This window comes from Actinomycetospora aeridis (assembly GCF_037400275.1).
GTDB classification, from domain to species: Bacteria; Actinomycetota; Actinomycetes; order Mycobacteriales; family Pseudonocardiaceae; genus Actinomycetospora; species Actinomycetospora aeridis.
This window is the reverse complement of the sequence record NZ_JBBEGL010000014.1, coordinates 1-98,349: the sequence shown is the minus strand read 5'-3', so window position 1 is coordinate 98,349 and position 98,349 is coordinate 1. Positions and strand designations below refer to the sequence as shown.

Sequence of the window (98,349 nt, the reverse complement as noted above, 5' to 3'; positions counted from 1 at the left end):
CGCGCTGCGCCGGGGAGAGTCACGACGGCCGCGTGAAGGGAGTGTAGATCGCGCCCAACCGGTCGTGCACGTCAGGACGTGCGGCGCTCGGTGGAAGGCGCCCGCCCAGGGGGCGGGCCGAGGTCGACTCTCAGGAGGCGCCGCTCTTCTTCTCGTGCTCGCCGGTGAGCCACTCGGCGACCTTGACCAGCTTCATGTTGGTGTGCTGGGAGGACTCGACGAGCATCGAGAACGCTTGTTGCTGGCCGATACCGAAGCGTTCCATGAGGATCCCCTTGGCTTGCCCGATGACGTCGCGGTTGTCCAGCGCGAGGTGCAGGCCCTGGATGTGCTGGGCGCCGTGCAGCACGAGCGCGGCCTGGGCGGCGAAGAGCCGCCCGGCGTCAGCGGTGCTCTCGTCGAACACGTGCGGCCGGGCGGCGTAGAGGTTGAGGGCACCGGCGCTGCCGCGCTCGGTGAAGAGCTGGAACGACATCAACGACCCGACATCGCGCTCGAGGGCCGCCGGGGCGTACCGGGGCCAGCGATCGTGGGCCTGGTCCATGTCGTCGACGAGCGTGCGCTGCTCGTACCAGATGGAGTCCAGGCAGGGGCCTTCGCCGAGTTCGTTCTGCAGCTCGTCGAGCTCGCGGACGACCTGGCTGCTGGGGACGTAGGACTGCACCCGGCCGCCGCGTTCGACCAGCGAGATGCCGGCCTGTTCGACGTGCGGGACTGTCTGGACCGCACCGCGCACCACCAGCCCGAGGGTGTGCTCGACGCCCTCCTCCTCGCCGCGTTCGAGCAGCGCGCGGGCGGCCTCCTCGAGGGTGCGCGCCAGATCGGCGCCGACGCGCTCGTCGCTCTCCTGGCTGACGTGTTCGCGCTCGTCGCGCTCCTGTGTGGACGACATACGAAGGCGTTACCCGCTCAGCGGATAGCCCGACACCGTGCCCATCCTCAGGGACGTTGCCACGGGACGCGGGGCAGCGGCCGACCGGCGGTCCCAGAACCTGGGCTACGCCGCCTGGTCGAACGTCGTCCTGAGGATCCCAGGCGTCAACCGCCACCGCGCCACCTCGCCGGCGCCAAAGTGGAGGAAAGGAGAGCGTGCGCGCCGACGTCGTGGGTAACACCCTGCAATCGGGTTGACGCCCCAGCCTCGCCCTCGGTCCCTTCCTCACTCTTCCGGCTGGAGTCGATCATCACCACCCCGCCGCTCGACAGGGCAGGCCCCCGCGCCGGGCTCCGTCACGATCATGCGACGGGCGAGAGCAATGACCGACGGGGCCGGGCGGCGGGACACGCCGACCGATCTGACGAGCATGCGCGACGCCGTGGCGCTCGCCCTCCGCGGACCCGATCCCACCGAGGCGCTGCGCATCGTGTGCCGGTCGACCGCGGATGCGCTGCTCGTCGACGGCACCGCGATCTCGGCCATCAGCGGCACACGTCACCGCGAGACGCTCTGTGCCAGCGACGACACGGCCGCCGAGCTCGAGGAGCTGCAGTACAGCCTGGGGGAGGGACCCTGCTTCGAGGCGTTCGACCTCGGCGTGCCCGTCCTGCTGCCCGACCTGGACGCCGGGGCCGCCGCGCAATGGCCGGTCTACGCCTCCCGAGTCGTCGAACGTTCCCCCGCGCGAGCGGTGTTCGTGTTCCCGCTGAGCTTCGGGTCACTGCCCATCGGCTCGCTGAGCACCTATCGGCTCACACCGACCCCGCTCGACGCCGAGGCCCTCGCCGCCGGGAGCGAGCTGGCCCAGACCGCGGCGTTGGTGCTGCTGGGTCTGCAGGATCCGGCCGGCACCGCGGCCCGTGTCCAGCGTGAGGCTGCGGCGGGGCGACTCGGGGTGCGGGTGATGAGGCACGAAGAGGTCCACATGGCCGCCGGCATGGTCGCCGAGCAGCTCCACGTGTCGACGGAGGCCGCGTTCGACCGCCTGCGCGGGTACGCGTTCGTCGAGACCCGGTTGCTCGTCGACGTGGCCTCGGACGTGCTGGCGCACCGGTTGCGTCTCGACCAGGTGGGCTGAACCGGACACCCGCCGGAACGGGACGCGCCGGTCAGCGGGATCAGGACCGGGCCTGCGGGTGGGGCCGCCACACGGCGCGGTAGTCGTCGGCGAACGTGGCGATGTCGGCCCCGCTTCGGCCGAGGACGGTGGCGACGTCCGTCGTGGTCCGGCTCCCGACGCCCACCCGCGCGAGGGTGTAGAGCACCGAGGTCGCGGCGACGAGCCCGGCCGGCATGCCCGACCGGAGGGCGTGCGCCCAGTACCGGGGCAGGCCGGGCCGGGTGTAGCGGATGGGCCGGCCGAGAGCGCGGGTCAGCGCCTCGGCGACGTCGTCGTGGGTGATCGCCGCCGGTCCGGTGACGTCCCACGCCCCGCGCCGGGGCGCCTGCTCCACCAGGCAGCGGGCGGCAACTGCGGCCACGTCCCGGGCGTCGACGTAGGACATCGCGGCGTCCCCGGCGGGCACGACGATGCGGTCGTGGTCGCGGATGTCGGCGGCGTGCACGCCGGCGAGGTTCTGCATGAAGTTGCTCGCGCGCAGCGTCGTCGCGGCCATGCCCGACGTCTCGAGCCAGCGTTCGATGCGGCGGTGGGGGAGCAGGGGGTTGCGCTCGGCGCCGAGCACGGAGAGCAGGACGGCCCGGCGGACCCCGAGGTCGCGCGCGGCGATCAGGGCCGGCAGCAGGTCCCGGGTGACGTCCACGAGCTCGGGGGGCCGGACCACGAAGACGGCGTCCACCCCGGAGAAGGCGGCGGTCCACGTCGTCGGGTCGGTGAACGAGAAGCGCGTCCACGCCGCGTCGCCGGGGAGGCGCCATCCCGGATCGGCGCGCCCGAGGCCGCGCACCTCGAGGTCGGGACCGGCGTGGACCAGCTCGCGCAGGACGTGCCGGCCGACCGTGCCGGTGGCGCCGGTCACGGCCACCGTCGGTGCCGGCATCGTCAGACGCCGATCGTCGTGCGCACGGTCATCCCTGCCGTCCCTCCCGGTGCTGGTCGCCCGTCCGGTGCACCGGGCATCCCGGATCGACGAGAGCGGCCTGCGCAGGATCGACGCGGTGTCCGGCGTTGGCGAGGACCGAGCACGAGCAGCCGTGCCGGCGGGCCTCCGGTCCGCCCGGAGGAAGACGGCGGACCGGCGACTCGTTGCCGTCGTCCATGCCGCGTCAGGGGGTTGCGCCGGAACGCTCTGCCGGCGGCATGGCGGGTGGCATCGAGGAGACCTCTCTGGTCGGCGGGAGGTCGCACCGCATTCCCTATGTGTACGGTACACAAACCTCACGACCTCTCCGCCGCGCGGCGAAGGGGCCCGACCGGTCGCTCGGGGGGAGTGGCGACCGGCCGGGCCGGACGGGTCGTGCCGTTCGAGAGGGGGTGGCTTCGAACGGCGCCGACCCGGTCTGTGGTGTCGCCGCCGACTCGCCGGCGGCGACCAGGGTCAGAGCCCTCGGCGTCGGCCCGGGACCTCGGAGCCGGCTGACGGACCCCGGAGCACCAGTCGAGGTGCCGTGCCCTGTCGTGGTCGGTGCAGGTCCAGGGTCGACTCGGCGTGCTGGTCGAACAGCGCGGAGGGCACGTAGACGGTGGCAGCCCCCCGGCTCACGGCGAACTCGCCGGGTCTCGGCCCCTGGGCGAGTTCCGTCTCGACGATCACGGGAGAGGGCGCCCCGCCTCCGCTCGGCTCCGCGATCCGCACGCGGAGAGCCGGGACGTCCTCGCGGCGGGTCGCGGCGCTGACCGCGAGCTCCGCGGCACGGGTGAGCACCATGATCTCGTCGTCCTCGGCGTCGACAGGGGGTCCGAGGTGGCGGAGCGGCCTCCTCGGCGTCGAAGCACGTGGGTTGTGCACGACCCGTGCACTGTACACCGAACGGAGCGGCCGACGTCGTCCCCGGAGGTCCTGGAGGAGCGCTGCTCAGTCCTCGTCGTCACCCTCGAAGGCGGGGTCGAGCGGGGCGCCGCGGTCCGGGTCCGTCGCCGCCGCGGCGAAGCGGCCGAGCAGGTCGACGAACACGAGGACCTCCGTGTCGGACCAGCCCTCGAGGGTGAACTGCAGGCGCTGGAGGCGGAACGCCCGGGCCCGCTCGTGGAGCGCGCGGCCGGCGTCGGTCAGCTCGACCGCGGCGCGACGTCCGTCACCGTCGTGCACGTCGCGGACCACCATCCCGGCCTCGGCGGCACGCCGCACGAATCGGCTCGCGGTGCTCGGCGCCACGCCGGCGAACGCGGCCACGTCCGCCACCGTCGTCGGGTGCTGCGCATCCCCGCGCACGCACGCCTCCACGACCAGGACCGTCGAGAGCTCCACGCGACCCAAGCCATCGGGGACCCGCGGGGCGCGCGACGGCGTCGGGGCCCAGACGCGGCGCAGTCGCATCATGGCCGCGTCGAGGGCCTGGAGCTCCCGAGAGGTCACTCCGTGACCTTAGAGGTCCCCGGTGCCACCGCGATGCAGTCCGTCATCAGGCATATGTACTGTACACATGGAGTCTTCGTCGGTCCGCGGTGGAGGTCCTGTGGCGCCTCGATCGTTCATCGACGACGCCCGTCGGTGGTCGGGGTGGCGACGGGCTGCCGCGCACGCCGCGGCAGGTGGACGCGAGCGCGCCGGAACCGAACACCTGCTGCTGTCGCTGGTCGAGGGCCCGCCGGGGCCCGCTCAACGGCTCCTGGCCGAGACGGGCGTGGTGATCGGCACGGTGCGCCGGGCCCTCGAGGCGATCATGGGACCGGACTCGGCTCCGCTCGAGCCCGTCGACCCGGCGCTCATCTGCCCCGGCACGCGAGCGCACGCCGTGCTGCTCCGGGCGTCGAACCTGGCCGGCCGCAGCGGCTCGCCAGCGACGGAGCGCCCGCTGGAGGACGTCCACCTCCTGGCGGCGCTCATCAGCGACGACGACCCGAGTCTCGCGCTGCTCATCCTCGAGCAGCTCGGCGCCCTGCGCCGTCTCCGTCGCCTCGTCCTCGAGTACGACGGCGCGCTGAGATGGCCGGCTGAGTAGGGGGCCCGGGCACCCGCCCCCGCGGAGCAAGGCGGGAACGGGTGCCCGGGTACTCGGAGCGCGGGGTACCAGGCGTGCACCTGGGGCCGTGGTCGCGGTCTCGGCGTCGGTCGCCGCGGATCAGCGGCCGACGCAGACCCCCGGCTGCCTCCGCATCGAGCGGCGGTGTCGCGTGGGTTCCTGTGGTCCGAGCACAGAGCCATGCCGGGGGACGTGACCTTCTCTGCCGGTCCCGCCGTGGCCGACCGTGGCCCTGATGCGTCTGTTGTACGCCGCGTGCGCTTGGTGAACAACAGCCGTCCGGTCACGAACAGGTCGGACGGGCGCTGGTCCAGCTGCCTCGCCCGTGTTGCGTCCGCACGGGCCGCCGACGCACCTGTCGCTGCGGGTCCCTGAGTCCCCGATGCCGGTGAGGTCAGACCGTTCGGATGCGCGCGAGGGAGTCGCCGTCCTTGTCGGTGAACCACAGCCAGCCGTCGGCCGGGTCGGGGCTCTTGATGTCGAACGGGCTCTGGACCTGGGGTGGGCGCCGAAGAAGGACCAGCGCTGCTGCTCGGCGGCCTGCGGGTCGTAGCGCGCGATCGCGTTGCTGGCGGTGTCGACGGCCCACACCTTCCCGTCGCTGTCGAACCACACGCCGTCCGGGGTGCCGAGGCGGTCGTCGGTCCACCACGAGAACGCGTTGGGCCGGTCGAGCCGGCGGGGGTCGAACGCGAGGAGCCCCGGGCGGCGCTGGGTGGTGACCCACAGCCGTCCCGCGGCGTCCATCGCCCACGCCCGGGGCGTTCCCCCGTCGGGTCAGCTCATGTCGGGCGCCCGGACGCGGTCGGGGGCGAACACGCGGCGGAGCATGGGCTCGAAGAACGCGAGGGGCTCCGAGGGGTAGTCGGGGTCGAAGGAGTTCTGGTCGTAGTCCGCGCAGAAGTCGACGCAGGCCTGGTACCAGGGCTGGTCGGCGTAGCGGTCGCGGGCGTGCGGATCGGCGCCGACGTGGTCGAACCAGTAGACGCCCTGGAACACCCCGTGGTGCTGGAGGATCCAGTGGTTGCGCTCCGAGACGTAGGGGCGCACGACGGCGGCGGCGACCTCGGAGTGGTTCGCCGGGGCGATCATGTCGCCGACGTCGTGCACCAGGGCGCAGACGACGGTCTCCTCGTCCTCACCCGCGCGGTGGGCGCGAGTGGCGGCCTGGAGGCTGTGTTCGAGGCGCGTGACCTGGTAGCCGGTGTGTTCGTCCATGGCCCGCAGCCACCCGAGCACGCGGTCGGGGAAGCGGGCGAGCTCGGCTTGCTCGTAGGTCTCGAGCAGCGCGTAGTCGGCGGCGGTGCCGTCGGCCATGGCGGTGAAGCCGACGGTCGGTCGGGACGTGGTCACGCGTCCTCCTGAGCCTGGGCGGCCAGCGGCTGGTGCTCGCCGCGCAGGACGCGGCGCCGCGCCATGAGGTCGTCGAACTCCATGTAGACGTCCTGGAGGTGGCGGCTGCCGCTGGTGGGGTCGTAGGTGAGCCGGCCGTGCAGCACGCGGTGGGAGTGCACGGTGAGCAGGTCGCCGTCGCGGGACGTGAAGGTGGCCCGGTAGCGGCCGGAGTCGATGATCTGCCCGAGGTGGCGGTAGGCGTCGTAGAACGCCTCGACCTGCTCGAAGGGCGCGGCGAGCGGTTGGGCGAGCTGGTTGGAGAACCGGAACAGCCGGACCTCGCCGTCGGTGTCGAGCGCGACCATGGGGTTCTCGGCCCAGGTGTCCTCGTCGTCGCTGAACAGCTGGTAGGGCACGGGGACCCGGGTGAGCGTGTCGAAGTGCTGCGGGGCGTCGCGGCGCAGCTCGGCGAGGGCGGCCCAGCCGTCGACCAGCGTGGACTCGCCGCCGGTGGCCCGGTTGGTGAGGAAGTGCAGCAGCTGGACCGACGGCGGCCAGTTGTAGCTGGGCATGTCGGTGTGGGGCTTGAGCTCGCCCGGGGTGTGGGCGACGTTGTATCCGGCCGGGTCGTGGCGCACGTTGTGGACGCGCTCGAAGGCGACCTCGCGGACGTGACCGATCGTCTGCGCGAAGCGCTCGACCTCGTGGTGCTCGGCGGGGACGTCGGTGACGATCGCGGCGCCGTGCTCGCGGACGGCGTCGAGGTAGGCCAGCTGGCCCTCCGTGCTGCCCACGACCTCGGCGTGCGTGAACCGCGGGGGCTCGCCGGCCTCGGCGGGCCACAGGGCCACCGGCGAGCGTCGGCGGTCGGGGGCGTCGAGCGAGTAGTCGTAGCGGCGCAGCCAGGCGGGGGAGTAGGTGGCGGCCTGGCCGTCGTTCCACAGCACCTCGAGGCCGCGGTCGGGGTCCCAGGAGGCGGCGGTGGGCGCGATGGTCGGCGGGATCGACGCGGTGACCCGGACGACCGTCACGGTGGACACGACCGTGGCCGCGCTGGAGCTCGTCGTCGCCGGGGAGGCCACGGCGGCGATCCCGGAACGGTTCGCGCGCGCCCCCGTCCGGACCGGGCGCATCAGCCTCGCGCTACCCCGGTCGTTCCCGATGCGTCAGGCGCACTACCTGCTGCGCCCGCACGATGATCCGTTCCCGTCGCCCCGGGCGCGGGCGTTCCTCGCCTGGCTCGCCGATCTCGACCAGCACCAGCCCCCGCTGCCGCCCGACGACGGAGGTGATCAGACGGCCACGGGTGCCGGCATCGGGTAGCGGGGGAGCTCGACGGTGTCGACGGGGAGGGAGGGGTCGAAGACGCCGATCCGGGCGAGGGCGCCGCCGATCGGGCCGGCGGCGACGCGGAGTCCGGCGCGCAGGAGCCGACGGTGCCACTCGACGCGGGGGTGCCCGTTGCGGGGGACGAAGTCCAGCGCGCGGTCGGTCTGCGGGCGCAAAATGCTTTCGTAGCGGGCGAAGGCCGCCGGGACGTCGTCGGGCGTCGCGCCGAGCTCGCCGGCCAGCACGTAGGCCCCGGCGAGGGCGCTGGTCGTCCCGGTGCCGAAGGGGCCGGCACACCACGCGGCGTCGCCGAGGACCGCGACCCGTCCCCGGTGCCAGGTGGGGAGGCGGACCTGGGCGATCTGGTCGACGTAGAGCGGCGCGTCGTCGAGCGCGGCGAGGATGCGCGGGGTCTCCCACCCGAGGTCACCGTAGGTGGCCCGCAGGACGGTGACGATGCCGTCGCGGTCGAGCCGGTCGAGTCCGCGGGCGTCGGTGTACATGCTGAGCATGGCGCGGGTGGTGCCGACGTTGTCGGGGCGGAGGTGGACCAGGCGCCCACGACCGCCGAAGAAGATGCGCCACTGCCGGTCGTCGGCGGCGGTGCGCGGGATCGTGAAGTAGGCCGCGAGGAGCCCCAGCTCGTCGACGCGCGCGTCGGGGAACACGAGGTCACGGGTGCGCGAGCGCGTCCCCTCGGCGATGACGACGGCGTCGAACCGGCGGCCCGGACCGTGGGCGAACCGCACGTCGACGCCCTGTCCGTCGTCGTGCAGGTCGACGATCTGATCACCGAAGAGGTACTCGGCGCTGTTCGCGGAGTGGTCGTACAGGAGGCGGGCGAGCTGCCCGCGCAGGATCTCCAGCTCGGCGGTGGGGCTGCTGTCGGTGTCGTCGGTGCCCGCGGGGAAGGAGGCGTACGCGCGGCCGTCCTCGTCGACGAAGGCCTGGCCGGTCTCGCGGGTGTGGTGGGCCCGGACCGCGTCCTCGAGGCCCATCCGGCGGATCACCTCGCGCCCGATCCCGCGGATGTCGACGTTCTGGCCCTCGTCGCGCAGGTGGTCGAAGCGCTCGACGACCGTGACGTCCCACCCGGCGGCGGCCAGCCAGGACGCGGCGGCGGGCCCGGCGATGCTCGCGCCGGAGATCAGGATGCTCGGGGTGCTCATTGACGGGTCCTCCCGCGATGGTGTCGGTCCGCGTGGCTACCCCGGTCGGTAAACAAGTTAACGACTCGACCATGATGAGATGGTCGCCATGACCGACGAGGCGATCCGCCGGGAGCCCGCGCTCGCGGAGCTGGACGACACGACCCTGGCGGTGCGCCGTCTGATCAGCGCCGCGCAGGACCTCACCGTCCGGACGGCCCGTCGCATGGGGACGAACCTCAACGACATGACCGCGGTCATGACGCTCTCCGAGCACGGGCCGATGGGGGTCGCCGAGCTCGCGCGGCGCCTGGGGGTGTCCTCGCCGGCCACCACCGTCCTGGTCGATCGTCTCGAGCGGGCTGGGCTGGTCGAACGGGTCCGCGACGCCGACGACCGCCGGCGGGTCACGGTCACCGACACCCCCGCCGGGCGCGCGGCGACCCTCGAGGCCTGGCTGCCCTCGATCAGGCGGATCGACGACGTCTGCCGATCGCTGTCGGGACCGGAGCAGGCCGTCGCGCGCGATCTGCTGGCGCGGCTCGAGGCCGCGATGGCCTCCGCGGACACCCGGCACGCTTCCCGGGGGCGCTGAGCTCGAGACCTGGCGCCCGCGAGCAGGTCCGGTGGGCTCGACCGCGGACGGTGACGGTCAGCGGACGAGCAGCGCGGCCTGCTCGAGGTCGAGCTCGCGTTGGATGCGGACGAAGGCGGTCCGACCGAAGGGCACCTTGGTTCGGGTAGATCGGCGAGGGGCGCCCTTCGCCGGAATCCGGTCGGCGGGGCGGGACCGCCGGTCGCGCGCCGGGGCGCTGCCGCGGTACGAGGTCAGGCGCCGGGCACCGAGCCGGGCAGGTCGAGGGTCTCGAAGGCGAAGCTGGACTCGCTGACGGCCCGCGCCCCGTCGGTGTGGCCCGCGATGCCCTTGGGCAGGGGGCCCAGCACGATCTCGTCACCCTCGACCATGGCCGGACCGCAGGGCTCGGACCGCCCCGGTCACCAGGTGCTCGTCGCGGGCCCGTCTCCCCATCACGCCTGAACGCGGAACAGCAGCTCGGAGCGTCCGACGCGGATGGTGTCCCCGTCGGCGAGTTGCTCGGTCTGCACGGGGATGCCGTTGACGAACGTGCCGCTGGTCGACCACCGGTCGGACAGCGTGGCGTGCCGACCGTCCCACTCGATCACGAAATGACGTCGGGACACGGAGACGTCGGTGAGCACGACGTGGGCGTCCTTGCCGCGGCCGATGACGTTCGAGCCCTCGACCACTCGGTACGAGCGGCTGGTGCCGTCGTCCAGTGTCAGCAACGCGACGAACTCGTCAGAGCGCACGTCCTTGCCTCCGGGAGGAGCTTCCGTTCCGTCGCCGGACCGTCGATCTCCTGGAGACAACCACCGCACGCCCGACCTTGCAATGATCGGGTGCGCCGTCAGGGATTCGAACCGGGACCCACCGGCCGGTCGATGCCGATCGCCGGCCTGCCGAGAGCCGGCACCACGTCGTCAGGGTTCCCCTCGGTGTCGAGTCGAGGCGTTACCGTGGCGCGGTGAGTGCTTCTGCTTCGAGCGAGGTGCCCGCGGCCGGGTCGCTGGCGCAGGGGGCGTCGCCGGCGACCATCCGGGGAGCGTTGCTGCCTGAGGATCGCGAGCGGTTCGACCAGGCCTGCGGGCTCGCGCTCGACGACGCTCGGCGGGACGACGACATCACTGGGTTGCAGGCGGTGTTGGAGACGTGGCGGCGGCAGGCGATCGCGCAGTCCGATCCGCAGGGGTTCGGACGATGGTGCGGCGCGCAGCGGCGTTCTTCAGCGGCGAGCCGGTCCCGGCCGGCGAGCTGTTCGAGGTGACCCGGGCCAAGGCGGGGATGTAGGCCGGTGTTCCCGGGTCGAGCCGGTCGGCGAGGGCATCGCCGCGGCGCTGCCGGGCGAGTTCCTCGCGGGGTTCGCCGAGCTCCGGACACCTGCTTCGGAGGAGCCTCAGCGCGAGGCCACTGAGGTCGTCCCCCACGGTGTCACCCGCCGACCCGCTCCTGAGCGGATGCTTCAGACTGGCGTGATCGTTCGCCCAGGCAGCCCACGCGGGGACTCGCGCCGCTCCTGCACGATCTGCGGCCGAGCGAAGGAGCAGGAGGTCTGTTGAGCACTCTCGGGAGTTTCATCTGGTCGATCGCCGACCAGCTCCGCGGCCCGTACCGGCCCAACCAGTACGGCAACGTGATCCTGCCGCTCACGATCCTGCGCCGCCTGGACTGCATCCTCGAGCCCGATCGCGACACGGTGCGCGCGCTGGCGGCGGAGTACGAGAACCCGATGCGGCTCCGCGTCGAGGTCAAGAAGGCGACCGGACGGCCGTTCTACAACACCTCGAACTACTCGTTCGCCAACGTGCTGCTCGAGGCGGACGACCTGGCGGACAACCTTGCCGATTACGTCGACCGGTTCTCCGCCGACGTCGACGTGTTCGAGTACTTCGACTTCAAGAATGAGATTCTCGCCCTGGAGAAGGCCGGGCTCCTGCGCGCGGTGGTGACGTCCTTCAAGGGCGTCGACCTTCACCCGCGCACGGTCTCCAACGCCGACATGGGTGATGCGTTCGAGTACATCATCCGCAAGTTCAACGAGGCCGCGAACGAGACCTCGGGCGATCACTACACCCCGCGTGACGCCATCCGGCTGCTGGTCGACCTGCTCTTCGCGGAGAAGGACGTCGACCTGACCGAGGCGGGCATCGTCCGCAGCCTCTACGACCCCACCGCGGGCACCGGCGGGATGCTGGCCCTGGCCGAAGAGCACCTGCTCGAGCAGAACCCCGACGCGCGGCTGACGTTGTTCGGGCAGGAGTACAACCCGCAGTCGTACGCGATCTGCAAGTCGGACCTGCTGGCCCGGGGACACGACGCGACCAACATCGTCTTCGGTAACACCCTCACCGACCCCGCATTCGTCGGGCGCACGTTCGACTTCTGCATGTCCAACCCGCCCTACGGTGTGGATTGGAAGCAGTACGCCAAAGCGGTGACGACGGAGCGCGCGGCGGCCGGCAAGTACGGCCGCTTCGCCCCGGGCCTGCCGGCGACCTCAGATGGCCAGATGCTCTTCCTGCTCCACCTCGCCCACAAGATGAGGCCACCATCCGAGGGCGGTGGCAGGGCCGGGATCGTGATGAACGGGTCGCCCTTGTTCAATGGCGCCGCCGAGTCCGGCCCTTCGGAAATCCGCCGGTGGCTGCTGGAGAACGACCTCGTCGACGCCATCGTGGCGCTGCCGACGAACATGTTCTTCAACACCGGCATCGCTACCTACATCTGGGTCCTCGACAACACTAAGCACCCTGACCGGACGGGACGAGTCCAACTCATCGACGGCTCCGCGTTCTGGACCAAGATGCGGAAGAACCTGGGCGACAAGGGCCGCGAGATCAGCAACAGCGATCGCGCAAAGGTAGTCAAGCTGTACACCGACTTCGTCGACGGCGACCCGGACCGCTCTAAGGTGCTACGTAACGACGAGTTCGGCTACTGGACAATCACTGTCGAGCGTCCGCTACTAGACGAGAGAGGGAACGTGATCACGGATCGGAAGGGCAAGGTCAAGTCGGACTCGAAGAAGCGCGACACCGAGACTGTCCCTTTCACCTATGGCGGCTCGACCGAAGGCGCGGTAGGCATGCGCGAGGTCGTCGAGGCATATTTCGCTGCCGAGGTGAAGCCGTACGTCCCCGATGCTTGGATCGACTGGACCAAGGTCAAGGTCGGTTATGAGATTCCCTTTGCCCGCAAATTCTACAAGTACGTACCCCCACGTCCGCTTGTGGAGATTGACACCGACCTCGAGAAGCAGGTTCTCAAGATTCAAGAGCTGCTCCGCGGTGTCGAGGGATGAGGCGAGAGGTGCGGGGCTACGACACCGCGTGGTTCCACGTTGCTCCGGCCAGCTGGGAAGCGGTGGCGCTTGGACGCCTAGCGAAACCCGTGAAGCGAACGAACGTTCCAGACGCCCGCCTCCTATCGCTATATCTCGGCGAAGGAATCGTCCCCTACAAGACGGACAAGGTTGTTCACGCAACGAGCGAGGACACCTCGGCGTACCAACTAGTTCTTCCCGGCGATCTTGTCCTGAATAATCAACAGGCGTGGCGAGGTTCGGTTGCAGTTTCTCGTTTGCGCGGAATCGTCAGCCCTGCCTACGTTGTATGTCAGCTGTCCGAGAGTCTCGATCGGCGGTTTGCTGAATATCTGTTCTCCTGCTCGGCCGCACGTTTCCCGTATGTCAACTCTTCTCGAGGCGTAGGCGATATCCAACGCGGTCTGGCGTGGCCACTGCTGAAGGCACAAAAGTTCCCAGTGCCACCTTCGGAGACTCAGGCTGGGATAGCGGATTACTTAGACCGCGAGACTGCACGCATCGATGAACTGGTCGCCGAGCAGGAGCGCCTGATCGAATTGCTTCGCGAACGGCTTGATGCAGAAGCGGATGCGCTATTCCAATCCTCGAAGAAGGCTCGTCATACAGTTGTCAAACGAGTGTTACGTCCACTCTCTCGGCCCGCGGTTCCTGGCCTCGGTGTCGTGACGGCGTTCAGAGACGGAATCGTAACCCTCCGAAGTAATCGAAGAGAAGAGGGCTACACATTCTCTAGCGCCGAAAGTGGATACCAGGAGATCCGTCCGGGTGATTTCGTGTTCCACGCACTCGACGGTTTCGCTGGTGCGGTTGGGGTGTCCGACAGCCACGGAAATGCGACGCCGGTGTACCACGTGTGTGAGGCAGTAGCTCTCAGCGACGATTTGACCTACATCGCTCGATTGCTACGACATTTGGGTCGCAGTGGCTTTCTTGCCACGCAAGCTCCGAATGTTCGTGAACGCGCTGTCGACTTTCGGAACTGGTCGACGTTCGGACGATTGCCCATTGTGCTGCCTCCGGCTGAGGAGCAGCGTCGTGTTGCGGCGCACTTTGACGACCAGGTCGCAAAGATCAACAGCTTAATTGACGCAACAGAGCAATTCGTCGAGCTCGCCCGCGAGCGACGGGAAGCATTGATCACGGCGGCCGTGACGGGGCAGATTGACGTTCGGGAGATGGCGTGATGGCGGACCACAACGAGGTGGTCTTCGAGTCCGAGATCTGCGCGTACCTCCACGCCCACGGCTGGCTCTACTCGGCGAACGACACCGGGTACGACCGCGAGCGCGCGCTCCTCCCCGAGGACCTGTTCGCGTGGCTCGCCGAGACCCAGCAGGCGCCGTACGAGAAGGCGCTCAAGGCGGCCGGATCGACCGCCAAGTTCCTCGACGTGCTGACCACGATGCTCGACAAGCCCCTCGAGCACGGGGGCGGGACGCTGAACGTCCTGCGTGAGGGCGTGCAGTACATCGGCGGCGGCCGGTTGAAGATGGCGCAGTTCCGACCCGAGACCACCCTCAACGCCACCACGAACGAGCAGTACGCAGCGATGCGGGTGCGGGTCATGCGCCAGGTCCGCTTCTCCACCGCCGACCAACGCAGCATCGATCTGGTCTTCCTCGTCAACGGCATCCCTGTGGCCACCGTCGAGCTGAAGACCGACTTCACCCAGTCGGTCGACCAGGCGGTCAACCAGTACCGCAAGGACCGGAACCCGATGACCAACGGGCGCCCGGAGCCGTTGCTGTCGTTCGGTCGGCGGGCGCTGGTGCACTTCGCGGTCTCCAACGACCTCGCGGCGATGACCACCCGGCTCGAGGGCGAGAAGACGCACTTCCTGCCGTTCAACGTCGGCCACGACGCCGGCGCCGGGAACCCGCCGGCGCAGGGCGGGACGTCGGCGACGGCGTACCTGTGGGAGCGCGTTTGGCAGAAGGATGCCTGGCTGGAGATCCTCGGGCGCCTGATGATCGTGGAGAGCGCGCAGGAGTGGGACGTCGCCACCGGCACGTCGGTGCGGCGCACAAGCATGCTCTTCCCGCGGTTCCACCAGTGGGAGGCCGTGACCGAGATCGTGGCTGCGGTGCGCGAGGAGGGCGTGGGGCAGCGCTACCTGATCGAGCACTCGGCGGGGTCGGGGAAGACGAACACCATCGCCTGGACCGCCCACCGCCTGGCCCGGCTCCACGTCGACGACACGAAGGTCTTCGACTCGGTGATCGTGGTCGTGGACCGCACCGTGCTCGACGGGCAGCTCCAGGACGCGATCCGCCAGATCGACGGTTCGGGCAAGATCGTCGCCACGATCAGCCCCGAGGACGTCCGTAAGGCCGGCGCGAAGTCGAAGTCAGGTCTGCTGGCGGCCGTGTTGAAGGACGGTGCGCTGATCATCGCGGTGACCGTGCAGACGTTCCCGCACGCCCTCGACGAGATCCGGGCCGACTCGTCGTTGAAGGGGCGGCGCTTCGCGGTGATCGCCGACGAGGCGCACTCGTCTCAGTCCGGCCAGATCTCCTCGAAGCTCAAGGCGGTGCTGACCGCCGAGGAAGTAAAGGAGGTCGAGGAGGGCGGCTCGGTCGACGTCGAGACGATCCTGGCCGCAGAGATGACCGAGCGGGCCGAGTCGCCCAACATCTCCTACCTCGCGTTCACCGCGACCCCGAAGAACAAGACACTGGAGCTCTTCGGCCGCAAGGGTCCCGACGGGAAGCCGGTCGAGTTCCATCTCTACTCGATGCGCCAGGCGATCGAGGAGGGCTACATCCTCGACGTCCTGCGGGGCTACCAGTCCTACGACACCGCCCTGAAGATCGCCGGGCAGGCCGAGAGCGGCGAGGGCGAGGAGGTGGTGGACGAGGCCGCCGCCCGCAAGGGACTGATGCGGTGGGTGAAGCTGCATCCGACCAACATCGGCCAGAAGGTGCAGATCATCGTCGAGCACTTCCACACCAATGTCGCCGAGCTGCTGGAGGGCAGGGCGAAGGCGATGGTGGTGACCGACTCGCGCAAGGCCGCGGTGAAGTACAAGAAGGCGATCGACACCTACATCGCGAAGCGCGCCGGCGAGGACCCGTCCTACACCTACCGGACGCTGGTCGCCTTCTCCGGCACGGTGACGATGGCCGAGGACGAGACGTGGGACACTGACTGGGGCCCGCAGCCGGACAAGGACGACGAGTTCACCGAGGCCACGCTCAACCCCGGCGTGGGCTCGGACCTGGCCGCCGCGTTCAAGGGCACGACGTACCGGATCATGCTGGTGGCCAACAAGTTCCAGACCGGGTTCGATCAGCCGCTGCTCTCGGCGATGTACGTCGACAAGAAGCTCTCCGGCGTCACCGCCGTGCAGACGCTCTCGCGCCTCAACCGCACCCACCGGACCGCGAGCGGCGAGCAGAAGCGCATGACGTTCGTCCTCGACTTCGTCAACGAGCCCGAGGACATCCGGACGTCGTTCGAGCCGTACTTCAGGAACGCCGCCCTGGAGACCGAGACCGACCCGTACGTCGTCGTCCACCTCACCTCCAAGCTCGCCCATTCCGGCATCTATACCCAGGAACAGGTCCATGAGGTCGCCGAGGCCTGGGTGACACGCAAGGGCAACAACGCGCTCTCCTCGGCGATCAGCCCGGCGAAGAACGAGTTCGCCAAGCGGTACGCGGCGGCGATCGAGGCCGACGACACGCTCGCCCGCAGTGAGCTCGACCTGTTCCGCAAGGACGTCTCCACCTACGTCCGGCTCTACGACTTCATGAGCCAGATCGTCGACTACGGCGACCCGTACATGGAGATGCTGTCGATCTTCCTGCGGCTCCTGGAGAAGGTGATCGCCGACGAGTCCTGGGCCGCCGAGGTCGACCTGTCCGACGTGGCCCTGGTCGGGGTCAAGCACAGCAAGGCGACGCCCGTCGACATCGCGCTGACCGGCGACGGACAGCTGAAGGGGATCAGCGGCGCCGGGACCGGGACGCAGAAGGAACCGAAGTACGTCGCCCTGCAGGTCGTCATCGACAGGATGAACGACCTCTTCGGTGCCGATGCCTTCGCCGAGTCCCAGATCCGTGAGTTCGTGCACGGGCTCGTGCAGCGGCTGCTCGACCAGCGCCCCGACCTGATCACCCAGACCAGGGTGAACTCACGCAAGCAGTTCATGGAGTCGCAGGACTTCCAGGCCGCCGTCACCGACGCCGTCGTCGACAACCAGCAGGCCCACAACACCATGGCCGATTACTTCTTCAGTGACGGACCCGGGGTCAGCGCGGTCATGGTGGCCCTCGCCGATGCCTTCTACGAGGCCGCGGTCGACTCTCCGGACACGCCGGGGCGGTTCACCCGCTACTGACCGGCCCTGACGGTGGTGACGTCGAGAGGCTCGTCGTCGGGGGAGGGCTCGCCGGAGGCGAGTCCGGCGGCGTAGCGGACGGTACGTCGGTAAGCCGCGGGGTCGGACTGCAGGATCGCGATGCTGCGCCAGCGCTCGACGACCTCGAGTACGCCACTGAGCTCGAGCGACGTGCGGGCGTCGTCGAGCGCCGCCTGGTACTCGCCGACGAACCTGTCGGCATCGTGGGGGAGCAGCCACTGCTTCACCACCGCCGGAGACGCCCCGGCGAACAGAGGGTGTGGTGCCGGCTCGGGCTGGGCTGCAGCGGTCACGGACCGACGGTAGCGCCGGACTCTGACATCGAGGAGCGGCCGTCCTCGTCTCGTCGCTCCTTCCGGCGTGTGTCCCCCTACGTGCACTGGGTCACATGCGGCGCCGCTCCTAGCGTCCTCCGACGAGTGAGGTGGCTCACGGAAGGAGCGCGCACATGGGTACGACCGCCACTGAGGTCGGTGTGGGGACCAATCTCTTCGTCGCCGGCGAGGTCACCGGGACCGCACGCTGGTTCCTGGACACGGCCGACGTCCTCGCCATCGACGACGACGACCTCGAGGACACCATCGCCTTCGTCCACAAGGGCGGGATGACGTTCCTGTCGCCGATCCTGCCGGACCTGCGCGGGATCGTGTGCACCGCCGGCAGTCGCGAATCGCACCTGGCGATCCTCTGCCGTGAGTCCGACGTCCCGTGCGTCCTCGCCGTCGATCTGTCGGGCGAGGTGACGGACGGGGACCAGGTCCTGCTCGACCTGGGCGACGCCGAGACCGGCCGGGTGGCCGTGACCGGGACGGAGGAGGCGTGACCGCCCAGATCCAGGCCCCCGCGAACGTCGAGGCCATCAACCGCGACCCGTCCTACGAGCCGACGCTCGACGAGTGGAACTGGATCGTCCAGGAGGCCGGGGCCGCGTACAAGCGCGAACTCTCCGCCCGCACGGTGTTCGAGTCGGAACTGTTCGGCATGAACACCTACATCCTCATGTCGATGATGGAGGACTACCTCCGCGTCCCCGAGCGCATCCGCGAGATCCGCAAGCACGGCTCGCCGGCGGAACTGGTCGCCCGCGATCTCCCGGTCGGGAACAAGCGGAGCTTCATCAATCTCGCGGCCATGCCCCTGCACTACCTCACGGGCCGAGAGCTCTTCGTCGACCTCGGCGAGCAGGACCTCTCGCACGGTCTCGAGGACCAGCTCGAGGTCATGCGGTTCTGGCGTCAGGCCACCATCGCGATGCGCACCGACGGCGTGCTGTTCAACATGCACGCCGACCCGCCCAACAGCTCCCACGTCGTGGACGACACCCGCCTCGCCGAGATCCGGTCGCACCTCCAGCCCGCGAGCGGGGCCTCGACGGCCACCATGCGCAAGTTCGTCGCACGCCTGACCTCGTACGCGTTCCTGGAGAACTGCGACGCCCGGACCGCGGTGTGCGACACCGGCCCCTACGTCCTCGAGGACGGCACGATCCTCGCCCTGCGAGAGACCTGCGCCGACGGCGACGGCGACTTCCCGTGGGTCGACGGCATCCGCGAGCTCCTGCCCCACCACCACTTCGTGATCGCGCAGCAGCTGCCCGGCTCCGTGACGATGGACAACAACGTGTGGGGCACCGCCTGGTTCACCCCGTCCGACTACCAGAACCAGCTGCTGGCCTCCCGGGTGTTCGTCAACGACGGCGGCTCGTTGCGTCCCCTCGACGACGCGGACCTCGTGGAGCTGACCAAGGCCATCCGGACCGCACACCGCACGCTCTACGAGCGCCTCGCGAACACCGACCCCGAGGTCAGGAACCTGTACGCGACGTCGATGTACGCGTGGAAGCTCAAGCCCTGGGCGCGGTTGGCCGGGTGCTACGACGCGATCGACTGGTCGGTGACCCCGCGCATCGCCGACTCCTACCAGCGCTTCAGCGACCCGGACCTGGCCCTCTCCCTGATCGGGGGCGTGTTCGTCCCCCAGGACCGCGACAGCTGCTTCCGTCCCCTGGGCGTCAGTGAGGTCAACGAGGGAGACGTGCGATGACACCGACCGGGACCGGGACCCCCTCGTTCGACTTCGGTCGGACCACCGGGGTCGTCCGTCGCTTCGACTCGCCCGAGGACGTCATCTCCTCGATCGACGACGATCTCGAGTCGACGGTGGCGGTGGTGCGCTCGGGCGGGACGACGTTCCTCTCGCCGATCCTGGGCCGGCTCGGCGGCGTCGTCGCCCTCGACGGCACCCTGCGCTCCCACCTGGCCATCGTGTCCCGGGAGTTCGAGCTGCCGTGTCTCGTCGGCGCGGAGCTCCACGACGAGCTCCCGAACGGGACGACGATCACGCTCGACGTGGCCGAGCCGGGAGTCGGGGTGATCACCACCGGTGCCCCCGAGCGGGACGAGGTGCGCGACGACCGTGACGTGAGCAGCGCCTGGTGGGACTACGTCCGGCGCGTCGGCGACGAGATCGCGGTCAAGGACTTCGACCTGAGCGTCACCCGGGCCGACCTCGATGCCCTCATCGCGGAGAAGCTCGACGACGCCCACCTCGACGACCTCGTCGGGCACATGGGTCGCACGCTCAAGCCCGAGCTCACCCGCCGCTCCGGCTTCACCTCCGAGCTGTTCCCGATGCTGCCGTACATGTCGCTGTCGGTGATCGAGGACGTGTCGCGCCTGCCGGCGCGGCTGCGCGAGATCGACGCCGCGATGCCGGCCGAAGAGATCGGACGACGCCTGCGCGAGGCGCCGAACCAGGTCAGCCCACTGTGGATCTGGATGATCGCCTACCACTACCTCTGCGGACGTGAGTGCCTGATCCAGATGGGACGCCTGCGTCCCGACGAGAACATCGAGGACGTGCGCACCGTCGTCGACTTCTGGCGCCGGCTGAGCCTCGCGCACCGCGGGGACGGCACCCTGGACTACAAGGACGCCGGGTTCTCCAACCGCTACCTGCCCGAGCCGGTGGTCGGCGATCTCGTCGGTCGGACCCGGCCGGTGGACGCCGACGCCGCGAAGGCGCTCAAGCGCCTCAACGCGACGATCTCGGGCTACTCCTTCCTCTACTTCTGCGACTCCCGGGTCGGCATCTGCGACTCGGGTCCCTACCCGCACGCGGAGGGTCGTCGCGTGATCGTGCGGGACTACCTCTCGCTCGGCCGCAGCGCCTGGAACTACCCGTGGGCCGAGTCGGTGGACCCGCCGTACGCGGGGGTCACGATGGTGCTGGTCTACGACCCCTCGGTGTTCACCGAGTTCGAGATCAACGACTGGGGCACGACGTTCACCGGGCCGGGCCAGCTCCTGTCCGCGGTGAGCGCCGCCGCCGTCATCGGGGTGCGCGCCGACGGGAGCCGGGAGGTGCTCGCCCCCGAGGACTGGCCGACGCTGACGGCCGACCTGAGCCGCGAGCACATGACGCTCTACCAGCAGTTCGCGGCGATGGACCGTCCGGAGCGGGTCCTCGCCGCGACGCGCATGTACTCGAGCGTCCTGCGGCCCTTCGCCGCGGTGGCGGGGCTGGAGGACGAGCCGGGGTGGTCGCTCTCACCCGCCACCGCCGAGCTCTACCCCGACCCCCTGGACGACGACGACCGGGCGGCGGCGGTCTTCGGGGGCGCGCTGCTCGCCCACGACCGCCCGAGCGCCTTCTCCCCGATCCGCTGACCACGACCGAGGAGCCCTAACCCATGCGTCAGTCGATGCAGATCATCACGCCCTACGACGAACTGCTCTGCCACCAGACGCCCGAGACCTTCGCGACGATCGCCCACGCCGACATCTCCTGGACCGAGAAGATCTGGGGAACGATGTGGCTGGCGGACGGCTCGATCCAGGTCAACTGCGGGCTGGGCAAGTACCACAACCGCAACGTCCTCGACATGTTCGCCGGCATCTCGCGCGGCACCGAGCAGATGACGGTGCGGGCGAGCCGGCGCCTGGACGCCGACCCGCAACGAGCCGGGGCCGGACCGTTCGACTACGAGGTGCTCGAACCGCTCAACGCCGTCCGGTTCACCCTGCGGGAGAACGACGTCATCCCGGTGACGTTCGACCTCGTGGCCACCGGGCTCATGCCGTGCTTCCTCGAGGCCAAGGACGCGCAGCGCGAGCCCCACGGGTTCCGGGTGCAGTCCGACCTCCTGCGCTACCACCAGCCGGTGTCCATCCGTGGCCACGTCGTGGTGGACGGGGAGCGGATCGAGTACACCGACGACAACAGCGAAGGGTTCCGCGACCACTCGTGGGGCGTGCGCATGGACGTCGGGGACCCGGCGCCCGACGTGTACAAGCCCAACCGGCTCGACCAGGACTTCCTGCTGCTCTGGACGCCGATGTTCCTGCGCCGGCCGGACGGCAGCTGCTACGAGATCCAGCACTACCGGCAGATGGTCGACGGGGAGACGACCTACTTCTCGGGGAACATCAACCACCCCGACGGCACGCAGACACCGCTGCACGGTGTCCGTGACGACCTGAAGTTCGACCCGGAGAACCGGCGCCTGCTCGGCGGGAGCGTCACCTTCGACGCCGGGTGGGGGGAGACCCGGACCGTCGAGGTGGAGCCGAAGTCGGACACCGGCTTCCACCTGGGCGGAGCGCTCTACTTCGGGCTCAAGGGCCATCGGCACGGCCAGTGGCACGGCGAGGACCACCTCGACGGCGAGCGGTACGCCGACACCTCGCGGCGGGAGACCGTCGAGGAGCTCCACCAGCTCCGTGACTGCGTGACCCGCGTGCGCGAGGGCGACGCCGTCGGCTTCGCCACCGTCGAGTCCATGGTCATCGGGGCGCACCCGCGCTACGGGCTGACGAAGGAGTCGTCGCTGCTCTAAGGCACGAACGATGAGGAGGGCCCGGGCCGCGCGCCCGCGGCCCTCCTTCTCGTGCCGGTGCTCAGCGCGCCCGCACCAGCAGCGCCAGCTCCATCCGTGACTGGCAGCCCGTCGCCGACAGGACCCGGCTGACGTACTTCTTCACGCTGTCCTCGGCGAGCGAGAGCGTGTCCGCGATCTCCGCGTTGGACATCCCGTCGGCGATGAGCAGCGCGACCTCACGCTGGCGCTCGGAGAGCCGTGCGATCCGGGAGCTCGCCGTCCGCGTCAGCGGGAGGTTGCGCGAGACCGCGGAGAGCTGCGAGCTGAGCAGCCGCAGCGTGGCGAGCTCGCGGGGGCCCACCTTGCCCTCGTCGGGGTCGAAGATGCCGACCAGCGCGCTGTGGTGGCCGGGCAGCTCCACCTTCATCGCGGTGGCCGACGACATGCCCCACGACCCGACGAGGAAGTGGCGCACGTAGGACGTCGCCGACATCGGCAGGCTGCCCGAGGCCCCGAGCTCCAGCAGGGAGGCGACCCCGCTGGAGACCAGCTGACGGGTCGCGGCCGGCGTCCCGAAGATGTCGTGGCGCGCCCAGCGCTCCTGGTACTCCGGCAGCATCTTCGAGGTGTGGCCCTCGGTGAGGGGCTGCGGGTCGGTGAAGACCGTGTGGTGCGTCGCGCCGGCGAAGAACGAGACGTGGCGGACGCCGAGCGAGGCGGTCAGCCCCTCGACCAGGTCCTCCTTGAGGTCCGGGAGCGAGCGCGCGCCGGCGCACGCCTCGAGCACGTCGAAGGCGCACGCGTAGTCGGCCTGCGGCAGTCGGGGGCGCTTCCGGCGCTGCCGGGATGCGGGAGACGGGACCGACCCCCGACTGTCCACCAACGTGGACTGGGTCACACGAACGACGCTACCTAGTTTTCCTCCACGTGAACAGCGGCCGCTTCTCGCGTCGCTGACCTGCCGGAACGCACGGGAGACCCGCCATGGCCAATGCCGCCCAGACCCCACCGAAGTGGGGATCGATCGAGATGCTCCCCCTCCCGGCGCGCTTCAACGCGGCCGTGCGCGACCTCGTCGCGCAGCGGGTCGAGGCCGCCGGACGCCCGTGGAAGGACCTGGTCTTCGACGCGAGCGTCGAGCTCTTCTCGCACGAGGACGCGGTCGCGATCGAGGAGGCCGCCCTCGCCGAGGGTGTGCGGTTCGACTTCTCGGCGACCGTCTCGCTGGAGTCGGAGCCGGAGAAGTACAAGCGCCCCGAGCGGGCCGGCTCGGCGTACTCCGACGGCCCGGTGGTCGACGGCCGGCGCCAGGTCGGCGCCGGCGACAACGTCATCCAGCGTCCGGCGAACGTCCGCGGGACCGTCGCGCTGATCTCCACCACCGAGCAGGTCATGACGTTCCTGGCCGACGGCATGCCGCCCGGGACGATCGCGGTGATCGACGACTCCGGCGGCACGCTGACCGCTCCGATCATGGAGGACTTCACCGGCGTCATCTGCCTCGGCGGCTCCGTGCGATCCCACCTCGGAATCCTCGCCCGCGAGTACGGCGTCCCCACGCTGATGAACGTCGCGATCGACACGCTCGTCGACGGCGACGAGGTCGAGATCGAGGTGACGGCCGACCCGCCGGCCTCGGACGCCTACGAGACCGGCGACACCGGTCACGCCCGCATCTGGAAGATCGAGGAGCGCTGACATGACGACCCGGGCCACCTACGGCGAGCTCCTGACCGCCAACAACTACCTGCGCCAGCTCAGCGACACGACCTACTGGCTGTGCATCACGCGCACGGTCCAGCAGTCGAAGCTCTTCCCGATGAACCCGTACATGCTGCTGAGCTACCTCAACACCTTCTACCGGCTCCCCACGCAGCTGCGGGCGATCGAGGCCGTGACCTCGGCGGAGGAGCTCGGCGACCGGGCGCGCGAGGTCAGCCTCAAGGTCGACACGGTGAACGCCGCGTGGGGGATGCCCGCCTTCTACATGATCGGCCGCGAGATGCTCATGAACTGGGGGCTGCTCTCGCCGTCCGACGCCGTCGACGACGTGCTCGACGTCCTCGACTTCTCGCGCCGGTTCAACCTCGCCTACCACCGCAACGACGGGCACGCGACGAACAAGGAGTTCGGCGACCGCAGCCAGTTCCTGCCCGAGCGCACGCTGCAGGTCTTCGAGTCGGACCTGCACGGGGTCTCGGCGGGCGACCGGCTGCACACCGCGGCGACCAAGCTCGTCGCGCAGCTCTCGCAGTACGCGTTCCTCGCGCACTGCGAGTGCCGGATCGGGCTGCACAACAGCGGTCCCTACGCCATGGGCGAGAACCGCCAGATGATCGTGCGGGACTTCTTCGAGCTGACCGAGGGCGACTACCCCTGGCTCGACGGCATCGCCACGGCCCTCCCGTTCACCAACCTCACGATCCCCATCGTCTTCGCCGACACCGACTTCCACCTCATGGACGACTGGGCGTCGTTCGAGGCCGGCCCCGCCTACGACGCGAACAACATCGTCGCCGTGGGCATGTACACCTCGGACGCCCTGTCCGACGGCTACGTCCCCGTCGGGATGGAGAACGCCGAGACCCTCGCGGAGGCCATGGAGCACTACCGCGAGGTCCTCAACCAGGCGACCGCGGACCTGTGGAAGCGCATCGCCTCGTGGTCGCGCGAGCAGATGATCGACGCCGGCGCGATCGTCTACTCCTCGGTGGCCAAGGACTTCGCCCACCTGGCCGGGGTCTACCGCCAGGAGGACTGGATCGCGCTCGACGACCGGGTCCAGCGCTTCAAGCCGCTGATGAACGACGAGTACGGCCGCGACGACCTCGCCGAGATGGTCGGCCTCCTGGGCTTCCCGCACCAGAAGACCAGCGAGTACACGATGGCGCGCTACTCCAAGCTCAACCAGAACATGCTCACCGGTGTGCCGTACTCGGTGCTGGTCGAGGACGACTACGCCCCGACCGCCGGCGCGGAGCTCTCGGGCTCGAGCACGCTCGACGCCAAGACCGGGCTCTGGACGACGAGCGCCGGGCGCCTCGACCTCGAGGAGTACAACCGCCGGGCCGCGGGCTTCACCCCGGCCGTGCTCTCCGGCGAGAACCGCTACCTCGACGAGGAGTGGGTCAAGCGCCACTACGCCGACGAGCGCGCCCACGAGCTCTACAGGCTCAGCCAGCGCGGCTCGCGGCGCCTCGAGGGACGGGGCGCCGGTCTGCGGCGCGCCGACCTGCCCGAGCTGGGGACCTGACGTGCAGATCGGGGACCTGATCCGCCGCGCCGCGCGGTGGTACGGCGAGCGGCCCTGCCTGGTCGCCGAGGACCGGACGGTGAGCTTCGACGAGTTCGACACCCTCACCGACCGGCTCGGTCATGCGCTGCTGGCCCGCGGGCTCGCACCCGGCGACCGGGTGGCGGTCCTGGTGCCCAACGGCATCGACGGCGTCGTCGTCTACTACGCGCTGGCCAAGGCCGGCCTCGTCCGCGTCCCCCTCAACGCGCGGGAGACCGCCCACGAGCTCGCCTTCAAGATCGAGGACTCGCAGGCCCGGGCCCTGGTGGTGGCCGGCGAGCCGCCGGCACCCGTCGAGATCACCATCGACGCCGCCGAGCTGCCCGGGATGATCGCCGGGGCGCCCGACGGGCCGTGCGACGTCCGCCGCGACCCGGGCGCGCCGCTGCGGCTGGCCTACACCGGCGGCACCACGGGCAAGCCCAAGGCGGTCGTGCTGACCACCCGCAGCGAGCTGGCCGAGGTCGACAACTTCCTCGTCGACCTGCTGCCGAACCTGCGCCCGGACTCGGTGATGCTGCACGCGGCGCCGATCACCCACGGCAGCGGCGCCTTCTTCCTGCCGCACCTGATCAAGGGCGCCGCGAACGTCGTCCTGCCCAGGTTCACCGCGGCGGCCTTCGTCGACGCGGCGGCACGGCACCGCGCCACCACGACGTTCATGGTCCCGACCATGATCGCGATGCTGCTGGAGGACCCGCGGCTGGCCGACGCGGACCTCGCGCTCGAGCGCCTCTGCTACGGCGGCGCCCCGATCGCCACGACCGTGCTGCAGCGGGGGATCGACGTGCTCGGACCGGTGTTCGCCCAGCTCTACGGGCAGGCCGAGGCGCCGCTGGCGATCACCTGCCTGCAGCCCTGGGAGCACACCCCCGAGCGCCTCACCGCCGCCGGCAAGCCGTACACCTTCGTCGAGGTCGACATCCGCGACACGGCGGGGCGCTCGCTGGGGGTCGACGAGGTCGGCGAGGTCCTGACCCGCGGTCCGCACACCATGGACCACTACTGGCGCCGGCCCGAGGCCACCGCCGAGACCATCGAGCCCGACGGCTGGCTGCACACCGGCGACATCGGCCGATGGGACGCCGACGGCTACCTGCACCTGCTCGACCGCCGCCACGACGTGATCATCTCGGGCGGTTTCAACGTCTACCCCCGCGAGGTCGAGGACGCGCTGCTCGCGCACCCGGCCGTGAGCGCGGCGGCCGTGGTCGGCCTGCCCGACGAGACGTGGGGGGAGCGAGTGGCCGCGGCCGTCGTCACCCGGACGCCCGTCGATGCGTCCGAGCTCGTCGAGTACTGCGCCGGTCGCCTGGCCGGCTTCAAACGACCCCGCGCGGTGGAGATCTGGGCGGACCTGCCCACGAGCGCCGTCGGCAAGTCACTGCGTCGCGAGGTCCGCGACCGCATGACCGCCGCCGCCCCCGCCTGAGCGCGGCGACACAAACCCCAGGAGGACCCGAGATGCTCGACCCCGACCAGCTCACCCTGCACACCCTGACGCTGCGGCAGCTCGCCACCGCCGCCCAGATCAGCGAGATCAACGGCCAGGCCGAGGACGCCGTCGCGCCCGCGCTGGACCAGGCGGTCACCGACGGGCTCGTGCTGAGCGCGCGGGGGGCGTACATGATCACGCCCGCGGGACGCGCCCGCCTCGACGAGGTGTACCCGGCCGCGTTCGCCGAGATCCGCGCGTCCTCCGACGTCGCCGCCGCCATGGACTCCTTCGAGTCGGGCGTCAACCGGCAGGTCCTCGAGCTCACCACCGAGTGGCAGACCGTGCAGGTGGACGGCACGCCGACCCCGAACGACCACGGCGACCCCGAGTACGACGCGCGCGTCCTCGACCGCCTCGGGCGGGTGCTCGAGAAGACCCGCAAGGTCCTGGGCCCGCTCGCGGCGGCGGACCCGCTCGTCGAGCGCTTCACCGACCGCCTCGACGCGGCGCTGACCCGCGCCGAGGGCGGCGAGACCGACTACGTCAGCGGGGTGCGCGTCGACTCGGTGCACACCGTCTGGTTCCAGATGCACGAGCACGTCCTGCGCCTGACCGGCCGGGAGCGTCCGGAGTGACGGCCGTGAGAGCGCGGTGGACGCTCACCCTCGACGAGCCCGTCGTCGAGCCGAGCAAGGACCTCGTCGGCGGCAAGGCGTGGAGCCTGTGGCGCATGCGCTCGCTCGGCCTGCGGGTCCCCCCGGCGTTCGTCGTGACGACCGAGGCGTGCGCGGCCTACTACGCGCACGGGCAGACGCTGCCGGACGGGCTCGCCGACGAGCTCGTGGCGGGCGTCCGCCTGCTGGAGCAGGAGCTGGGCCGGACCTTCGGCGGCACGGAGCGCCCGCTGCTGGTCTCCGTGCGCTCGGGGGCGGCGGTGAGCATGCCCGGGATGATGGACACGATCCTCGACCTGGGCATGAACGACGAGGTCGAGGCCGCGCTCGCCGCGGAGGCCGGCGACCCGGCCTTCGCCGCCGAGGTCCACCGCCGCTTCTGCGGCTTCTACGGCCGCCTGGTCCTCGGGTGCACCGAGGAGCTCGACGACCTCCCCGACGTCGCCACGGTGCGCCGGACCGTCGCCGACGACGTCGCCGAGCCGATCCCGGCCGACCCGTGGGCGCAGCTGCACGCCGCGGTCGCCGCCGTGTTCGCCTCGAGCCGGTCGCGGCGGGCGATGGCCTACCGCCGGCGCTGGGGCATCCCCGACGACCTCGGTACCGCGGTCACCGTGCAGGCGATGGTGTTCGGGAACCTCGACCAGCAGTCCGGGACCGGGGTGCTGTTCACGCGCAACCCCGTCGACGGCGCCCGCGAGCCCTACGGCGAGTACCTCCCGTGCGGGCAGGGCGAGGACGTGGTGTCGGGGCGCGTGACGCCGCAGCCGCTGACCCACCTCGCCGAGCGCCAGCCCGCGGTGCACGCCGAGCTGCTCACAGCCGCCGAGCGCCTCGACGCCGAGGGCCGCGACGCCCAGGACATCGAGTTCACCGTCCAGCACGGCGAGCTGTTCCTGCTGCAGTCCCGGCCGGCCAAGCGCACCGCGCGCGCCGCGGTGGGCATCGCCCGCGCCCTGGTGCGCGAGGGGGTCCTGACTCCGGCCGAGGCGGTCCGCCGCGTGACGGCCGAGCAGGTGATCAACCTGCTGCGCCCGGTGATCGACGGCGACGCGGCGAGCCGGGCGGCCGTGCTCGCCACCGGCGCCGCGGCGAGCCCGGGCGTCGCGACCGGCGTCGTCGTCGCCACCGCCGACGAGGCGGCGGCCACTCCGGGCTCGGTCCTCGCCCGGCACACGACCAGCCCCGAGGACGTCCACGGCATGATCGCCGCCGCCGCGGTGATCACCGAGGTCGGCGGCACGACCTCGCACGCCGCGGTCGTCGGGCGCGCCCTCGACGTCCCGTGCGTCGTCGGCTGCGGCGAGGGCGTCGTGGCGTCGCTGGTCGGCCGGACGGTCACCGTCGACGCGACCACCGGCCGCGTCCACGACGGCGAGGTGCCGACCCACGCCGTCGACGAGCGCCACGACGCGGACCTCGCCGAGCTCACGACCTGGGCCGAGGACGTCGCGACGGTGCGCGTCCTGCCCGACGACGCCGACGCCGGCCCGGAGCTCGACGGTCCCGTGGTCGACGGCGACGCCGTCGCCCCGGAGGAGCTGGAGGACGGCGTCCCGGCCGTCCCGCCCGGCACCCGCGCGGTCCGCGGCGCCGTGTTCAGCACGCCGGCCGGGACGCGCGCCGCCCTCGACGCCGGGGTCGACACGATCCTCGCCGCCCGTCGGCTCCCCGTGCTGCTCACCGCGATCGCCCACCAGGACACTGCCGGGAGCACCCCGTGACGACACCCGACACCGGTCCCGACGCCGTGCCCGCGTCGGTCACCCACCGCGAGATCCAGGAGATCCTCGCGACCTTCGCCCGCTCCGGGTGGTCGGCGATGGAGCTCGACGTCCGCGGCATCCGCGTCTCGGTGGGAAAGCACGGTCCGCCGGCGGCCGCGACGGTGACGGCCGCCGCGCCACCCGCGCCCGCCCCCACCGCCGCGGCGCCGGCCCCTGCTCCGGCTCCGGCTCCGACCCCGCCCCCGGCTCCGACACCGGCCGCTGCGGAGCCGGTGACACCCACCGACCGGACGGGTCTGGTAGCGGTGCGCTCGCCCGCGGTCGGGGCCTTCTGGGTCGCCCCGTCGCCCGGGCAACCGCCGTTCGTCGCCGTCGGCGACCACGTCGCCGCGGACGCGCAGCTGGCGATCGTCGAGGTCATGAAGCTGATGAACCCCGTGGTCACGCCGGCGGCGGGCGAGGTCGTCGAGGTGTGTGCCGGCAACGCCGACCTGGTCGAGTACGACCAGGTCCTCTTCTGGCTGCGACCCGATGGGTAGTCCCGCGGCGGAGGCGCCTCCGGGCACCGACGTCGTCCGGCGGCCCCTCCGGCGGGTCTTCGTCGCCAACCGCGGCGAGATCGCGGTCCGGATCGTGCGGACGTGCCGCGCCCTCGGGATCGAGACCGTGGTGGCGACCTCGACGGCCGACCGGGACGGGATGGCGGCCCGCCTCGCCGATCGCGCCGTCTGCGTCGGTCCGGCCGCGGCGGGGGCGAGCTACCTGCACACCCCGTCCCTGCTCTCCGCCGCGCTCGGCACGGGCTGCGACGCGGTGCACCCGGGCTACGGCTTCCTCTCCGAGAACCCCGAGTTCGCCGCGGCCGTGGTCGCGGAGGGACTCGTGTTCGTGGGCCCGCGCCCGGAGGCGGTGGCCGGCGCGGGCGACAAGGCCGAGGCGCGGGAGCTCGCGCGGTCCGCGGGGATCCCGGTGCTGGAGGGCTCGCCGATCGTCGACGGGCCCGACGCCGCGGCCGCGGCGGCCGCCGGCCTGGGCTACCCGGTCCTGCTCAAGGCGTCGGCCGGTGGCGGCGGGCGGGGGATGTCGGTCGTCGAGGACGAGGCCGGCCTGCGCGCCCGCTTCCCCGCCGCGACCGAGGAGGCCCGCGCGGCCTTTGGCGACGGGCGCCTGTTCGTCGAGCGCTTCATCCGCCGGGCCCGCCACATCGAGGTCCAGGTGCTGGGGGACCGGCACGGCACGGTGATCCACCTCGGCGAGCGGGACTGCACCCTGCAGCGCCGCCACCAGAAGGTCGTCGAGGAGTCACCGGCCGCCGGGCTGCCCGACGAGGTCCGCGCGCAGCTGCACCGCGACGGCGTGGCGTTCGCCCGGGCCCTCGGGCTCGACAGCGCCGGGACCGTCGAGTTCATCTACGACGTCGAGCGCGGCGACCACGCGTTCCTCGAGTTCAACGCCCGCATCCAGGTCGAGCACCCGGTGACCGAGATGGTCACCGGGGTGGACCTGGTCGCCGAGCAGCTGCGCTCCGCCGCGGGCGAGCCGATGACCCTGCGCCAGGAGGACATGGCGCCGCGCGGGCACGCGATCGAGGTCCGCATCACCACCGAGGACCCGTCCCGCGACTTCGCGCCCCACCCCGGCACCGTGCGGGTGTGGGAGCCGCCGGGCGGCGAGGGCATCCGCGTCGACTCCCACTGCGAGCCCGGCTACGTCGTCACCCCGTACTACGACTCGCTGCTCGCCAAGGTCGTCGCGCACGGGCCCGATCGCGACACCGCCGCCGACCGCCTCGTCGGGGCCCTCGGGGCGCTGCGGGTGGAGGGCGTGCCCACCACCGCCGACTTCGCGCGCACGACCCTCGACCACCCGGACTTCCGCGCCGCCGCCGTCACCACCGACTGGATCGCGCGCCGCGGCCTCGCCGACCACCTCTCCCGGATGCAGGAGACGACGTGACCTACCTGGACAGCGCGTCCACCGCCGTCGGCGGTCCGCGGCGCATCGAGATCATCGACCAGACCCTGCGCGACGGCCCCCAGAGCTGGTGGGGCATGAAGCTCCGCCGCGACATGGGCCTGCCCATGGCCGAGGAGCTCGACCGCACCGGCTTCCACACCATCGACCTCGTCGGCAGCTCGATCTTCGAGGTCCTCGCCCGGCACTGCCGCGAGGACCCGTGGGAGCAGCTGATCTCGCTGTCGCGGGCCATGCCGCGCACCACGGTGCGCGCGGGGACCCGCAGCAACGGCATCGTCACCTTCGGCCTCACCGCCGACAGCGTCATGGACCTGTGGGTCCAGCGGCTGTGCGCCCACGGCATCGGCAGCTTCTGGATCTACGACGGCCTGTTCAACACCGACAAGATCGGGCGGCTCGTCAAGACCGCGCAGGCCGAGGGCGCCGCCGCCGTGCCCTGCATCCTCTACGCCGACAGCCCGTTCCACACCGACGAGTACTACGCCGCGCGCACCCGCGAGCTCGTCGCCCTCGGCGCCGACGGCATCGAGCTCGAGGACGCCGCCGGCCTGCTCACCCCCGAGCGCACCCGCTCCCTGGTGACCGCGATCGTGCAGGCCGCGGGCGGGGTCCCCGTCGAGATCCACTTCCACAGCAACAACGCGCTCGCGCCCCTGAACTACCTCGAGGGCGTGCTCGCCGGGGCGACGCGGGTGCACACCGCGAGCCGGCCGCTCGCCGCCGGGGTGTCCCTGCCGTCGACCGAGAACACCGTCGCGAACCTGCGCTACGCGGGATTCGACGTCGACCTCGACGAGTCGCACTTCGCCCCCGTCGAGCAGCACCTGCTGCGCGTCGCCGAGTACGAGGACCTCCCCGTCGGGCAGCCCGCCGAGTACTCGCTGTTCCTCTACCGCCACCAGCTGCCCGGCGGCATGAGCGGCACCTTCAAGGACCAGCTGCGGGCGCGCGGCATGGAGGACCGCTTCGAGGAGGTCCTCGACGAGATGTCCCGCGTCCGCGAGGAGCTCGGCTACCCGGTGATGGCGACGCCGTTCTCCCAGCTCGTGGGCACGCAGGCCGTGCTCAACGTCGTCACCGGCAAGCGCTACTCGGTGGTGCCGGACGAGGTGATGATCTACGCGCACGGCTTCTACGGGACACCGGTCGCGCCGCTGGACCAGGAGGTCCTCGACACGATCATGTCGTCGCCGAAGGCGAAGAGCTACACCGACTGGGAGCCGCCGCAGCCGTCGCTGGACGAACTCCGCGAGCGCTTCGGCGGGGGCATCTCCGACGACGAGCTGATCCTGCGGCTGCTGGTCCCCGAGAGCGACGTCGAGGCGATGCGCGCGACGCCGGCGCGGAACCGGGACTTCGCGCCGACGACGAAGGAGATGCGCTTCGTGCGCCAGCTGGTCGAGACGTCCGTGGGGGCCTACCTGCACATCGAGTCCGGAGAGTTCTCGCTGACCCTGCACGGGGACCACTGATGGGCTCGGAACTGGGCGTGGGGCGCCCCACCAAGCGGCGTCCGGGCCCGGTCGGGGGCGGGTTGCCCGTGGCGGACTCCCGGCCGGTGCTCGCCGACGGCGCGGTCCTCGGCGTGCGGTGCACGGTCTGCCGCTATCCCGCCGCGCAGTCCGGCATCCCGTGGTGCCCGTCGTGCTACGGCGCGGTCGAGCCGGCGCGGTTCGCGACGACCGGCGCGGTCTGGTCGTCGACCGTGGTCGCGATCCCGGTGGGGCACCGGCGTCCGCCGTTCGGGCTGGCGTACGTCGACGTCGACGACGGGCCCCGGCTGCTCACCCACCTCGCGGAGGCGCGGGTGCTGCCGATCGGGACCCGCGTCCGCGTGACCGGCACCGACGAGGGCGACCTGGTCGTGGAGGAGGAGTCGTGACCGTGCAGCCCATGGTGTGGGGGGTCGGGACCTCGGCGTACGGGAGCTTCCCGGAGCGCCGCGTCGAGTCGCTGGCGTGGGACGCGGTCGCGGAGGCCGTGCGCGACGCCGGCATCTCCCCGGGCGAGATCGACGCGATCGTCGTCGGGTCGGTGTTCGGGCCGCCCGGTGTCGCGACCCGCGTCCAGCGGGGCCTCGGCCTGCCCGGCGTCCCGATGTGGACGGTCGAGAACGCCTGCGCGAGCGGCACGAGCGCGTACCACGAGGCGGTCGAGGCGGTCCGCCACGGCCGGTTCGGCTGCGTGCTCGTCCTGGGCGTCGACCAGATGTCGACGCTGTTCTCCGGGGCGATCATCCCGGAGGCGACCGACCCCGAGGGCGCCGCGTCCCTGCCCCTGCCGGGGCTCTACGCCCTGCAGGCGCAGCGCTACGTCGGCGAGTTCGGCGTCGCGCCCGAGCAGCTCGCGGCCGTCGCGGTGAAGAACAAGCGCAACGGCCTCGACAACCCCCGCGCCCAGCTGCGGGCCGTGGCGCCGACCGTGGAGGAGGTCCTCGCCTCGCGCATGATCGCCGAGCCGCTGACCTTCCTGCAGTGCTGCCCGACGAGCGACGGCGCGGGCGCCGCGATCGTCGGCGGCGACCGCGGCCGGGCCGGGGACGTGCTGGTCGAGGCGTCGGCGATGGTCTCCGGCGCGCTCTGGGACCACCGCAGCAGCGACGTGTGGGGGTTCGCGAGCGTGTCGCGGGCCGCGGAGAAGGCGTTCGCCCAGGCCGGGCGGCGACCCGAGGACGTCGACCTGCTCGAGGTCCACGACGCCTTCACCATCGGCGAGATCCTCACCCTGGAGGCGCTCGGGGTGGCGCCACGCGGCAAGGGCGCCGAGCTTGCGCCGTCCGGGCACTCCGCGCGGGACGGGGCGCAGCCGGTGAACCCCAGCGGCGGGCTGCTCTCGCGCGGGCACCCGCTGGGCGCCACCGGCACGGCGCAGCTCGCGGAGGTCGTCTGGCAGCTGCGGGGGCTCGCCGAGGCGCGTCAGGTCGCGCGTCACGACGTCGGACTCGTCGAGACGATGGGCGGGGGAGCGGCCGGCATGGACGGCAACGCCTGCGTCGTCACCATCCTCTCGGTCCCGTCGTGACGGGAGTCGCGCCGCGGTACGAAGGATTGCTCGGGTTCCGCGAGGTCGCCGGCCTCCCGACCGTCGAAGGCGGTGTCGTGCGCCCCGGGGTGCTGTACCGCAGCGGCACGCCCCAGTTCCTCACCGGGTCGGCGGCCCGGGCGCTGGTTGCCGATACCGCCCCTGCGCGCGACGGTCGACCTGCGCCTCGTCGACGAGGCGCAGCGCGAGGGCCGTGGGCCCCTCGACGCCGAGGAGGCCGACGCGCTGTTCGCTACGCTCGGCCCCGCCGGAAGGGGTACTGATGGTCGACCGCGAGGGGCCGCGCCGGATCGACGACGTCGATCGGCAGTTGCTCGGGCTCCTGAGCGCGGACCCGCGCGCCTCGGCGCGCAAGCTCTCCCGTGCCATCGGCATGTCGCCGGGCGCGGTCGGCGAGCGTCTCGAGAGGATGCAGGAGCGCGGGGTCATCCGGGGGTTCAGCCTCGACGTCGACCCGTCCGCGCTCGGGTTCGGCCTCGAGGTCCTCGTCGCGATCGAGCTGCGACAGGGCAGCCCGGTGGAGAACACGATCGATCTCCTCTGGGGCATCGAGGAGGTCCAGGCGATCCAGCTCGTCACCGGGCGATGGGACCTCGTCCTGTCGTTGCTGGTGCGCGACCAGCACCACCTGCGTGAGGTGCTGCTCGGCGCCGTGTGGTCGGTCGCAGACTTCCAGCACAGCGAAACCATGATCATTCTTGATCGACGCCAACGGAGTGCGATGGACCCGTCGGCGGGCGAGGCGGAGGGCCCGGCGGGTCTGGTGGGCGGCTTGCCATCGGCGAGCAACGGATCAGTCCAGGAGTAGCTCGCCGGCCGGATCGGCCAGGACGGCGGCCACGCGGGCGAGCACCCGCGAGCCCAGCTCCCCGTCGACCAGCCGGTGATCGAAGGACAACGAGAGCTGCGTGATCTGCCGCAGCGCGATCTCGCCCTGGTACTCCCAGGGTTGGCGGCGGACCGCGCCGAAGCACAGGATCGCGGCCTCGCCGGGGTTGAGGATCGGGGTGGCCGCATCGACCCCGAACACCCCGATGTTGGTGATGGTGATGGTGCCGCCGGACATCTGCTCGGGCGTGGTCTTCCCGTCGCGTGCGGTCGTGGTGAGCTCGGACAGCGATCGTGCGAGGTCGACGAGTGTCAGCGCACCCGCGTCCTTGATGTTGGGCACGATGAGTCCGCGCGGGGTGGCCGCTGCGATCCCGAGATTGACGGCCCTCGTGTAGACGATCTCCTGGTTGTCCTCGTCCCAGTGCGCGTTGATGTCGGGGAAGTGACGCAGCGCCGAGAGCAGCGCCCGAGCCACCAGGAGCAGGGGAGTGACCCGCACGCCGGAGAACGCCCGATGGGCCTTGAGCTTCTCGACGGTCTCCATCATCGGGGTCACGTCCACCGCGACGAACTCGGTGACGTGCGGTGCGGCGAACGCGCTCGCGCTCACCGCGGCTGCTGTCGCCTTGCGCACGCCCTTGATGGGCACCCGCCGTTCATCGCTGGATGTCGAGGGAGGGGCGGCGCCGGCCTCCGCCGAGCCGTTGGAGCCCGAGCTGGAGCCCGAGCTGGAGCCGGACGTCTCGACGTGCCGCCGGATGTCCTCCCGGCGGATGCGATCACCGTCGAAGGAGACCTCGGCGAGGTCGACCCCGAGCTCCTTGGCCAGCATGCGGACGGGTGGTGTCGCCGGCGGCCTGGCTCGACCGGCGGAGCCACCGGCGCTCGTCGGCACGGTCGACGGTTCGGGCTCCGGGCTGGTGGGGCGACGCCGTCGACGGTGGGTGCGCGCGGCACTGGTGCCGTAGCCGACCAGGACGCTGCCGCTGCCTTCGGTCGCCGGCGCCGTCGGCTCCGCGGCGACGTCGGTCTCCTCGCCGCCGGCACCGCCCACGGCCACCGCGATGATGGGGGACCCGACCTGGACCGTCTCGCCCTCGGCCACCAGCAGCTCGGCGACCGTGCCGTCGAAGGGGCAGGGCAGCTCGACGGCGGCCTTCGCGGTCTCGACCTCGACGACCACCTGGTTCACCGTGACCTCGTCGCCGACGGCGACGTGCCAGGCGAGGATGTCGGCTTCGGTCAGGCCTTCCCCGACGTCGGGGAGCGTGAAGGTCTCGGTGCTCACGATGTCTCCGGGAAGCGTGACGTCAGTAGGTGAGGACGCGGTCGACGGTGTCGAGGACGCGGTCCAGGTCGGGGCGGTAGTGCTCCTCGAGGCGAGCAGCGGGGTAGGGGACGTTGAACCCGCCGACCCGCATCACCGGGGCCTCCAGGCTGGTGAAGCAGCGCTCGCCGAGCATGGCGGCGACCTCGCCCCCGAGGCCGCCGAAGGTCGGGGCCTCGTGGACCACGACCGCGCGCCCGGTGCGCCGCACCGAGGCGACGAGGGTGTCGGTGTCGATCGGGGAGAGCGAGCGCAGGTCGATGACCTCGAGCGAGCGGCCCTCCTCGGCCGCGGCGGACGAGGCCGACAGGCACGTCTCGACCATCGACCCCCAGGTCAGCAGGGTCGCGTCGGTGCCCTCGACGACGGTGCGGGCCGCGTCGGGTGGGAGCACCAACGGATCGTCGGCGTCCTCGGCGACCTCACCCTTCGACCAGTACCGGCACTTGGGCTCGAAGAAGATCACCGGGTCGTCGCACGCGATGGCCTGGCGCAGCAGCCAGTGCGCGTCCTGCGGGGTGGCCGCGGCCATGACCCGCAGGCCGGCGGTGTGGGCGAAGTACGCCTCGTTGGACTCCGAGTGGTGCTCGACCGCGCCGATGCCCCCCGAGGCGGGGACCCGGATCACCACCGGGACGGTGACCCGTCCGCCGGAGCGGGCGTGCAGCTTGGCCAGCTGCGAGGTGATCTGGTTGAACGCCGGGTAGATGAACCCGTCGAACTGGATCTCGCAGACGGGTCGGTAGCCGCGCATGGCCAGCCCGATCGCGGTGCCCACGATGCCGGCCTCGGCCAGCGGGGTGTCGATGACCCGGTCGGCGCCGAAGTCCTTCTGCAGCCCGTCGGTCACGCGGAAGACGCCGCCGGACAGGCCGACGTCCTGACCCATCACCATGACCTCCGGGTCGGACTCGAGGGCATGGCGAAGTGCACGGTTGATCGACTGAGACAGGGTGAGCATGACGTCCCTCCAGCCCCGATGGGTGATGTGGAGCTCGGGCTCGGCCCGGTGGGTGGCAGCGGTCGGGAGCGGATCGGCGGTCAGTCGACGAAGGAGGCCGCGTAGGCGGCGTAGCTCGCCCGTTCCTCGGCCAGGGCGGGCGTCTCGAGAGCCAGGGTGTGCTCGAACATCGCGTCGGCTTCGGGGTCGGGCATGGCGCGACAGACCCTGCGGACCTCGGCGGCCAGGTCGGCGGCCTCCGACTCGAGCTCGGTGAAGAACCCGTCCGGTGCCCAGTCGCGGGCCTCGATCAGCCGTTGCAGCCGGTCGAGGGGATCGAGGGTGCGCCAGTGGTCGAGCTCGGCGTCGCTGCGGTAGCGCTTGGGGTCGTCGGAGGTGGAGTGGCCGGCCATGCGGTAGGTGACCGCCTCGATCAGCGCCGGCCCTTCCCCGGATCGCACGCCGTCGGCGGCGCGGGCGGTGGCGGTGTGGACGGCGAGGACGTCGTTGCCGTCGACGAGCTGGGTGGCCAGCCCGAAGCCGGCCGCGCGCTGGTGCAGCGGCGCGCCGAACTGGGCGGTGGTGGGCGTGGAGATGGCCCACTGGTTGTTCTGGCAGAAGAACAGCACCGGAGCTGAACGGGTCACCGCCCAGTTGAACGCCTCGTTGGCCTCGCCCTCGCTGCTCGACCCGTCACCGAAGTAGGTCATGACGACCTCGTCGGCGCCCTCGAGCTGCGCGCCCATCGCGTAGCCGACCGCGTGCGGGAGCTGCGCGGCGAGAACCAGGGTGTAGATGTGGAAGCGGTACCGCGCCGGATCCCACCCGCCCTGGCGGACGCCGCGCCATTGCGCCAGCAGCTCTTCGGGGCCGATCCCCCGGCACATCGCGGCCGCGTGGTCGCGGTAGGACGGGAACACCCAGTCGCTGTCGCGCAGCGCCCGGATCGAGCCGACCTGCGAGGCTTCCTGGCCCCAGGACTGCAGCCAGAGCCCGAGCTCGCCCTGCCGCTGGAGGCTGTAGGCCTCGGCGTCGAGGCGACGTGCCAGGACCATGTCGCGGTACAGCCCGCGACACAGGTCGGCGTCGACGGTGGCGGCGGCCGGGTCGTCGGCCAGCTCGCCGTCGGGGGTGAGCAGCTGGAAGGGCGTCACCGTGACTCCTCTACCGGGGGTGGTGGTGAGGGGCGGCCGGGTCGGTCGCGGGGTCGCCGCGGGCTCGAGACCGCCGTTGTGTCGTGCGGGTGCTCTCATCATTGAGCATCGGGTGCCCGAGTGTCCAGAGAGTCAGCTTGCTAATGATCGATCGTGCGGTGTCGGACGCTTCTGCTGATCGATCGTGCGCACGGCGCCCATCGCCGTCATCAGGGAGACGGTGGGATCCCCGATGGCCGCCGGGTCCGCCCCACCGACGCGCTCGGCGATGCGGGTGCCGATGCCGGTCGTCGAGTCGCCTGCGTTCCCGAGCTCCGCGAGTACCGACGCGGTGGCCGCCTCGAGGACGAGGGCGGCGTCGTGCTCGCCGAGGTGGGCCAGGCACAGCGCGGCGGAGAGCACCGCCGCCGCCGGGTTGGCGCGTCCGGTGCCCGCGATGTCGGGCGCGGACCCGTGGACGGGCTCGAACATGCCCGGGTTCTCCCCGGTCGGGTCGATGTTCCCGCTGGCGGCCAGCCCCAGCCCGCCCTGGAGGGTCGCCCCCAGGTCGCTGATGATGTCGCCGAAGAGGTTGTCGGTGACGACGACGTCGAAGCGCTCCGGGGTCAGCGGGAGGTGCTGGCACATGGCGTCGGCGTGGACGTAGTCCTGCTCGACGTCGGGGAACGAGGTACCGACCTCGTCGACGACGGTGGTCCACAGCTTCCCCGCCTCGACCAGGATGTTGGTCTTGTGGCACAGCGTCACCCGCCGCCGTCGTGCCTGCGCGAGCCGGAACGCGTAGTCGACGCACGCCCGGGTCGCGGGCGTGGTGGTGATCGAGTTCTGGATCGCGGTGGCGTGGTCGGTGCCCTGGTGGACCGTCGACCCGCCGCCGGCGTAGAGCCCTTCGGTGTTCTCCCGGATGATCACGAGGTCGCACCGCTCCGGCGTGAGGTCGCGGATCGGGCTCGTGACCCCGGGGTAGAGCCGCACCGGGCGGACGTTGACGGCGTGGCGCAGGGCCACGCGCAGCGCGACGACGAGGCCGCGCTCGAGGACGCCGGGCGGCACCCGGGGGTCCCCGACGGCGCCCAGCAGGATCGCGTCGTGGCCGCGCAGCTCCTCGGTGCTCGCCTCGTCGAGGGCGACCCCGTCGCGCAGCCAGCGTTCCGCGCCGAGGTCGTGGTCGGTGGTCGTGACGCGGAAGCCGAACCGGTCCGCCGCCGCGTGGACGCAGCGCAGCGCCTCCACGGTGACGTCGGGCCCGATGCCGTCGCCGCCGACGACCGCGAGATCGTGGGTCCGCATCACGTCAGGGCGAAGTCGCGCCAGGCCTTGCCCGACGCCGGCTCGGTGTCCACCCACAGGGCCGTCACGCAGTGCGGGCACACGTACGCGATGGCCTCGAGGGCCTCGTGGACGTCGACGCCGCCACCGAGATCGTCGGGCCCGAGGGTGAGCGTCGCGGCGAGGGACTCCCACCCGCCGTCGAGCGCACCGAGCGGGGTCCGGCAGTGGGCGCACCCCGCGACGGAGCGCCCGCCCTCGCCCCAGATCAGCAGCGCGGTGCCCCACCGGCCGACGGGGTCCCCGTCGACGTCGGGCATCGCGCCGCCGGCCGGCGCCGTCATCCGGGCGCGGCGGTCGGCGCGGATCTCCTCGCGGCGGGACCCGGTCGCGGCGGCGTCCACACCACCGTCCGCGGTGACGACGACGCCGTAGAGCCGGCGCGCGGCGTCGGGGCTCACCGCCCCGGCCGCGACGTCCGCGGCGACCTTCTCAGGATCGCGCAGGAGCGGGTCGCCGTAGCCGCCGCCGTTCTGCACGGTGCACTCGAAGACGTCGCCGTGCGCGATCCGGGCGGCCGGGGAGACGCCGGGCAGGACGCCGTGGTCGCCGTCGAGCTCGGTGAGGTCGCCGACGGGCCGGCCGGCGCCGAGGCGGTCGAGGACCCCGGAGCCGATGACGCGCTCGAAGCGGGCGCACGAGCCGGGCAGCCCGCCGAAGAGCCCGGTGCGGTTGGGCAGGGCGACGCCGTGGGTGCCCAGGACGCCGGTGACCTCCTCGGTGTCGATCGGGGTCAGCGCGAACTGGACCCCGTTGCCGCCGCGGTGGGTACCGGCCCCGCCGGAGTCGGGGACCTGCCGGCGCCACAGGTAGAGCAGCGGGTGGCGCATCTCCTGCTGTTCGACGTCGGTGGCGCCGCCGCCGAGGATGACCATGGCGCCGCCGGAGTCCACGCCGTCCCGGAACGAGAACGCGGGCCCGCCCCAGAGCAGCGAGTCCATGTACATGGAGGCGAACGGCTCGCCGTGCTGGTCGATGCCGCCGAACTGGGAGAGCTGCCAGGACCCGTCGCTGGGGCCGAAGGCGAACCCCTCGTAGCGCTCGGAGAAGCTCAGCATCTTGGCGATGGCCCCGCCCGCGGAGCAGGTGGCGGTCCAGTTCGCGCCGGCCGCCCCGCCGGAGACGGGCATCGGCTCGACCGCGGTGACGCACAGCCCGTCGGGGGCGACGACCTCGACCGGGCGCATGATCCCGTGGTTCCAGGGGATCTCGCCGCCGAACGTGCAGAGCATCAACGTGGCCACGGCGCCGAGCAGGCCGCCGCGGGTGGTCATGCCGTACGCGGGGCTCTGCGGGCTGGCCCCGGAGAAGTCGAAGGTCAGCCGGTCGCCGTCCTTGCGCATGACGCACGGGACCTCGAGCAGCTCGATGCCCGCGTGCCCCCCGCGGCCGGAGCCGTCGGGCCGGTCGAGGTAGGAGGTGTGCTCGAACGTGCCGTCGGGCAGCTCGCGCAGCATGGCGCGCAGGTCGGCCTCGGAGTTGTCGAGCGTCTTCTCCATGGTCGCGCGCACGGCGTCGGTGCCGTAGCGGTCGCAGAGCTCGTCGAAGCGCTGCGCGGCGACGCGCAGCCCGGCCAGGAAGGCGCGGAAGTCGTTGGCGACGGTGTCGTGCATGCGGGAGTTGAGGACGATCGTGTCCCACAGCTCCTGGTTGACCACGCCCTTCCGCACGATGCGACCCGGCGGGATGCGGATGCCCTCCTGGAACACGTCGGTCGCGGTGGTGCACCAGCTGCCGGGGTCCATCCCGCCGAGGTCGACCTGGTGGGCCATGCACCCGAGCCACGCCACGATCTCGCCGTCGCGGAACACGGGGCTGCAGAACTGCACGTCGTTCTGGTGCATGGCCGCGAGGTAGGGGTCGTTGATGATGAAGACGTCGCCGGGCTCGATGTCGTCGTAGCGGGCGAGGAACTCCTGGACGGCCATCGCGCCGGTGTAGAGCGGGGTCAGCAGGTACACGCCGATGATCGCCATCTCGCCGGCGGCGGTGTAGATGCCGAAGTTGTAGTCGGTGGCGTGCACGACCGGCGAGCCCGAGACGTGCTCGACGGTCGTCGCGCCCTCGGAGTTGATCGACCAGAGCTTGTGGCGGATGACCTCGTAGGTGACGGGATCGACGGCGGCGATGGCAGTGCTCATCTCGTGTCCTCCGGGATGCTCAGGCGCGGGTCTGGATGACGAGGTCGCCGGCGCCGTCGACGACGGCGTCCTGGTCCGGACCGATGACGACGGTCGTGTCGGCGAGCTCGACGATCGCCAGGCCGTCGATGGTCATGCCGTCGTGGAGCTGGTCGCCGCGCAGGACGGTGGCATCGCGCCAGGCCCCGCCGGAGAAGACCGGGCGGGTGCCGGCGGTGGCGCCGGCGACCGCGGTGTGGTCGGCGACGGTGCGGAACTCCGCGCGCGGCACGGGGCTGGTGGCGACGACGCGGAAGGTCGTGATCTCCACCCCGCCCTCGAGGAACGCCGCGCCCTTGCCGAAGCGACCCTCGTACTGCTCGACGAACCGCTCGACCATCCCGTTGACGTCGGCCGCGGTGAGCGCGTCCGAGCCGGCGTCGAGGGTGACGGTCAGGACGTGGATCTGGGCCCGGAACCGGATCTCGACGGACCGGACGAGGGAGATCGAGTCCTTGTCCGCCCCGGCGGCGACGAGGTCCCGGGTGGCGCGCCCGGCGAGCTCGTCGAAGGTGGCGGTGAGCGCCTCGGGCGGCAGGGCCTGCGCGTGGTCGGTGGTGCCGGGCGGGGTCTGCATCGGCTGGGAGATCTCTTCGACCATCGTCAGGTCCGAGCAGCCGATGCCGAACGCGGAGTGCACCGAGGCGGTGATCGGCACGATGATCCGCGGGCAGCCCAGCTCCGCGCCGTAGGAGAACGCGTGCAGCGGGCCGGCCCCGCCGTAGGCGAAGACGGCGAAGTCGGTGGGGTCGTAACCCTGCTCGACGGTCACCTGGCGGACGAGGTCGGCCATGCGCGCGTCGACGATCGTCTTGATGCCCTCGGCGGCGGCCTCGACCGACAGGCCGGCGGGCTCGGCGACGTGGGTCTCGATGGCCGTGCGGGCCTTCCCCACGTCGAGCGTCAGCCGACCGCCGAGGAAGTTCTCGGGGTTGAGGTAGCCCAGGACGAGGTCGGCGTCGGCGACGGTGGGCAGCTCCCCGCCGCGGCCGTAGCAGGCCGGGCCCGGGCGGGCACCGGCGCTCTCGGGGCCGACCTGCAGCACGCCGTTGCGCACCGAGGCGATCGACCCGGCACCGGCACCGATGGCCCGCACCGCGACCGAGGGGAGGGCCAGCTCGTCGCGGCCGATGAGGGTCGTGTTCGCCATCACCGGAAGGCCGTCGAGGACCAGACCGACGTCGAAGCTGGTGCCGCCCATGTCGGTGGTGACGACGTTGCGGTGCCCCGAGCGGATGCCCAGGAACTGGGAGGCGATGACCCCGCCGACCGGCCCCGACATCACCGTGGCCGCGGCGCGCTTCTCGACCTCGGGGAACGTCGCGAGCCCGCCGTTGGACTGCATCAGCAGCGGCCCGCTGCGCAGCCCGGCCTTCGTGAGGGTGTCCTCGAAGCTGTCGAGCGAGGTCTTGAGCACCGGGCGCAGGCTCGCGTTGACCGCCGTCGTCAGCGTGCGCTCGTACTCGCCGATGCGCGGGAGGAATTCGCTGGACAGCGTCACCCCGAGCTCGGGTGCCTCCTCCGCGACGATCTCGGCGACCCGATGCTCGTGGGCGTCGTTCGCGAACGACCAGAGCAGGGCGACGGCGATCACCTCGGCGCCGCGGTCGCGCAGGGCCCGCACGGCCCGCCGGACGTCGTCCTCGTCGAGGGGGCAGACGACGCGCCCGGCGTAGTCGACGCGCTCGGTGATCTCCTCGGTCATCGCGCGCGGCACGGCCGTCGGCTGCTTGACCAGGGTCCGGAACCGCTTGATGTCCTCCTCGTCGAGCCCGATCGACTTGAAGCCGCGCATGATCGTGAGGGTGTCGCCGAAGCCGCGGGTCTGGAGCAGCCCGACGCGGCGGGCCCGGCCCTCGAGCATCGCGTTGGTGGCGATCGTGGTGCCGTGGGCGAACACCTCGACCTGCCCGAGCAGCTCCTCGAGCGTGACGCCCCGCTCCTCGGCGGCGTCGACCAGGGTGTTCAGGACGCCCTCGGCGGGGTTGTCGGGCACGGTCGAGGACTTGTACCGCCCGACGTCGCCGTCCTGGTCGATCACGACCGTGTCGGTGAACGTCCCTCCGATGTCCGAGGCGACGTAGTAGGTGGGCATGGCGGGTCACTCCTTCGTGGACCGGGAGCCGGGGGGATCAGGACGCGGGGCCGGACGCCGTGCTGTCGCGCGGGGTGGGGGCCGCGTCGTCGTGCTCGGCGCGGAGCTCGTCGATCGTGGCCTGGATGTGGGCGCGGGCCAGGCGCTCGGCGTCGTCCTCGTGGCCGGCCTCGATCGCCGTCGCGATGGCCTCGTGCTCGGCGATCGCCCGCTGCGCCCGGGCGGGGTCGACGAGCGCCACCGGGGCGAAGACCTGCGCGGTCATGCGCAGCACCGGGGCCTCGGCGACCAGGAACTCGTTGCCGGAGAGATGGAGGATCTGCTCGTGGAAGTCGACGTTGGCGCCCGTGTAGGCGCGCGGTGACCACGGGTCGAGCGCCGCGCGCTGGCTGGCGAGGATCCGGCGCAGGTCCCGGCACCGTGCCAGGGCGGGGCGGGCCCGCGCGGCGAGCCGCGCGGCGAGGCCGTCGACCACCGCGCGCAGCTCGTAGGCCGCCAGCAGCGTCGCGACGTCCCCGCTGACGACGCGGGCGCCCTGCCCGGGGGTGACCCGGACGAGCCCCTCCTGCTCGAGGACCCGGAGGGCCTCGCGCAGCGGGGTGCGGCTGACCCCCAGCTCCGCGGCGAGATTCTCCTGCGGCAGCCGCGCCCCGGAGGGGTAGCGACCGCTGTAGATGCGCTCGCGCAGCACCGCCGCGAGCTCGTCCACCAGCCCGGTGCCTGGCCCACCGGTGACGCCGCGCCTCGCCATCCGGCTTCCCTCCCACCGTCGCGTCGAATACTGGATACAGCGTTGGGAGAGTGGACTGTGATGCGGGCGATAGTCAAGCGCTCGCCGTGTCGCGCCTGCTCAGAGGCCTATTCTGCGCCCGATGAGCGGTTGGTGGGCCGTCGAGGCCGCCCTTGACGCGCGGCGAGTGCGCCCTGCACCCTGCGATCAGGCGCTACTGGTCTGACCAGTCGGCGCGACGACACCGTTGTCTGGAGGATCCGTCCATGACCTCGAGCCCCGGCTTCGTGCTGCCCGATCTGCCCGCCGGCCTGCCCGTCGGCGACGGGTGGCGCGAGGACGTGACGACCGCCCCGGTCGTGTTCCCGTTCGACGGCTCCACGGTCGCGCACGCCCCGCTGGGCACCGTCGAGCTGGCCCGCGAGGCCGTCGCGGCGGGCGCCGCGGTGCGTCGCGAGGTCGGCGCCCTGAGCTCCGCCACGCGCCGGGCGATCCTGCTCGACGTCGAGCGCGAGCTCGCCGCGCACACCGACGCCTTCGTCGAGCTGCTCGTCGCCGAGACCGGCAAGACCCGCGCCGACTGCGCGGTGGAGTTCTCCCGCACCCTGTTCACCTGGACCGCGGCGGCCGAGGAGATCGCGCACCTGCACGGCGAGACGGTGCCGCTGGACCTGCAGGCGTCCGGCGAGGGGATGGTCGGCTTCTGGACCCGCCGGCCGATCGGTCTCGTGGTCGGCATCGCGGGCTTCAACGGGCCGGTGCTGCTCGCCTCGCACAAGATCGCGCCGTCGATCGCCGCGGGTTGCCCGGTGATCTGCAAGCCGGCGCCCGCCACCCCGCTGGCCACGCTCTGGCTCGCCGACATCGTGCGCCGGGTCGCCGTGACCCACGGCGCGCCGCCGGCGATGGTGCAGGTGGTCACCGGCGACGCCGAGGTGGGGAAGGTGCTGGTCACGGCGCCGGAGGTGGCGGCGGTGTCGTTCACCGGGTCGGCCGCGGTCGGCCACCAGATCGCCCGGGACGCCGCGCCCCGCAAGACGCTGCTCGAGCTCGGGTCGAACGCGGCGCTGATCGTCGACACCGACGCCGACCTCGACCGTGCCGTCGACGCGGTGCTGCGCGGCGGCTTCTACTTCAACGGGCAGGCGTGCATCGCCGTCCAGCGCGTCGTCGTGTGCGAGCCGGTCCGCGAGGAGTTCCTCGGCACGCTCACCGCCCGGATCGGTGAGCTGACCACCGGCGACCCGCGCGACCCCGCGACGCGCATCGCCCCGCTGATCAACGAGGCGTCCACCCGCCGCGTCCTCGCGTGGATCGAGCAGGCCGAGGGCGCCGGCGCGAAGGTCGTGCGCGGCGGCCGGGCCGCCGCCGACCGGTCCATCGAGCCGACGATCCTGCTCGACGTCCCCGAGGACCAGCAGGCCTGGTGCGAGGAGATCTTCGCCCCGGTGGTGGCCGTGAATTCGGTGCCCGACCTGGAGACGGCGCTGGAGACCGCCAACCGCTCGCGGTACGGGCTGCACGCCAGCGTCTTCACCCGCTCGCTGGCCACGGCGTTCCGCGCGATCGACGAGCTCGAGGTCGGCGGCGTGATCGTCAACGAGGTCCCCGGCTTCCGGTCGGACATCATGCCCTACGGCGGGGTCAAGGACTCCGGGATCGGGCGCGAGGGACCGCGGTTCGCCATCGAGGAGCTGACCGTGACGCGGATGGCCGTCATCCGACCCGCGTGACCGCCGGATCGACACCGCACCGACCTGGGAGCACCGCCGTGACCGACTACCGCACGCTGTTCGACCTGCAGGGACGCCGTGCCCTGCTCCTCGGGGCCGGGGGCATCGGCCGCGAGGCGGGGCTGGCCCTGGCCGCCCACGGGGCCGAGGTCGTCTGCGCCGACCGCGATCCCGAGACCGCGAAGGCCACCGCCGAGGCGATCACCGCCGACGGCGGCCTCGCCGGCGCGCTCGCGCTCGACGTCACCGAGGCCGACGCCCTCGCCCGACACCTCGACGAGGTGGGGGACGTCGACGTCGCCGTCCTCACCGCCGCGATGAACGTGCGCAAGCGGCTGCTCGACTACACCGACGACGAGTTCGACCGGGTCGTCGGGCTGAACCTGTGCGGGACGTTCAACGTCCTGCGGGGCGTCGGAGCCCGCATGGTCGCCCGCGGTACGGGCAGCATCATCGCCTTCTCGTCGATCCGCGCCCGCACCGTCGAGCCGGGACAGAGCGTCTACGCCGCGACGAAGGCTGCGCTGGAGTCCCTCGTGCGCGCCGCGGCCGTCGAGTTCGGCGAGGCGGGGGTCCGGGTCAACGCGATCGCCCCCGGCGTCGTGGAGACCCCGCTGACCGCCCAGATCAAGGCGGACGAGGACTGGTACCGGGCCTACGCGACCAAGGGGGCTCTCGGCCGGTGGTCGGTGCCGTCCGAGCTGGCCGGGGCCGTCGTCTACCTCGCGTCCGACGCCTCGAGCTTCGTCACCGGCTCCACCCTCAGCGTGGACGGCGGGTGGACCGCCGTCGACGGCCGCTTCACGCCGCCGACCTGAGGCCGACCCGACCTCCCCGGCGGCGCCGGTCGCTACCGTGGACGATCGTGACGGGGCGATGACGGGCACGAGCCGGGCCGCGGAGGCCGAGCACCGCGCCTACCGACGGATCGTCGACGACGTCGAGGCGCGCATCGCGTCCGGTGAGCTTCGCCCGGGCGACCGGCTGCCCAGCGAGCGCGAGCTCGTCGACCGCTACGGCATCGCCCGGTCCTCGGTGCGCGAGGCCCTGCGCGTGCTCGAGAGCCTCGAGCTCGTGCGATCGGCGCCCCGGGACCCGCGCGGGCCCCTCGTCCTGCCGGTCTCCGCGGCCCCGATCCGGCGGTCGCTGGGGCTGCTGACCTCGAGCGGGACCATCTCGCTCCCCCAGCTCGTGCAGCTGCGGATGGTGATCGACGCGTCGACCAACCTCATGGCCGCGCTCCGCCGGACCCCGCAGCACCTCGTCGCGCTCGAACGCAACATGGCCCGCATGCGTGGCCTGCTGCACCACTCGTACGCCGAGTTCGGCCGCGCCGACCTCGAGTTCCACGAGATCCTCGCCGACGCTGCGGGCCACGAGCTCGTGCGCCTCTACGGGGAGGCCGTCCGGGAGGCGGTCCTGGAGCTGATCCAGCGGACGATCCTCGACGCCGACGACCAGGAGGCGCACAAGCTGCGCTCCATCCGCCACCACACAGCGGTGTTCGACGCAATCCGACTGGCCGACGGTCCGGCCGCGTCGCGACTGGCCCGCGAGAGCCTCTACCAGTACTACGCCGACCACGTCGGCGACGAGGACCGCGAGATCATGGCGGCCCTCGTGCGCGAGTGCGGGGGCCGCATCCACCCCTGACCGCGAAGTGGTCGAGTGGCGTGATCTTGACGGCTGTTGTCGGTCCAGCCACTAGAGTTCGCGGAAGGTGATCGTCGATGGTGGGTCGCTCGGCGCGCGAGAGCGTGCGTCGGCTCGCGGCTCGGGCCGCGGGCAAGCGTTGCCGGAAGGAGCGTGTTCTCGATGCCGACGGGAGCCCCGGTCGATGGGTTCACCCTGAGCTTCGACCGACTGGGATCGGTTGGTCGGCCGCCGGTGGTCCTGCTCCACGGTTGGCCCGGGGACCGGACGGACATGGCATCCGTCGCCGAGAGGCTCGGGGACGAGTTCGACCTCGTCGTGCCGGACCTGCGCGGTTTCGGCGCCTCGGACAAGCACCTCCGCGACCCCGGCGACTACTACAGCCTGGTGGCCCAGGCCCGCAGTGTCGCGGGACTGATCGACGAGCTGGGGCTCTCCCCCGTCGTGCTGGGCGGTTACGACATCGGCAGCAGGGTCGGTCAGCAGCTCGCCAAGGACAGGCCCGACCTGCTCAGCGCCATGGTCATCACGCCACCAGCTCCAGGCGTCGGGTCACGGATCCTCAGCGAAGCTCCGTTCCGCGAGTTCTGGTACCAGTCCTTCCATCATCTCGACCTGGCCGAGAAGCTCCTCGACGGGAAACCGGACGCTGTCCGGGACTATCTGGAGTACTTCTGGACGCACTGGTCCGGCCCTGACTTCATCGTGGACGCCGCCCGCCTCGAGCACCTGACGTCGGCGTACGGCCCCGCCGGCGCGTTCGTTGCTTCGATCGGGTACTACCGAGCGGCCGGAAGCGTCGTGGCGCGCTACCTGGGCGAGACGGTCCCCGACGAGAAGATCATGGTCCCCACGACGTTCCTGTGGGCCGAGCACGACCCCCTGTTCCTGCGCGCCTGGTCCGACCGCCTCGGAGAGTTCTTCGCGCAGGTCACCGTGCAGCCCGTGGACGGAGTCGGTCACTTCGTCCCGGTCGAGGCGCCCGACATCTTCGCCGGCGCCATCGTGCAAGCGAGCAAGTAGGCCCCTGGTGGGCCGGTAGCCGGAGCCGTCCGAGACCGCCAAACACGGCAGGGTCCGAAAGATCAGGAGTCCGCTCCTCGTCGGGCGCGGGCGTGGGCGAGTCGGTAGGACTGGGTGCCGGTTTCGATGATCAGGCCGGCGACGGTGAGCCGTCAGCTGCGCAGCGTGCTGCTCGGAGGCTCCCCGAAGGTCCGGCGGTAGGCGGTGGCGAAGCGGCCCGGGTGGGCGAAGCCCCACCGGGCGGCGACGGTCGTCACCGTGGTTCCGCTGGAGGGGTCGGCGTCGAGGAGATCCTGATGAGCGCGGAAGAGCCGGACGCGACGCAGGTACTGCATCGGTGACATGTCGTGATGGCGCGCGAAGGCGTACTGCAGGGCGCGGGGCGTGACGTGGGACGTGGCGGCGAGATCGGTCAGGTCGATGTCGGTGTGCGCATGGGCGTGGATGAACTCCTCGGCGAGGCGCACCGTGTCCGGGGTGGCTCCGTGGTCGCCCGTGACACCGTGCTCGGGCAGCAGGTTGTTGGGGAACACCGCCAGCGCGGTCGCGGCCAGCAGCCGGGCGGTGCTGCCGAGCACGAGCGGGCTGGCGGCGGTCTGGTCGTCGTCGAGGACCTGGCGCGCGAAGGCGGCGGCACGTTTCCACTGCGCGGCGGCCCGTGGGGAGCTCGGGGCCAGCGAGTCGAAGCGCAGTGGTGCGGGTTCGCGGTCGGGCAGGGCCGCGACCGATCGGGCCAACGCGGCGGCCGGCACGGTCAGGATCCCCGCTCGGAAGTCGAGGCATCGGACCGTGTAGTCCCCGCGGGGGAAGCTGCCCAGGAACGCGTCGCCGGGGGTGTAGCGCTCGGTGTCCTTGCCGAGCTCGGCGTGGGTGCCCCCGCTGAGGAGCGTGGTGACCGACAGATCGTCGGTCCCGTCGAGGTGCAGGGTGAGGTCCGGGGGCATGGTGAAGTCCACGTAGCTGAGCCCGCCCGCGCTGACCTGAGAGATCGATACCGGTGCGGACAGCGCCAGGTTCCCGACCTTGGGTGGCCGGGCGCTGTACATCTGGTCGATGAACTCCTGGGCCTCGTCCGGGTCGGTCGTGGCGAACTGTGACCGTTGCGGCGCGACACCATCGGCCGGGGCGGACGCATGATCGGGCATCGCGCCCTCCTCTCGACGTCGGCGTGTGCCGCGAGACCGTGACGGGCCAGGCAGTTCGTGCAGTGTCCGTCGATCGGGGTGGTCGGCGCCAGGGGGCTGACCGTGGGGACGCCGCAGCGATGGACGACAGCGATGGACGACAGCGATGCGTCGAGCTCGCGCGAGAAGCGCCGAGGGAGTGGCGGACGGGCCGTCGAGGCTCCCCGAGACGAGGCTCGAAGGAGTCAACGCCGGGTCGATCTCCGGGAGACGAACGTCGCCCGACCTGGCGTCGCCGCGGTCACCGCGTCGCCCCGGCGAGGGGCGCTGCGGGAGGGTTCGCGAGCTCTCCTGCCCGCCGGCGGACGCGCGCGAAGCGGGCGCGGGCATCGTCCTTGAGTCCCCGGGCGAGGACCGCCGCGTCGTGCGCGGCGGCCGCGCAGCGGCGCACCGTGTCCAGGGTGGCCTGACGTTGCGCGGGTGAGCGAACCGCTGCGGCGCGACGCTCGCCGAGTTCATCGTGCCAGGCGCTCAGCTCCTGGGCTCGCCCGCCGAGCGTTGGGGAGTGGATCTGCTGGTCCGAACGGGATGGGCTCTCCTCGCGGCGCCGCTGGACCAGGGCGCCGCCGGGTGGCACGGTCACGTCTTCAGCCGATGACCGATCCTCTGAGTGAGCAGGTGGGCCTGCGGCACTCATGGAGCGACCTGAAGCGCGGATCGGGTGAGCGGGGCGCGGCCGCGACGAGCGGGGGCGGACGTCCGTGGCGTCGACCAGCATCTGGTGGAAGGCCTGCCGTGGAGCACCATCGCGGCCCGCACCCGGCCGTCGGCGCGAGGGACGGTCGCGACCACCGCCGCCGCCTCTGCCAGCTCCCCGCAGCGCCGACACCGGCACGTCCTCGCCGGAGCTCGTCCCGGTCATCGCCGTCCTCGCGGTCAGCTCCACCGAGGAATCAGGAGCTTCGTTCCCGGGCGGGTCGCGGTGGAGGACTCCACGAGTACGCGTCCGGACCCGTTCCGGCAGCACTCTCGACGAAGCTTCTTCCGCCTCAGGGTCGAAAAGCGAAACAGCCCGGCAGCTGCCCCGCCTCAGCGCGCACCGAGGAACTCCTTCGGTCGGGCACAGGGGGCGAGGTCGGATCACGAGAAACGATCACGTCAGGGTGGCCGGAGTCGCGGTCCTCGGTGGTCACTACACGGCCGGGAGCCACGGCCATGACGTTCGTCGGGCCCGTCGTCACGACCCCGGGAGCTGCTGGCGAGGGACGTCGGTCAGAGGGTGACGTGGTCGGTGCGGTAGACGTCGGCGGCTCGGGGGGCGTGGGTGACGCCGAGCTCGTGGGCGACGGCGGCGAGGCTCTCGTCGGCGGCGGCGAGGTCGACCTGGCCGTCGGTGGTGAACCAGGGCGCGATGAAGCGGGCGTGGTAGCGCTTCACCTCGTCGGGGGTGTCGCGGCCCAGGAACCGCTGGAGGTAGGTGACGGCGGTGTCCGGGTCGGCGGCGAGAAGGGCCAGGGCACGGCGTTGCGCGCGGACCGCGGCGGTGATCGCGGGGTCGTCGAGTGGGATGACGGCGGGGTCGACGGCGAGTCCGACGGTGGGGATGGCGAGGTGGTCGCCGACCCAGCCGAGTTCGTGGAACCCTTCCTCGGCGGTGATCTGTGCGGGGTCGAGGGTGCTACCGATGTAGGCGGCGTCGACCTCGCCCGCGCGCAGCCGTCGCAGGTCCATCGAGTAGTCCCCGGGTGGGCGGATCACGCATTCAAGGTCGCGGTCGGGATCGAGGCCGTGCCGGCGCAGGACGATGCGCGCGAAGCATCCCGGCGCGGTGTGGGGGGCGTGGACCAGCAGCCGACGTCCCCGCAGATCTTCCATCGTGCTCACGTGCTGGCCGCCGACGAACCAGAACAGCGGGCGATGGGTGCTGACCGACAGCGCGGTCCACTCGACGCCGTCGGTGAGCCGGGTGAGCACCGAGCGCCCCAGCCCGATGGTGGCGCCGCGGCGCAGGCGCTGGTCGTCCCAGTTCACCCCGTCGCGCAGCGCGAGGTGCACGCCCTCCTGCTCGGGGAAGCCTTCCTGGTCGGCGACGTAGGCGACGAGCTCTTCGTGCAGGCCGTGACCGACGTAGGTGAGGTCGAGGGTGTGCAACGCTGCTCCTGGTGCGGGTCGAGGTGTCGGGGTGCTCGCGGCCCGGGGTCAGGGCATGATCAGGCCGCCGTTGACCGGGGCCCAGCTGCCGGTGGTGAAGGCGGCGTCGTCGCCGGCGAAGTGGGCGACGGTGCGCGCGACGTCCTCGGGTCGGGCGAGCCGACGCATCGGGGTGGTGGCGGCGAGGTCCGCTCTGAGCTCGTCGGAGAGCCGTCCGCTCACGGCGGTGTCGTCGACGGTGGACGGGGCGACGACGTTGGCCGTGATGCCGTGTGGTGCCACCTCGTCGGCGACGTAGCGCACGAAGGAGTCCAGGGCGGCCTTGGCGACACCGAGGGCGATCATTCCACTCCGGGGGCGTCGTGACAGGCCGGTGGACAGGTAGACCAACCGGCCGTCGTGGCGGTCGATCATCCCTGGCAGCACGGCGTGGGTCAGTAGGTATGCGGCGTGCATCTCCTGGTCGAGCTTCGCGGAGAGCTGCTCCCAGCTCAGGTCGGCGAACGAGGTGACCGGGAACGGGGTCATGGCGTTGTGCACCAGGACGTCGAGGTGTCCCCAGTGTTCGACGACCGTGTCGATCACGCGCGTGACGTCGTCCGGGTCGGTCACGTCGCCCTGCACGACCTGCGCAGCCCCGCCGGCCGCGCGGACGTCGTGCGCGACGGCCTCGGCATCGGTCGCACTGTCGCGATGGTTGATCACCACACCGTGACCGCGCGCCGCGAGTTCGCGCGCGCTCGCGGCTCCGATACCCCGGCTGGCTCCGGTGATCAGGCACACCCGCTCGCTCACCTGGGTTCTCCTCGTCATCGATCTGTGTCACCCGTGAGGGGCAGCCTCCTGGGCTGATGTGGGCCACTGCTGGTCGTCGCGCGCCGTGGGCAGCCAGATCTCCCAGGCGATGCCGTCGGGGTCGCAGAACGACACGAACTGCGCGTAGCCCACGTCGCGGGTCGGGGAGTGCTCGACGTCGTGCTCGGACAGCCGCGTCGACCACGCGTCGAGCGTGGCCCGGTCCGGCACGGTGACCGCGACGTGGTCGAGCCCGGTGCGTTGCGGGTCGAACCTGTCGGCACTGCGCCGGTGGGGCTCGTGGATGCCCAGCGTCATCCCGCTGCCGGGATGGCGCATCAGTCGCCGGGGGTGGCCCTCGGACGGCGGCCCTTCGGTGACCTCGCCGATCCGCTCGAAGCCGAGGACGTCCTCGTAGAAGTGCACGCTGGTCGTCATGTCCCGTACGACCAGCGCGATGTGGGCCACGCCGGAGAAGGTCGCGGTGCTCACTGGAACCAGATCGTCTTGGCGACCTCGTTGGCGGAGCGCAGCTTCTCGTCCGCGTCCTGGGGCGACGCGCTGCCACCGCCGAACGGCGACTCGGGCAGGGCGTCGAACTCACGGACCGTCTCACCCGTCGCGGGGTTCGTCGTTGCGATGGCCATCGGGGCGGCTACCCGGACCCCGATGCGTGACACATGGGGGACGACGGGCTGCACCTCCGGACGTTTGACGTCGCCCGACGATCGGCCACCCCCGGCCCGGAGCACGACGCTCCATCGACCGGCGCATCCGCGATGTTCACCCCTCAGCACTCGCGACGTGCAGGCCGCGGCGGTCACCTGCGCGATCGAGTCGAATCCGCGACGCCGACGATTCCGCCGCCGACGAGCCGCGCGGAGCCATCGCCCCGTGATTGAGCCACGCCAGCGCTCGTGCGCGCCGTACTTGTGTTTCCCGCTCGTTGGAGAGGATCGATCCTGCATGAAGGCACTGGTCTACGAGGGCCCGAAGTCGGTGTCGGTGAAGGACGTACCGGACGCCACGGTCGAGAAGCCGACCGACGTCCTGGTGCGCATCACGACCACGAACATCTGCGGGTCGGACCTGCACATGTACGAGGGACGGACCGGGCTCGAGTCCGGCAAGATCCTGGGTCACGAGAACATGGGCGAGGTCGTCGAGGTCGGCTCCGGGGTCGACCGTGTGAAGGTCGGTGATCAGGTCTCGCTGCCGTTCAACATCGGCTGTGGGTTCTGTGAGAACTGCGAGCGCGGCAACACCGGGTTCTGTCTCACGGTCAATCCCGGCACAGCCGGCGGCGCCTACGGCTTCTACGGCATGGGCCCGTACGCGGGTGGCCAGGCCGAGCTGTTGCGCGTGCCCTACGGCGACTTCAACTGCCTGGTCCTGCCCGAGGACGCGCAGGACAGGCAGAACGACTACACGATGCTCTCGGACATCTTCCCCACCGGCTGGCACGCCACCGAGCTCGCCGGGATGCGACCGGGCGAGTCGGTCGTGGTCTTCGGCGGCGGACCGGTCGGCATCATGGCGGCCTACTCCGCGGTGATCCGCGGCGCGAGCCAGGTGTTCGTCGTCGACCGCCACCCCGACCGCCTCGAGCTCGCCGAGCGCGCCGGCGCGGTTCCGATCGACGACTCGGCCGGCGACCCGGCTCAGCAGGTCCTCGACCTCACCGACGGGCACGGCGCCGACCGCGGCTGCGAGTGCGTGGGCTACCAGGCCCACGACACGCAGGGCAACGAGGACCCGTCGATGACGCTGAACTCGCTGTTCCAGGCGGTGCGGCCTACCGGGAAGATCGGCGTGGTCGGGCTGTTCCTGCCCGGTGACCCGGGCGCGAAGGACGAGGACGCGAAGATCGGGCGTTACCCGCTCGACTACGGCACCACGTGGTTCAAGGGCCAGGGCATCGGCAACGGGCAGGCGAACGTCAAGAACTACAACCGCCAGCTCGCCCAGCTGATCCACCAGGGCAAGGCCGCGCCCTCGTTCATCGTCAGCCACGAGCTCTCCCTCGACCAGGCCCCCGAGGCCTACGAGAGCTTCGATGAGCGCCTCCGGGGCTGGACCAAGGTCCTGCTCAAGCCCGCCGCCTGACCCCGGCGGCGCGGACACGAAAGGATTCCTCATGGCGGACACGAAGAACGGACCGCAGCTCCACCCGGTCACCGAAGAGCTCGCGAACGGCAAGAACTTCGCAGCGGTCACGACGGTGCTGCCCAGCGGCCGGCTGCAGACCCAGGTGCTGTGGGTCGCGATCAAGGACGGTTCGCTGGTCCTCAACACCGAGACCCACCGCAAGCGGTACCAGAATCTCCAGAACGATCCCCGGATCACGGTGCTGATCCGTGACGAGGCCGACCCCTACCGCTACGCCGAGATCCGCGGGCGCGTCGACCGCACCACCACCGGGAGCGAGGCTCGCGAGCACATCGACGAGGTCGCGCACCAATACCTCGGGACCGACTACCCGCCCGAGGGCATCAAGTCCGAACGCGTGATCCTCTGGGTCACCCCCGAGCGCCAGACGATCATCGACCAGAACAAGGACACCAGCGACTGACCATGTACGCCACGCGGGAGACGTCCCCGTTGGAGTGGGCGACCTCGTGCCCGCCGCCGGGCAGACCGGCAGGGGAACCTCCCCACGGCACTTTCGCCCGGTGTGGGACGAGCGGCGGCGAAGACGTCGACGTGGCCGGCTGAGCGACGCCCTGAGGGGCCAGGAGGCAGGGTGTGGGGCAAACGGGACGACATGGTCGTCCACCAGGTCGATCCCTATAACGCGGAGCCGCCCCGGCGAGCGCTGGCCGGCGAGGACACCACCCCCGTCGACACCTTCTACAGTCGCAACCACGGCTCCGTGCCGGAGATCGATCCCGACGGTTGGACACTGCGGGTCGACGGCCTGGTCGACCGCCCGGCGACCTTCGGGTTGGACGACCTGCGGCGCCTGTTCACCGAGCACACCGAGACGGCCACGCTGCAGTGCGCCGGCAACCGGAGGGCGGGCCTGATCGAGGTCCGTGACATTCCCGGTGAGGCGCCGTGGGGCCCCGCCGCCACCGCGACCGCCCGCTGGGCCGGGGTCCGGGTCGCTGATCTCCTGCGCCATGTGGGCGTCCACCACGAGGCGACCGACGTCGCGTTCACCGGTGCGGACACCGCCACCAGCCCCGCCACCGGCGCGCCGTACGGCGGGTCGATCCCGGCGCGCAAGGCTCTGATGCCCGAGGTCCTGCTGGCCTGGTCGATGAACGGCGAACCGCTGCCCGCGATCCACGGCGCCCCGGTCCGCGTTGTCGCCCCGGGCTACATCGGCGCCCGCAGCGTGAAGTGGATCGAGCGGATCACCGTGCAGGACGGGCCCTCGGACAACTTCTTCCAGGCCAGCACGTACCGACTGCTGCCGCCCGAGGTCGACCCGTCGAGCGCCGGGCCGGGAGACGGTGTGGCCCTGGGCCTGGTCGCGGTGAACTCCGACGTGCTCTCGCCCGACGACGGCGCACAGGTGCCCGCCGGACCGACCACGGTCACCGGGTACGCGTTCGCCGGAGGAGACCGCACTGTCGTGCGCGTCGACGTCTCCACCGACGGCGGCGAGACGTGGACTCGAGCCGGGCTCGCCGACCAGCTCAGCCCCTGGGCGTGGCGCCACTGGTCAGCCACGGTCGAGGTCCCGCGCGGCGAGGTCACGGTGCTGGCCCGGGCCTGGGATTCCTCGGCGGCGCTGCAGCCCGAGCGCCCCGAGCACGTCTGGAACCCGAAGGGCTACGTCAACAACAGCTGGGCGCGCCTACACCTGCACGGCGTCTGACACGGCCCATCTCGAGTCGTCGGCCCTTCGGGTTCCCCGAGGGCCTGGGAATGGCGGACGAGCCCCGAGCCGTCCGAGGAGCGCTGAGTGGTTCCGCGTGGCGCCACCCGAGGTCGCCGTCCCAACGGTGCGAGCGGTTCGTCGCCGTCGCACAGCGCCCCCGCGGACTGGTCCTCCTGTCCACTCGCGTGTCCCTCGTCGAGACCCGTTGACGCACCGGGCCCCGCACGTCAGGCCGATCGGCGTCCCTCGACCTCGACCTCACGTGACCGCGACGAGCGACCAGGAGGCGGCGCATCGTGAGTGCCCGCGGGACAACTCCGCGGGGCCTGCCCCCCGGCCGTCCGCGTGCGCGTCGGCGGGACAGATCGAGGTGCCGGCGACGGGAGCAGACCATGGGCATTCTCGGGTGGATCGTGCTGGGGCTGGTGGTGGGTGCGCTGGCCAAGTTGGTCATGCCCGGCGACGACCCCGGGGGTGTCATCGTGACTGGTCTCCTGGGGATCCTCGGCGCCCTCCTCGGCGGGTTCATCGGCCGTGCGCTGTTCGGGACGGGTCTCGGCGCTTTCTTCGACCTCCGGACGTGGGTGCTCGCCCTCGTCGGCTCGTTGATCCTGCTCGGCATCTACCGCGTTGTTGCGCGACGGCGCGCCCGAACGTGACGGGGGCCGGTCTCGGCCTCCTGGCGCTGCACACTGGGCCCTGTCGAGCTCGGTGTCCTCCGGGCGGGCGGGTCCGTGCCTCGTTCGTCCTGCTTCGGGACGTGGGCCTTCCCGCGAGGTGCCGCCCGACGTGACCGCTGTGGCGCGAGCACGAAGGTCACCGCGTGCCGTCGTCCCGAGCGCGATCCGCAGCCCGGCGGCGGCGCTCCCGGCGCGGGACGGGTCTTCGACCTGCCGGGTCGGAATCGCCGCGACGGCGTGCCCCCGGGCGTACGGGATCACGAGCCCGCCCTCTGCGCCGGCGTCCGCGCGGTCATCCCTCGGTCTCGAACGATCCCTGCGTCACTTCTCAGGAGGCGATCTCCATGGCAGACGAGCTACGCGGCCGCACCGTCGCGATCCTCGCCACCGACGGCGTCGAGCGGGTGGAGCTCGAAGCACCCCGCGGCGCCCTCTACGGAGCGGGCGCCCGCACCGAACTGTTGTCCATCCACGACGGAGAGATCGCCGCCCGGCAGATGGACCTCGACCCGGCCGGCACGTTCTCCGTCGACCGCCAGGTGGGCGAGGCCTCGGTGGACGACTACGACGCCCTGCTGCTGCCCGGGGGCACCATGAACCCCGACCAGCTGCGCACCGACCGCGACGCGGTCGACTTCGTGCGCTCCTTCGTCGAGTCCGGGAAACCCGTCGCGTCGATCTGTCACGGCCCCTGGACGCTCGCGGAGGCCGACTGCGTGCGCGGGAGGCGGCTGACGTCGTGGCCGAGCATCCGCACCGACCTGCGCAACGCCGGTGCCGAGGTCGTCGACGAGGAGGTCTGCGTCGACGGTCAGTTCACGACGAGCCGGGGCCCCCAGGACATGGCCGCCTTCTGCGGCGCGGTCGTCGAGCAGTTCGCCAGGACCCCCGCCGCCAGCGCCTGACCCGTCCCGTCCGACCGAGAGGAAATACCATGAAGGCTGTCGTCTACCGCGGTCCGCACCAGGTCAACGTCGAGGACGTCCCCGACGCGCGGATCGAGAAGCCCACCGACGTCCTGGTCCGCATCACCTCGACCAACATCTGCGGGTCGGACCTGCACATGTACGAGGGACGCACCGACTTCGAGCAGGGCCGCATCTTCGGTCACGAGAACCTCGGCGAGGTCGTGGAGGTCGGCGAGGGCGTCGACAAGGTCCAGGTGGGGGACATGGTCTCCGCGCCGTTCAACGTCAGCTGTGGGCACTGCGAGAACTGCGAGCACACCCTGACCAACTACTGCCTCACCGCCAACGAGCCGGGGATGGCCGGCGCGGCCTACGGGTTCGCCGACATGGGCCCCTGGCCCGGCGGGCAGGCCGAGTACCTGCGTGTCCCGTGGGGCGATTTCCAGTGCCTGCGCCTGCCCGAGGACGCGACCGAGAAGCAGGACGACTACGTCATGCTCTCCGACATCTTCCCCACCGGCTGGCACGCGACGGAGATGTCCGGACTGAAGCCCGGCGAGTCCATCGTCATCTACGGCGGCGGCCCGGTCGGGCAGATGGCCGCCCTCTCGGCCATCACCAAGGGCGCCGCCCAGGTCATGGTCGTCGACCGCCACCCCGACCGGCTGAAGTTGGTCGAGCAGATCGGCGCGATCCCGATCGACGACTCGAAGGCCTCGCCGGTCGACCAGGTCATGGAGCTGACCAACGGCCGGGGCGCGGACCGCGGCTGTGAGTGCGTGGGCTACCAGGCGCACGACCCCCAGGGCAACGAGGACAACGCCGACACCTTGAACAAGCTGGTCGGGTCGGTGCGGTTCACCGGCGGCATCGGCACCGTGGGCGTCTTCGTCCCGCAGGACCCCGGCGCCCCCGACGAGCTGGCCCAGCAGGGCAAGGCCCGCTTCGACTTCGGCAACTTCTGGTTCAAGGGCCAGCAGATGGGCACCGGGCAGGCCCCGATCAAGCGCTACAACCGCCACCTGCGCAACCTCATCCACGCCGACAAGGTCAAGCCCTCCTGGATCGTCTCCCACGACCTGCCCCTCGAGCAGGCGCCGGACGCCTACAAGCACTTCGACGCCCGCGAGGACGGCTGGACCAAGGTCGTGCTCCACCCCGGCCAGAGCGCCTGAGCGGGGCGCGGGAGGTATGCAGATGAGCAGAGCGGTGATCGACCCGACGGCCCTGGCCGGCCGGGCGATCGACACGCTCCGCGGCCTGGTCGGGCGCAACGACCGACCCGCGGGCGAGGACGTCGCCCGCGCGGGTCGCTGGCTGGTGGTCACGGTCTACCGGCAGCCCGACGACGTCCGGACCCAGGTGGACGGCTCCGGCCCGCTGAGCGGGATGCGCAACGAGATCGAGCTGACCATCCGCCCGGCGCCGGGGGACAAGGGCACCGAGCTGGCCGCCCGCCCGACGGCTCCCGACGAGGGGTCGGTCGACGCGCGCCGTCGGCTGCGCGCGGCGTTGCGGGAGACCAAGTCGATCCTCGAGTGCGGCGAGGTCGTCGAACCGTCCCGCCCGGGGTCGAGTCATCCCGGCCCGGCCGGACAGGTACTGCGCGTGGCCACCCGCCGCGCCTGGGGAGAGGGGCGACTGTGAAGGCCTTGTGCTGGGAGGGCGTCAACAAGCTCGCGATCGAGCAGGTGCCCGACCCACGGATCCAGAACGCCCACGACGTGATCGTCAAGGTCCGCTACACCGTGACCTGCGGCTCGGACCTGCACCTGCTCGGCGGCTACATCCCGGCCATGGAGGCCGGCGACGTGATCGGCCACGAGTTCATGGGCGAGATCGTCGAGGTCGGACCCGAGGTGACCAAGCACCAGGTCGGTGACCGGGTGGTGGTCGTGTCGTTCATCGGCTGCGGGAGCTGCTGGTACTGCGACAACGACCTGTGGTCGCTGTGCGACAACACCAACACCAACCCCGGCATCACCCAGGCCCTGTGGGGCTCCGATCCCGGCGGCATCTTCGGCTACTCCCACGCCATGGGTGGGTTCATGGGCAGCCACGCCGAGTACGTCCGGGTCCCGTTCGCCGACAACGGAGCCTTCACCGTGCCCGATGCGGTCGACGACCTGTCGGCCCTGTTCGCCTCCGACGGCGTCCCCACCGGCTGGATGGGTGCGGACCTCGGCGGGGTCGGACCGGGCGACACGGTCGCCGTGTGGGGGGCGGGCGGGGTCGGGCAGATGGCCGCGCGCGCGGCGATGCTGCTCGGTGCCGAGCAGGTGATCGTCATCGATCGGCTGCCCGAGCGCCTGGCCATGACCGCGTCGCACATCGGCGCGGAGACCCTCGACTACAGCAGCACCGACGTCGGCGCGGAGCTGCGCGAGCGCACGGGGGGCCGCGGGCCCGACGTGTGCATCGAGGCCGTCGGCCAGGAGGCGCACACCTACGGCCCGGAGTACCTCTACGACAAGGTCAAGCAGCAGCTGCGTCTGGAGAACGACCGGCCCCCCGCGATCCGCGAGGCGATCATGGCCTGCCGCAAGGGCGGGTCGGTGTTCTCCCTCGGGGTGTTCGCCGGGCTGGCCGACAAGTTCCCGCTCGGGGCGCTGATGAACAAGGGGCTGACCCTGCGCGGCGCCCAGCAGCACGGCCAGCGGTACCTGCCCATGCTGCTCGACCGCATGTCCCGGGGGGAGATCAGCACCAGCCACCTCGCGACCCACGTGATGTCGCTGGACGAGGGACCGCACGGCTACGACATGTTCAAGAACAAGGAGGACGGCTGCGTCCGCGCGGTCTTCCGACCCTGACCCGGCACCCTGCCCGCGTCCTCACCCCGACGCGGGCAGGACCGCCGGGTCGGCGACGACGGCGGCGCGCACGGCGACGTGCAGGTTGAGCCGCGTGTCGGTGTGGGCCAGGTCGTGCCCCGACAGCTCCCGGACGCGCTGGAGTCGGTAGCGCAGCGTCGAGCGATGGATGTGCAGCGCCGCGGCGGTGGCGTCGTAGTTGCCGCCCTGGTCGAGGTAGACCCCGAGGGTGTGCACCAGGTCGGCCTGCCGCTCGCTGTCGTAGGCAAGCAGGCTGCCGATCCAGTCCTCGACGAAGGCGCCGGCCTCGCGACGACCCTCGGGCGTGGCGAGGAGCCGGTAGAGACCGAGGTCCTCGAATGTGATCAGACCCCGAGGGTCGGCCTGGCGCGTGCGGACCGTGAGGGCCTGCATCGCCTCGCGGTACGACCGGGGGAGGTGCTCGGGCCGGTCGACGAAGCTGCCCACGCCGACGGCAGGGACGTCCTGCAGGACGTGGGTGAAGGCGTCGTGCACGGCCTGCCAGGCCGACCCGGAGCACGGCTCGGACGTTCTGGTCGCACCCGCGCCGGGCCCCATCGTCGGGCGTCCCGACCATGGGGCGGTCGCCGACCCGCTCTCGGTCTGCCACGCGCGGGGGGTACCGCACACCAGGATCGCAGTCTGTCCGCGAAGGGTGCCCAGGTAGGGCATGTCGAGGCTGCGGGCGGCCTGCTCCACCAGATCGCCGACGGCCTCGCCGTCGGGCCAGTGCCCGTGACGGGGGCGCACGGCCAGCACGCGGTGTGGGCCGGTGAGGTCATGACTCAGGGCCGACGCTCGTCCGACCCTCCGGTCGACCTCGGCCTCGAGGCCGTCCTGGTCGCACTCGAGCAGCACCGTCTCCACGAGATCGTGGCGCAGCCGCAGCTCGGTCCTCGCGAGGTGGCGGCGGTGCAGCAGGTGCAGGGTGAGGGCGCCGGTCGCGAGACCGATCGCGTGCAGGGCTCCCGCGATCGGGCCGCCGGGGCGGGCGTCGAGCTCCGGTGTCTTGCCGTCGGGCTCGAGGGTGCCCTGCGGATCGAGGACGACGATCAGGCCGAGGAGCGTGCCGCGGGAGGCGGCCACGCTCGCCAGCTGGTCCCGCACCCGCACCGGTCCCGACATCCGCCGCGCCGCGTCGACCAGGCGGTCCCGTTGTGCGCGGGTCAGCCGCGGGTAGGTCGCCTCGGCGCCCGCCCCACCGCGAGCGAGAACGTGTCCGAACGGGTCCTCCACGGCGACGTCCAGGCCGAGGTGCTCCTGCAGCACCTCGGCGATCCCCTGCTCCGGGACGTCGGCGGTCAGGGCCTGGCTGAGCTTCTGCTGGAAGCGGTACTCACGGGTCAGGGCGGCCTCGACCGCGATCCGGGCCTGCCTGTCGCTCAGGTCGGGACCACCGTCGGACGAGGCGCCGTCACCGTTCGGTTGACTGTCCCCGAAACGACCTCTGGAAGCCATGCCGTCCGGGCTACCCCTACATCGCTGCTGTTCAATCCCTGTCGGTCACTGGCGACGGTTCGCCCCGTGGACAGTGGCCGATGCCCGGGCGTTGTCGGACGATCGATCAGGGCTCGCGGCAGGTGACCAACCAGGTCGCGACCTCGTAGAGCTTGATGTTCGTGGTCTGGGAGGCGCGCCGCAAGCGGTCGAAGGCCTCGTCGGCGTCCACGTCGTAGCGGTTCATGAGGATGCCCTTGGCCTGTCCGATGACGTCACGCCGGACGAGCGCCCCCTTCAGCTCGTCCAGCCGGTCGGCGGCGCCGAGGGCGAGCGAGGCGAACGCGACGAACATCTGGGCCGAGCGCTGGATCCGGACCCGCGCCGACGGGTCGTCGAGGGCGTGTCGCGTGAGATGGAGGTTGACCGCTCCCACGAGCGAGGTGCTGCTGAGCGGGACCGACAGGCTGGCCCGCACGCCGTGCCGGGTCGCCTCCGGCACGAACTGGGGCCACCGCGTCTCGGTGGCCGCGTCGGTGAGCGTCACGGTGTCGGCGCCGGCGATCGCGTCGATGCACGGGCCCTCGGCCATCCGGATCTGGGTCCGGTCGACGGCCTCCGCCGTCTCGGTGGTGTGCGCCGCGCACGACAACTCGTCACGGAGCCGCACCGCGACACCGGCGTCACGGACACCCGGCACCATGGCGGCAGCGCCCTCCGCGACCCGGGGCAGCGCGTCGGTGAGCCGCTCGCTGCCGCCGATCCGGCGTGCCGACGCCAGCAGTGCCGCCGAGAACCAGTCCGTCTCGTCCTCGGCATCGGACGGGGAGGATGCGACGGCCCCGTCCTCCACGTGTCTCGTCACTGCGCCCCCTGTCGTCGTGCGACCGCCGGCCTGAACCGTGCCCGTCGAACGCCCGGTCGGGCATCGGCCCGGACGGTCAGGAGCGCCGCGAGGCGATGCGCCTGCGGGGACGAGCAGGTGCTCGTCGCGCGCACGGACCGGTGTCCGGCTCGTCGACGGCGGCGACCCCGCCGCCGGCGACCTCGACCCGCCAGACCGGATTCGCCGGCACCCCGTCGACCCCGACGGACGAGATCCGCGCTCGGCGCACGCGCCGGCCCGGTCGCGCGGGTTACCACCTCTCTGACACACGCGGGAGGAGGACGTGCCATGAGGGCAGAGCTGTCGGGCGGGAGGACCGCCGGGCGGGACACCGCGGACGACCTGGCGCGGGGGCTGGGGGTGCTCAGCCTGGCGCTCGGGTCGGCGGAGCTCGCCGCTCCGAGCGCGGTCGCACGCCTGGCGGGAGTCCGGACGGGCGGGCCGACCGTACAGGCCGTCACCTCGCTGTACGGGGCCCGCGAGCTGGTGCAGGGCGCGGGCATCCTCAGCGGCCGCGGGACGGCGCGCTGGGTGTGGAGCCGGGTCGTGGGCGACGTGCTCGACGTCGGCACCCTCGCCGTCGGTGCCGCTCGACGGGGGGCGGCACCGGCGCGGCTGGGATGGAGCCTCGCGGCACTCGCCGGCGTGACCGCCGCGGACGTCATGACAGCCCGAGGGCTGTCCCGGCGCAGCGGTGCCGCCGCAAGCGGCGTCCGGGCCGTCGCCGCCATCACCGTCAACCGTCCCCGGGCGGAGGTGTACCGCCACTGGCGCGACCTCGAGCACCTCCCGGAGTTCATGGCGCACCTGCGCCCGGTGAGCACCGACGGCTCGGGAAGCTCGCACCGGGAGGCCGCCGGGCCGGCGGGATCGACGATCCGCGGGGACGCCGAGATCGTGGAGGACCGTGAGAACGAGATCATCTCCTGGCGGTCCGTCAAGGACGCCGACGTGCAGAACACGGGCTCGGTGCGGTTCCTCCAGGCCGCGGGCGGGCGCGGCACGGAGGTCGTGGTCGAGCTGCGGTACCGCCCGCCCGGCGGCCGCGTGGGTGCGGTGGTGGCGAAACTCCTGGGGGAGGAGCCGAACCAGCAGCTGCGCGACGACCTGCGGCACTCCAAGCAGGTCCTGGAGATCGGAGAGGTCGTCCGCTCCGAGGGCAGCCCGGCCGGCCAGTCCACCCGCCGGCAGCTCGCCCAGCGGCCGGCCCAGCCGGTCGCCTGAGGCGGGCGCGGAAGGAGACGGTCATGCGAGCCACCTGTTGGACCGGCAAACGGTCGGTGGAGGTCCGGGACGTTCCCGACCCGACGATCCTCAACCGGCGCGACGCCATCGTGAAGATCACCTCGACCGCCATCTGCGGCTCCGACCTCCACCTCTACAACGGCCTGATCCCGACGATGCGTGAGGGCGACGTGCTCGGCCACGAGTTCATGGGTGAGGTCGTGGAGGTCGGTCCCGGCATCGAGGAGCTGTCGGTCGGCGACCGCGTCGTGGTCCCGTTCCCCATCGCCTGCGGCATGTGCGGAGCCTGCGAGCGCGGGATGACCGCGTTGTGCGAGAACTCCAACCCCAACGCCGGCCTCGCCGAGAAGCTCCTGGGCCACTCGCCGGCCGCGCTGTTCGGCTACTCCCACATGCTCGGCGGCTACCCCGGCGGCCAGGCCGAGTACGCCCGTGTGCCGTTCGCCGACTTCGGGGCGCTCAAGGTGGAGTCCGACCTCCCCGACGAGAAGGTCCTGTTCCTCTCCGACATCTTCCCCACCGGGTACATGGGCGCCGACATGGCCGAGGTCGGCCCTGGCGACGTCGTCGCGGTCTGGGGCGCCGGTCCCGTGGGCCAGTTCGCCATCGCGAGCTGCTTCCTGCGCGGCGCGGAACGGGTGATCGCCATCGACCGCATCGACCACCGGTTGCGGCTGGCGCAGGAGACCGGCGCCGAGACACTGGACTACGAGCACGTGTCGGTCCCGGAGGCGCTCGCGGAGATGACCGGGGGGCGCGGCCCGGACAAGTGCATCGACGCGGTGGGGATGGAGGCCCACCACGCCGCGGGGGCGCTGCACGCCTACGACCGCACCAAGCAGGCCCTGGGCCTGGAGACCGAACGACCGCACGTGCTGCGGGAGGCCGTCGTGAGCTGCGCCAACGGCGGCATCGTGTCGGTGATCGGGGTCTACGCCGGGTTCACCGACAAGTTCCCGATGGGGTCGTTCATGAACCGCTACCTCACGATGCGCGCCGGGCAGTGCCACGTCCACCGCTACATGCCGCAGCTCCTCCAGCACATCCGCAACGGCGACATCGACCCGTCCTTCGTCATCACCCACCGGCTGCCGCTCGACGATGCGCCGACGGCGTACCGCACCTTCCTCGAGAAGGCCGACGACTGCGAGAAGGTCGTCCTCACGCCGTAGCGGGATGGACGACGGGGGAGGCCCTCGAGGGCGTCGCACCTAGCTCGACGACCCCGAAGACGCCTCAGTGCCCTCGTCCTCGTCGTCCTGGCCGATCTCGTCGCGGCGCTGGCGTTCGCGGTAGCCGTAGGCCGCGCGGCGCACGGCGTCCTCGCTGTCGAGCCCGGAGCCCAGCGCGCCGGCGATGGTGGCCAGCCCGGTGGCGAGCCAGGCGAGCGCAAGGTGGTCACCGAGGGTCGGTGGGCGGCCCAGGCTCGAGCCGAGTACCGACGGCTCGAGGAAGAACAGCGACCCGAGCAGGGTGAGCACGTACACCGCGACGTCCATCACCAGCACGCCGATGCTCAGGGTCAGCACGGTGGAGGCGTTGAAGAGGATGGTCTCCTCACGCTCGCCCGGGTCCCGGGCGCGTTCCCACAGGTGGTGGGCGCCGATGATCCAGGCGACCATCAGCGCGATGGCCGCCAGCAGGGTCAAGGTGAGCTTGCCGGTGCCGAGGCGGGTGGACAGCAGCCAGATCGTGGTGGAGGTGAGGGTCAGGTAGGCACTGGTGCCCAGGACGGCGGCCAGCGCGCTGCGCATGCCGACCACGAGGCGCCAGGGCTGGTTGGTGCGCACCATGCCGGCGAGCAGGCGGGCCCGCCCGCGCCACGAGCTCGTCACGTAGCGCCGCGTCTGCTGGCCCTCGCCGGCGTGGATGACGTGGACCGGCTGCAGGTGTTTCGCGGCGGCGCGCCCCAGGCGGCTGGGGTTGTGCTGCCCGTGCTCGAGGCCGGCGTCGGCGGTGCCGGTGAGATCGGCGACCAGGCGGACGATCGCGTGGCGCACCTTGTGGTGCTGGAGGAACGGCCCGAAGCCGGGCAGGGAGAGCCCGGCGACGTGGCGGTGGTGATCGACGTCGACCAGGATCGGCCGCTCGCCGTGCTGCATCGGGAGGTCGGTGATGTAGATCCCGATGTCCCAGTCGGTGTGGCTGGTCTTGTCGGCGACGGCGCCGAGGACCTCCTCGGGGTCCTGCACCGAGGCGGTGACCGGGTGGGTCATCGTGCGGACGTCCCAGGTGATCTCCCGGTCGACCTGGGCGGCGAGCTCGTCGGGCAGGTCGTCCACCAGCTTCTCCGCGACCTCCGCGGGCGTGTCGGGGTCGGCGAGGAGGCCCACGACGAGGGTGCGGCGACCGTCGGCCGCCGCTTTCGGGTCCTGCTGCTGTTCGAGGTCGGTCATCGGTCCTCCTCGGCACGCTCACCGGGGGGTGCTCCCGGCGAAGGGGAGAGGATGAACGGCGCAGCCCGGACGGCAAACCCCGCCGGTCGACGATCTGGCCTCACCACTCCGCCACCGCAGCAGGCCGGGCTTCTCCGGGCGGGTGCGTCACCTCGGGTCACCTCGCGACGATCGGGTCCGTGGACGCGTCGGACCCTCGCACCCCGGTCCGGTACCGCGAACCGGCCTCGGAAGCGGAACATCGGTCGGACGTCCTGCGCCACCAGGACCAAGCCGGTGGTGCCGGGCGTCGTACTGCCACGCGGGGCGTGGCTCGTGAGGGTGTCCGGCGCCGGACCGGTGTTGGACCCGACGAGGCGAGCCGGGGCGCACGTCTTGCGGCTCGGATGTCGATGCGCTGCCCGCCGTGCGGATGTGACGGTCGGACGCCTCTTCGACGCCGTCCACCGGCCGCCCTCGTGGGCCGCCTACCTCTCGCCCGGAGCGGCAGGACGGCCGGCGCCGTCATCCGGCGCCGATGCGCCGGTGGCGCCGTCCAGCGCCGCGTCGAGATCGGGGTAGACCTCGAACAGCCTCTCGTCGCCGAGCAGGGCCCGATTCACCTCGCGGGCTGCGGGATCGCGGGCCACGCGGAGATCCACGTCTGCCTCGCCGGCCTCGGAGGCGAGGTCGCGGAGCGCCTCCGAGGCGGCGGTGCGATCGGTGGCGCGGACGGCCGTGAGGTCGACCACGATCGGGTCGGCGGAGCGTGCGAGCAGGGCTCTCATCTCGCGTCGCAGCGCGGCCGCGACCGCGGCGTCGAGGGTGGCGCCGACGCTGAGGAGGCGCGCGCCCGTCGGTGGGGTCGTGGTGGACGACCGTGGTCGGTCGTCATCGGTCGTCATCGGCTCCCCGGGCGCATCGGGACGTCAGGTGTCCTCCGGGCGACGCGCGTGGGGCACCTGGAGGGGGGCGGGACGGGTCCGGGCCGGATCACCGGGGGGAGGGGGTACCGGCCCGGACCCGTCCCGCCGTGACCGCCGGTCGCCGGGGGGCGACGACCGCACGGTCCGGTCGGAGGGTCCGTCGAGACGCGGGTCCGAGGGGGACGGTGGCATGCCGAGGGCCTCGGCGAGCGAGGCGTAGACGGGGGCGCCCGCGGACGCGACGAGTGCCTCCGGCGTGCGCGGGGACCGCACGACCCGCAGCACCACCCCCCGCGCCTGCAGGCCGGCCGCGAGGTCCGCGACCGCGCCCACGACGGTCGATTCCGCGAACGAGGTGGCCCACAGGTCGAGGACCACCAGGTCGACACGGCGCAGGACGATGCGACGCAGCCGCAGGGCGGTGGCGAGGCCCGCCACGCTCCGGGTGCGCACGACCGTGCCCCAGAGGGTGTCGATGATCGACAACGAGGGCTCCGGATCGGTGGTCATGGCTCGCTCTCACGCCGTCGAGGCCCGGGGGCTCCGGCCCTGGATGGTCGGTGACGCGACGAGGTTCATCGACGGGCGGGCCGTGGTCCATCCGCTGACGGCAACGCGCGACCGTTCGGCGACCGACGGGCCGGCTCAGTGGCGGCTCAGTGGCGGCTCAGTGGCGGCGCAGCGTGCTGGCCGGTGGGCGGCCGTAGACCCGGCGGTAGGCCTCGGAGAACCTGCTGACGTGGGTGAAGCCCCAGCGGTGCGCGACGGCGGCCACGGTCGTGTCGTGGGGTGCGGCCGCGCGGAGGTCGGCGTGGGCGCGCTCGAGCCGGACGAGCCGGAGGTACGCCATCGGGGTGGTGTCGAGATGGCGGCGGAAGCCGTCGTGCAGGGTGCGGGTGGACGCGCCGGCGAGGCGGGCGAGGCCGGCGGGGGTGAACGGCTGCGCGGGGTCGCTGCGGATCGCCTCGACGGCCCGACGCACCGGGGTCTGGCTCCAGCAGCGGGGCGAGCGTTCCAGCGCGTCCCGCCACCGGTGCTCGGTGGCGTGGACGAAGCCGGTGACCACGGCGTCGTGCAGGGGCGCGGCGATCATCGGGTGCGACAGCAGGCTCGGTGTCGTGCGGGCCTCGTCGCACAGGAGCCGGACGAGCCGGTCCCAGCGTCCGCCCGGCGAGGTGCGCAGGTCGAGATGGGGTGCCAGCACCGGGTCCGGCGGCACCGGGTGACCGACCTGCTCCTCGAGTGCCTCGTTGACGGCCCGCCGGTCGATGCGCACGGCGTACGAGCCGTAGCCGTCGCTGGTCGTCATGGCCACCGGGCCGACGGGGTGGTACACCGCCCCGCGCCCCGGGGTGACGTCCACCGCGTGCCGGCGGTGGCGGGCGTGCATCGAGCCCGAGGCGGAGTAGTTGACGTAGTAGCAGTCCTCCAGGTCGGCCATGCCGATCTCCAGCCCGGAGCTGACGTGCGCCACCCCGACAGCCAGGGCACCGAGGACGACCCCGTCGAAGCGGAAGTCGTAGCTCGCCGTGCGATCCACGAGGTCCATCGACGTCGTGAAGAAGTCCTGCCCGACCGCCGCCTTCGCGCCGTCGAGGTCGTGTTCACGGAACGAGAAGAACTCTGCCGGCCCCACCACCGGAACACCTTACGAACGCGGGGTGTGGCGTCGTCGATCGCCACCCAGGTGGCCCCGCTCAGGGGCGGCTGGATCGCCCACTCGCCACTGGTGCAACCACGGTTGCTGTGCAACGGTGGTTGCATGCGCGTGAGCCGACGGCGATCGCCGCCGCCCGACCATGATGGGGACCTCCGAGGCCGACTCGCGCTCGGACTCGTGGTCGCTGGGCTGGTGCTGCTCACGACGCCTCCAGCGTTCCAGGCCCTCGCCGTCGTGACGCTCGGGGCGGCGCTGGCCGCATGGACGCTCAGCGACCGGCTGGCGCGAAGGCTCCGTGAGGAGGCTGACCGTGGCCGGCGCGAACGGTGAGGAGGTGGGGATGTGGGTGCTGCTGACCTACCGCATGCCCCGCGAGCCCTCGACCGCCCGGGTTGCGGTGTGGCGCAAGCTCAAGCGCCTCGGGGTCGCCCAGCTCGCCGACGGTGTGGTCGCCCTGCCCGCGGACGCCCGCACCCGCGAGCACTTGGAGTGGCTCGCCGAGGAGATCCTCGAGAATGCCGGAACCGCCACCCTCTGGGACGCCACGCCGGGCAGCCGTGACGCCGAGCGCGAGCTGGCGCAGGGCATGAGCGAAGCGCGGGCCGTCGAGTACCGCACGGTCGCGGAGCAGGCACGAGCCGCGCGGACAGACGATGGCGCTCGGCGCAGCACGGTGCGCCGGCTCCGCGGGGAGCTGCGCACGATCGCTCGTCGCGACTACTTCCCGCCGCCCGAGCGCACCGAAGCCCGCCGCGCGGTCGACGAGCTCGCGGCATCCCTCCCCGAGGAGGCGTCCCGATGAGGTGGGCGACCCGCGCACACATGCACATCGACCGGGTGGCCTGCGCCTGGCTGATCCGCCGCACCGTCGACCCCGAGGCCGAGTTCGTGTTCGTCACCGACCCCGCCGACGTGCCCCCCGACGCCACCGCCTTCGACATGCGCGGGGTCGAGCTGTCCCACCACGACGGCGACTGCAGCTTCGAGACCATCCTGCGCCGCTACGAGATCACCGACCCCGTCCTCTGGCGCATCGCCGAGATCGTCCACGAGGCCGACCTCGACGACGAACGCTTCGACTCCCCCGAGGCACCCGGCGTCGACGTCGTCGTCCGCGCCCTGGGCATGGTCTGCGACGACCCGACCCTGCTGCAGCACACCGGTCCGCTGTTCGACGGGCTCTACGAGTTCTACCGCCGCGCCACGCTGCTCGGCCGCGAACCCGCCTGAACTCCCCTCAGCCCAGCCGACCTGGGTCGCCGCCCCCGAGGAGTCGCCTGTGCCGTCCGACCCGCCCCCGTCCGCCGACGGCACCGCCGACCCCTCGCGAACGACGTCTCGAGCGGACGAGCAGGACCTCGTGCCCTTCGCCACCGCACTGCGGGCGTGGTTCGCGATCTCGTGGCAGACCTTCGGTGGCCCCGCCGGGCAGATCGCGGTCATGCAGCGCGAGCTGGTCGACCGGCGCCGCTGGATCGGGCAGCGCCGGTTCCTGCACGCCCTGAACTACTGCATGCTGCTGCCCGGTCCCGAGGCCCAGCAGCTCGCCATCTACATCGGCTGGCTGCTCAACGGGGTCCGCGGCGGGCTGGCCGCCGGCATCCTGTTCGTCCTGCCCGGCGTGCTCACCCTGCTCGCCCTCTCCGGCATCTACGTCGCCGCCGGGGACACCACCATCGTGACCGCCGTGTTCGCCGGCCTCGCCCCCGCCGTGGTCGCGGTGGTCGTCCAGGCTGTCTGGCGCCTCGGCCGTCGCGCCCTCACCCGCCCCGCCCTCGTCGGACTCGCTGTGGCCGCGTTCCTCGCGCTCACCGTGTTCGGCGTGCCCTTCCCCGCAGTGATCGCCGTCGCCGCCGTCGCCGGCTGGACGCTGCACCGCCTCCGACCCCAGGCCGACACCAGCCCCGATCGCGAGTCCGACGACGAGCCGGCACCGGTGGTCGCCGACGACGCCCTCCACGCGAGCCGACCGTCCCTGCGCCGCGCGGCGCTGATCCTCGGCATCGGCGTCTCGCTGTGGGCGGTGCCGATGCTCGCCGTGGTCGCCCTGACCGGTGCGGGAAGCGTGCTGACCACTCAAGGGTTGTTCTTCTCCGGCACCGCCCTGATCACCTTCGGCGGCGCCTACGCCGTGCTCGCCTTCGTCGCCCAGCAAGCCGTCCAGGCCTACGGCTGGCTCACCGCAGGCGACATGGTCCGTGGCCTCGCCCTCGCCGAGTCGACCCCCGGGCCGCTGATCATGGTCGTGCAGTTCGTGGCGTTCCTCGGCGCGTTCCACCAGCCGGGCACTCTCGACCCCTGGGTCGCCGGCGTGCTCGGCGCGCTCCTGACGACCTGGGTGACCTTCGTGCCCTGCTTTCTGTTCATCTTCCTCGGCGCCCCGCACATCGAGCAGCTCCGCCACAACCGCGCGCTCTCCGCGGCACTGACCGGCATCACCGCCGCCGTCGTCGGCGTCATCGCCAACCTGGCCCTCTACTTCGCCGGGCACACCTTCTTCGACCAGTACAGGCCGGTGCACCTCGGGCCGCTGACCATGGAGGTTCCGCAGCTCGCCAGCGTGCAGCCCCTCGCGGTGGCCATCGCGGTCGTCGCCGCCGGGCTCATCTTCTGGCGCGGCTGGCCGGTCCTCCGCACCCTCGGCGTCTGCGCCGCCCTCGGCCTCTTCACGACGCTGGTCGCGGTCACATGAGGGCGGTCCCGGTCGGAGCACGAGTGCTCAACGGCCTGGGTGGCGGGTTGGACGAGGAGCCGGGCGTCGGTCGTGCACATCGCTGACGATGCCACCGGGGCCGGGCGTGCAGCTGATGCCAGAGCTGTGTGCCCGTGGTCGCGAAGGAGCGATGACGTCCGCACGTCGAGCACACGCGAGGGGCACTCCCCGTGCGCTGGTCCCTGTTCCCGCAATGATCATCCGAAGATCTGCAGCCGCTGGTCCGGACGATCTTCAGCCGCCCGGATTTCGAGATCAAGCGTGCCGGGCGGTCGAGAGAGTCACCGTCGCGGCGGGGCGGCGAGCGCCTCCTCGACGAGCGCGGTGGTGGAGGGGACGCAGCATGCCGAGGCGGTCGGCGCCATCGTGGGTGGTGCGCACCCGGCGGCGGGCCGTGTCGCGCTCTCCGCGGGCAGGCGATCTCAGCGTCGAGCAGAGGAGCCTCGACCGCGACGGGCAGGACGGCCGGCGGGCAGCAGGCTCAGCGGTCGAGTCGGCCGGAGGTCAGGTCGAGCGCGGCGGCGCGCAGCGTGCCGCGGAGCCACGTGTTCATCGGGTCGGCGTCGAGCCGGGGATGCCAGACCATGCCGTACGGGATCGCGTCGAACCGTTCCGGGGCCTCGAGGAGCCGGAGGCGCGGGTCGTTCGTCGCCTGTCTCTCGGCCATCCTGCGCGGAATGGTCGCGACGAGCGGGGTGCCCGGCAGAGCCGTGAGGGCGGACGTGAAGTGCGCGACCCGCAGCGCCACCGTTCTCGGGTGCCCCACGCCCTCCAGCCAGCGATCGATCATCGGCTGGTCGTCGTCCACGAGGGTCACCGCCACGTGACGTGCCCCGAGGTAGTCGTCGAGGGAGAAACGCTCGCCGTCCACCGGGTGGTCGGCAGCGACGACGCACACGACGTCGTCGGTGAACACCTGTTCCCACTGCAACGGCGCCGACGGTCGCATCACCGAGAGGGCGATGTCCGCTCGTCCGCGTTCGAGGTCGGCGTAACTGTCGTGATCGCGCTGCTCGATGCGGATTTCCAGGAGGGGTGCCGACTCGAGGAGACGGGGCAGGACGTGAGGTCCGAGTGTGGCGATGGTGTAGTCGGTGCCGATGATGCGCACGATTCCCGTCGCGGTGGAGGGGTCGAACGTGCTGCCCGCGATGAGGTTCTCGAGCCGCGGGAGGAGCACGGCCAGCTCGCGCTGCACGTGCCGTGCCCGCGGCGTCAGCTCGTAGTCGCTCCCCGCCCTGACCAGCAGTTCGTCGCCCAGGAGCGAGCGGAGCCGCTGCAGCGTCCGGCTCATCGATGACTGGCTGAGGTGGAACCGCACTGCGGCCCGCGTGACGTTGCGCTCCTCCAGGAGCAGGGCGAGGGCGCGCAGTTCGTGCACGAGACCGAGATCGGCATGCGTCACGTGCATAGCCTACATCCGCAGTTCGCGTTGGCGCCGTATGTCCGGATCGGCAGAATCGTCCCCGTCGAGATTCACGAATGCGGGAAAGGGGCCGATCTCATGACCGGTGCAACGGGAACGGAAACCGTGCGAGCAGCGGGGGAGAAGGTGGTGGAGGGTGGCGGCCGCGTTTCGCGTGTGCCGACGCAGAATGCCCGCGCGGCGGCGATGCTCGCTTTTCGGTGTGCGGTCTGCCTCCTGTTCGTGCTGCACCCGATCAGCGCGCTGGGGCTGGTCGACGGCTCGGTGGCCCCCGTCCCGGTCGCCATCGCCTCGGGGGTCGAGATCCTCGGTGCGCTCCTCGTCGCGGTCGGGTTGTTCACGCGGCCCGCGGCGTTCCTGCTCTCGGGGATGATGGCGTTCGCCTTCTTCGTCGTGCACCTGCCCGGCGGATGGAACTGGCTCGAGAACGGCGGCGAGCCGGCCGCGCTCTACAGCTGGGTGTTCCTGCTGCTGTTCGTCCTCGGGCCCGGTCCGCTCAGCCTGGACCGGCGTCGGGGTCGCGCCACGGCCGCCGTCTGAGTCCGTGATCCCCGAGCGGACCCGCGCGGTCCGGCCCTTCGTCGCGGTGGCGATGTTCCTCGCCGCGCTGGTCCTCGTGGTCGTCGTGCTCGTCCCGCGGATCGCCGGCGCGGACCTGCGCCCGTCCCCGTCCCCGTCCCCGTCCCCGTCGCCCTCGCCGTCCGCGGAGGCCTGCGAGGCGGACGAGCTGTCCGCGCAGCGCATGGTCGATGCCGCGCAGCGGGTCGCGACCGGGCGGATCGACGCCGTGACCGGGATCGCCGTGCTCGACCGCTGCCGCGGCGAGATCAGCCTCGGCGACCGGGGCGCCGCCGCGATGCGGTCGGCGTCGCTGGCGAAGCTGGTGACGGCGGTCGACGTCCTGACGCGCCGGGCCCACGGCGACATCGCGCTGACCCCCGCCGACCTGGACCTCCTCCGGCGCGCGCTGGGGCCGAGCGACGACGACGCCATGAACGCGCTGTGGTCGCGCTTCGACGGACCGGACGGGGTCGAGCGGGTCGCGCGCCTCGCGGGGCTCCGCGAGACCGTGCCGCCCCCGGATCGCTCACGCTGGGGCGACACCCGGACCTCGGCCCGCGACGTCGCCGCTCTCTACGGTCACATCGTCGACCAGCTCGAGCCGGCCGACCGGGACCTGGTGCTCGGCGACCTCGCGGCGGCACCCCGCATCGCGGCCGACGGCTTCGACCAGGGGTTCGGGCTCCTCGAGCCCGGTCGCCGCGGCAGCGCACGGGCCAAGCAGGGATGGGCCTGCTGCCGGGGAGGAGCCCTCGACCTGCACTCCGCAGGGCTCCTCGAGGCCGACGGGCGCCACGTGCTCGCCGTGCTCTCCACCCAACCCCCCGACGAGCGGTCCGCCCGGGGGGCGCTCGACGCCGCCGTCGCGGCGGCCCGTGACGCCGACCGTGGCTCCCGGGCCGACACCCCTGCCGGTCCGCCCGGCACGACCTGATCGAGGAGCGTCTCCGTGTCCGTCCCGTGGCGGAGGACCGCCGTTGCTGCCGTCGTCGCCGCCGCCGTCCTCGCCGGGTGCGCGGCCCCCGGTCCGGAGGCGCCGAGCAGCGCCCCACGCCCGCCGGCGCCGGCGCCGAGCACGCCCGCCGGGACCCCGGACCTCGGCGCGCCCGAGGAGATCGCGACGAACCTCGCGGTCCCCTGGGGCCTCGCGTTCCTGCCGGGCGGCGACGCGCTCGTCTCCGAGCGGGAGACGGGACGCGTGCTGCGTCTCACCCCGGGGCGGCCACCCGAGCCCGTCCGCGAGTTCCCCGACGCGGTCGTCCAGACCGAGGGCGGGCTGCTCGGGCTCGCCGCCTCGCCCCGGATCGGGCAGGACGACCTCGTCTACGCCTACTACACGACGGCCGTCGACGCGCGGATCGTCCGGTTCCGTGCCCGCGGCACGGACCCGCCCGAGGTGGTGCTCGGCGGCATCCCCCGCGGTCCGGGCCACAGCGGCGGCCGCCTCGCGTTCGGCCCGGACGGCATGCTGTACGCCACCGTCGGCGACGGCACGATGAGCGACCGCGCCCAGGACCCGGCCGGCCCCAACGGCAAGATCCTGCGGATCACGCCGGAGGGCGACCCGGCGCCGGGCAACCCCTTCCCGGGCTCGCCGGTCTACAGCCTCGGCCACCGCAATCCGCAGGGAATCGCCTGGGACGCCGCCGGCCGGATGTGGGCGGCCGAGTTCGGCCAGGACGAGGTCGACGAGATCAACATCATCGAGCCCGGCCGCAACTACGGCTGGCCGGTCGTGGAGGGGGTCGGCGACACCGCGAGCGGCCGCTTCACCAACCCGCTGCGCACGTGGACGGTCGCGGAGGCGTCCCCGTCCGGCATCGCGATCGCCGGCGGCACCCTCTACATGGCCGCCCTGCAGGGGGAACGCCTGTGGACCGTCCCCCTCGACGGCGACCGCGCCGGGGAACCGGCGTCGCAGCTGTCCGGGCGGTACGGCCGGCTGCGCACCGCGCAGGTGGCGCCCGACGGCGCGCTGTGGCTCACGACCTCCAACACCCAACGCAGCGGCGACGCGCGCGGCGGCGACGACCGCGTGCTCCGCTTCCCGAGCCGATGAGGGGGCAGCGCGGCCGTCGCTGGGTGATCGCCCTCGCCCTCGCCCTCGTCGCGGTCCTGGCGGGCTCGGCGTGCTCGTCGGCGCGCCCGCCCGGGGGTCCCGGCCCGGGGGCGGTGGCCGGGGAGGGAATCGCCACCGCCACCTCCGTCGAGGCCTGCGGCACCCCGCCGGCCGCGTCGACGGCCCCGGGTGCCACCGCCGCGGTCCTCGCCGCGACGGAGCGCTTCCTCGGTCTCCTCGACCCGTCGCAGCGGGCCGCCGTCTCCGGCGAGCGGACCCCGCAGACCCTCGGGCAGTGGTCCAACCTGCCCGGAGACCTGTTCGACCGCGCCGGGCTGCGCGTCGACGCCCTCGACCCGGGCCGGCGGGACGCCGCCTCCGGCGTCCTCCGCGCCGCGTTGAGCCCCGAGGGTTACGAGCAGGTCAGCGCGATCACCACCGGGGACGGGGTGCTCGCGTCGACGACCGCGTCGGACCAGGGCTACGGCGCCGACCACTACTGGTTCCGGATCCTCGGCACGCCGGCCCCGTCCGGGCCGTGGACGGTGCAGTACGGCGGGCACCACCTGGCGCTGAACATCACCGTCGACGGGGACGCGATGACCTTCGCGCCGACCTTCTGGGGCGCCCAACCGTCGTCGTACACGACGGCGGGCACGCGCGCGGAGCCGTTGTGCGGCGAGACGACGCGGGCGTTCGTGCTGATGGGTGCGCTCGACGCGGTCCAGCAGCAGCAGGCGGTCCTCGACGCCCCCGTCACCGATCTCGTCCTCGGCGCGGGTCGGGATGGCCGCACCCTCGCCCCCGAGGGCGTCAGCGCCGCCACGTTCACCCCGGAGCAGCAGCGCCTGCTCGTCGACCTGGTCGGTGAGTGGACCCGCCCGCTGCACGGTGCGCACGCGGCGCCGAAGCTCGCCGCGGCGCAGGCGAACCTGGCGAGCACGACGTTCGCCTGGTCCGGCGCCACGACCGTCGGCCAGCCCGTCTACTACCGGGTGCAGGGGCCGACGTTCCTGATCGAGTTCGCCCACCAGCAGGGCGGCGGTTTCGCGTCGGGAGGCACGTCCCACATCCACGCGGTCTACCGCGAGCCGGGGAGCGACTACGTCGCCCGACCGGCACGGTGAGGGCGCTGAACTGGTCGACGGTCTGGTACCGCCCGAGCCCCGACGACACCGACGACCGTACCCGCCGCCTCGCCGAGGGGCTGGCGGCCTACGCGGTGCGGGGCGTGCTCCGGTGCGAGGGCTGACCGGAGCCCCGGCTTCGCGACCGGCGGGCGCGGGTCGTGCTGATCAGCTCGACGGCCTCGCTGGTCGGGCCGGAGGTCCCTACGCGACGGCGAAGGCGGCGCTGAACGGCTACGGCTGCGAGCTCGCCGACCGACTCAGGCCGCGGGGGATCACGGCGAATGCCGTCGCCCCCGGGTTCATCACCGACACCGAGTTCTTCGACAACGGCTTCCTCGGCGAGTCCTTCGACGCCTCCTCCGCCGCCGCGCGGTCGGCGGCGGCCACCAAGGTCGGCCGGGTCGGGAGCGCGGCGGAGATCGCCGCCGCGGTCGGATGGCTGCTCGGCGCGGACGCCGGCTTCCCCACCGGGCAGGTGATCTCCCCGAACGGAGGGCCGTCTTCGTGCGGTGATCGGCTCGCAGACCCACGCAGCTCCGTCGGGTGCTCCGACAACGGCAGTATCTGTCCTACCGGTGAACGCATCGAACACCTCGGAGGGCGAGGCGCCGCGCAGGCGTACAAACGGTACGACGTGGAGATCGCCGCCGCCGACGCCCTGCACGTCGCCGTCGACCACTTCCTGAGCTGACGCGGAGGGCCCGATGAGCACCCACACGGCGATCGTGACCGGAGGCGGACGGGGCATCGGGCGGGCGGTCGTCGAGCGCTTGGTGCGCGACGATGCCAGGGTCGTCGCCTGCGGTCGCTCCACGCCCGAGCAGCTGCCGGACGGCGTGCGGTGGGTGCGCGCCGACGTCGCCCGCACCGCTGACGCCGAGCGCGTGGTCGAGGAGGCCAACGACACCTTCGGTCCGGTGTCGCTGCTGGTCAACAACGCCGGGGTGCAGCTGGAGCGGACCGTCGCGGAGAGCACCGACGACGACTGGGACCTCGTGGTCGGGGTGAACTGCCGTGGGACGTTCGCGATGAGCCGGGCCGTGCTGCCGCAGATGACCGAGCACGGCGGCGTGATCGTGAACATCGGCTCGACGTCCGGTGTGGTCGCTGACCCGTCGATGGCCCTCTACAACGCGTCCAAGGCGTTCGTGCACGGGCTGACCCGCTCGATCGCGGTCGACCACGGACCCGCCGTGCGATGCAACGCCGTCCAGCCGGGCTGGATTCTCACCGCGATGGCCGACGACGCCTTCGCCCAGGCCCGCGACCCGGAGGCGGCACGGCGGGACGCCCTCGCGCGCCACCCCGTCGGCCGCTTCGGTGAGCCCAGCGACATCGCCGACGTCGTGGCCTGGCTCGCCTCGGACGAGGCCCGCTACGTCACCGGCGCGCTCATCACGGCCGACGGCGGCAGCACCGCCGCGTCACCGCTGCACCCGGGCCTCTTCTGACCCGGCCGTCTCGTTCCCGGCCGCTGCCGGCAGCCGATCGCGCACGCCGGCACCGCCGGTCGCTGCAGGCTGCGCGGACGACGACCGAGTAGTCGTTGGAGCGAGGTGCGGTGGCCGCCGGCGAGCGGCGCCGCCCGTGGTGCGCGAACCACCGGGGCCGGTCGTGGCGCGAGGTGTGCCGGTCGGGGTGCACCACGTGGACGAGCAGGTAGCGGAGCAAGCGGGCGGCTGCGGGATCGGCAATCCCGACCGAAGATCGCTTCGTAGAGCTGTGACCAGCGAAAGGTGCGCCGTCAGGGACTCGAACCCCGAACCCAGTGGACAGGAGTCACGGCATCGATGGTGGTGTTTGATGCGGCCCGACGCTCGTGGCGCATGGGCGCCGGGCCGGTCGATGACGTCAGTGGTCGTACGGCTTTGGCGAGGTGCTTCGCTCGCTGACCGGGCGTTGTCGGGGCCATGGTCGTTCAGGGTCGGGGGGCCTCGTTCTCTGGGCGATCAGCGAGGATGGCGCGCAGTTGCTTGGCTGCGGTCACCGAGCATGGCCAGCCGGTGTAGAAAGCCAGATGAGTGATGAGCTCTGTGAGCTCGTCGGCGGTGACGCCGTTGTCGAGGGCCAGCCCAAGGTGCAGGTTCAGCTCGTCGGCGCGGTAGAGCGCGACCAGTGCGGCCACGGTGACGAGGCTGCGGTCGCCTTTGCTCAGGCCGGGACGTTCCCAGACGTCGGCGTAGAGCACGTCGTCGGTGAGCTCGGCGAGCTTCGGGGTGATGTCGCCGATGCTGCGTCGCCCGGGGCCCGGCGCTTGGGCGCTCATGCGTCCATCCAGGGTCCGACACCGGCGATGCGGCGCACGGTCGTGGTGATCACATAACCGGGCGGCGGCCCAGGCGGCATGGGGTAGTCGAAATCCGGGGCGATGTAGACCTTGGCCAAACGTCCGACCAGCTCGGAGGCGCCACCGTCGCTGATCTCGGCGTCTCCGTAGACGATCAGGTTGGGGTGCATTCCGTTGGGCAGCGGCGTCGGGCCGGCGAACGACAGGGCGATCCGTGGATCCCGGAGAAGGTTGGTGATCTTGCGGTAGCGGCCGAAGTGCCCGGTGATGATGCGGTCGCCGTCCAGGCCCGCCCAGACGACGCTCATCTGGGGCGAGCCGTCGGGGTTCAGGGTCGTCATGTGGGCGAGGGCCGTCCCGCTGAGGATCAGTTCTCGGGCCGAGGGGGGAAGCACGAGGGCAGTGTCGGCCGTTCTTCTACTCGACACGAGCCGCCATCGGGACACGGAGTGGAAGGATCGAGCCATGGAGCAGCATCGAATCGCGGTCCTGGTTCGAGACGGCGTTCTCGCCATGGAACTGGGTGTCGTGCATCGCGTGTTCGGCGAGGCCTGCGACGCCGAGGGTCGACCGTTCTACGATGTGACAACGTGTGCTCTCGAGGCGGGCTCGGTCCGCACCGACGGGGACTTCTTCCTCGAAGTCGAGCATGGACCTGAACTGCTCTCCAAGGTGTCCACGGTCATCGTGGCCTCGACTGATCACGACGCGGTGAGCGTCTCGGACGCCGAACAGAGCGCGATGACAGCGGCCCTGCGCCGCGTCCGACCCGGCACGCGCCTCGCCTCGATCTGTACCGCCGCATTCCTCTTGGCCGCGGCCGGGCTGCTCGACGGTCGGGACGCCACCACTCATTGGGCTCGAGTGGCGGCGTTCCGCGAGCGTTTTCCGACCGTGCGGGTGCGCCCCGAGGTGCTCTACACCGAAGACGGCAATATCCTCACTTCTGCCGGGGTGGCCTCCGTGGCGGACATGTGCTTGCACATGGTGCGAAGCGACCACGGCGCTGCGGTGGGCGGTGTCGTGTCTCGTCGCGTGGTGATGCCGCCGCACCGCCAGGCCGGCGAGGCACAGCTCACCGCGCGTCCCGTGGCGGAGGACGGCGTCGCGGGGACGGCTCGCGCGCGCAGCTGGGCGCTCGAGCACCTCGACGAGCCGCTCAGCCTGCGTGACCTGGCCGAACGGGAAGGGATCAGCACCCGCACCCTGTCGCGCCGCTTCCGGGAGGAGACCGGGACCTCGCCCACGCAGTGGCTCCTCGCACGCCGTCTCGAGCGGGCACGCGAGCTGCTCGAGACGACCGAGCTGGGCGTCGACATGGTCGCGGCGCGATGCGGCTTCGGAAGTTCGGCGGCGATGCGCCTGCACATGCGCGCGGTGATGCAGGTGTCGCCGTCGGTCTATCGGCGCAATTTCCACGGCTGAGGACAGCGGTAGCCGGGGCTCTATGCTGACATAGTCGGGAGAACGGGAGCATTTGTTCTCGCCACTGGATAGATGGCGGCGACCGGCGCATCGTCGTCATCGTGAGTGCGCCGCCTCCGCCTCCGGTCCGACCGGGCGTCGGCGGGACGATCTCCATGACGCTGCTGTCAGGAGAAGGCGTGGGTATTCGCGGTATCTGCCATGTCAGGATCGTCGTTTCCGGCCTCGAGCAGGCGACACAGTTCTTCGTCGAGAGACTGGATGCCGTCCATGTGGCACGACATCATCTGATGCGCCGTTGGGAGGCGAGTGGATCGAACAGGGCCTGGGTGTGCCCGAGAGGACAAAGGTTAGCACCAAATGCCGCGACCGCTGAGGGCGGCCCGTTGCTGGGTGTCGTCGTGGTGGAGGTGGATGCGGTGTAGGGAGAGGTCCTGGATCATGAAGGCGACGAGGTGGGCTTGGCGGTCGTCGATGTGGGGGCCGTGGTGGAGCGGCCGATCGGGTTTGCCGCGCAGGTACACCACGATGCCGCTTCCGGAACCGGCGATGTCGGCCAGCGCAGTGTCCAGCTCCGACCGGCACGAACAGCTCAAGGAGCTGAACAGGTCGCCTGTCGGGCATTCTCGGTGCACGTGGACGACGGGTCGGGCGGACCGCTCGGTGGCAGGGCCTCGGAGTACGAGGTGCTCGGCGCCCGACTGGGTGTCGCGGTAGCCGGTGGCGAGAACGAGGCCGTGGTCGGTCGGGAGGACGACTTCGGGCCCGCGGACGGCGAGAGCCTGTGTGCGCAGTCGCTCGGCGATGATGTCCTGGCCGGTGACGCGGAAGAGGGCGCGCCGGGTGGCGAGATCCTCCAGGCCGTGGGGTCCGCGGCCGTCGTCGACGACGATCTCGGTGACCAGGGCGAGCTGGCCCAGTCCAGCCGCCTGGACCAGGCCGACCGCGAACTCGGCGATCCCTGGCGAGGCACCCAGCGGCCCGTGGGCGGCGGCGACCACCACCGGGATGCCGGCGCGGCGGGCCGTGTCGGCATCGAAGCTCGGGCGGCCGGCCAGACTGGTGATGATCTCGGCGCGCTGGGCGACGGTGCAGGCGACGGGGGTGTGGTCTGCGGCGAGCACCGTGGTGGCCTGGGCGGTGGCCGGGGACGCGGCGAGGAAGGACGGCCCGCCCGCGACGCGGGCGGTGTAGCCCAGCAGCTCGGAGTCCCCGTGACCGGCCCAGCAGACGAGGAACGCTGCGGAACCGGCCCCCTCTGGTATTTCGAGGATCACCGGGTTCGCGGCCCGTAGGGCGCGGCACGCGGCGGAGAGGACGGGATCGCTGTTCGGGTCAGGCGAGGCGGGCGAAGCTGCTGCGGTGGAAGACCAGGGGACGGACGTCGGGGCGATGGTGTGCCTCCAGCACGGCGAGCACGGCGATGAGGTGGTCACCGGCAGTGATCTCGTCCTCGACCGAGCAGTCGAACCAGGCGCAGGCCCCGTCGATCAGGACGGCTCCGGAGGCCCCAACGGTGACTGAGGTTCCGACGAACCGGTCCTGGCCGGTGGATGCGAGACGGCGTCCGAGCTGTGCGTGGTCCTCGGCGAGCACGCTGATCCCGAGACGCGGTGCGGCGCGCAGTCGTGGCCACGTCGTCGAGGTGTGTGCCACGCAGACCGAGACCAGGGCGGGTTCCAGGCTCACGGGGGTGAACGTGCTGACCGCGAGGCCCTCGAGGGCACCGTTCACCACGGCGGCGAGGGCGACGACCCCTTCGGGGTGAGCACCGAGCACCAGGCGCAGTCCCGACGCGTCCAGCGGTACCGCGCTGGGGCCCGCGGGCGGGGCGCCGTCGGTTTCCGGGTTGCGAGCAGCCATAGCGGGTGGCTCAGGAGACCGCGGACAGCGCCGCGACCGGCTTGCGCACGCCGGCGCTCTCGAGCAGCGGCATCACCTCGGCGACGAAACGGTCGAGGCCGGAGACGAAGTCGACGAAGGACAGCGACACACCGGTGACCCCCGCGTGGCTGAGCCCGATGAGGCTTTCGGCGATCTGCTCGGCGGTGCCGACCAAGGGGTAGCCGCCGTAGCCGGCGCGCAGGTGCAGCTTGAACTCCTCCCACTGGTCGGGCGCCATGGCCGAGGAATTCAGGCCCAGATAGTGCGCGGCGGCCTGGCCGGCGCTCTCGTCGACCTCGTCGACGAAGACCAGCTGTCGGTAGGCCTCGGCCTCTTCGGCAGTGTCGCGCTGGATCACGTAGGCGGTCGTCCAGGTGTCCACTTCTCGTCCGTAGGCGGCGGCCTCGGCCCGGCGCTCCTCGACCAGCGCCCGGGTCGAGGCGAGGTCGTAACCGGCGAGCAGGGCATAGCCGGAGTCGGCGTAGCGGGCGACGAAGTCGCGACCGGTCTTCGAGCCCCCGGCGTTCATGATGGCCGGCCGGGGGAGCTGGATCGGCTTCGGCTGGGAGTATCCGCCCTCGACGGTGAAGAACTCGCCGCGGAAATCGAAGTCGTCCTGCTCGAGCCAGAACCGCTCGAGCAGTTCGGACCACTCGCTGGTGTATCGGTAGCGCTGGTCGTGGGGCAGGAACGATCCGCCGAGCATCTTGAACTCCGGTTCGAACCAGCCGTTGACGATATTCAGGCAGGTCCGGCCGCCGCTGATGTGGTCGATCGTGGCGACCTGCTTGGCGGCGACCGCCGGGTGGGAGGCCTGGACGTGCGCGGTGGTGACCAGCGTGATCCGTTCGGTCACCGAGGCCAGACCCGCGGCCCAGGTGTAGGTGTCGAAGTTGCGGCCGTTGAAGCCGTTGTCGCCGATCTGCTTCCAGCGGGCGACCGGGACCAGGGCCTCGAAGCCGGCCTCGTCGGCGAGCTGGGCGATCTTCTTGGTGTACTCCCAGGTCAGCAGCGGCACATCGTCGGAGAGAGTCATCGCGCAGCCGCGGTCGCAGTTGGGCCCGAAGAGCCCGAGCTTGAGGGGGTTCGCGGAGAACAGGGCGTTGGTGCCGCGCCGATCCCGGCGCTCGTCGGCAGGGGCGTGGTTCGACATGGATGTTCCCTCTCGAAGGTCGTCCGGTGCCGGCCACGGGCCGGCGTGGTAGCAGGAGCAGTGGTTCTCGCCGCGGCGGGCGAGGCGAAGGCAGCCGAGAGTGAGCCTCGGCCGGAAAAGGGGAGCGGGGAGCCGCTACGGCGTCGCCGCGGCGCGGTCGTCGACCAGGCGACGGACGAACGCCTCGGCGTAGCGCGGCGCGTCGAGGGGGTAGCGGGCGCTGAGGAAGTGGCCGTCCTCGACCACCATCGGCTCGTCGTGGGTCAGGGAGTACCCGAAGGCGCCGAAGCGGGTCTCGCCGCGCTCGATCGCGCCGGAGGGCCCCACGGCCTGTCCGACCTCGGTCTCGGTGTACTTCCAGTAGGTCCGGTAACGGCGGCCCACCCGGAACCAGGTGCAGCGGAACGCGAACTTCTCGATCGGGCGGGTCAAGGTGGTGAAACGGCGACCCTCGATGATGCTGACCCCGGTGCGGGGATCGATGGTCCTGGCCGGAATCAGCGAGCCGTGGCAGATCGCGCCGATCGTCTTGTTCTGGCGGTGGAACCCGAGCACGCGCTCGCGGAGGACCCCGCTGTCGAGGTACTGGCGCATGCCCTGGGCGTGCCCGCCGCCGAGATGGACCGCGTCGAAGTCGGCGGGGTCGATGTCGCGGTAGGTGATGGGGGACCGGAAGGCCGGGGAGCTCGACATCGCCCGGTATGCGTCCAGGGCGTCCTGCCCGGCCGGGAACCAGTTGAAGAAGCCCGGCTGCAGCAGCCGCTGATCGCAGGCGGCGACCCGGCCGGTTTCGGTGGCGAAGGTGACCTCGATGCCGGCGTCGACGAAGGCGCGCCACGCGATCGAGGACTCGGTGGTGTCGAAGTCGCGGTCGGGCAGCGGTACGAGCACGGACGGCGCACGCGATGACACAAGCTCCTCCTCGGTCTGGGGTGGATTCAGGTGTAGTCCTAAGTCGTGACTCAGTCAACACCGAACTATGCGTGAACGGCACCTATCCCGCATCGATGGATGCAGTAGAGCTTGACGAGGCGATTCTGTGGATGCAGTGTTCCGGTCATGCGATGGACAGGGCTGGACGGGGCGCGTCGGCTGCCGCGAGCGGCGGAGCTCGCCGATCTACTGCGCCCGCGCCCGGTGGTGCTCGACGGCGACCGGCGCCGGGCTGCTCGGGCGGCCAGCGTCGGGGATCTCCGGGCGATGGCCCGCCGCCGTGTGCCTCGAGCGGTATTCGACTACGTCGAGGGCGGCGCGGAGTCCGAGCGATCGTTGACCCGCGCCCGAGAGGCTCTCGACTCGGTTCATTTCATCGCGCGGGTGCTGCGCGGTGTGTCCACCGTCGACACCCGCGCGACGATCCTCGGCGCCCCGAGCGCGCTGCCGATCGTGTTCGCCCCGACCGGCTTCACGCGCGTCCTGCACCACGAGGGCGAGCTCGCGACCGCGCGCGCGGCCGGAGCGGCGGGCGTGCCCTTCGCGCTCTCGACCATGGGCACCTGCTCGGTGGAAGACGTCGCCGAGATCATCCCGGGGTGTCGGAGGTGGTTTCAGCTCTACCTCTGGAGCGACCGGGGCCGCAGCCGCGAGCTCGTCGACCGCGCCGCCGCCGCCGGCTACGAGGCCCTCGTGCTCACCGTCGACACCCCGGTTTCGGGCCGGCGACTGCGCGATGTCCGTAACGGCATGACCCTCCCACCGTCACTGGGACCGCGGACCTTCATCGACGGTGCGCGCCACCCCCACTGGTGGATCGACCTGCTCACCACCCGCGCGCTGAGCTTCGCGTCGCTGAACTCGTGGCAGGGCACCGTCGCCGAGCTGGCCGCGACGCTCTTCGACCCCGCCGTGGACTTCGAGGACCTGGATTGGCTCCGCGAGCAGTGGCCGGGCAAGCTCGTGGTCAAGGGAGTCCAGTCCGCGGAGGACGCGGCCCGGATCGCGTCCGCGGGTGCCGACGCGATCGTGCTGAGCAACCACGGCGGCCGCCAGCTCGACCGCTCCGCCACCCCGCTCCGCCAGCTGCCCGAGGTGCTCGATCGCCTCGACGGCCGGTGCGAAGTCTTCCTCGACGGCGCCTTCACCTCCGGCGCCGACGTCGTGGCGGCCCTCGCGCTCGGCGCGGACGCCGTGCTCGTGGGGCGTGCCTACCTCTATGGCCTCATGGCCGCCGGCGAGCTGGGCGTGCGTCGGGTTGCAGCCCTGTTCGAGGAAGAGATCACCACCACCATGACCTTGCTCGGGGCCCGCTCGATCGCCGAGCTGACCCCCGACCTCGTTCGGCTGGTCCCCGCGCCCGAGGCTGGGGAGCATCGCCGGTGGGTCGACCTCGCCGAGGCCGGTCTGGCGATCCCGGCTGGTTAGGCTTCTCCGCCCACCACTCAAGAAACGCTCCGAGCGAGAGGGCCACTCGTGACCTCGGCAGACCTCAACTCCGACCCCCGCACCGACTCCCTCGCCGACTCCGCCTACGGTCTGATCCGGAACCGGATCCTCGACGGCGTCCTCGGGGTGGGTGCCCCGGTCAGCGTGCTCGGGCTGGCCACCGACCTCGAGATGAGCCGCAGTCCGGTGCGCTACGCGGTCGAGCGGCTGCTCTCCGAGCGACTGCTGCGACGGGTGGCGGGCACGGTCACCGTGGCCGCCCCCGACCGCTACGAGCTCCTGGACTCCCTGGCGGTCCGCACCCAGCTCGAAGCACTCGCCGCGCGGCTGGCCGCCCCACGCATCGACGAGCGGACCCTCGAGGAACTGGTCCTCGTCCACGACCGGTTCCGCAGCGCCGTGGACAGCGGCGACCAGGACGGCGCACGTCGCGCCGATTCCGACTTCCACCACGCGATCCAGGATCTCGCGGGCAACGAGTGCCTCGCCGAGTCCCTGGAACGGGTGCGCACGCAGGTGATCCTCGCCGCCTACTCCACCGCGTGGGTCACCAGCCGCGGACCGGCGGTCCTGGAGCACGAACGGGTCCTGCGCGCGCTGGAGGACCAGGACGGGCAGGCCGCGGAAACCGCGATGATCCGCCACCTCGACAACCTCACCACGCGCATCACCCGCGAGTGGCGGGCCCAGGACACCGCCGAGGACGCGACGACCAAGCGTCGGAGCACGCCTCGAGCTCCAGGAGGAGGAAGGTAGCCGGTTGGACATCCTGCGACTCGGCCAGCAGGGCCGGGAACGTCCCGTCGCGCGTGTGGGCGGCGACCTGTTCGATCTCACCTCCCTGACGCAGGACGTGGACGGCCGGTGGCTGGCCTCCGAAGGTCTCGCGGACGCCCGCGACGCCCTGCAACGCGGGGCACTCCCGCTCATCGAGGACCCCGGGCACCTGCGCGTCGGGCCGCCGGTGGCCCGCCCCACCGCGGTGCTGTGCATCGGCCAGAACTACGCAGCCCACGCGGCCGAGACCGGCTCTGCCCCTCCGACGGATCCGATCGTCTTCCTCAAACACCCGAACACCGTCATCGGGCCCCACGACACCGTCACGCGACCCGCGGGCTGCGACACCCTCGACTGGGAAGTCGAGCTGGCCGTCGTCATCGGCCGACGAACCCACCGACTCGCCCAGCGCAGCGACGCCGCCGACGCGATCGCGGGCTACACGATCGCCAACGACCTCAGCGACCGGCACCGGCAGATGGAGACCTCCGGAGGGCAGTGGTCCAAGGGCAAGATCGCGCCCGGATTCTGCCCCGTCGGCCCCTCCATGGTGCCGGCCGACGAGATCGACCCCAGCGACCTGCGTATCGCCTCCTGGGTCAACGGTGAACCACGGCAAGACTCGACGACCGCCGACATGATCTTCGACGTCGCGGCCCTGATCGTCGATCTCTCCCAGTACGTCGCGCTCGAGGCCGGCGACCTGATCCTGACCGGCACCCCGCAAGGGGTCGCGCTGTCCGGGCGCTTCCCCTAACTCCAGCCCGGCGACGTCGTCGAGACACACATCGAGCGGCTCGGGAGCCAACGACAGGTCATCGAAGCGGCGACACTCGGTCCGGACCGTATGCGGCGGCCTGTCAGCGGAGCATGACCGACCCGGACGGCTTCTGGCGCGAGGCCGCCGCGCTCATCGACTGGTACCGCGAGCCCGACACGATCATGGACGCGTCGGCCCTGCACTTCTCTACGTGGTTCGCGGGCGGCGAGCTCAACACCTGCCACAACGCCCTCGATCGCCGCGGGTGACGTCGGCCTCGGCACGTCGGCGGGACCTGCCGCCCAACCCGATCGGCTGCACGAGGCGGCACCCAGCGATCTCCAGACGACCGCTGAAGGGATCATCGCGCAGGAGTAAGCGTGCCCGTAAGTAAAGAGAGTCACGTTCGAAGACCGCTCCGTAGAGCTGTGTCCAGCGAAAAAGGTGCGCCGTCAGGGACTCGAACCCCGAACCCAGTAAACAGGATTCACGACCGCCACGGTGATGGCTCACAGACGTTCGTGCTGGTCACGAGTGGTGCCCGCCAGAGTGGATCATCGACCGTGGAGCGTGCTGACAGGTCGAAGTGTGACGTAAGCGGACACCTAAGCGAACAACGGCAACTCCCGTGGACGGCGCTGTAGCTCGCCCGGTTCGCGATGTGGTGCACGCCGTGATCCGGGAGCCCGAGCCGGTCGCGTCAGCCCCTGGCGCGCTCGACGAGGGTTGCTGCGGCGAGCTTGCCGAGGGCGTTCGCGGCCAGGGGGCTGTCGCCGGTGAGGAGCCCGCGGTCGCGGTGCACGTGGCCGGCCATGTCCTCGTTGACCACGACCAGCCCCTGCGCGCGCAGGCCCTCGGCGAGCAGCCAGGGCATCGGGCCCGGGATATAGCCGATGTCGAGGTTGGCGCCGGTGTCGAGGGCGTCGGGGAAGGCGCAGGACTCATAGCCGGCGAGCGGGGAGGTGTCGCGGTCGAGCCCGGCGGCGAGCAGAGCGGCGGGGCCGTGGCACAGGGTGATGATGAACCGGTCGGCGGTGAGGGCCCAGTCGAGGACGGCGCGGACGTCCTGGCTGTCGTGCAGGCCCTGCATGGCGCCGTGGCCGCCAGGGATGAACACGGCGACGTAGTTGTCGAGGCCGTCCTCGAGCACCTCGGCGAGCGGGCGGGGTGCGCGGAACCGGGGGAGGAACCGGTCGAGAGCGTTGTGGACGGTGGCGTCCTCGGCGGGCGTGGCCCACCACTCGAGCTTGACCGGGTTGCCCGAGACCGTGGCGACGTCGACACCGAACCCAGCGGCCTCGAGGTGGACCAGCGGGAGCAGCGTCTCGACCGGGTGGTTGCCGGTGGAGAACAGACGGCCGTTGCCCATGGGCAGGTAGCGCTCGTCGGCACCGATGACGAGGACCTTCCGGCGGCTGCCGGCCTCGCCGTTGACCTCGGTCCCGTCGAAGTCGGTCCGTGGCGCGACGTACTGGCTCAGCGAGTAGGGCGAGGGGAAGTAGGCGTCGCGCTCGGCCGGGTCGGGAGTGGGCTCGGTCGAGTCGCCGCTGCGGGGGATCGTGACCTCGGTCATGGAAGGAATCTCCGTTCCCGGCCGTGTCGGTCGGCCTCGGGGTTCTCGTCGTCCGGTGGCGTGTGCCCGACCACGGCGCTCGGTGAACCGCATCGACGGCCCACCTCCCTCTCGGGCAGCGCCGCAGGCAGGCCGATTCCGGCTCGGGTCCAGGTCCGGAAACGTCTCGGTGACCCGAGCGGCGGGTCCTAGCGTCGTCGCCGCAACCGGCCGCGACGCCGCGCGGGCGGTGGGGGAGGACCTGCGTGAGCGATCGAGAGGCGTGCGCGGTGAGCCGTTCCGCCGATCCCGCGTCAGGTGCGCGCCGCCCTCGTCGACCCGGGCAGCGCCACGAGCAGTCGTTGGCGACGCGCGCGGCGATCGTCGCGGCCGCGGCGGAGCGGTTCGCCGAGGTCGGATACCACGGGGCCACGCTCAGCGAGATCCTGGCGCGCAGCGGGGTGACCAAGGGCGCGATGTACTTCCACTTCCCGCACAAGGAGGCCGTGGCCGAGGCGGTGATCGCCGCGACGGACGCAGCCTGGATCGACCTGCTCGTCGAGGTCCGGGAACGGGGACGGGACCCGCTCCTCACCCTGGTGGCGCTGACCGAGCGGATCATGGACGCGATGCGCCTCGATCCGGTCGTCCGCGGCGGGGTCCGGCTGCTCAACGATGCCGCCGTCACGGTCGAGCACGGTGCCGCGCACTACCGATTCGCCGAGGAGGCCGTCGCCATCCGCCTACGAGCGGCGGCCGAGGCCGGAGTGCTGCTCCCGACGGTCGACGTGGCGCTGCTGGCTCGCCAGGTCGCGACCCTGATGGCCGGGCACCACCTGATCTGCGAGCGCAGCGGCACCCTCGACGAACTCCCCGCCCAAGTCGCAGCCATGTGGGCCGCGCTGCTACCCCTGATCGCCACCGACGACTGGCTCGCCCGCCACCGCAGCCGCGCCTGAACGGCTCCCAAGGGCATGCCCGCGGTTCCATACCGGGCGCCCCGCTCGTAGGGTGATGACGCGCATACCCGCATACCCGCTGTACTCGGTGTGCGGTGATGCCCGGCTCGCTCCACCAGCGGCGGCCCGCCGGCTGTCCGTCCCTTCGTGGGGGAGCCGATGAGCGACGAACCGTCCAGATCCATGGGTCGGCCGCTGGTACACACCGACGATCTCGACGAGCTGGTGTCGGAGGTCACCGACCTCATGTCCACCCACACGGTGGCTCCGGCCGACGCCGGCGGGTTCATCGCGGAGGTCTTCGGCTTCCACCTCCCGGGTCTGTCGTTGCTGGAGATGGACTACGGGATGGCGGTGCGGGTGACTGCGGAGCCGCTGCCGGGCTACGTGGCGGTGTCCATGCCGCTTGCCGGGTCGCTGACCGCGAGCCACCAGGGCCGCCGATTCGAGGCCGTCGCCGGGCGGTCCGCGGTGATGGGCACCCCTGCCTCGAGGCTGGTGATGGACTGGGAGGAGGCGCTGCGGCTGCTGGTGATTCGCGTCGACCTCGAGGCGCTGCAGTCGTTCGCGGCCCGGTTGGTCACGGCTCAGCTAGAGAAGCCCGACCTACAGTTCGACCCCGTCATGGACGCCCCGGAGACCACTGCGGTGCTGGGGCAGGCCCGGTTGATGCAGCAGGTGCTCGCCGACGGCGGGACCGGAGCGGTCAATCCCCTGGTGACGGCGCAGCTGCGCGAGCAGGTGATGAGCACCCTGCTGCTGGGTCAGCCCAACAACTGGACGTCGGCGCTACGCCACCGACCGGAAACCGCGCCTCGCACAACGATCTCCGAGGCCGCTGACCTGATGCAGACCCACGCCGACGAGCCGCTGACCATCGAGGGCGTCGCCCGCGCGGTGGATCTGTCGGTGCGGGCCCTGCACGCGGGGTTCCGCCGCGAGCTCGACCGGTCCCCGAAGCAGTACCTCCAGCAGGTTCGCCTCGAACGCGCCCGCGCCGACCTGGTCGCAGCCGAAGCCGGCAGCGGAGTCCGCGTCATCGACATCGCCCACCGATGGGGCTTCAGCCACCCCGGGCGTTTCGCCACCGCCTACCGCCACCACTACGGCGAGGCCCCCGCCATCACCCTGTCCCGCCGCCTGCGCTGACAGGAGGCAGGCGCCGTCCCCGCGACGACGAGTGCCGATTCCGCACCGTCGTCCCGTCCGGAAACGGCTCTGGTCCGCGCGCGTCGATGCCTAGCGTCGAAGCCGCAGGAAACAGCGGTTCAGGACAGAAGAGGAGACCGTCGATGACGGACGAACTGCGCGGTCGGCGGGTGGCGATCCTGGCGACCGACGGTGTCGAACAGGTCGAGTACGAGCAGCCCCGCCAGGCCGTGGAGCAGGCCGGGGCGCAGGTCACGCTGCTCTCGATCCACAGCGGCGAGATCCAGGCGATGAACGGCGACATCAACAAGGGCGACACGTTCCCGGTCGACCGACTGGTCTCTGAGGTCTCGCCCGACGACTTCGACGCACTGATCCTGCCTGGCGGCACCGTCAACCCCGACGGGCTGCGGGTGAACGCCGACGCGGTGCGATTCGTGCGGGACTTCGTCCGTTCCGGCAAGCCGGTCGGGTCGATCTGTCACGGCCCGTGGACGCTGGTCGAGGCCGACGTGGTCCGGGGCCGGACCCTGACGTCGTTCCCGAGCATCCGCACCGACATCCGCAACGCCGGCGGTCACGTCGTCGACCAGGAGGTCGCCACCGACAACGGCCTGGTCACCAGCCGCAACCCCGACGACCTGCCCGCATTCGGCGCGAAGCTCGTCGAGGAGTTCGCCGAGGGCCGCCACCGGGTCACGGCCTAGCCCGCGGAGCGCGGCGACCGGCGCACTACCCACCCACCGAAGTTCCGCGAGGAGAACGAGCATGGCCAAACCCGTGACCGTCGGACTGCTGGTCCGGATCGAGGCCCTCCCGGGCCGAGAAGAGGACGTCGAGAACTTCCTGAAGCACGGGCTCGACCTGGTCGGGCAGGAACCGGAAACACTTCGCTGGTTCGCCTTGCGCTTCGGGACGTCGTCGTTCGGTATCTACGACGCGTTCGGGGCCGATGCGGGCCGCGAAACCCACCTGTCGGGCCAGGTCGCCCAGGCCCTCGCCGACAACACCGGGGTGCTGTTCACCCAGCCGACCATCGAGCCCGTGGACGTGATAGCGGAGAAGTCGCCGACCTGATCACGCGTGTGTACAGAGGAGGGCTCGATGTCTGGACCGAGTGCTCAGGACGTCACCGACGCCACGACCGCGATCCGGGCGGAGCACGAGCGTGTGTTCGACGGGATCGATCCCGCCGCCTGGGCCCGTGCCGGCGCTCTTCTGATCGGTGCGCCCGCGGTGTTCACCGTGGGCACCGGGCGCAGCGGGTTGGCCCTGCAGATGGCGGCCATGCGGTTCATGCACCTGGGCCTCGACGCCCACGTGGTCGGCGAGACCACCACGCCGGCCATCGGCAAAGGCGATGTCCTCGTCGCGGCGTCCGGCTCGGGTTCGACGGCCAGGGTCGTCCGGGCAGCGCAGACCGCCCGCGACGAGGGCGCCGATGTCGTGGCCATGACGACGACAGCCGAGTCGCCGCTGGGAGAGACGGCCACCGAGGCCCTGGTCGTGCCCGCGGCCGACAAGCAGGACTTCGACGGCACGACGTCGGTGCAGTACGCCGGCAGCCTGTTCGAACAGTCGGTCCTCATGCTCACCGACGCGCTGTTCCACGCCCTGTGGCAGACGAGCGGGACGCAGGCCCGAGAGCTGTGGCGCACGCACGCCAACCTCGAATGACCCCCACGAGGCGCCACCCGAACCCGACGAAGGAAGCACCCGGATGAAGCTGCAGGTCGCCATGGACGTCGCCACCCTCGAGGAGGCCCTGACGTTGTCGCGTCAGGTCGCCGACCACGTCGACATCATCGAGCTGGGCACCCCCCTGATCAAGCACGAAGGGATCGCAGCAGTCAGCGCGATCAAGGCCGCGCACCCGGAGAAGGAGGTCTTCGCCGACATGAAGACCGCCGACGCCGGTGAGCTCGAGGCCGGCATCGCCTTCGTCGCCGGCGCTGATTACGTGACCGTGATGGGCGCCGCCGACGACGACACGATTCGCGGCGCGGTCAAGTCGGCGCAGGAGCACGGCAAGCAGATCGTCGCCGACATGATCACCGTCAAGGACCGCGCTGCTCGCGCCCGCGCGGTGACCGAGCTCGGTGTCGCGTTCTGCGAGATCCACGCGGGTCTCGACGAGCAGGCCCAGGAGGGCTACTCGATCCAGACCGTCATCGACGACGGCAAGGCCTCCGGAGTGCCGTTCTCGATCGCCGGCGGGGTGGACATCGACAGCATCCGCGATGTGCAGGCCGCGGGGGCCACCGTCGCCGTCGCCGGTGGGTCGATCCGCAACGCCGACGATCCCGCTGCCGCCGCCAAGGAACTGCGCGGGGCCATCACCAGCTGATCGGGCCGCGCAGGCACCCGTGAGTGCCGCAACACCCGTTCCCCGCAAGTGGAGAGGATCGATCCCCCATGAAGGCACTGGTCTACGAGGGCCCGAAGTCGGTGTCGGTGAAGGACGTGCCGGACGCGACGGTCGAGAAGCCGACCGACGTCCTGGTGCGCATCACGACCACGAACATCTGCGGGTCGGACCTGCACATGTACGAGGGTCGCACCGGGCTCGAGTCCGGCAAGATCCTGGGTCACGAGAACATGGGCGAGGTCGTCGAGGTCGGCTCCGGGGTCGACCGTGTGAAGGTCGGTGATCAGGTCTCGCTGCCGTTCAACATCGGCTGTGGGTTCTGTGAGAACTGCGAGCGCGGCAACACCGGGTTCTGTCTCACGGTCAATCCCGGCACAGCCGGCGGCGCCTACGGCTTCTACGGCATGGGCCCGTACGCGGGTGGCCAGGCCGAGCTGTTGCGCGTGCCCTACGGCGACTTCAACTGCCTGGTCCTGCCCGAGGACGCGCAGGACAAGCAGAACGACTACACGATGCTGTCGGACATCTTCCCGACCGGTTGGCACGCCACCGAGCTCGCCGGGATGCGACCGGGCGAGTCGGTCGTGGTCTACGGCGGCGGACCGGTGGGCATCATGGCGGCCTACTCCGCGGTGATCCGCGGCGCGAGCCAGGTGTTCGTCGTCGACCGCCACCCGGACCGGCTCAAGCTCGCCGAGCGCGCCGGCGCGGTTCCGATCGACGACTCGGCCGGTGACCCGGCCCAACAGATCCTCGACGCCACCGAGGGGCTCGGCGCGGACCGCGGCTGCGAGTGCGTCGGTTACCAGGCCCACGACGCCCAGGGCGTCGAGCACCCCGAGATGACCCTGAACTCGCTGTTCCAGGCGGTGCGGCCTACCGGGAAGATCGGCGTGGTCGGGCTGTTCCTGCCCGGTGACCCGGGCGCGAAGGACGAGGACGCGAAGACCGGGCGCTACCCGCTCGACTACGGCACCACGTGGTTCAAGGGCCAGGGCATCGGCAACGGGCAGGCGAACGTCAAGAACTACAACCGCCAGCTCGCCCAGCTGATCCACCACGGCAAGGCCACGCCCTCGTTCATCGTCAGCCACGAACTCTCCCTCGACCAGGCCCCCGACGCCTACGAGAGCTTCGATGAGCGCCTCCAGGGCTGGACCAAGGTCCTGCTCAAGCCGGCCGCCTGACCCCGGTGGCGCTGTGCCGCGGGGTGACGCCCGCGGCACCGCCGCCCACCCGATCCACCCCAGACCCCAGGAGGACCCCGTGAGCAGCCGAGACGACAACATCGCCACGCAGGAGAAGGCCGCCGAGCACCTCAACGCCGGCGACGTCGACGCCGGAGTGGACATCATGTTCGCGCCCGACGCCGTCGACCACGACCCCGCGCCGTTCCAGGAGCAGGGCCGCGAGGGGTACCGCCGGTTCTTCCACTACCTGATCGCAGCATTCCCCGACTTCACGATCACCCCGGAGCGGATGGTGGCCGACGACGACACCATCGCGTTCGCCTACACGCTCACCGGGACCCACCAGGGCGAGTTCGAGGGCGTCGCCGCGACAGGCCGGCGCATCGAGGTGCGCGGGCTGCAACTCGGACGCTTCGAGGAGGGCCAGATCGTCGAGCGGTGGGGCGCCACCGACATGGCGGGCCTGCTCGCCCAGCTCCGGGCCTGACCACCACGACCGTGCATCGAGGAGAGCCTGCCATCCCGGAGGCGCGGACGGTGGCCGCCATGCGGCCGCCGCCCCTGCACGGACCTGGTGGAGCTCCTCGCTACGCGACACCACCGTGCGGCACCCCCTGACGCGAGAGGATCCGTGATGGCGGACACGATGAACGGACCAGAGCTCCACCCGGTCACCGAGGAGCTCGCGAACGGCAAGAACTTCGCGGCGGTCACGACCGTCCTGCCCAGCGGCAGGCTGCAGACCCAGGTGCTATGGGTCGCGATCAAGGACGGCGCGCTGGTCCTCAACACCGAGACACACCGCAAGCGGTACCGGAACCTGCAGTCCGACCCCCGGATCACGGTGCTGATCCGGGACGAGAGCGACCCCTATAGATACGCCGAGATCCGTGGACGCGTCGACCGCACCACCACGGGATCCGAGGCCCGCAAGCACATCGACGAGGTCGCCCACCAGTACCTCGGGACCGACTACCCGCCGGAGGGCATCAAGTCCGAGCGCGTGATCCTCTGGATCACCCCCGAGCGCCAGACGATCATCGACCAGAACAAGGACACGAGCGACTGACCCTGCGCGACACGGGCGACGTTCCGGTGGCCGGGAATCTGCGGCAGTTTCGGCCGGTCAGGGGACGAGCGGCGACGAAGAACGTCGAAGTGCGCCGGCCGAGCGACGCCTGTCGGACCAGGAGGCAGGGTGTGGGGCAAACGGGACGACATGGTCGTCCACCAGGTCGATCCCTATAACGCGGAGCCGCCGCCGAGAGCGCTGGCCGGCGAGGACACCACCGCCGTCGACACGTTCTACAGTCGCAATCACGGCTCCGTGCCGGAGATCGATCCCGACGCGTGGACGCTGCGGGTCGACGGCCTGGTCGACCGGCCGGCGACCTTCGGGTTGGACGACCTGCGGCGCCTGTTCACCGAGCACACCGAGACGGCGACGCTGCAGTGCGCCGGCAATCGGCGGGCGGGCCTGATCGAGGTCCGCGACATCCCCGGTGAGGCGCCGTGGGGCCCCGCCGCCACCGCGACCGCGCGATGGGCCGGGGTCCGGGTCGCCGACCTGCTGCGTCACGTGGGCGTCCACCATGACGCGACCGATGTCGCGTTCACCGGTGCGGACATCGCCACCAGTCCCGCCACCGGCGCGCCCTACGGCGGGTCGATCCCGGCGCGCAAGGCTCTGATGCCCGAGGTCCTGCTGGCCTGGTCGATGAACGGCGAACCGCTGCCCGCGATCCACGGCGCCCCGGTGCGCGTGGTCGCCCCGGGCTACATCGGCGCCCGCAGCGTGAAGTGGCTCGAGCGGATCACCGTGCAGGAGGAGCCCTCGGACAACTTCTTCCAGGCCAGCACGTACCGGCTGCTGCCGCCCGAGGTCGACCCGTCGAGCACGGGGCCGGGAGACGGTGTCGCGCTGGGCCTGGTCGCGGTGAACTCCGACGTGCTCTCGCCCGACGACGGCGCGCAGGTGCCCGCCGGACCGACCACGGTCACCGGGTACGCGTTCGCCGGCGGGGACCGCACTGTCGTGCGCGTTGACGTCTCCACCGACGACGGCCAGACGTGGAGACAGGCCGAGCTCGCGGCCCAGCTCAGCCCCTGGGCCTGGCGCCACTGGTCGGCCACCGTCGAGGTCCCGCGCGGCGATGTCACGGTGCTGGCCCGGGCCTGGGACTCCTCAGCGGCGCTGCAGCCCGAGCGCCCCGAGCACGTCTGGAACCCGAAGGGCTACGTCAACAACAGCTGGGCGCGCGTGCACCTGCACGGCGTCTGACAGGGCCCAGCTCGAGCCATCAGCCCACCGAGTTCCCCGAGGCCGAGGGACGGCGGATGAGCCCGAAGTCGTGCGAGGGACATCCCGTGGCACGGGGCGACCACGTTGAGCGCGAGGAACCCGGTAGTCGAGTGCACCGTGAAGTTAGGGGGTGATCGGCTTGGGCAGTCGTGCGTCGTGCCGTGCCACGTGTTGTCTCCTCGTGACGAGGGTGGCGGTGGTCGTGTGCGAGCGTCAGGTGAGGCCTTCGAGGGCGACCTTGACCCAGCCGGGCTGCTGTTGGTCGAACACCCGGTAGGCCTCGATGGCGTCGCTGATCGGCTCTTGGCGGGTGAGCACGGTCGACGGGTCGAGCGCGCCGGTGGCGACCATGTCC

100 protein-coding genes and 1 pseudogene are annotated in these 98,349 nt (G+C 71.7%); 63 read left to right on the top strand and 38 right to left on the bottom strand.

The genetic code is table 11. The features are described from left to right. Positions 1–130 precede the first annotated feature (130 nt). Entirely contained in the window at positions 131–892 is a 762-nt protein-coding gene (locus tag WCD41_RS29300) for a GAF and ANTAR domain-containing protein (protein WP_337718786.1), read from the bottom strand. A 364-nt stretch (positions 893–1,256) separates the two neighbouring features. Here WCD41_RS29300 and WCD41_RS29295 point away from each other — a divergent pair, with 364 nt between their 5' ends. Continuing rightward, positions 1,257–2,015, top strand: a complete 759-nt coding sequence (locus WCD41_RS29295; protein WP_337718785.1) for a GAF domain-containing protein — start codon at positions 1,257–1,259, stop codon at positions 2,013–2,015. A 40-nt stretch (positions 2,016–2,055) separates the two neighbouring features. On the opposite strand, the gene WCD41_RS29290 is transcribed toward WCD41_RS29295, so the two are convergent. The 3 genes from WCD41_RS29290 to WCD41_RS29280 all read right to left on the bottom strand — a co-directional run bounded on the left by WCD41_RS29290 (position 2,056) and on the right by WCD41_RS29280 (position 4,413). Then, positions 2,056–2,937 (bottom strand): NAD(P)H-binding protein, encoded by an 882-nt coding sequence (locus WCD41_RS29290; protein ID WP_337718784.1) that lies wholly within the window; start codon positions 2,935–2,937, stop codon positions 2,056–2,058. A 498-nt stretch (positions 2,938–3,435) separates the two neighbouring features. Next, entirely contained in the window at positions 3,436–3,765 is a 330-nt protein-coding gene (locus WCD41_RS29285) for a hypothetical protein (RefSeq protein WP_337718783.1), read from the bottom strand. A 147-nt stretch (positions 3,766–3,912) separates the two neighbouring features. Further along, on the bottom strand, positions 3,913–4,413 hold the full coding sequence (locus tag WCD41_RS29280; RefSeq protein WP_337718782.1) for a MarR family winged helix-turn-helix transcriptional regulator: 501 nt from the start codon (positions 4,411–4,413) through the stop codon (positions 3,913–3,915). A 100-nt stretch (positions 4,414–4,513) separates the two neighbouring features. Here WCD41_RS29280 and WCD41_RS29275 point away from each other — a divergent pair, with 100 nt between their 5' ends. Beyond that, positions 4,514–4,999 (top strand): Clp protease N-terminal domain-containing protein, encoded by a 486-nt coding sequence (locus WCD41_RS29275; protein WP_337718781.1) that lies wholly within the window; start codon positions 4,514–4,516, stop codon positions 4,997–4,999. A 798-nt stretch (positions 5,000–5,797) separates the two neighbouring features. On the opposite strand, the gene WCD41_RS29270 is transcribed toward WCD41_RS29275, so the two are convergent. After that, entirely contained in the window at positions 5,798–6,373 is a 576-nt protein-coding gene (locus WCD41_RS29270) for an HD domain-containing protein (RefSeq protein WP_337718780.1), read from the bottom strand. Further along, positions 6,370–7,386 (bottom strand): TauD/TfdA family dioxygenase, encoded by a 1,017-nt coding sequence (locus WCD41_RS29265; RefSeq protein ID WP_337718779.1) that lies wholly within the window; start codon positions 7,384–7,386, stop codon positions 6,370–6,372. The genes WCD41_RS29270 and WCD41_RS29265 overlap by 4 nt, the downstream gene beginning before the upstream one ends. A 1-nt stretch (position 7,387) precedes the next feature. Here WCD41_RS29265 and WCD41_RS29260 point away from each other — a divergent pair, with 1 nt between their 5' ends. Then, on the top strand, positions 7,388–7,678 hold the full coding sequence (locus WCD41_RS29260; RefSeq protein ID WP_337718778.1) for a LysR substrate-binding domain-containing protein: 291 nt from the start codon (positions 7,388–7,390) through the stop codon (positions 7,676–7,678). Here WCD41_RS29260 and WCD41_RS29255 read toward each other — a convergent pair. Further along, positions 7,648–8,853, bottom strand: coding sequence for an FAD-dependent monooxygenase (locus WCD41_RS29255; RefSeq protein WP_337718777.1), 1,206 nt, complete (start codon positions 8,851–8,853; stop codon positions 7,648–7,650). The two genes, WCD41_RS29260 and WCD41_RS29255, sit on opposite strands and share 31 nt — an antisense overlap. A gap of 79 nt (positions 8,854–8,932) precedes the next feature. Here WCD41_RS29255 and WCD41_RS29250 point away from each other — a divergent pair, with 79 nt between their 5' ends. Then, positions 8,933–9,427, top strand: coding sequence for a MarR family winged helix-turn-helix transcriptional regulator (locus WCD41_RS29250; protein ID WP_337718776.1), 495 nt, complete (start codon positions 8,933–8,935; stop codon positions 9,425–9,427). A gap of 233 nt (positions 9,428–9,660) precedes the next feature. Here the strand turns inward: WCD41_RS29250 and WCD41_RS29245 are convergent, their stop codons facing one another. Together WCD41_RS29245 and WCD41_RS29240 are read right to left on the bottom strand one after the other, a co-directional pair. Then, positions 9,661–9,798, bottom strand: a complete 138-nt coding sequence (locus WCD41_RS29245; protein WP_337718775.1) for a hypothetical protein — start codon at positions 9,796–9,798, stop codon at positions 9,661–9,663. A 63-nt stretch (positions 9,799–9,861) separates the two neighbouring features. Further along, the gene (locus WCD41_RS29240) at positions 9,862–10,164 is read right to left on the bottom strand and encodes an FHA domain-containing protein (protein ID WP_337718774.1); all 303 of its coding nucleotides are present in this window, start codon (positions 10,162–10,164) and stop codon (positions 9,862–9,864) included. A 215-nt stretch (positions 10,165–10,379) separates the two neighbouring features. Here WCD41_RS29240 and WCD41_RS29235 point away from each other — a divergent pair. The 4 genes and pseudogenes from WCD41_RS29235 to WCD41_RS29220 form a co-directional block, all read left to right on the top strand. Beyond that, positions 10,380–10,595 (top strand): annotated as a pseudogene (locus WCD41_RS29235) (DUF6247 family protein); the annotation flags it as partial. A 372-nt stretch (positions 10,596–10,967) separates the two neighbouring features. After that, complete coding sequence (locus WCD41_RS29230; protein ID WP_337718773.1) at positions 10,968–12,713, top strand: type I restriction-modification system subunit M; 1,746 nt, start codon at positions 10,968–10,970, stop codon at positions 12,711–12,713. Positions 12,714–12,721: 8 nt separating this feature from the next. After that, the gene (locus WCD41_RS29225) at positions 12,722–13,921 is read left to right on the top strand and encodes a restriction endonuclease subunit S domain-containing protein (protein ID WP_337718772.1); all 1,200 of its coding nucleotides are present in this window, start codon (positions 12,722–12,724) and stop codon (positions 13,919–13,921) included. Further along, entirely contained in the window at positions 13,921–17,079 is a 3,159-nt protein-coding gene (locus tag WCD41_RS29220) for a type I restriction endonuclease subunit R (protein ID WP_337718771.1), read from the top strand. The genes WCD41_RS29225 and WCD41_RS29220 overlap by 1 nt, the downstream gene beginning before the upstream one ends. On the opposite strand, the gene WCD41_RS29215 is transcribed toward WCD41_RS29220, so the two are convergent. Then, a complete protein-coding gene (locus WCD41_RS29215) occupies positions 17,073–17,393 on the bottom strand; it encodes a DUF6247 family protein (RefSeq protein WP_337718770.1) in 321 nt (106 codons plus the stop codon). The genes WCD41_RS29220 and WCD41_RS29215 overlap by 7 nt on opposite strands. 155 nt (positions 17,394–17,548) lie before the next feature. On the opposite strand from WCD41_RS29215, the gene WCD41_RS29210 reads away from it, so the two are divergent. From WCD41_RS29210 to WCD41_RS29195, 4 genes are read left to right on the top strand one after another with little or no spacing between them, the layout of a single operon-like run. Continuing rightward, a complete protein-coding gene (locus WCD41_RS29210; protein WP_337718769.1) occupies positions 17,549–17,923 on the top strand; it encodes a PEP-utilizing enzyme in 375 nt (124 codons plus the stop codon). Continuing rightward, the gene (locus WCD41_RS29205) at positions 17,920–19,143 is read left to right on the top strand and encodes a hypothetical protein (protein ID WP_337718768.1); all 1,224 of its coding nucleotides are present in this window, start codon (positions 17,920–17,922) and stop codon (positions 19,141–19,143) included. The genes WCD41_RS29210 and WCD41_RS29205 overlap by 4 nt, the downstream gene beginning before the upstream one ends. After that, positions 19,140–20,768 carry a PEP-utilizing enzyme gene (locus WCD41_RS29200; protein WP_337718767.1) on the top strand — a complete coding sequence of 543 codons (1,629 nt, stop codon included), beginning with the start codon at positions 19,140–19,142 and terminating at the stop codon, positions 20,766–20,768. The genes WCD41_RS29205 and WCD41_RS29200 overlap by 4 nt, the downstream gene beginning before the upstream one ends. Positions 20,769–20,791: 23 nt before the next feature. Beyond that, positions 20,792–21,937, top strand: a complete 1,146-nt coding sequence (locus WCD41_RS29195) for an Rv3169 family protein (protein WP_337718766.1) — start codon at positions 20,792–20,794, stop codon at positions 21,935–21,937. A 61-nt stretch (positions 21,938–21,998) separates the two neighbouring features. On the opposite strand, the gene WCD41_RS29190 is transcribed toward WCD41_RS29195, so the two are convergent. After that, positions 21,999–22,817: a helix-turn-helix transcriptional regulator gene (locus tag WCD41_RS29190; RefSeq protein ID WP_337718765.1), complete on the bottom strand. Its 819-nt coding sequence runs from the start codon at positions 22,815–22,817 to the stop codon at positions 21,999–22,001. 86 nt (positions 22,818–22,903) lie between these two features. Between WCD41_RS29190 and WCD41_RS29185 the strand changes: the two genes are divergently transcribed. The 12 genes from WCD41_RS29185 to WCD41_RS29135 are packed head-to-tail and all read left to right on the top strand — an operon-like array spanning position 22,904 to position 34,880. Next, positions 22,904–23,617 (top strand): PEP-utilizing enzyme, encoded by a 714-nt coding sequence (locus WCD41_RS29185; RefSeq protein WP_337718764.1) that lies wholly within the window; start codon positions 22,904–22,906, stop codon positions 23,615–23,617. A gap of 1 nt (position 23,618) precedes the next feature. Continuing rightward, entirely contained in the window at positions 23,619–25,172 is a 1,554-nt protein-coding gene (locus WCD41_RS29180; protein ID WP_337718763.1) for a hypothetical protein, read from the top strand. A gap of 1 nt (position 25,173) precedes the next feature. After that, the gene (locus WCD41_RS29175) at positions 25,174–26,646 is read left to right on the top strand and encodes a class I adenylate-forming enzyme family protein (RefSeq protein WP_337718762.1); all 1,473 of its coding nucleotides are present in this window, start codon (positions 25,174–25,176) and stop codon (positions 26,644–26,646) included. A gap of 32 nt (positions 26,647–26,678) precedes the next feature. Continuing rightward, positions 26,679–27,287 carry a hypothetical protein gene (locus WCD41_RS29170; protein ID WP_337718761.1) on the top strand — a complete coding sequence of 203 codons (609 nt, stop codon included), beginning with the start codon at positions 26,679–26,681 and terminating at the stop codon, positions 27,285–27,287. Further along, positions 27,284–29,050 carry a pyruvate, phosphate dikinase gene (locus tag WCD41_RS29165; protein ID WP_337718760.1) on the top strand — a complete coding sequence of 589 codons (1,767 nt, stop codon included), beginning with the start codon at positions 27,284–27,286 and terminating at the stop codon, positions 29,048–29,050. Before WCD41_RS29170 ends, WCD41_RS29165 begins: the two co-directional genes overlap by 4 nt. After that, positions 29,047–29,592, top strand: coding sequence for an acetyl-CoA carboxylase biotin carboxyl carrier protein (locus WCD41_RS29160; protein WP_337718759.1), 546 nt, complete (start codon positions 29,047–29,049; stop codon positions 29,590–29,592). The genes WCD41_RS29165 and WCD41_RS29160 overlap by 4 nt, the downstream gene beginning before the upstream one ends. Next, the gene (locus WCD41_RS29155; protein WP_337718758.1) at positions 29,585–31,009 is read left to right on the top strand and encodes an acetyl-CoA carboxylase biotin carboxylase subunit; all 1,425 of its coding nucleotides are present in this window, start codon (positions 29,585–29,587) and stop codon (positions 31,007–31,009) included. Before WCD41_RS29160 ends, WCD41_RS29155 begins: the two co-directional genes overlap by 8 nt. Then, entirely contained in the window at positions 31,006–32,502 is a 1,497-nt protein-coding gene (locus WCD41_RS29150; protein WP_337718757.1) for a hydroxymethylglutaryl-CoA lyase-like TIM-barrel protein, read from the top strand. The genes WCD41_RS29155 and WCD41_RS29150 overlap by 4 nt, the downstream gene beginning before the upstream one ends. Beyond that, entirely contained in the window at positions 32,502–32,912 is a 411-nt protein-coding gene (locus tag WCD41_RS29145) for a Zn-ribbon domain-containing OB-fold protein (RefSeq protein WP_337718756.1), read from the top strand. Before WCD41_RS29150 ends, WCD41_RS29145 begins: the two co-directional genes overlap by 1 nt. After that, complete coding sequence (locus tag WCD41_RS29140) at positions 32,909–34,051, top strand: thiolase family protein (RefSeq protein ID WP_337718755.1); 1,143 nt, start codon at positions 32,909–32,911, stop codon at positions 34,049–34,051. The genes WCD41_RS29145 and WCD41_RS29140 overlap by 4 nt, the downstream gene beginning before the upstream one ends. Further along, positions 34,048–34,335 carry a tyrosine-protein phosphatase gene (locus WCD41_RS31225; protein WP_373695216.1) on the top strand — a complete coding sequence of 96 codons (288 nt, stop codon included), beginning with the start codon at positions 34,048–34,050 and terminating at the stop codon, positions 34,333–34,335. The genes WCD41_RS29140 and WCD41_RS31225 overlap by 4 nt, the downstream gene beginning before the upstream one ends. After that, entirely contained in the window at positions 34,266–34,880 is a 615-nt protein-coding gene (locus tag WCD41_RS29135; protein ID WP_337718754.1) for an Lrp/AsnC family transcriptional regulator, read from the top strand. The genes WCD41_RS31225 and WCD41_RS29135 overlap by 70 nt, the downstream gene beginning before the upstream one ends. Here the strand turns inward: WCD41_RS29135 and WCD41_RS29130 are convergent. The 7 genes from WCD41_RS29130 to WCD41_RS29100 all read right to left on the bottom strand — a co-directional run bounded on the left by WCD41_RS29130 (position 34,866) and on the right by WCD41_RS29100 (position 44,679). Further along, entirely contained in the window at positions 34,866–36,191 is a 1,326-nt protein-coding gene (locus tag WCD41_RS29130) for a dihydrolipoamide acetyltransferase family protein (RefSeq protein ID WP_337718753.1), read from the bottom strand. The genes WCD41_RS29135 and WCD41_RS29130 overlap by 15 nt on opposite strands. A gap of 22 nt (positions 36,192–36,213) precedes the next feature. Further along, the gene (locus WCD41_RS29125; RefSeq protein ID WP_337718752.1) at positions 36,214–37,191 is read right to left on the bottom strand and encodes an alpha-ketoacid dehydrogenase subunit beta; all 978 of its coding nucleotides are present in this window, start codon (positions 37,189–37,191) and stop codon (positions 36,214–36,216) included. Positions 37,192–37,271: 80 nt separating this feature from the next. Beyond that, positions 37,272–38,324 (bottom strand): thiamine pyrophosphate-dependent enzyme, encoded by a 1,053-nt coding sequence (locus tag WCD41_RS29120; RefSeq protein WP_337718751.1) that lies wholly within the window; start codon positions 38,322–38,324, stop codon positions 37,272–37,274. A gap of 132 nt (positions 38,325–38,456) precedes the next feature. Continuing rightward, positions 38,457–39,614, bottom strand: a complete 1,158-nt coding sequence (locus WCD41_RS29115) for a 3-isopropylmalate dehydrogenase (RefSeq protein WP_337718750.1) — start codon at positions 39,612–39,614, stop codon at positions 38,457–38,459. After that, the gene (locus WCD41_RS29110) at positions 39,614–41,794 is read right to left on the bottom strand and encodes a hydantoinase B/oxoprolinase family protein (protein ID WP_337718749.1); all 2,181 of its coding nucleotides are present in this window, start codon (positions 41,792–41,794) and stop codon (positions 39,614–39,616) included. Before WCD41_RS29110 ends, WCD41_RS29115 begins: the two co-directional genes overlap by 1 nt. A 19-nt stretch (positions 41,795–41,813) precedes the next feature. Further along, on the bottom strand, positions 41,814–43,928 hold the full coding sequence (locus tag WCD41_RS29105) for a hydantoinase/oxoprolinase family protein (RefSeq protein WP_337718748.1): 2,115 nt from the start codon (positions 43,926–43,928) through the stop codon (positions 41,814–41,816). Between the two features lie 37 nt (positions 43,929–43,965). Next, entirely contained in the window at positions 43,966–44,679 is a 714-nt protein-coding gene (locus tag WCD41_RS29100; protein ID WP_337718747.1) for a GntR family transcriptional regulator, read from the bottom strand. 245 nt (positions 44,680–44,924) lie between these two features. On the opposite strand from WCD41_RS29100, the gene WCD41_RS29095 reads away from it, so the two are divergent. From WCD41_RS29095 to WCD41_RS29080, 4 genes are all read left to right on the top strand, one after another. Next, positions 44,925–46,391, top strand: a complete 1,467-nt coding sequence (locus WCD41_RS29095; protein WP_337718746.1) for an aldehyde dehydrogenase family protein — start codon at positions 44,925–44,927, stop codon at positions 46,389–46,391. 38 nt (positions 46,392–46,429) lie between these two features. Then, the gene (locus tag WCD41_RS29090) at positions 46,430–47,209 is read left to right on the top strand and encodes an SDR family NAD(P)-dependent oxidoreductase (protein WP_337718745.1); all 780 of its coding nucleotides are present in this window, start codon (positions 46,430–46,432) and stop codon (positions 47,207–47,209) included. A 58-nt stretch (positions 47,210–47,267) separates the two neighbouring features. Then, positions 47,268–48,044, top strand: a complete 777-nt coding sequence (locus tag WCD41_RS29085; RefSeq protein WP_337718744.1) for a FadR/GntR family transcriptional regulator — start codon at positions 47,268–47,270, stop codon at positions 48,042–48,044. Between the two features lie 162 nt (positions 48,045–48,206). Continuing rightward, positions 48,207–49,067 carry an alpha/beta fold hydrolase gene (locus WCD41_RS29080; RefSeq protein ID WP_337718743.1) on the top strand — a complete coding sequence of 287 codons (861 nt, stop codon included), beginning with the start codon at positions 48,207–48,209 and terminating at the stop codon, positions 49,065–49,067. A gap of 152 nt (positions 49,068–49,219) precedes the next feature. On the opposite strand, the gene WCD41_RS29075 is transcribed toward WCD41_RS29080, so the two are convergent. The 6 genes from WCD41_RS29075 to WCD41_RS29050 form a co-directional block, all read right to left on the bottom strand. Beyond that, a complete protein-coding gene (locus WCD41_RS29075; protein WP_337718742.1) occupies positions 49,220–50,212 on the bottom strand; it encodes a helix-turn-helix domain-containing protein in 993 nt (330 codons plus the stop codon). A gap of 280 nt (positions 50,213–50,492) precedes the next feature. After that, positions 50,493–50,834 (bottom strand): hypothetical protein, encoded by a 342-nt coding sequence (locus WCD41_RS29070; RefSeq protein ID WP_337718741.1) that lies wholly within the window; start codon positions 50,832–50,834, stop codon positions 50,493–50,495. A 629-nt stretch (positions 50,835–51,463) separates the two neighbouring features. Continuing rightward, positions 51,464–52,342 (bottom strand): ABC transporter substrate-binding protein, encoded by an 879-nt coding sequence (locus WCD41_RS29065; RefSeq protein ID WP_337718740.1) that lies wholly within the window; start codon positions 52,340–52,342, stop codon positions 51,464–51,466. A gap of 48 nt (positions 52,343–52,390) precedes the next feature. Further along, positions 52,391–53,137 (bottom strand): SDR family NAD(P)-dependent oxidoreductase, encoded by a 747-nt coding sequence (locus WCD41_RS29060; RefSeq protein WP_337718739.1) that lies wholly within the window; start codon positions 53,135–53,137, stop codon positions 52,391–52,393. Positions 53,138–53,164: 27 nt separating this feature from the next. Further along, positions 53,165–53,629, bottom strand: coding sequence for a VOC family protein (locus WCD41_RS29055; protein WP_337718738.1), 465 nt, complete (start codon positions 53,627–53,629; stop codon positions 53,165–53,167). Then, a complete protein-coding gene (locus WCD41_RS29050; protein WP_337718737.1) occupies positions 53,626–53,784 on the bottom strand; it encodes a hypothetical protein in 159 nt (52 codons plus the stop codon). Before WCD41_RS29050 ends, WCD41_RS29055 begins: the two co-directional genes overlap by 4 nt. Positions 53,785–54,103: 319 nt before the next feature. On the opposite strand from WCD41_RS29050, the gene WCD41_RS29045 reads away from it, so the two are divergent. The 8 genes from WCD41_RS29045 (at position 54,104) to WCD41_RS29010 (ending at position 61,367) form a co-directional block, all read left to right on the top strand. Next, the gene (locus tag WCD41_RS29045; protein ID WP_337718736.1) at positions 54,104–55,243 is read left to right on the top strand and encodes a glutathione-independent formaldehyde dehydrogenase; all 1,140 of its coding nucleotides are present in this window, start codon (positions 54,104–54,106) and stop codon (positions 55,241–55,243) included. 31 nt (positions 55,244–55,274) lie between these two features. After that, complete coding sequence (locus WCD41_RS29040) at positions 55,275–55,709, top strand: PPOX class F420-dependent oxidoreductase (protein WP_337718735.1); 435 nt, start codon at positions 55,275–55,277, stop codon at positions 55,707–55,709. 171 nt (positions 55,710–55,880) lie between these two features. Further along, positions 55,881–56,963 (top strand): sulfite oxidase, encoded by a 1,083-nt coding sequence (locus WCD41_RS29035; protein ID WP_337718734.1) that lies wholly within the window; start codon positions 55,881–55,883, stop codon positions 56,961–56,963. Between the two features lie 395 nt (positions 56,964–57,358). Continuing rightward, the gene (locus WCD41_RS29030; protein WP_337718733.1) at positions 57,359–57,625 is read left to right on the top strand and encodes a GlsB/YeaQ/YmgE family stress response membrane protein; all 267 of its coding nucleotides are present in this window, start codon (positions 57,359–57,361) and stop codon (positions 57,623–57,625) included. A 365-nt stretch (positions 57,626–57,990) separates the two neighbouring features. Further along, entirely contained in the window at positions 57,991–58,551 is a 561-nt protein-coding gene (locus tag WCD41_RS29025; RefSeq protein ID WP_337718732.1) for a type 1 glutamine amidotransferase domain-containing protein, read from the top strand. A 29-nt stretch (positions 58,552–58,580) separates the two neighbouring features. Continuing rightward, positions 58,581–59,729: a glutathione-independent formaldehyde dehydrogenase gene (locus tag WCD41_RS29020; protein ID WP_337718731.1), complete on the top strand. Its 1,149-nt coding sequence runs from the start codon at positions 58,581–58,583 to the stop codon at positions 59,727–59,729. Positions 59,730–59,751: 22 nt separating this feature from the next. After that, the gene (locus WCD41_RS29015) at positions 59,752–60,201 is read left to right on the top strand and encodes a hypothetical protein (protein ID WP_337718730.1); all 450 of its coding nucleotides are present in this window, start codon (positions 59,752–59,754) and stop codon (positions 60,199–60,201) included. Beyond that, positions 60,198–61,367 (top strand): zinc-dependent alcohol dehydrogenase, encoded by a 1,170-nt coding sequence (locus WCD41_RS29010; protein WP_337718729.1) that lies wholly within the window; start codon positions 60,198–60,200, stop codon positions 61,365–61,367. The genes WCD41_RS29015 and WCD41_RS29010 overlap by 4 nt, the downstream gene beginning before the upstream one ends. 21 nt (positions 61,368–61,388) lie before the next feature. Here WCD41_RS29010 and WCD41_RS29005 read toward each other — a convergent pair whose 3' ends face one another. Continuing rightward, complete coding sequence (locus WCD41_RS29005; RefSeq protein ID WP_337718728.1) at positions 61,389–62,846, bottom strand: helix-turn-helix domain-containing protein; 1,458 nt, start codon at positions 62,844–62,846, stop codon at positions 61,389–61,391. Positions 62,847–62,952: 106 nt separating this feature from the next. Continuing rightward, positions 62,953–63,678, bottom strand: a complete 726-nt coding sequence (locus WCD41_RS29000; RefSeq protein ID WP_337718727.1) for an ANTAR domain-containing protein — start codon at positions 63,676–63,678, stop codon at positions 62,953–62,955. A gap of 321 nt (positions 63,679–63,999) precedes the next feature. Here WCD41_RS29000 and WCD41_RS28995 point away from each other — a divergent pair, with 321 nt between their 5' ends. Both WCD41_RS28995 and WCD41_RS28990 read left to right on the top strand, forming a co-directional pair. After that, positions 64,000–64,935 (top strand): SRPBCC family protein, encoded by a 936-nt coding sequence (locus WCD41_RS28995; protein ID WP_337718726.1) that lies wholly within the window; start codon positions 64,000–64,002, stop codon positions 64,933–64,935. A 23-nt stretch (positions 64,936–64,958) separates the two neighbouring features. Then, positions 64,959–66,128 (top strand): zinc-dependent alcohol dehydrogenase, encoded by a 1,170-nt coding sequence (locus tag WCD41_RS28990; RefSeq protein ID WP_337718725.1) that lies wholly within the window; start codon positions 64,959–64,961, stop codon positions 66,126–66,128. A gap of 39 nt (positions 66,129–66,167) precedes the next feature. Here the strand turns inward: WCD41_RS28990 and WCD41_RS28985 are convergent, their stop codons facing one another. From WCD41_RS28985 to WCD41_RS28970, 4 genes are all read right to left on the bottom strand, one after another. Then, entirely contained in the window at positions 66,168–67,352 is a 1,185-nt protein-coding gene (locus tag WCD41_RS28985; protein ID WP_337718724.1) for a hypothetical protein, read from the bottom strand. A gap of 467 nt (positions 67,353–67,819) precedes the next feature. After that, on the bottom strand, positions 67,820–68,236 hold the full coding sequence (locus tag WCD41_RS28980) for an STAS domain-containing protein (RefSeq protein ID WP_337718723.1): 417 nt from the start codon (positions 68,234–68,236) through the stop codon (positions 67,820–67,822). Between the two features lie 24 nt (positions 68,237–68,260). Continuing rightward, positions 68,261–68,767 carry a hypothetical protein gene (locus tag WCD41_RS28975; RefSeq protein ID WP_337718722.1) on the bottom strand — a complete coding sequence of 169 codons (507 nt, stop codon included), beginning with the start codon at positions 68,765–68,767 and terminating at the stop codon, positions 68,261–68,263. Positions 68,768–68,924: 157 nt separating this feature from the next. Continuing rightward, a complete protein-coding gene (locus WCD41_RS28970; protein WP_337718721.1) occupies positions 68,925–69,896 on the bottom strand; it encodes an AraC family transcriptional regulator in 972 nt (323 codons plus the stop codon). A gap of 331 nt (positions 69,897–70,227) precedes the next feature. Between WCD41_RS28970 and WCD41_RS28965 the strand changes: the two genes are divergently transcribed. The 3 genes from WCD41_RS28965 to chrA are packed head-to-tail and all read left to right on the top strand — an operon-like array spanning position 70,228 to position 72,609. After that, entirely contained in the window at positions 70,228–70,719 is a 492-nt protein-coding gene (locus tag WCD41_RS28965; RefSeq protein ID WP_337718720.1) for a Chromate resistance protein ChrB, read from the top strand. After that, on the top strand, positions 70,716–71,147 hold the full coding sequence (locus WCD41_RS28960; RefSeq protein ID WP_337718719.1) for a chromate resistance protein ChrB domain-containing protein: 432 nt from the start codon (positions 70,716–70,718) through the stop codon (positions 71,145–71,147). The genes WCD41_RS28965 and WCD41_RS28960 overlap by 4 nt, the downstream gene beginning before the upstream one ends. A 49-nt stretch (positions 71,148–71,196) precedes the next feature. Beyond that, a complete protein-coding gene (gene chrA, locus WCD41_RS28955; protein ID WP_337718718.1) occupies positions 71,197–72,609 on the top strand; it encodes a chromate efflux transporter in 1,413 nt (470 codons plus the stop codon). 502 nt (positions 72,610–73,111) lie between these two features. Here chrA and WCD41_RS28950 read toward each other — a convergent pair. Next, on the bottom strand, positions 73,112–74,035 hold the full coding sequence (locus WCD41_RS28950; protein WP_337718717.1) for a LysR family transcriptional regulator: 924 nt from the start codon (positions 74,033–74,035) through the stop codon (positions 73,112–73,114). Positions 74,036–74,212: 177 nt separating this feature from the next. On the opposite strand from WCD41_RS28950, the gene WCD41_RS28945 reads away from it, so the two are divergent. Genes WCD41_RS28945 through WCD41_RS28915 form a run of 7 tightly spaced genes read left to right on the top strand, consistent with a single transcriptional unit; the run spans position 74,213 to position 79,257 of the window. Next, a complete protein-coding gene (locus WCD41_RS28945) occupies positions 74,213–74,596 on the top strand; it encodes a DoxX family protein (protein ID WP_337718716.1) in 384 nt (127 codons plus the stop codon). Positions 74,597–74,600: 4 nt separating this feature from the next. Further along, positions 74,601–75,551 carry a serine hydrolase gene (locus WCD41_RS28940; protein ID WP_337718715.1) on the top strand — a complete coding sequence of 317 codons (951 nt, stop codon included), beginning with the start codon at positions 74,601–74,603 and terminating at the stop codon, positions 75,549–75,551. A gap of 15 nt (positions 75,552–75,566) precedes the next feature. Continuing rightward, a complete protein-coding gene (locus WCD41_RS28935) occupies positions 75,567–76,676 on the top strand; it encodes a PQQ-dependent sugar dehydrogenase (RefSeq protein ID WP_337718714.1) in 1,110 nt (369 codons plus the stop codon). Then, positions 76,673–77,803 carry a DUF3500 domain-containing protein gene (locus WCD41_RS28930; RefSeq protein ID WP_337718713.1) on the top strand — a complete coding sequence of 377 codons (1,131 nt, stop codon included), beginning with the start codon at positions 76,673–76,675 and terminating at the stop codon, positions 77,801–77,803. The genes WCD41_RS28935 and WCD41_RS28930 overlap by 4 nt, the downstream gene beginning before the upstream one ends. Beyond that, on the top strand, positions 77,800–77,928 hold the full coding sequence (locus WCD41_RS28925) for a hypothetical protein (RefSeq protein WP_337718712.1): 129 nt from the start codon (positions 77,800–77,802) through the stop codon (positions 77,926–77,928). The genes WCD41_RS28930 and WCD41_RS28925 overlap by 4 nt, the downstream gene beginning before the upstream one ends. Then, positions 77,916–78,497: an SDR family oxidoreductase gene (locus WCD41_RS28920; protein WP_337718711.1), complete on the top strand. Its 582-nt coding sequence runs from the start codon at positions 77,916–77,918 to the stop codon at positions 78,495–78,497. The genes WCD41_RS28925 and WCD41_RS28920 overlap by 13 nt, the downstream gene beginning before the upstream one ends. Positions 78,498–78,510: 13 nt before the next feature. After that, on the top strand, positions 78,511–79,257 hold the full coding sequence (locus WCD41_RS28915) for an SDR family NAD(P)-dependent oxidoreductase (RefSeq protein WP_337718710.1): 747 nt from the start codon (positions 78,511–78,513) through the stop codon (positions 79,255–79,257). 467 nt (positions 79,258–79,724) lie between these two features. On the opposite strand, the gene WCD41_RS28910 is transcribed toward WCD41_RS28915, so the two are convergent. Both WCD41_RS28910 and WCD41_RS28905 read right to left on the bottom strand, forming a co-directional pair. Further along, entirely contained in the window at positions 79,725–80,072 is a 348-nt protein-coding gene (locus tag WCD41_RS28910) for a carboxymuconolactone decarboxylase family protein (protein ID WP_337718709.1), read from the bottom strand. After that, on the bottom strand, positions 80,069–80,560 hold the full coding sequence (locus WCD41_RS28905; protein ID WP_337718708.1) for a pyridoxamine 5'-phosphate oxidase family protein: 492 nt from the start codon (positions 80,558–80,560) through the stop codon (positions 80,069–80,071). The genes WCD41_RS28910 and WCD41_RS28905 overlap by 4 nt, the downstream gene beginning before the upstream one ends. On the opposite strand from WCD41_RS28905, the gene WCD41_RS28900 reads away from it, so the two are divergent. Further along, a complete protein-coding gene (locus WCD41_RS28900) occupies positions 80,559–81,518 on the top strand; it encodes a GlxA family transcriptional regulator (RefSeq protein ID WP_337718707.1) in 960 nt (319 codons plus the stop codon). The genes WCD41_RS28905 and WCD41_RS28900 overlap by 2 nt on opposite strands. A 350-nt stretch (positions 81,519–81,868) precedes the next feature. On the opposite strand, the gene WCD41_RS28895 is transcribed toward WCD41_RS28900, so the two are convergent. The 4 genes from WCD41_RS28895 to WCD41_RS28880 form a co-directional block, all read right to left on the bottom strand. Then, positions 81,869–82,795: a 3,4-dihydroxy-2-butanone-4-phosphate synthase gene (locus WCD41_RS28895; RefSeq protein WP_337718706.1), complete on the bottom strand. Its 927-nt coding sequence runs from the start codon at positions 82,793–82,795 to the stop codon at positions 81,869–81,871. A 58-nt stretch (positions 82,796–82,853) separates the two neighbouring features. After that, positions 82,854–83,381 carry a flavin reductase family protein gene (locus WCD41_RS28890; protein WP_337718705.1) on the bottom strand — a complete coding sequence of 176 codons (528 nt, stop codon included), beginning with the start codon at positions 83,379–83,381 and terminating at the stop codon, positions 82,854–82,856. A 10-nt stretch (positions 83,382–83,391) separates the two neighbouring features. Beyond that, complete coding sequence (locus WCD41_RS28885) at positions 83,392–84,555, bottom strand: LLM class flavin-dependent oxidoreductase (protein ID WP_337718704.1); 1,164 nt, start codon at positions 84,553–84,555, stop codon at positions 83,392–83,394. 135 nt (positions 84,556–84,690) lie between these two features. Beyond that, positions 84,691–85,467, bottom strand: a complete 777-nt coding sequence (locus WCD41_RS28880; protein WP_337718703.1) for a type 1 glutamine amidotransferase domain-containing protein — start codon at positions 85,465–85,467, stop codon at positions 84,691–84,693. Between the two features lie 147 nt (positions 85,468–85,614). Here WCD41_RS28880 and WCD41_RS28875 point away from each other — a divergent pair, with 147 nt between their 5' ends. From WCD41_RS28875 to WCD41_RS28860, 4 genes are all read left to right on the top strand, one after another. Continuing rightward, positions 85,615–86,916 carry an alpha-hydroxy acid oxidase gene (locus tag WCD41_RS28875; RefSeq protein ID WP_337718702.1) on the top strand — a complete coding sequence of 434 codons (1,302 nt, stop codon included), beginning with the start codon at positions 85,615–85,617 and terminating at the stop codon, positions 86,914–86,916. A 48-nt stretch (positions 86,917–86,964) separates the two neighbouring features. Then, positions 86,965–87,693: a GntR family transcriptional regulator gene (locus WCD41_RS28870; protein WP_337718701.1), complete on the top strand. Its 729-nt coding sequence runs from the start codon at positions 86,965–86,967 to the stop codon at positions 87,691–87,693. Between the two features lie 4 nt (positions 87,694–87,697). Next, complete coding sequence (locus WCD41_RS28865) at positions 87,698–88,471, top strand: fumarylacetoacetate hydrolase family protein (protein WP_337718700.1); 774 nt, start codon at positions 87,698–87,700, stop codon at positions 88,469–88,471. A gap of 113 nt (positions 88,472–88,584) precedes the next feature. Next, complete coding sequence (locus WCD41_RS28860) at positions 88,585–88,743, top strand: acetyl-coenzyme A synthetase N-terminal domain-containing protein (protein ID WP_373695215.1); 159 nt, start codon at positions 88,585–88,587, stop codon at positions 88,741–88,743. Between the two features lie 431 nt (positions 88,744–89,174). Here the strand turns inward: WCD41_RS28860 and hchA are convergent, their stop codons facing one another. Further along, positions 89,175–90,047 (bottom strand): glyoxalase III HchA, encoded by an 873-nt coding sequence (gene hchA / locus WCD41_RS28855; RefSeq protein ID WP_337718699.1) that lies wholly within the window; start codon positions 90,045–90,047, stop codon positions 89,175–89,177. Positions 90,048–90,388: 341 nt separating this feature from the next. Here hchA and WCD41_RS28850 point away from each other — a divergent pair, with 341 nt between their 5' ends. From WCD41_RS28850 to WCD41_RS28805, 10 genes are all read left to right on the top strand, one after another. Continuing rightward, complete coding sequence (locus WCD41_RS28850; RefSeq protein WP_337718698.1) at positions 90,389–90,985, top strand: ScbR family autoregulator-binding transcription factor; 597 nt, start codon at positions 90,389–90,391, stop codon at positions 90,983–90,985. A gap of 183 nt (positions 90,986–91,168) precedes the next feature. After that, positions 91,169–92,134, top strand: a complete 966-nt coding sequence (locus tag WCD41_RS28845) for an AraC family transcriptional regulator (protein ID WP_337718697.1) — start codon at positions 91,169–91,171, stop codon at positions 92,132–92,134. Positions 92,135–92,277: 143 nt separating this feature from the next. Continuing rightward, a complete protein-coding gene (locus WCD41_RS28840; RefSeq protein ID WP_337718696.1) occupies positions 92,278–92,841 on the top strand; it encodes a type 1 glutamine amidotransferase domain-containing protein in 564 nt (187 codons plus the stop codon). 61 nt (positions 92,842–92,902) lie between these two features. After that, entirely contained in the window at positions 92,903–93,211 is a 309-nt protein-coding gene (locus WCD41_RS28835) for a putative quinol monooxygenase (protein WP_337718695.1), read from the top strand. A gap of 27 nt (positions 93,212–93,238) precedes the next feature. Continuing rightward, positions 93,239–93,811, top strand: a complete 573-nt coding sequence (gene hxlB / locus WCD41_RS28830; RefSeq protein WP_337718694.1) for a 6-phospho-3-hexuloisomerase — start codon at positions 93,239–93,241, stop codon at positions 93,809–93,811. A 43-nt stretch (positions 93,812–93,854) separates the two neighbouring features. Next, on the top strand, positions 93,855–94,481 hold the full coding sequence (gene hxlA, locus WCD41_RS28825) for a 3-hexulose-6-phosphate synthase (RefSeq protein ID WP_337718693.1): 627 nt from the start codon (positions 93,855–93,857) through the stop codon (positions 94,479–94,481). Between the two features lie 68 nt (positions 94,482–94,549). Then, on the top strand, positions 94,550–95,689 hold the full coding sequence (locus WCD41_RS28820) for a glutathione-independent formaldehyde dehydrogenase (RefSeq protein WP_337718692.1): 1,140 nt from the start codon (positions 94,550–94,552) through the stop codon (positions 95,687–95,689). Positions 95,690–95,768: 79 nt separating this feature from the next. Further along, entirely contained in the window at positions 95,769–96,179 is a 411-nt protein-coding gene (locus WCD41_RS28815; protein ID WP_337718691.1) for an ester cyclase, read from the top strand. Between the two features lie 147 nt (positions 96,180–96,326). After that, the gene (locus WCD41_RS28810) at positions 96,327–96,761 is read left to right on the top strand and encodes a PPOX class F420-dependent oxidoreductase (protein ID WP_337718690.1); all 435 of its coding nucleotides are present in this window, start codon (positions 96,327–96,329) and stop codon (positions 96,759–96,761) included. Positions 96,762–96,890: 129 nt separating this feature from the next. Then, positions 96,891–97,973, top strand: a complete 1,083-nt coding sequence (locus WCD41_RS28805; RefSeq protein ID WP_337718689.1) for a sulfite oxidase — start codon at positions 96,891–96,893, stop codon at positions 97,971–97,973. Positions 97,974–98,349: the final 376 nt, after the last annotated feature.

Excerpts from the sequence above, each read along its gene's own strand:
- WCD41_RS29075 (WP_337718742.1), bottom strand. The coding sequence starts at position 50,212 with ATGCCCGATCATGCGTCCGCCCCGGCCGATGGTGTCGCGCCGCAACGG.
- WCD41_RS29030 (WP_337718733.1), top strand. The coding sequence starts at position 57,359 with ATGGGCATTCTCGGGTGGATCGTGCTGGGGCTGGTGGTGGGTGCGCTG.
- WCD41_RS29245 (WP_337718775.1), bottom strand. The coding sequence starts at position 9,798 with ATGGTCGAGGGTGACGAGATCGTGCTGGGCCCCCTGCCCAAGGGCATC.
- WCD41_RS29200 (WP_337718767.1), top strand. The coding sequence starts at position 19,140 with ATGACACCGACCGGGACCGGGACCCCCTCGTTCGACTTCGGTCGGACC.
- WCD41_RS29085 (WP_337718744.1), top strand. The coding sequence starts at position 47,268 with ATGACGGGCACGAGCCGGGCCGCGGAGGCCGAGCACCGCGCCTACCGA.
- WCD41_RS28845 (WP_337718697.1), top strand. The coding sequence starts at position 91,169 with ATGGGTCGGCCGCTGGTACACACCGACGATCTCGACGAGCTGGTGTCG.
- WCD41_RS29290 (WP_337718784.1), bottom strand. The coding sequence starts at position 2,937 with ATGCCGGCACCGACGGTGGCCGTGACCGGCGCCACCGGCACGGTCGGC.
- WCD41_RS29080 (WP_337718743.1), top strand. The coding sequence starts at position 48,207 with ATGCCGACGGGAGCCCCGGTCGATGGGTTCACCCTGAGCTTCGACCGA.
- WCD41_RS29300 (WP_337718786.1), bottom strand. The coding sequence starts at position 892 with ATGTCGTCCACACAGGAGCGCGACGAGCGCGAACACGTCAGCCAGGAG.
- WCD41_RS28990 (WP_337718725.1), top strand. The coding sequence starts at position 64,959 with ATGCGAGCCACCTGTTGGACCGGCAAACGGTCGGTGGAGGTCCGGGAC.
- WCD41_RS29170 (WP_337718761.1), top strand. The coding sequence starts at position 26,679 with ATGCTCGACCCCGACCAGCTCACCCTGCACACCCTGACGCTGCGGCAG.
- WCD41_RS29105 (WP_337718748.1), bottom strand. The coding sequence starts at position 43,928 with ATGCCCACCTACTACGTCGCCTCGGACATCGGAGGGACGTTCACCGAC.
- WCD41_RS28980 (WP_337718723.1), bottom strand. The coding sequence starts at position 68,236 with ATGACGACCGATGACGACCGACCACGGTCGTCCACCACGACCCCACCG.
- WCD41_RS29025 (WP_337718732.1), top strand. The coding sequence starts at position 57,991 with ATGGCAGACGAGCTACGCGGCCGCACCGTCGCGATCCTCGCCACCGAC.
- WCD41_RS28820 (WP_337718692.1), top strand. The coding sequence starts at position 94,550 with ATGAAGGCACTGGTCTACGAGGGCCCGAAGTCGGTGTCGGTGAAGGAC.
- WCD41_RS28910 (WP_337718709.1), bottom strand. The coding sequence starts at position 80,072 with ATGAGCGCCCAAGCGCCGGGCCCCGGGCGACGCAGCATCGGCGACATC.
- WCD41_RS28905 (WP_337718708.1), bottom strand. The coding sequence starts at position 80,560 with ATGGCTCGATCCTTCCACTCCGTGTCCCGATGGCGGCTCGTGTCGAGT.
- WCD41_RS29015 (WP_337718730.1), top strand. The coding sequence starts at position 59,752 with ATGAGCAGAGCGGTGATCGACCCGACGGCCCTGGCCGGCCGGGCGATC.
- WCD41_RS28840 (WP_337718696.1), top strand. The coding sequence starts at position 92,278 with ATGACGGACGAACTGCGCGGTCGGCGGGTGGCGATCCTGGCGACCGAC.
- WCD41_RS29255 (WP_337718777.1), bottom strand. The coding sequence starts at position 8,853 with ATGAGCACCCCGAGCATCCTGATCTCCGGCGCGAGCATCGCCGGGCCC.
- WCD41_RS28860 (WP_373695215.1), top strand. The coding sequence starts at position 88,585 with ATGACCGACCCGGACGGCTTCTGGCGCGAGGCCGCCGCGCTCATCGAC.
- WCD41_RS28975 (WP_337718722.1), bottom strand. The coding sequence starts at position 68,767 with ATGACCACCGATCCGGAGCCCTCGTTGTCGATCATCGACACCCTCTGG.
- WCD41_RS28875 (WP_337718702.1), top strand. The coding sequence starts at position 85,615 with ATGCGATGGACAGGGCTGGACGGGGCGCGTCGGCTGCCGCGAGCGGCG.
- WCD41_RS29125 (WP_337718752.1), bottom strand. The coding sequence starts at position 37,191 with ATGCTCACCCTGTCTCAGTCGATCAACCGTGCACTTCGCCATGCCCTC.
- WCD41_RS29195 (WP_337718766.1), top strand. The coding sequence starts at position 20,792 with ATGCGTCAGTCGATGCAGATCATCACGCCCTACGACGAACTGCTCTGC.
- WCD41_RS28985 (WP_337718724.1), bottom strand. The coding sequence starts at position 67,352 with ATGACCGACCTCGAACAGCAGCAGGACCCGAAAGCGGCGGCCGACGGT.
- WCD41_RS29210 (WP_337718769.1), top strand. The coding sequence starts at position 17,549 with ATGGGTACGACCGCCACTGAGGTCGGTGTGGGGACCAATCTCTTCGTC.
- WCD41_RS29100 (WP_337718747.1), bottom strand. The coding sequence starts at position 44,679 with ATGGCGAGGCGCGGCGTCACCGGTGGGCCAGGCACCGGGCTGGTGGAC.
- WCD41_RS29115 (WP_337718750.1), bottom strand. The coding sequence starts at position 39,614 with ATGCGGACCCACGATCTCGCGGTCGTCGGCGGCGACGGCATCGGGCCC.
- WCD41_RS28960 (WP_337718719.1), top strand. The coding sequence starts at position 70,716 with ATGAGGTGGGCGACCCGCGCACACATGCACATCGACCGGGTGGCCTGC.
- hxlB (WP_337718694.1), top strand. The coding sequence starts at position 93,239 with ATGTCTGGACCGAGTGCTCAGGACGTCACCGACGCCACGACCGCGATC.
- WCD41_RS29285 (WP_337718783.1), bottom strand. The coding sequence starts at position 3,765 with ATGGTGCTCACCCGTGCCGCGGAGCTCGCGGTCAGCGCCGCGACCCGC.
- WCD41_RS29185 (WP_337718764.1), top strand. The coding sequence starts at position 22,904 with ATGGCCAATGCCGCCCAGACCCCACCGAAGTGGGGATCGATCGAGATG.
- WCD41_RS28930 (WP_337718713.1), top strand. The coding sequence starts at position 76,673 with ATGAGGGGGCAGCGCGGCCGTCGCTGGGTGATCGCCCTCGCCCTCGCC.
- WCD41_RS28995 (WP_337718726.1), top strand. The coding sequence starts at position 64,000 with ATGAGGGCAGAGCTGTCGGGCGGGAGGACCGCCGGGCGGGACACCGCG.
- WCD41_RS28890 (WP_337718705.1), bottom strand. The coding sequence starts at position 83,381 with ATGGCTGCTCGCAACCCGGAAACCGACGGCGCCCCGCCCGCGGGCCCC.
- WCD41_RS29155 (WP_337718758.1), top strand. The coding sequence starts at position 29,585 with ATGGGTAGTCCCGCGGCGGAGGCGCCTCCGGGCACCGACGTCGTCCGG.
- WCD41_RS28835 (WP_337718695.1), top strand. The coding sequence starts at position 92,903 with ATGGCCAAACCCGTGACCGTCGGACTGCTGGTCCGGATCGAGGCCCTC.
- WCD41_RS28915 (WP_337718710.1), top strand. The coding sequence starts at position 78,511 with ATGAGCACCCACACGGCGATCGTGACCGGAGGCGGACGGGGCATCGGG.
- WCD41_RS28885 (WP_337718704.1), bottom strand. The coding sequence starts at position 84,555 with ATGTCGAACCACGCCCCTGCCGACGAGCGCCGGGATCGGCGCGGCACC.
- hchA (WP_337718699.1), bottom strand. The coding sequence starts at position 90,047 with ATGACCGAGGTCACGATCCCCCGCAGCGGCGACTCGACCGAGCCCACT.
- WCD41_RS28900 (WP_337718707.1), top strand. The coding sequence starts at position 80,559 with ATGGAGCAGCATCGAATCGCGGTCCTGGTTCGAGACGGCGTTCTCGCC.
- WCD41_RS29295 (WP_337718785.1), top strand. The coding sequence starts at position 1,257 with ATGACCGACGGGGCCGGGCGGCGGGACACGCCGACCGATCTGACGAGC.
- hxlA (WP_337718693.1), top strand. The coding sequence starts at position 93,855 with ATGAAGCTGCAGGTCGCCATGGACGTCGCCACCCTCGAGGAGGCCCTG.
- WCD41_RS29110 (WP_337718749.1), bottom strand. The coding sequence starts at position 41,794 with ATGAGCACTGCCATCGCCGCCGTCGATCCCGTCACCTACGAGGTCATC.
- WCD41_RS29250 (WP_337718776.1), top strand. The coding sequence starts at position 8,933 with ATGGTCGCCATGACCGACGAGGCGATCCGCCGGGAGCCCGCGCTCGCG.
- WCD41_RS29050 (WP_337718737.1), bottom strand. The coding sequence starts at position 53,784 with ATGGCCATCGCAACGACGAACCCCGCGACGGGTGAGACGGTCCGTGAG.
- WCD41_RS29220 (WP_337718771.1), top strand. The coding sequence starts at position 13,921 with ATGGCGGACCACAACGAGGTGGTCTTCGAGTCCGAGATCTGCGCGTAC.
- WCD41_RS29040 (WP_337718735.1), top strand. The coding sequence starts at position 55,275 with ATGGCGGACACGAAGAACGGACCGCAGCTCCACCCGGTCACCGAAGAG.
- WCD41_RS29095 (WP_337718746.1), top strand. The coding sequence starts at position 44,925 with ATGACCTCGAGCCCCGGCTTCGTGCTGCCCGATCTGCCCGCCGGCCTG.
- WCD41_RS29045 (WP_337718736.1), top strand. The coding sequence starts at position 54,104 with ATGAAGGCACTGGTCTACGAGGGCCCGAAGTCGGTGTCGGTGAAGGAC.
- WCD41_RS29180 (WP_337718763.1), top strand. The coding sequence starts at position 23,619 with ATGACGACCCGGGCCACCTACGGCGAGCTCCTGACCGCCAACAACTAC.
- WCD41_RS29145 (WP_337718756.1), top strand. The coding sequence starts at position 32,502 with ATGGGCTCGGAACTGGGCGTGGGGCGCCCCACCAAGCGGCGTCCGGGC.
- WCD41_RS29005 (WP_337718728.1), bottom strand. The coding sequence starts at position 62,846 with ATGGCTTCCAGAGGTCGTTTCGGGGACAGTCAACCGAACGGTGACGGC.
- WCD41_RS28810 (WP_337718690.1), top strand. The coding sequence starts at position 96,327 with ATGGCGGACACGATGAACGGACCAGAGCTCCACCCGGTCACCGAGGAG.
- WCD41_RS29020 (WP_337718731.1), top strand. The coding sequence starts at position 58,581 with ATGAAGGCTGTCGTCTACCGCGGTCCGCACCAGGTCAACGTCGAGGAC.